The following is an 88,149-nucleotide window of genomic DNA, read 5'->3' on the forward strand; positions in this document are numbered from 1 at the left end:
GCCGGCGGCGGGGCCGCTGCGGCCGGCTTTGCCGGTTCGGGCGTCATGATACTGACCGGCGGCGTCGAGGACGCGCTCGGAAACTCCGCATTGGTCGGCTTGCCCGTGGGCATCGACGGTGGCAGCGCCGCGATCAGGCCGTTGGCAGCCGACGCCTGCGCGCCGGCCGGTGCGTTCCATGACGCCGCGTAGCGCGTGACCAGGTTCTCGTAGGTCCGCTCGTTCATGTTGTTGATGATCTGATGGTTGTCGCCGAGCGAGCGGAACGCGGGACACGCGGTCGGCGTGCAGTGGTCGCGGGCCATCAGCGCGTAGGCCACGAGGCCGTAGCGGTCGTGCTCGATGGCGCGGCGCAGCGCTTGCAGTTCGGTGGTCGAATTGCGCTCCGCGGTTGCGATGTCGCCCAGCGCGGTCAGGCGCGAGATCTGCGCCGCCGCATAGCTGACCGCCGCCGCGGCGGTATCAGACGAACCGAACAGCACCTTCTCGCAGGCATTGAGAACGGCGTCTCCGGCGAGGTCATCGATGCAGGCCAGCGCCGGCGCGGTCTGGCTGCTGAATTGCGCCGTCCGTGTATCGGTCGGCGTCGCCTGCCCGCCCGGCCCGAAGCCGCGGATCGTCGCGGCGACCGCAACCGCGATCGACAACAGCGTGATGACGGTCAGCGCGCCGTTGGCGACGGACTTTTCCGCGCGCAGCAGCGTGACCAGAACGACAATCCCAAAAAAGCCCGCAGCGGCCAGCGTCAGCCACATCGGGAAGGTCGGTGAGCGCCAGATCTGATCCAGCGAGGAAGCCCAATTCATGCGCGATGTCCCTCAACGCAGCGTAAGCACAACCGGCGACGGCGGACGCCGCCATCCCGACGTCCAACCTTCAGCACAATGGGTCTGCGAACAGGGCCTTTTGACGGCGACGGCGCGAAACCCGCTCCAGCCACCGGCTTGCGCACAACGCGTTCAGGACAGCGCCAGCTGACTCTCCTTGGCCACCCGTTCGAAAGCTTCAGTCGAGCTCTTGATACGATACTGGCAATCGTCACCATCGGTCGGCAGCAGGCGGATCACCTCATAGGTGCCGCTCGCAGCGGGGCGCGCCACGTTGCTGGCCGTGAAATAGACGATCTCGCCAATCGAGTACTTATGCTTCAACGCCCTCTCCATTTTCTTAGAGATTGCTGGCTGAGCTGACAGTCCCGATAGCTCAAGCCGGCATTTTGAGAACCCTGCGGCAAGCTAGCACATCGCACCGCCCCAAATCCAGCAAGATTGGGGCATGGCGAAGGTGCGATTTTGCAGGTTTTTCAGGGCGATAGGCAGCAATTTACGTGCCAGTCAGAAATTGCCCGCTGCCACCGGCTGGAACCCGGAACCCGGTTCCACCGGCACGCGGCACGGCCTCAGGCGGTATGCGGCAGCTTGCCGTTGGGGCTCGCGCCGTCGACCGCAGCCGGAAGTTGCTGGGCCAGCACCTTGGACAGCTGGTCGACCGGAATGTTGAACTTGGCGGCGAGCTGCTTGACGGTGTCGCTGCCCAGCACCTGCTGGAGCTGCTCGGCGGTGATCGGCAGATTCTGGCCGGTGCCGATCCAGGATTTGACCTGGTCGCCGAGGCCAGCCTGCTCGAGCTTGGCGACGATCGCCGACAAGCCGCCCTGCCCGCCATTGCCCATCACCTGGCCCAGCACGACGGGGATCACGGCCGCCCCGAGCTGGCCAAGCAAGCCTTTCAGCTCCGGTGAATTCTCCAGGGAATCGAGAATGCCCATGGTCTAAGTCCTTTCACGACTTGCAAAACTGGTCTTTCGGATTCGACGCCTTCGGCCCCGCGGCGTCAAGCCGCGATCTTTGCCGCCGCTGTCACAATTCGGCAGCGCAGGGACCGGTCAGGCGTCCTCGAATCGCTCGATCCGCAGCGTCTCGGCCAGGCCGTCGCGGGTCCATTGCTGGAACGCCGGCAGCTGCATCATGGCATCGACATAATGCTGCGCCGCGGGCTTCACCGGGATCGCGTAGGTGCGAAAACGATGCACCACGGGCGCGTACATCGCGTCCGCCCCGGAGAATGCGCCGAACAGGAACGGACCCTGCTTGCCGTAGCGCGCGTGGCAATCGGCCCAGATCTCCTCGATCCGCGCCACATTGGCCCGCGCATCGTCCGACAGCGCGACCGCGCGGATCGGCCGGTGCAGGTTCATGCCGCATTCGCTGCGCAGCGGCACGAAGCCGGAGTGCATCTCCGCCGAGATCGCGCGGGCATGCGCGCGCGCGGCGCGATCCGACGGCCACAGCTTCGCTTCGGGAAACTTCTCGGCGAGATACTCGATGATCGCCAGCGAATCCCACACCGTGACGTCGCCGTCGATCAGCGTCGGTACCTTGCCGGCCTTGCTGAAAGAGAGGATGCGGTCCTTGTCGGCCTGGTCGGTGTAGAGCGGAACGAAGATTTCCTCGAACGGGATGTCGTTGGCGCGCAGCGCCAGCCAGGGCCGCATCGACCATGACGAATAGTTCTTGTTGCCGATGACGAGCTTGAGCATGCCTGTGAATCCTGTTGCCACGCCAGTTTGCCATAGTGCATTGCACGCGTTCAACCTGTACATGACGCGGGATGCAGCGCGGCGCGGACCGGCCGCACGTTGACGAAGGAAGGCACCAATGACCGGCTATTGGGTCGACATCCTGGCCGTCGGCTTCTTTGCGCTGGAATGGCTGGTCTACGCCATCACGCTGGAGCACACCGCCTACGGACGCGACAGCCTGTCGGCGCGGATGCATGTCTATCGCGAGATCTGGGTGCGCAATCTGCTCAACCGCGACGCGCGGATGGTCGACATGCAGATCATGGCGAGCCTGCAGAACGGCACCGCGTTCTTCGCCTCGACCAGCCTGATCGCGATCGGCGGGGCGCTGGCGCTGCTGCGCGCGACCAGCGACGCTCTCGCGGTGCTCGGTGCGCTGCCGGTCAACCTGACGCCCTCGCCCGCGCTGTGGGAGATCAAGTGCATCGGGCTGATCCTGATCTTCATCTACACGTTTTTCAAATTCGCCTGGGCCTATCGCCTGTTCAACTATGTCGCGATCCTGTTCGGTGCGATGCCGCCGGCCAGCCAGCGCGATACGCCGGAGGCCGAGGCGCATGTGATCCGCACCACGCGGCTGTTCGAGACCGCGGGCCGCCACTTCAACCGCGGCCAGCGCGCATTCTTCTTCGCGCTCGCCTATCTCGGCTGGTTCGTCAGCCCCTGGGTGCTGATCGCCACGACAGCCGCGGTCGTCATCGTGATCTGGCGCCGGCAGTTCGCCTCGAATGCCTGGCAGGCGATGGGAAGCTGAGACTTGCCTCGCCCTACGATGCGAAATCGCGCGGCGTGAAGTCGAGGTCGAGCACCTTCCATTCGCCGTAGCGATCCCGCGGCAGCATCGCATAAGGCTGGCAGGCTTGCAGCGCCTCGGTCGCGCTCTTGAGCAGCAGCGGCCCCTTTTCCGATGCGGTGGCTTCGATCAGCAACGGCGATGCGCCGAGCTTGCCGTCGGGCTTCATGAACACCCTGAGCTTGATCCTGACGTCATCGCCGGTGCTCAGCGTCGCCGGGAGCTTCATGCAGCTCTTCAGATGACGGCGGAATTCGGCCACCACGCTGGAGCCGACGTCGGCCTGCTCGGTGGCGGCGGCGTCGAAATTGTCCTTGCCGGGACCGGGGCCGTGCGGCGCATCGGCCGGCAGCTTCACGGGGATGTCGGGCGGCAAACCGAGCATGACATTGTATTTGACGGAGAGGTCAGGCTCGGGCTGCGCATAGGCAGGTTGCGACGGCGGCGCCGCTTGCTGCGCCGTCGGCTGGGGCATCGGCGGCGTCTGGGATGCCGGCGTCTGCGGTGCCGGCGGCTCGACCGCGGCGTGCTGCGGCGCCGGGCTGGGTTTGGGCTCCGGCGGTGTCGCCTGCTTCTGCTGCTGTGCCTGCTGCGGCTGCGGTGCTGGCGCTTGCGCCGATGGTTCGGACTTGGCTGTGTCCACCGGTTTGTCGAGCGACGGCAACTGGAACTCGGGCGTCGGCGACGGGCTCGGCACCGGATCGGGCTTGATTTCGCTCTTGGCGACCTCCTGCGGCGTCACGATCTCGACCGGCACCGTGTCAGCGGCGACGGGATCGAACTGATGCACCTCCGAATACAGGAAAATCAGCGCGAGCAGCATCAGGTGCACGAACACCGACGCCATCAGATCCGCGTTTGGCCGAAACTTCATCCCGCTCGATCACATCAGTGTCGTCTCCCCGCCGGTCACAATACCGGGTGGAACCCGCCTGCCTCAATCCCCATTCGATGCAAAACCGCAATCGGCCAGCGCGCAATAGCATGATCCGGACCGCTGCCCAGCCCTTTTCCGCGCGGCGATTCACAGGCAAGGACCCAATGCGCCATGGGGCCATCAGATGGGACCGTCAGATCGGCCGTCAGCGCGCGGCCGCGCTCCCGATTGCCGAAATCTCGCCCATGTCCTCATCCGACAACTCGAAGTCGAAGATGTCCATATTTTCCTGGAGCCGCTCGAGCTTCGAGGTGCGCGGGATCGCGGAAACATTCTGCTGCACCAGCCAGCGCAGGCAGACCTGGGCGGCCGTCTTGCGATAACGGTCGCCGATCCGCGCCAACGCGCGGTCGCCCTTGACGCGTCCCTTCGCGATCGGGCTGTAGGCGACGAATGCCATGCCATGGCGTGCGCAGGCCTCGATCACATCGGTCTGGCCCAGATAAGGATGGTACTCGACCTGATCGCAGGCGAGCGGCTCGGGGCACGCCGCCACCGCCTCCTCGATCAGCGCCACGTTGAAGTTCGAGACCCCGATATGCCGCGCCAGTCCCGCCTGCTTGACCCGCGCCAGCGCGCCGAGCGTCTCGGCAAGCGGCACGTGCGAATGCGGCCAATGCAGCAGCAACAGATCCACCTCGGTCAGGCGCAGCCGCGCCAGACTCTCTTTGGCGGAACGTTCGAGATCCTTCGCCATGAAATGCGTGGTCCAGATCTTGGTGGTCAGGAACACATCGTCGCGCTTGATGCCGGAGGCGCGCAGCCCCTCGCCGACCTCGCGCTCGTTGTCATAGATCTGGGCGGTGTCGATGTGCCGGTAACCGAGCCGCAGCGCCTGCTCGACGATGCGGGCGCAGGTCCGCCCGCGCAGCTCCCAGGTGCCGAGCCCGATCGCGGGAATTCTGGCACCGTTGCCTTCGACGACATTCATGCGCCCATTATGCGCGCCTGACGAAGGCCTGCCAACTCACGTATGGGTTCCGCGGCGAGCCGTCGCGACCGCTCACCGCTCCGGCTGATAACCGTCGGTCAGCGTCTTCAGGAAGGCGATGATGTCGGCTTCATCCTGCGCGGTCATCGCAGGGGTGTCGCCGAGATGACGCTCGAACGGCGGATCGCTGACGTCGACATTGCCGTGATGCTTCTCCGGCAGGTCGTCGTATTTGCGCACGGTACCGTCGGCTGCACGCGGGTAGACCTTCTCCGGATTGGTATCGCGGAAGTTATAGAAATCGAGCACCTGCTCGAGGCTCGTGAAGACGCCGTTGTGGAAGAACACGCGCCGGGTCGCGGTGTTGCGCAAGGTCGGCGTCAGAAACATCCCGCAATATTGCGTCTGCTCGACAATGTCGGTGCGATACGGGCCGCAGACCCCAAGATCGAAACGATTGGGATCACGGTTGCTGGCGAGCGCGGCGTTGCGCGGCGCGCCAAGCGCCTCGTACTGGTGGTCGGTGAACAGCGGCGGCAGGCCGTCGCGGGTCGGCGCCGAGGTATGGCAGCCGCCGCAATTGGCCTTGTCCGGATCGTTGAACAATTGCAGGCCGCGCAGCTCGCTCTCGCTCAACCGCGTCTTGCCTTCCAGCCAGTAGTCGAACTTGCTGGTGTAGGGATGGAAGCTCGGCTCCTCGACCTGAAAGCGCGCGACCGCGAACATCGCCTCCGCGACAAGCAACCGCGTATTGTCGAACACCTGAGCGCCGAACAGTTCGGCAAAGCGCGGAGCGTAGCTCGCCTGGCGCAGCTTCTGCGCCACCACGTCGATACTGCCGCCGTCCATCTCATTGGGATCAAGCAGCGGGAAGATCGCCTGGTCCTGCAACGTATCGGCGCGGCCGTCCCAGAACAGTCCGCCCTGCGGCACGATGTTGACCGCCGACGCCGCGGTCCCGGTCGCGACCTTTTTCGCACGCGCAGCCTGCTGGCCCGCCGCGGCCAGTTGCGCGAAGTCGACGAGATTGTCGTCCTCGTCCTTCTCGGGTCCGATGCTGAAATTCGGCTGGCGTTCCAGATAGGTCAGGCCGGGAACGGCGCGCGTTCCCTGCCGCGATTGCGCAGGCCCGCCGAACATGACCGCCGCATCGTTGGGCGGACCGTAAGCGTGGTCCGGACTGTGGCAGGACGCGCATGACAATGCGCCCGACGAGGACAGCGACGCGTCAAAGAAGATCTTCTGGCCGAGCTGCGCCATGCCGGACAGCGGGGCGACCGGCGGACGCCTGAGCTGCACCGGATGCGGATTCGTCCCCGGAAGTCCTTGGGTCTCGACTGCCGCAACGGCGCCGGCCATGCAGAGCAGGCCGGCGCCGAGAAGCCACAACATGCGGCCGTTCATATGACGTCCAGTGATCCCAGATCGTTAGTGGTGATGATCATCAGACGGGCTGACGATGACCGTGCCGGCCGTCGGATCGAGGAACAGCTTGTTCTGCCGATCGTCATCGTCGCGATCGTGGCCATGATCGAAGTCGAACATGTCCGTGATCGATTCGACGCTGTCGTCGAACGAGCCGCCGCCGAGACGCTGGCCGTGCAGCCAGTTGTCCTCGATGAAGCGCACCACGGACGCCTGCGAGATGCGCGTATGGCTGACGAAGTTCTTCTTGGCGAAGGGCGAGATCACCAGGAACGGGGTCCGCGTACCGGGACCGCAGCGGCCGTTCACCGGCTGGCCGTTGAGGCCGTTCGGCTGCGTCTGCTTGCCGATGCCGCGGCCGCACTGGCCGGGACCGTTGACCTGATCGGCGGTCGGATCATACGAAGCGCTGGTCGGCGCAATGTACTGGTGGTCGTACCAGCCGTCGGAGTCGTCATAGGTGATGATGACTGCGGTCTCGCGCCACTCCTTCTGCTTCTGCAGGAAGTTGATCAGCTCGACATTGCCGGCCTGCTCGTCGAGTGGATCGGAGTTGCCGGGATGACCGTCCTGATAGGCAGGCATCTTGATGTAGGAGACGGCCGGGAAGTTGCCGGCTTTCACGGAGGCGTAGAAGTCCTCGAGATCGTAGGCATGATTGGCCGGATCGAGCGTCTTGCTGCCGGGAACGTAGGTGTGGCCCACAGCGTTCACCGAGCTCGGCCGCGCATGGGTCGGGTTGGCGGTCGACTTGTAGTACTGGAACCAGGCGTGGTGCGGGATGTAGTCCACGATGGTGCCGTTGACGTTGCTCGAGAACGTGCTGCGGCCGCAGTTGGTGGTGCCGTTGCTGTTCTTGAGCGTCAGGTCGAAGCCGCCCATGAAGCTGCCCCAGCTGATGTGCTCGGCGTTGAGCAGGTCGCCGATGTTCTTGCTGGTCATCAAGACCTGGCTCGTCGTGCTCGAGCAGGAGTCGTAAGCAGGGTCGGTATCACCGATCAGCGTCAGGCCGCCCTGGCCGTCCGCAATCGACGATGACGTGCCGACAATGTTCTGCGCACCGTTGGTCTGGCCGGACACCACCTCGAGCGCGCCGGGCGTCGACGGACCGAAGGTGTCGGTCCAGTTGTTGTCGCTCATCGCGAAGTTCTGTGCGTAATTCCAGAACGCGGTGACGGTGTTGCCGTCGAAATAACCCATCACCTGGCCGTTGGTGCCGAAGGCGCCGACGCCGCCGGCGGTGCCGCGACCGGTGAATTCCGGAAACAGGTCTTCCTTGCCGTTGTCGACCGCCTGCTGCTCAGGCGTATAGGCGTGGTTCTGCGAGCGCGTGTTGGCCTGCGTGCGATCGAGGCGGAACGGATTCGTCGCGCCGGCGCCGTTGGCCGGATTGGTGTTCGGGTTGTTGGTCAGCAGATTGGCGGTGGCGAGGTTGTTGACCTTCGGCGTATGCGGCTTCGCAGTGAACGGAATCGAGCCGGTCGGGTTGGCCGCATTCGGGTAGGTCGCGAAATAATGATCGAACGAGCGGTTCTCGTTGAAGATGACGACGAGATGCTTGATCGGAGTTGCGGTGTGAATGTCGCGCGGATGACGATGATCGTGGTCTCTATCATCGTCGTGAGCGGCGGCGCTGCACACAACTGCAGCAGCAGCGACCAGACAGACTCCGACCGTCGAAAGAAATTTGGCTTTCACCGTAGTGCCCCTTGATTTTACAGATTTGTGACGTCGACCTGCGACAAGTTAGCCATCACGGGTGACAGGTCTGTGTCAGTCTTGTGCAATCACCAATCAATGCGATGCGAACAGCGTGCGCGCATTTCGCATCGGTTGCAGCAAGCATCGGCGCAGCAATCTGCGCGCGTACCATGCTTCTCCCTGTCGACCCTAATGCGGCGCGGCCATGTGCCGACGCTGCATCGGACGAAAGGTGCGCGGGCACGGCGCGCGAGCATTGCAATGGACGCGCAAGACACCGGCGGCTGAGCGGCGACGGGGCGGCTCGGTCGACTCGGTAGAGTCGTAGGATGAGCCCGCTCATGCGCGGTGACTCTCACCTGAGCTATTCGGTCGATGGACGACGTTCGGCGCCAACTTGGATTCGCCATTGCTTGACGAGATCGCGGCGACGACCCGGATAGCGCTCCGGCTTCACCCGGACCTTTTCGATTCGATCCGCTCGAAACGAACGGAAGTCGTTTCTCATTTCACACCAGCCCGCGATGATTCGCCGGGAATCGAAAAACGCCACGGCGATCGGCCAAATGACTCGGGTGGTTTTCTCACCTTTGGGGTCGCGGTACACGATCGAAAGCTTGTGTTGATCCTGCATCGCTCTGCGCACAGTCCCAAGGTCGACGGCTTCCGCTCGCTTCGGCCTGCGGGCCACGTGAAATGCGTTGTCGTGCAGCTTGTGTTGCAGTTCCGCGGGAAGGACAGCCCCGATCTTCACGAGCGCTTCACGCGCCGCGAACGCGAACTCCTCGTCGGTCTGACGAGATACCCACTGCGCCCCGAGCGCCAGGGCCTGGATTTCCTGCTCGGAGAACATCAACGGCGGCAGCAGAAAGCCCGGCTGCAGCACATAGCCGAGCCCCCGCTCCCCGTCGATTCGAGCCCCCAGCGCCTGCAACTCGGCGATGTCGCGATAGAGCGTTCGCAGCGACACACCCGCTTCTTCCGCAAGCTTGCTGCCGGCCACCGGATAGCGGTGTCGCCGCAGGATTTGCATGAGATCGAATAGCCGCTGGCTCTTGGACATGTTGCCAATCTAGCACAGGTCCTGCCAGAATGTGGCAGTAGCGCTGCGCAATCGGGCGTACCAGCACCCACGGCCAGAACCTGCTACATCGCCACGAGCGCTTTACCGCCCAGCTTGCGCCCGCCTTCGATGGCCGCAATAAGCCGGACTGCATCTCCAAGGCCCACCGTCTCTGCGATCGTGAGGCGCAGCTGTCCTTGCGCCGCCGCGCCGGCTAGGCCATCGAGAATATCCGCCCGTGCCGTGCAAATGACGGGCTTCAGTTTGCGGTTGATCAAGGCGCGGATGAACTTGATCGGTGCCGGGGCGATATCGAGATAGACACCCCCCTTGCGAAGAAGACCGAGCCCCGTCGCAACCGTCATTGTCGCTGAAGTATCGTACACAATGTCGAAGCGCTCACCGACGGCGGACAAATCGGTCGTTTGATAGTCAAACAGCGGCTGAACGCCCAGATCGCGGGCTCGCTGCATCGACGCGTGGCCGCACGTACCGGCTACGGTCGCACCGAACATCCTTGCAAGCCGCACCGCAGCTTCACCAACGGCGCCGGTACACCCGTTGACGAACACATCCACATGCTTGCCAGGTTTCAGACCCGCCTTGTCGACGAGTCCATTCCAGGCGGTAACGCCCGGCGTAGGCAGGCAAGCGGCGTCCTCGTACGAGACCGTTTCCGGCTTCTTGGCGACGAAGGTCTCGCGCGCGACCACGGCTTCGGCGAGAGCGCCACCATCCTTGATGTGCGCCATGCCAAAGACAGCGTCTCCGAGCTTGAAGCGCGTGACGCCTTCGCCCACCGCCGTCACGATGCCGGAGAAGTCGCTACCCATCGCACGGGGGAATTGCTTCCCCGTCATCATCTTGAGATAGCCGCTGCGCACCTTCCAATCGATGGGATTGATCGCGGCGAACTTGACCTTCACGCCGACTTCACTGCGCCCCGGCGGCTTGAGCTCGAAGTCTTCGAGCTTCATCGTCTCCGGACCGCCATAGCTGTGGTATTGAATCCGCTTCATGACTAACCAACCGTGCTTTAATGAGGTCTGATGGTCGTCATGTAAGCGGCGAACGGAGCCGCGTCGTAAATCACGTCGGTCGATATGATTTTCCCGTTCTTTACCTTGATGAGTTCTGCGACCGGTGCGTTCGCGACTGGATGGGTCTCAGCGTTGTAGACGACGACGGCCTGCTCATCGTCTCCCAATATCGCCAGGACGGTGATCCCTTTGGTCATGCGGGCAAACCCATCGTGGAATTGGCGAAACTTGTCGATTCCGGCAATCCGACCGCGCGGCGAGGTGCAGATCACGTCGTCCGACGAGAGCGACACGATCGTGTCTACGTTCTTGTCACCGATGGCCTCGACGTAGATTTTGGCGATATGCGCTGCCTTGCCCTGAAACTGAATGCTCGTGTTCATCGTCTTTCCTTTCATTGATCGGAAGACGCTGTAGCGCGGCATAGTGACAGATTCTGGCAGTTGAGATTCAAGCCGGTCCCTGCTTCGGCGGCGCTCGCCAACCCGGCGCTCCAGTCAAAGGCTATGGATCAGGACCGGGAATGGGGCCGTCGGCTGCCATCGCAGCTTGAACGGCCGGACGGCAACCGATCCGCGCATGGTGCGCGAGCACATTCGGGTACGGCGAAAGATCAAAGTCGACGCGAGGTGCCCAGTTCGTGATCGCGAAAGCGTTCGCGTCCGCGACCGTGAAGTCCTCCCCCATCAGGTACTCATGATCCGCAAGATGCCGATCGAGATGGGCGTAGCGCGCGCGGAGACGATCACGAAACACCTCCTTGGATTGCTCCGATATTCCCTTGTGGAAGATCGGTCCAAAGCCGCCCTTGTGCATCTCGCTCGAAAGGAAGTTGAGCCACGCCTGCAACTTGGCGCGCTCGATCGTGCCGTTGGGTGGCGCCAGCTTTTTGTCAGGGACCTGATCGGCAATGTATTGAACGATGGCGGCGCCTTCGGTGAGCACCGTTCCGTCGTCGAGCAGCAGCGCCGGCACGTAGCCCAGCGGATTCACTGTTCGATAGTCGCCGCCGCCTTCGATGGCCTTGGTGTGCTCGTCGATCCTGACGACCGTGAACGCCAGCCCGGCCTCAAGAAACACGATGTGCGGCAGCAGAGACAATGTCCCGGGCGCGCAGAACAGCTTCATGGCGAGCCTCAATCAGGGGGGATTCTGGATGCAGCCGTGAGCGTAGCACGGTCGGCCAACGCCTCAAGGAGTATGCAGCTTAATCCTTCATCCCCGTGATCGAGGCGCTGACCGCCCGCGGATCGCGCTGCGGCCAGCGGCCGCTTTCGACTTGCGACAAGAACTCGCCGACGATCCGGTTGTACTCGTCGGGCTCCTCGATGTTGATGGCGTGGCCGCAGTTCGGCATGACGGCGAGCGCGGCGGACGGAATGCTCTGCTTCATCAGAATGCCCGGCAGCAGGCACGGCCAATCCTCGTCGCCGGTGATGATCAGCGTCGGCACATTGATGCGCTTCATCTCGTCGACCAGCGTGTAGAGCGAGGGACGCTCCTTCTGGACGCCCTGCTGGGTGTTGGCCGATCCCACCGCCGAGTGCTCGGCCAGCATGGCCTTGAACTCGGCGTGACCGCGCGGGTCCTTGTTCTCGTACTGCACGCGCGTCGGCCCGTAGGCATAGCGCTCGGCGAAGGCCGGCATGCCCTCCTTGCGGATCATGCCCGCGATCACGTCGGCCTCGGCGCGAAACGTCTCGCGCTTGTCGAGCTCGGCACCATAACCGCAGCCGCCGATGCACAGCGACAATGCGCGCGCCGGATGCCGGATGCCGAAATGCAGCGTTGCAAAACCGCCCATCGAGAGGCCGATGATATGCGCCTTCGGCGCGCCGACGTGATCGAGCACCGCCAGGATGTCGTCGGCAGCGCGCGCCTGCGAGTAGGACGCGACCTGCTCGGGCACGTCAGACGGCGGAAAGCCGCGCGAATTGTAGGCGATGGTCCGGAAACGCTTGCCGAAATGCCGCATCTGCGGCTCGTAGCTGCGCAGGTCGCCGGCGAATTCATGGACCAGGATCACCGGATGGCCGGATCCGGTTTCCTCGAAATAGAGCCGCACGCCGTCATCTGTTGTCGCGTAGGGCATGGTGGTCTCCTGCCTTCTTGCTTTGCAAGCAATTCCTTCGCGTTACGGGATGGTCGCCCCCGCCTGAGGTTTGGCACGCGGCAAGTATGTGCCGTGCTGCTTGCTGCCGACAAGCGTGCCGTCGTCGACGACCACCTTGCCGCGCACCATGGTCAGCACCGGCCAGCCCGTGACTTCGAGCCCTTCATAGGGCGTGTAGTCCGAGCCGTCATGGATCAGCTCATGGCGGATCGTCACCTTGCGCTTCGGGTCCCACAGCGCGATGTCGGCATCCGAGCCGACGGCGATCGTGCCCTTGCGCGGATAGAGGCCGTAGATCTTGGCGTGATTGGTGGCGCTGAAGGCAACGAAGCTGTTGAGATCGATGCGGCCCTTCACCACGCCCTCGGAGAACAGGATCGGTAGCCGCGTCGCCACACCGGGGATGCCGTTCGGCACCCAGCGGAAGCTGGTGCGCCCCTTGGGGGCGAGCTTGCCTTGCGGGTCGTCGTAGCGGAACGGACAATGGTCCGACGAGAACACCGAGAACACTTTTTGCTGCAAGCCCTCCCAGCATGCCTTCTGGCTGGCGACGTCGCGCGGCGGCGGCGAGCAGACGTACTTTGCACCTTCCATGTTGAGCTGATCGAGATCCTTCTCGGTCAGCATGAGATATTGCGGACAGGTTTCGCCCATCACCCGCAAGCCCCGCTGCTGGGCGCGGCGGATCTCGTCCATCGCTTCGCGATTCGAGACATGGACGATCATGATCGGCACGTCGACAAGCTCCGACAGCGAGATCGCGCGATGGGTGGCCTCGCGCTCGACCGGGATCGGCCGCGAGGTCGCGTGGAAGCGCGGCGCAGTGTTGCCGGCGCGTTCCAGCCGGTCGGTGAGAAAGCGGATCGCGTCGAAGTTTTCCGCATGCACCATCAGCATCGCGCCGGTCTCGCGCGCGACCGACATGGTCTCGAGCAGCTCGCGATCCGACAGCGCCAGCCCCTCATAGGTCATGAAGACCTTGAGCGAGGTGTAGCCGTCCTCGACCAGCGCCGGCAGCTCCTGGCCCAGCACATGCTCGGTCGGATCGGTGACGATCAGATGGAAGGCCACGTCGACATGGCATTCGCCTTCGGCCAGCGAATGATAGTGCTTCAGCGCCTCGCGCAACGTCTGGCCCTTCTCCTGCAGGCAGAACGGCAGCACGGTGGTGTTGCCACCGAACGCCGCCGAGCGCGTGCCACTGGCAAAGCCGTCGGCCATCACGATGCCGTCGCCCGACGGCTGGGCGAAATGGACGTGGCTGTCGATGCCGCCGGGCAGCACGAGGCGGTCGGTGGCGTCGATGATCGTAGTTGCTTCGCCGAGATCATGACCGAGCGCCGTGATCTTGCCGTCGCGGATTCCGACGTCGCAGGCGAAGGTGTCGGCAGCGGTGACGACGGTGCCGCCGCGGATGATGGTGTCGAAGGACATCAGTCCGTCCCCTCTTTCGGTGAGCGATGTTCGATGATTGCAGCAAGCGGCTCGGCCAGCCCGATCGTCGGCTTCGGATCCGGCCGGCGGAAGGTGCCGGCGACCGCTTTGCGCGGCTTGAGCACGGCAAGCGTCTCCGCCTGGCGCACGGCGGCCGCGACCGGATCGACCACGGGCACCGGAATGCGGTCGCGGACCTTCGCGGCAAGCCCTGCGAGCGGCGCGCCTGACAGGATGACGACGTCGGCATTGTCCTGCGCGACCGCCTGGTTGGCGAGCGCGACCAGCAGCTCTTCCTTCTCGGCCTGCACGTCGGAGATCGACTGGAAGCTACCGTCGAGCGCGCGTATGCCGGCGCAGCGCGTGCTCAGGCCGTGCATGGCGACGCACTCCTCGTACCACGGCGCCAGCGCGCCGGCGAAGGTCACGATCGAGAACCGCCGGCCGAGCATGCAGGCGGTGAGCATCGCGGCCTCGGCCAGTCCGACGACGGGAAAGGCAAATAGCTCCCGCGCGCCGAACAGGCCGGGATCGCCGAACGCGGCGATGATGGCGGCATCGATGCCGGGGCCGGCCTCGGCCAGCATCTCCAGCGCGATTGCACCGCCGATCTGCGCCTCGGCGCGGGTCGCAATATAAGGCACGCCGCGCGTTGCAGTGGCAGGCATAAGCTCCGTGCTGCCTGATGCGGCCTTGCTGCCGGCGGCGTGGAGCAAATCCGTTACTGCCGCCGTCGTGTTGGGATTGAGCAGCAGGATCTTCATGGCGCAATGGTCCTCGTCTTGCGGCCGCGCGGTTTTGCGGGAGCGTCCGGCGCCACGACATCATCTCCCTTGTCGTTCAGCGCCTCGCCATCCAGCGTCTCGGCGACGATCTCGCCGGTGCGGCGCACGTGCTGGGCCAGGATCTGCCCGGCCTGTGCCGCATCGCGGCGCCTCAGCGCGGCCAAGATATCCTGGTGCTCGCGCACCGATTCATCCCAGCGCCCGAGCACCGAAAGCGCGAAGAAACGCGCCCGCTCGGCCCGCGCCAGCAACGCCTCGTGCGTCGCCTTCAGCACCGCGTTGCGCGCGAAGCCGACGATCGCCGAATGGATCTGCTGGTTGGCCTGAAAATAGTCGCGCAGCTCGTCGCGGCCATGATGCCACTCGATCTTGTCCTGCAGCGCGTCGAGCCGTTCGAAGTCGGCATCCTCCATGCGCAGCGCGGCGAGCTCGGCCGCGCAGCGCTCGATGCCGCTGACGGCCTCGAACAATTCGGTCAATTCGGCGCGGCGGAACGGCGCCACCACGGCGCTGTGGTTGAGCCTGAGTTCAACCAGGCCTTCGTTCGCCAATTGCTTCAGCGCCTCGCGCAGCGGGGTCCGCGAAATGCCGAGGGCATCCGACAGGTCGGCCTCCCCCAGCGACTGTCCCGGCGCGAGCTCGCCGCGCACGATCATGGTGCGCAGCCGCGCCGCCGCCTGCTCGTGCAGTCCGACCCGCGGCACGCGCAGGCGCCGCCGTTGCTGCGCCGTGATCGCGCGCTTGGGTTCCTTGCTACGTCTGGTCGGCTTTGTTTTGGTCTTGGCTTCAGTCTTGGCTTCAGTCACCGCACGCCTTCATCATCATGATCGGGGATCGCGGTCGCCGCGCGCAGATCGGGGTTGGTGAACAGGCTGCCCCAGCCGTGTACGCGCGACGGGTCGCAGCCCACAGCTGTGAGACACGCCCACAGCGTCACTGCGATGGAATCCAGCACCGGCACGCCAAATCCGCGCTCCAGCCGTTCGGCAGCGCCCGCGCCGCGCATGTTGGTGCATAGCACGACGGCGACATCGCAGCCCTCGCGCACCACCTGCTCGATCATCCCCGCGACCATGGCCTCGCTGACCTCGGCAAAGGAGAAATTATCCTGCAGCGACAGATGCCGCTCGGCGAAGCAGCGCAGCCCGGCCGAATTCCAGTTGGCGATGATCCGCTCCTGCACATCCCTGCGATACGGCGTCACCAGACCGATGCGTTTGGCGCCGATCCGCCGCAGCAGGTCGCGATAGGCCAGCACCGTGGTGCAGGCCTTGATTCCGGTTGCCGCCGTGATCTGTTCGCACAGGCTCTCGTCGCGGTCGAAGCCGAGCCAGCTTGCCGAGGTGCCATTCCAGGCGATGACGTCGACCTTGGCATGCGCCAGCAATTCTGCCGCGCGAAGGATCTCGCTGGCGTCGAACTGGCGCAGCGCCTGTTCCGACAGCGCGATCTCCATCACCTTGAAGCGCGAGAAATGCGCCGAGACATCGACGCCTGCCAGCATCGCGCAGGTGATCGGCTCGAGTGCGGTATTCGACGACGGCGTCAGCATGCCGAGCCGGACGGGACGTGTCATTGACGGACCTCATCAAGCGGCCGAACCCTCGTAAGGATTCGGCCGTATCAGTTCTAGACCGGAAGCTTGCGGCTGTAGTCGATCAGGGTCGAGCAGATCAACAGCGCAATGCCCGCGGCAGCAAAATACATCAGGGCCAGGAAGTAGGAGCCGGTGGCCTGCACGATGAAGCCGACGATCAAGGGCGTCGTGATGCCGGCGATGTTGCCGCCGAGATTCATGCAGCCGCCGAGGAAGCCGGACTTGCCACGGCCCGCCAGCGCCGACGGGATCGCCCAGTACATGCCGCACCAGCGCAGGAAGAACAGCGTCGTCGACAGCAGCACCACGACCGCGACCGCATTGGTGACGTAAGCGACAAGGAAGATCGAGACCGTCGCCATGATCGCCGCGATGCCGAACAGGGTGCGGAACACGGTGTTGGGTGCCCCGCCCCGCGCGCGCCAGCCGTCGCCGATCCAGCCGCCGACCAGTTCGCCGACGAAGCCCGCGAAGAAGATGATGAAGGACGCGCCGCCGAGCGCCTTGATATCGAAGCCGTGCACCTTGAACAGGTAGGTCGGCATCCAGGTCAGGAGGCCATAGAATGTGGTGTTGAAGAACATCCAGCCCAGGCACATGCACCAAACCGAGCGGAAGCGGAAATAGGCCATCCCGCTTGCGCCGGACGACGGCGGCGTCGCCGCGTCCTCGATCGCATGGGACTCCTCGAGATAGCGCGCCTCGGCTTCATTAACCGACGGATGCTCGCGCGGCACGTTACGGATGTAGTACCAGGCCAACAGCCCGCACAGCATGGTGCCGACACCCGCGACGACGAAGGCGACGCGCCAGGAGCTGAACGCCGCCATCAGCCAGGCGATCACGATTGAGCCGAGCGCAGCGCCAAGCGGTGCGCCGCCGTCCAGCAGTGTGGCGCCGCGGCCGCGCTCGGTCTGCGTCATCCAGATCGCGTTGAGCTTGCCGCCGGCCGGATAGATCGGCGCTTCCGACGCACCGAGCCCGAGCCGGGTCAACAGCAGCAGCATCCAGCTGGTCGACAGCGCCGCCAGCGCCTGGAAGAAGCCCCAGAACAGCGTCGCGAGCGCGATCACGATGCGCGGCTTGAAGCGATCGGCGAGCATGCCGCCCGGCACCTGCATCAGCGCGTAGGTCCAGAAGAACGAGCTCAGGATCAGGCCCTGCATCGCCGGATCGATGTCGAACTCCTTGGCGATCACAGGCATCGCGACCGAGAGCGAGGCGCGATCGATATAGTTGATCGAGATCAGGAACAGCATCAGCAGGAAGATCTTCCAGCGCACGCCGGAAGGCTTCGCCGTATCTGCCATTGCGATGGTGGACACCTGATCGCTCATTGCTCGCTCCTCTGCCGGCAGATTGTTTTTGCCCCTGGCACGACCCTCGTCATCGAAGGTCACTGGCCCTCTCCTGCCCCGTGCGAAGTCTGCTTCAAGCCGCGCGAGGCGACAAGCACATTTTGCATTCTGCATGCAATTAATAATAAACTATTGATTTTCCTATATTTTAATCACATCAAGTATCATTGCTGATCAGCCCATGATGAGGGATTAGGCGTCTGGCCGCCCGCTCGAGCCAGGTGATTTCGGGGAATTGCCCCGGCGTTGCGGCTCCAGCGATCGCGCGCAGCGGCGTTCTGCCCCAACCTGTGCGCGGTTCGGCGGATGAAAGGTCGTGACGCTACCGCGAGGGGATCTTCGGCTCGGCCTTGAGTGCAAACAACGCCAGCAGCGCGGCCAGACTGAGCGCCGATGTGACCGCGAACGTATAGCCGCCGAGCGGTGATATCAGGAACCCGAACACCACCGGCGCGATGGCTTGCGACAGTCGCGACGGCGCGCCGAGCAGCCCCAGCCGGTAGCCGTAATCCTTTGGACCGAATATCGCGAGCGGCAGCGTGCCGCGTGCAATCGTCAGGATGCCGTTGCCGGCACCGTGCAGCAGCGCGAAGATCCCGGCGAAGCCTCCGCCAAACAGGCCGATCACGCAGGCTCCCAAGGGGTGCGTGATGCAGGCCAAACGCGCCGACCACAATGGATGGAAGCGCTTGAGCAGGCTCGCTTCGACAATCCGTGCAGCCACCTGCGCCGGGCCGATCAGCGCGCCTGCCGCGATCGCCTGGGTTTGCGTCGCGCCCAACGTCTCCAGAATTCGCGGCAAATGCACCGCCATCGCCGACGTGACGCTCCAGGCCGCCGCGAAGGCAAAGGCAAGCAGCACCATCGCGCGGTCGATCGGAATGTGCGGCTTTGGCGTGTCGGCTGCGATCCGATGCTCGCGCTTCAGCTCGGGGACCACGAAGGCGTTGAGCGGCAGGCAGATCAGAATGTGCGCCGCCGCCCAGCCGAAGCAGGTCCAGCGCCAGCCGATGGTTGCAAGGCCCCACGCGGTGAGCGGCCAGCCGATGGTGCTGGCAAACCCGGCGATCAAGGTAATGCCGGTGATGGAACGGCGCGCGGTGTTGCCGTAAATGCGCCCGAGCGCGGCGAAGGCCGCATCATACAGGCCAAGGCCCATGCCGACGCCGAGCAACAGCCAGCTTGCGGCCATCAGAACGGCCCCCTGCGAAAGCCCGAGCAGGATCAGACCGGACGCCAGAATCAGGTTGGAGGCGCAGAGCACTTCGCGCCCGCCCATGCGGTCGATCTGGCGGCCGACGCGCGGGCCGAGCAGTCCTGATATCACGAGCGCCATCGAGAACGCGGCGAACAGCCAGTTCATCGATATGCCGAGGTCGCGCGCAATCGGGTCCGCGAGTATCGCCGGCAGATAATAGCTCGACGCCCAGGCCAGGGTTTGCGTGGTGCCGAGCGCGACGATCAGAAAATTATCTGCACGGCGGCTCATCCAGCGCGCGCACCCGGCGTCCTCGGCGGAACCACTTCTCCATCTTCCTTGACGAACCGGCCGATGTCAGCAACGGCGAGGAGATCAAGGACGGCCTCGGACGGCCGGCACAGCTTCACGCCTTTCGGCGAGACGACGATGGGCCGGTTGATCAGGATCGGATGCGCCATCATGAAATCGATCAATTCGTCGTCGCTCCATTTCGGATTGGCGAGATCTAGCGCGGCATAGGGCGTGCCCTTCTCGCGGAGCAGCGCGCGCGGCGTCATGCCCAAGGCAGCGATCAGCGCGATCAGCTTGTCGCGCGAGGGAGGAGTCTTGAGATATTCGACGATCTCGGGCTCCTCCCCGCTTTGGCGGATCATTGCCAGGGTGTTGCGCGACGTCCCGCAAGCGGGGTTGTGGTAGATCGTGATCGTCATTGGGTCACCTCCTTCGTGGTTTCGGCGCCCCGCAGCAGCCAGCTCATGAATGCCAGCGCGACCATGGCCCCCAGGATCTCGGCGACGATGAATCCCGGCAGATCCTGCGCGCGGATTCCGGAAAACGTGTCGGTGAACGATCGCGCGATGGCGACGGCCGGATTGGCGAATGACGTGGATGCGGTGAACCAGTATGCGGCCGTGATGTAAAGCCCAACCAGCCATGGAATTGCAGCCTCACGAAACCGGAGGCCGCCTATGATCGTTGCAAGCAGTCCGAAAGCTGCAATGAATTCGGCTAACCACTGCGGAAATCCCGTCCTTGCCTTTGCCGAGAACTCCAGCAGCGGCAGGCCGAACATGGCGTGCGCGACCATGGCGCCGAGGATTCCCCCGAGCACCTGCACCGCGACGTACTGCACGGCATGCGGTGGACGGAGTTCACCCTTGAGCATGAACACCAGCGTGACCGCCGGATTGAAATGCGCGCCGGATATTGGTCCGAGGATCGTGATCAGCACCACCAGGATGGCGCCGGTCGGAAGGGTGTTGCCGAGCAGCGCCAACGCCACGTCTTTGGTCAAAGTCTCGGCCATGATGCCGGAGCCAACGACGGTTGTGACCAGAAGCAGCGTACCGAGGCCCTCGGCCACCAGGCGCCGCGGCAGGTCGAAGCTATGCATCAGGCCCGCACCTTCTTCTTGGCCGTGGAGGGCCTGCACTGGGCATCGGCGAGCGCCGGCGCGCAGATTTCCGGATGGCCCGCGCAGCAATCCTTCATCAGGAAGGCGATGAGATCGCGGAGGCCGGTGAAATCCGCCGAGTAGATGATCGAACGCGCCTCGCGACGCGGCACGATCATGCCGGCATGCTCGAGGTCCTTCAGATGGAAGGACACGTTGGATGGCGATACTGCGACCGCCTCGGCAATCGCCCCTGCCGCCATGCCATCCGGACCGGCCTGCACCAGCAGCCGCACGATCCGCAGCCGCGTTTCCTGCGACAGCGCGGCGAAGGCGGTTCGGGCTTGACGCTCCTCCATCTTTCGATAATCCTACAATTCAATAACCATTGAAATGAGGATAGCAGCCATGACCACGCTTGCCAATACCCGATCGACCGTCGGCGCCCTGCTCGCGGTCGAAGAGCTCTCGTCCGCAGCGCTGCTTTCCAGCCTCGAGGCGCACAAGGAGAAGCCGCTGATCTTCAGTTACGACGGCCGGGATGTCCGCCCCAGCTACCACGTGACCGAGGTCAAGACCGGCTCATTCAGAGGGCTCGATTGCGGCGCGAACCCCGAGAGCTGGAGCGAAACCTTCATTCAGCTCTGGGACATCGAAGAGGAAAACCGGGGCCACATGCCGGCCGGAAAGTTCCTCGCAATCATCCGCAAGGTCGATGAGGCGGTCGGCTTCGATCCGCAAGCCAAGCTGACCTTTGAAGTCAGCGATGGCGTCCGGCCGATGCAAATCTATCGCGCGGAACGCATGGATACGGGCGACGCTGCCATACGGGTCCATCTTTCGCCGCGCCCGTCGAGCTGCAAGCCGCGCGACCGATGGCTGCAGGAACAGCAATCCTGCTGCACGCCGAAAGCCAAGCAGCCGTGCTGCGGTTGATCATCAGATGACCAGACGGCATGACGCCCCGATCGCGAGCTATCCGTGCTCATCGAAACGAGCCAATGCTCCTTCGATGAGCTCGATCTCCTCGACGAGAGTCTCATTCACGACCGATGGCCTGAAACCGGGAACGCTGTGCGTTCGAACATCGTCCAGCAATTGCTGGCGATGGTCTCGGAGCTGTTCCAGCGCTTGACGATTCTTCAGCGACACGTAGCCGGCAATGATCTGCTCGATGGCCTTCATTGGAAATCCACGCTTCAAATAAGAACGTACTGCAATCCTTGGATTAAAGCGGCCAAACCGCCTTGCTGGCAAGCCCCATGAGCGTTGCGGCCGGCCCGCACCGAAAATCGCAAATCACTGAGTTGCCCGACGGCGCAAGCCCTCGCGGCAAAAATATTTCGCTTTATCCGAAGTGCAACTCAGTGTATGGTTCGCCCGTCTCGCCCGATCGAGGGGCGCTTCGCGATCGTCACGAACGTGGGTCGAGATGCGGTGGACGCCGGTTGCGCAACTGACGAGTGCGCAATGTGGCGGACGGCGAAATCGTGCAGGCCTGACGCCCTAGTGGCAGGTGTCCTCTCGCAGAGCGCGCAAGCGCCCTGCGAAGGCGGTGACAAAAAAGCCCAGTCTCGCCGGGGAGAGCACGTATAAGCCGTAACCCATCGCGCAGGGAAAGCCGGATTGCTCCGGTTACACCTGTGGTCCTACCCCCGAGCTTTCTACCTTTTGCTCGGGGCCCATGGGTGCGATCGGCACCCGGCTTTCCCTGCGCCCTCTGCGAGAGAGAGGGCGGAACGAACAGCAGAGCTCGGGCAAATCATGTCGCGAGAACTCAGAAGTTTGACTCGCAGATCGTGCAACACACTCGCTGTCGTCCCTGCCTAGTGCGCAATTGCGCACGGGAGCAGGGACGACCCATAACCACGAATGGCCATTGTTGCGCGATGGTGGAACGACGAATCCTGTTCACGACACCGGCCGCGGCGTATGGGTCCCTGCTTTCGCAGGGACGACACCGGTGTTGTGGACTGCATGCGCGATCCATTGGACGACAATGAACGTCGCACGCTGCGTATCAGCTCAAGCCGCCGTCGGCTCGCTCGACAGCGCGGCGAACACCGTTTCTGGCGAATGCGCGATCACGGCGAGCAGCGCGCGGGCCGGTCCCCGCGGGGCGCGCTTGCCCTGCTCCCAGTTGCGGATGGTCTCCACCGGCACGCCGAGCTTGGCGGCGAATTCGAGCTGGGTGAGCTGGGCCCGGCGGCGCAGATCGCGCACGGCCGGTTGCGAGGCCGAAGGCTGCATCGCCGCCTCGGCAGGATGGGCCGGCACGAGCGGGATTTCCTGCCCGTCGCGCAATTCGACGATCCGTCCGTCCGCCTTGAGCCGCAATCGCTGCATGATGGCCCCCGTGATGGCCCCCTTGGAGATAGGACCATCATCCGCCAACCCCGTTAAGGCGCGATTAACGATAAGCCGGCCGGCGCGCGCCGGGCTATTTCAAGCCGAACCACAGCGTGGCGATGCCGAGAAACGAGAAGAAGCCGACCACGTCGGTGACGGTCGTGACGAAGGTGCCGGAGGCGACCGCGGGATCGGCGCGCACCCGTTCCAGCACCATCGGAATCAGGATGCCGCCGAGCGCGCCGGCGACCAGGTTGCAGATGATCGCAAGCCCGATCACGATGCCGAGGCCGGGGATCTTGAACCAGGCCACCGCGGCGATGCCGGTGATGACGGCAAAGGCGAGACCGTTGACGAGCCCGACCATGGTCTCGCGCAGCACCACGCGCGTCGCGTTGAACGCGCCGAGCTCGCGGGTGGCGAGCGCGCGCACCGCGACCGTCATGGTCTGGGTCGCGGCATTGCCGCCCTGGCTCGCCACGATCGGCGCCAGCACGGCGAGCGCCACCATCTTCTCGAGCTGGCCCTCGAACAGGCCGAGCACCGAGGAGGCCAGGAACGCGGTGGCGAGATTGACCAGCAGCCAGTTGAAGCGGCCGCGGGCGATGGTCCAGACCGTGTCGGACAGCTCTTCGGGATGGGTGACGCCGCCTAGCGCCTTGAGGTCCTCGTCGGCCTCCTCCTCGATCACGTCGACGACGTCGTCGATGGTGATCACGCCGACCAGCCGCTCGGTGGTGTCGACCACGGGAGCCGCGACCAGATTGTACTTGCCGAACATCCGCGCGACCTCTTCCTGGTCCTCCAGCGCGGAGACCCGGCGACGGTCCTCGTCGATCAGGTCCTTGACCGGGACCGGGCGGCGCGTGCGCAGCAGCACGTCGAGCGGCACCGCGCCGAGCAGATGCTTGTCGGCGTCGACCACATAGATCTCGTAGAAGCGGTCCGGCAGATCGGGCGTGTCGCGCATGTAGTCGATCGCCTGCCCGACTTTCCAGTCCGGCGGCACCGCGATGAACTCGGTCTGCATCCGCCGGCCGGCGGAATTCTCCGGATACAGCAGGCTGCGCTCGATGTCCTCGCGCTCGGCCGCCGGGAGCTTCTCCAGGATCTCTTCCTGGTCCTCCTCGTCGAGGCTTTCCAGCAGCTCGACGGCGTCGTCGGATTCGAGCTCGCGGACGCCCTCGGCAACGGTCTCCGGCTCGAGTTCCTCGAGGATCTCCTCGCGGACCGTCTCGTCGACCTCGTTGAGCGCCGAGAAGTCGAAGTCCGTGCCGGTGATCTCGACCAGGGTGACGCGGTCGTCGGGCTCCAGCGCCTCGATCAGGTCGCCGAGATCGGCCTCGTGCAGTTCCGCCACCACCTCGCACAGCAGGGGCCGGTCGGCGGCGTGGATGGCCCGGGTGATCTCCGTGACGAATTCGGGGCGGAGCTGGCCCTCCTCGTCCCGCATCGGCATCCCGGCGAGCGGGGCGGCCTCGGCGGGTTCGGCAATGTCGATATTCTCGGCCATGCCGTGTTTCGCCGGTTTGACAGGAAGAGAAAAACTGCTCTGATGAGTGCGGAACGGATTACCTAATCGGTGGGGCCCAGTGCAATGAGAAAGATGTCGAGCGCACCGCGACCGATCCTGAACACTGTCGCGGCGCTGATCGCGCTTGCGCCATTTGCGCTGATCGGCTCGGCGAAGGCCGCCGAATGCCCGCGCAAGGACGCGCTCGGCACCGCGCGTGTGCTCGAGGTCGACCCTGCGACCTATCCGCGCGTCGGGTTGAAGAGCTTTCCGCAGACCCTGCCGCTGCGCGATGGCGAGGTTGTGCTGACTTTCGACGACGGGCCGACACCTGGTGTCACCGACAAGGTGCTGACGGCGCTGGCAACCGAATGCGTGCAGGCCACCTTCTTCATGGTCGGCCGCAATGCGGCCGATCATCCCGATATGGTCCGCAAGATCGCGCGGCTCGGCCACAGCATCGGCTATCACAGCTGGGACCATCCGCATCTCAACAAAATGCCGACGGATCAGGCCGAGGCGAACATCAACCGGGGGATCGAAGCGATCCAGACGGCCCTGCGCGGCACCGCGAGCACGGTCCCGAGCACGCCGTTCTTCCGGTTCCCCTATTTCGAGTCGACGCCCGCCCTGCTCGGGCGCATGGAAAAGCGCGGTATCGCGGTGTTCGGCGCCGATTTCTGGGCCAGCGACTGGAACAAGATGACCCCCGAGGAGGAACTCAAGCTGCTCACCGGGCGGCTCGAGGGCCATCGCAAGGGAATTATCCTGCTGCATGACCCGCAAATGCGAACAGCGCAGATGCTGCCCGCCTTCCTAAGGTACCTGCAGGAGCATAATTATCACGTCGTCCACATCGTCCCGGCGGCGTTGAAAACCGTGTCCGACCGGACACATTGAACCCGGGACCCAAGGTGGATTACAGACCGTTAAGGCGGCATTCATGGGGCCGCACCTAAGGATTCGTCAGTGCGTTTGGAATGCGGCCGAGATTGATGATTGCAGACGTCCTGGTGATGATCCGGAAGCGGTCGCGGACCGTGATCGGCGCGGCGCTGCTGGGCTGCTGCTTCATGACGCCGCAGGCCGGCCTCGCCGCGGATTGCCCGGGTAACCCCAACGCACTCGGCACCTCGCGGACCATCGTCGTCGATCCCACGGAGCATCCGCGGATCGGCACCATGCAGTATCCGGAGACGCTGCCGCTCGCCGATCACGAGGTGGTGCTGACCTTCGACGACGGACCGCTGCCGAAATACAGCAACCAGGTGCTGGCCATTCTCGCCAGCCAGTGCGTCAAGGCAACCTTCTTCACCATCGGCTCCCAGGCCCGGTTCAATCCGGAGGGCGTGCGCAGGCTGATCGCTGCGGGGCATACCGTCGGCACGCACAGCCAGAATCATCCGTTGACGATGAACAAGATGCCGCTCGAGCGGGTGCGGCAGGAGGTCGACGACGGCATCGCCTCGACGCTCGCCGCCCTCAACGGCGACAAGAGCAAGCTGGCGCCGTTCTTCCGGATCCCCGGCCTGATGCGCGCCGAGATCCCCGAAGCCTATCTGGCGTCGCAGGGCATCCAGGTCTGGAGCGCCGACTTCCCGGCTGACGACTGGCGTCACATCTCGCCGCAGCGGGTTTACGACCTCGCGATCCAGCGGATCGAGGCCAAGCACAAGGGCATCCTGCTGCTGCACGACATCCAGCCGCGCACGGTTGCGGCGCTGCCGCGCATCCTCAACACGCTGAAGGAGCGCGGCTACCGCATCGTCCATGTCGTGCCCGCGACACCGGACCGCCCGGCGACGCCGACCGAGCCGCAGCAATGGTTCATGCGTCCGCCGACCGAGACGGTCGCGATCACGCGCTGGCCCAAAATACCGAACTTCGTCTTCACCGCAACGCGGACGCTGCCGGCGCCGGTGTTTGCCGACATGGATTGGCGCGATGGCGACGTCCTAGATCACGCGCAGCGCGCGCGCGTCGGCGCATCCGTCCGCACGCTGTGGCCGCAGGCGCAGCTCGCCCAGCCGGCGTCGCCCTCGACATTGCCGATCCCGGCGGCTGACGTGTTTCGCATTCCCGAAGCGCTGGACGTGACCCTGCTTGCGGCCCGCTCGGCGGCCGAACGTCGTCTGGCACAGCGCGCGGCAGCTGTCCCCGGAGCTGGCGCACCGCGCGCGCAGGCGATCTCCGCGCGTCAGGCCAGGCATCCGAAACAGGCCGCGCATCAGATTCCCGCTGCGGCCCACGGCCGGCTTCACGGCGCGCCGCTGCATATCGCCCCGCCTGCCGCGAGCAATGCGTCGGTCCATGTCGCCAGGCGCACCCCGCGCGCCGAGGCCTCGGCGGCAAGCAAGCGCGAGCCTGAATAGGGCGCGATCTAGCTGACCACGATCTTAGCGACGCAAAGCAGGATCACCGCCGCCAGGAGAAGATGTCGATATAGGATTTGATCTCGCCGGCATGCCTGAGCTCGGTGACATCGGCGACGATCTGCTTGCGCGAGGCGACAGCGTTGGGCCCCTCGCCGGCTGCAGCCGCCAGCCGCCGCGTTTCGCCTTCGAGGCGCTCGATCCGTTGGAAGAAATAGAACGAGCGCAGGCCCGAGAGGGCATGCATCGTTGCATAGACCAGGACCAGGATCGCGACCGTCGCGCGCTGCTCGTATTTCTCCAGCAGGTTCAGCGTGAAATAGACCAGCCCCAGGAACACGAAGTTGGAGAGGATACGGTAGGCGTAGCTGGCAAAGATCATCAGGCGCTCCGGGTGGGGCAGGCTTGGCCGCGCGATCGCAAGAGGCAGCCTTTGGTCGGCAGCGACATACCAACAGGGCCATGCACCCACTACTCTACCCGACCGGTGTTACAGGACCGCATCGACCACAGCTTCTCGTCACCAGCCGGCTCGAGCCGGCATGGCTGGCGCGCGGGTAGTCGCCCCATTGACGCGGCGCGGCCGGCTTGCGATGTAAGCCGCCCCGGACATCCCAGGGTGGTCAATGCAAATCGTTCGTTCCGTTCGCCTCTGGATGAAGGAAGGCAGATCCGACAAGCTCTATGAAGTCGATCTGGTCGATCTGGAACGCGCCGCCGACGCACGATATCTCGTCAACTTCAGATATGGCCGTCGCGGCACCTCGTTGAGGGATGGAACCAAGACTCCGTCGCCGGTCACTCGCTCGAACGCCGAGAAGCTGTTCGATAGTGTCGTAGTATCCAAGATCAACGATGGCTATCGCCGCATCGACGGCGACGCACCACCGCTGGCCGTTCGCGACGCCGGCGATGCCCACGGACGCGACACGGAATTGCTCAAGAAGCTCGCGCTCTGTGCACGAAGTGCGTGGCCCGAGAAGGAGCGCGACCGCCTGTTCTGGCGCCTTGGTGTGATCCGGCTGGCCGCCGCCTATCCCCAACTCGCCGCCTTCGCCGAGAAGGTCGGCGCGGCAAACGCGAGCTACAGCCTGGTATATGCGCTGGCGCGCTGTGGCGGTGCGGACGCCGCCCATCTGTTGCGCAGCTGCGCCGACCTCAATGTCAGCCTGGTGACGCGCGACTACGCCGCCTATGCCCTCGCAAGCGAACTGATGGGCGCTCGGCAATTGTCGCCACGGCTGTCGCTGCCGCGAACCACGGATGCTGCGGCGACACGCGACATCGAGATGGCGCTGACGAACGGCAATGGCGCGGGCCTGACGCAGGCCCTGCTCGCGGCGAACTCGGCGCAACCGGGCTTCGCCAATCAGTTCCTCATTGCTCTTGCCCACCACGCGCTCGCAGACGACGCCGCGCGCAAGACGCTGCTCGCGGCTGTGCATGCGATGAGCCCACGACCGCCCTACGTGCAGGTGCTGCGACGCCTGTTCAAATATGCCGATCTCATCGACGACGGCCCGCTGTTCGCCGCGACTGCACGACAGTTCGAGCTGGCTACGCCGATGTATTATCGCGGCCGGGTCTACAACGACCGAGTCTGGGTGCCCGGTTCGCGCCAGGCGCTGAAGCTCAGCGAGGAACAGCACAGCGCGGCTCCGCGCATCGCGCTGTCCGACCAGACCCTGTTCTACTTCAAGCGACGCGCCTGGCGCATGCTGCGCAAGCGTGCCGAACTCGGACAGGACGCCTTCACGGCGATGGCGGGTGAGCTCCTCCTCGCCTTCACCGACGCCGACGGCATCAAGCCGGCGACATGGACCGAGCATGTCCGTATCGACGGCAGCTTTCGTCCCGTTCCCCATTCCGCCGAGGCGCTGAGCCGCGTGTGGAGCGTCAGCCACCTGCTGCATGCCGGGGGCCAGACCAGCCGCTTCAATGACAAGGCTCTCACCCATCGCCATGTCGGCACGCGCACGCCCGCGCAGCGCGAGGAAGCCTTTCCCGCGCTATGGGATGCGCAGCCGCAGCGGCTGCTGCGCATCGCGACGCTGGCGCGCAATCATGCGGCGGCGCGCTTCGCGGCAGAGGCGCTGCGGCAGGGCCCGCCGCGGCCCGATGCGATGGACGTGGCTGCGATCGGCGGCCTGCTGGCCTCGCCCTATCCCGAGGTCACCGCGCTCGCGGCCACGATCGCGCGGCGCCTGATCGATGCCGACAAGGCCGATGCGGCATTGATCGCCGCGCTGCTCGAGGCGTCGGCGCCCGACATGCGCGACCTGGCCATCCGTGCCATTGACGACCGCACCGACTGGCCGTGGGCCGACGCCGCCCTTGCACGCGCCGCGCTGACGAGCCCGCACGATCACGTGCAAGGCCGCATGCGCGGCTGGCTACGCGACCGAGCGCCTTCACGGGACCAACGCGCCCACGCGACGGAGGCGTTCGCAGCCTGGCTCGCGCAGTTGCCGCCAGAACTTGACGATCTGCAGCGCGCCGGCCTCACTGCCGCTCTCGCGCTGCTGCCGCAACTATGGCCGGATCGCGACTGCCCGCTGCAGCCGGAGGTGATCGAAAGCCTGACCGGTCACGCCAGCCCCGACGTGCAGGCAGCCAGCATCCAGCTCATCGCCGTCACCCCGACGCGGCCTGACGACCTGCCGACAGCGTTTTGGCAGGCGATCCTGCAGGCCGACGCGCCGGAAATCCGTATTGCCTCGATGAGCCTGCTGGCACGGCTCGACGACGCCGCGCTCGCGCAACATCGCGATGGCATCGCTTTGGCGGCCACCGGCGCTCATGCAGGGCTGCGAGCGGCTGCGCGGCCACTCGTTGCACGCCTCGCGGCAGCCGACGAGGCTTTCGCCGTTCGGTTGCGCGACGCGCTGATGACTGGCCTCTTTCGCGCCGAGCCGGTCGAAGGCCATGCCGCCGACATGGTCGCACTCTTCGTCGAGGCCTTGCCGCAGGCAGCGGCTGCCATCGACGATGGCACCCTATGGCGCCTGCTGCAAGCGCGCGCGGCCGGCGCCCGCATGCTGGGCGCAAAGCTGCTGGAGAGCAGCGACCCGTCGCGCTTCTCGGTCCGTCAACTCGCCCGCCTCGGCAACCATTCGTTTGCCGCCGTGCGCCGCTTCGCGCTGCATGCGTTTGCGACCGACGAGCCGCGCTTCCGCGCCGACCCGCAGAATGCCGTGCTGCTGGTCGAGAGCGAATGGGACGATGTACGAACAGTCGCGGTGAACCGCCTCACGGCATGGCCCAGCGAAGCGCTGCCGGCGGCGGCGCTGGCAGTGATGGCGGACTCGACCGTGCCCGCGGTGCAGGACGGCGCCCGCCTGCTGCTGCGGCGCAGCCTCGCTGACGGCGATGTCGCCGAGGTGCTGGGCCGCGTATTGGAGCACCCCTCCGGCAGCTTCCATCTCTTCGTCACCGAGCTGATCACCGGCGATTCGCTGGCGGATGCGGCGATCTTCGCCAAATTCCTCACCCAGGCCCGCATCATCCTGATGCAGATCAACCGCGGGCGCATCGCCAAGGACCGGATCTTCACGTCACTACGCAACGAGGCGCTGGCGCACCGGGATCGCGCAGCGGCGATCGCACAGCTGCTGCACGACTTCACGCTCAGCGTGACCCTGCGTGACAAGGCGCCCGCACTGATCATCCTGCGCGACATCGCTCATGCCTGGCCGGATCTCAGCCTGCCCGTCACCGTGGCCCGCGCCGGCCGCACGCCGCCGGGCGGCGGCTCGCAAACCAGCGGAACCGCCGCATGAATTTCGCGTATCGATTTCTCGGCAGCAGCAGCGCGTCGTCCGACGCCGCCTCGTCGTCGTTCGCCTTCGCGCCGGACACGCTGCGCCAGCCGACTTTCTTCACCGGCAAGGTCGCGCGTCACCTCGCGTTTCGTGAGGCGATCTCCGCGCTGCATCACGTCGTCGTCTCGGACCTGCGCTTCAAGCCGCGCGATCGCACCGCCTATTTCGAGTGGCTGAAGCAGAACGAGGCCAACTTCCTCGCCGAGGCGACAGCGCAATCCGCGGCGCTCAAGCCGCGCATCGCGGAATTGCAGGACCGCATCCGCGGCTTCGACCGCGAGCGCGATCGGCTGATGAAGCCGTTCTGGGCGGCGCGGCAATCTTATTTCAACTACCTCTACAAGCAGAACCGCGACGCCTGGATCGTGCTCGATCCGGTAATCACAGTGCATCCGGACGAGATTTTCTTCGAGTGCTTCAGCCTCGACGAATCGAGCTACGGGCGGCTGTCGTGCGACCACGACGTGTTCGAGAGCCTCGGCGAGATGGCGTTCGGCACCACCAATATCGACTACAGCCACGCCCTCTACGACGAATTCCAGAAGATCCGCTCCTACCGCGACACCACGCTCACCATCGATCCGTCCGGATTCGAGGTGCAGACCGGCGACGACCTCGACTTCCGCGAGGAGAAGATCGACCTGCCGGATAGCTGGGTGCGCGGCTTCCTGCAGGTGTCGAGTGCCATGACCCTGCCGGCGCATGTGTTCGACCTGCACCCCGTGGACATGGCCAATATCCTCACCCGCCTCGCGCAGAGGAAGGAGCAAGCCGGCCCGCGCTCTCTGCGATTCGTGCTGAAGCCGGACGCGCCGGTGGAGGTCGTCATCGAGCCATGGCACGACCGGCTCACCTTCCGCCGCTCGATCTATCGCGGCCCGGCGCCCGCCGAGATCCGCATCTGGGGCCGGCGGCGGCTTGCCATTCTCGGGCGGGCGCTGCCGCTGGCGCGGTCGGTGCGGGTGCATTTGAGCGGGACCGGCCTGCCGTCGTTCTTCGTCGTCGATTTTGGCGGTCTGCGCTTCACGCTCGGCCTGTCCGGCTGGACCGCGAACGACTGGTCGTCCGCCGGGCAATTCGACCTGCTCGCGCCGCGCCACAAGGTCGACAACGACACGGCCCAACGCGTTTTCGCAGCGCTCAGCAAATCCCACGCGGCGAGCGCCGCCGAGCTGGCGCGACAGACCGGTGTCGACCAGGCGCTGGTGCATGCGGCGCTCACCGCCTACACTCAGGCCGGACGCGTCATGTTCGACCTCGACAAGTCGCTGTACCGCCTGCGCGAGCTGACGCGCGAGCCGCTGTCCCCCGCCCGGCTGCGCTTCGCCAGCGCGCAGGAGGAGAAAGCCAATCGCCTGATCAACGCCAACCTCGTGACGATCGGCAACATAGATCGCAACCAGGGCGTTCGCGCGATCAACGGCAGCGTGCTCGACAACGCCCGCACCGAGCAGGTGAATCTCGTCATCGACGATGACGACCGTCTCGTCGAGGCGCGGTGCAGCTGTCATTTCTACGGCCACAACAAGATGATGCGCGGCCCTTGCGAACACATGCTCGCATTGCGCCGGATCTTCCATTCACAAATCGAGGGCGTCGCCCAGGATGGACCCGCCATCGCATGAGTGACATGAGAGCTGCCATCTGCAGAGCCGGCTTGAACCGGCCACGACAATTCGCGTATCACTGCATTCGGAAGGGCGCAGGCCGGTCAGGACCTTGCAATCCGGGCGGCGTATCGCCGTCCTTGCACTATGACCACGCATGCGTCACTGGCCCGATCTTCACTGGGCCGGGGCAGTCCACCCGTACGCAATCGCAGAATGGGTTCCTTGAACCCAATTGCGTACGGGTGGACGCCCCGGCGTCGAGTGGATCGATCCAGTTCTTAGAAGAGACGAAGGCAACCCGGCCTGCGCCCTTTCCGATCCCCCTCCACAAGACTGCCGCGCCCCTCCTGAACGGAGGGCTGGCCGCGTGAACGAGACCATTGCTCCCGGCACGCTGACGCGTCAGGAACTCTACGACCGCATCCGCCAGTCGTCGAAGGACGAGGTCATCCTCGAAGAGATGATCCGGCTCGGTTTCTGGCCCGACGGCGAAGACGCACCGGCGCCGGCCGCGGACGTGATCCGCGCCCGCGCAGACGCGATGCGCGAACTCACCGAACTGCAGCGTCAGAACGCCACGCTCGGCGATCCCGAGCGGGCGCTGAAGGAAATGCACAAGCGCCGCAAGGCCGAAGCGATGGCGCGGCGGCAGGAGACCAAGCGTCGCAACGCGGAGGCATGCCAAAGCCGGGCCTTTGCCTGGTACGATCGGCGCAAGCGCGACGTGCTCTATCTCGGCGAGGACGTCTCGCGGGGCCTTCACACCCGTACGGCCACCACGCCCTTGCACGACGGCCTGCCCCCGCTCGCCGATGCCAAGGCGCTGGCTGACGCGATGGGCATAGCACTGGGCGAGCTGCGCTTCCTCGCCTTCAACAGAAAAGTGGCGTTGGTCAACCACTATCAGCGCTTCACGATCCCCAAGAAGAGCGGCGGCGAGCGATTGATCTCGGCGCCGATGCCGCGTCTCAAGCGCACGCAATATTGGGTGCTGGACAACGTTCTCGCACGGGTGCCACTCCATGATGCCGCGCACGGCTTTGCAGCGCAGCGCTCCATCCTGACCAATGCGCGCAACCATGTCGGCCGCGACGTGGTGATCAATCTCGATCTCAAGGATTTCTTCCCGACCTTGACCTACGCTCGCGTCAAGGGCCTGTTCGAGGCGCTGGGCTATGCCGAAGCGGTCGCGATTCCGCTCGCGCTGTTGTGCACCGAGCCGATGGTCGACGAAGTGGCGCTCGACGGCGAACGCCACTTCGTTGCCGACGGTCCGCGGCTGCTGCCGCAGGGCGCGCCGACCAGCCCGGCGATCACCAACCTGATCTGCCGCAAGCTCGACCGACGTCTTGTGGGGCTCGCGCGCACACTTGGTTTCGTCTACAGCCGCTACGCCGACGATCTGACCTTCTCCGGCTCGGGCGAAGCCTTGAAGAAGATCGGCACCTTGCTCAAGGCCGTGCACGGCATCGTCGAGGCCGAAGGATTCAGGGTCCATCCGGACAAGACGCGCGTGATGCGCCGCTCGACGCGCCAGGAGGTCACCGGCCTCACCGTCAACGAGGCGGTAGCCGTGCCGCGCGACCTGCTGCGCCGTTACCGCGCCGTGCTGCAACAGGTCGAGCGCCACGGGCCGGCTGGCAAGCATTTCGGCCCCGGCAAGGACGTGATCCGGTCGCTGCTCGGCTTCGGCCATTTCGCCGCGATGGTGGATCCGGAAAGCGGCACGCCGTTGTTGCAGCGAGCGCAGCGCCTCGCCGCACAGTATGGACCCGTCCCTTCCGCGCGGCGTCCGACTCGCGCCGCATTCCGCAAGGCCGCGGCCGCCGGCCAGACGCCGCCCGGCCGGCAATGGAATCCCGCCGAGCGGCCGCCGCCACCGCCGGATCCGGTGTTGGTCGCGCTGGCACGACAGGACGAAAAGAAGCGGACGGCGCAGGCGCGCGCCGCAGCGCCGGGCCCCTCGCGCATGCCCAACGTTCCGCCACCGCCGGTGAGCGTCACGCGCGTGGTCGGCCCGCAGGCTGCTCCCCCGTCGGCACCGAGCGGGACAAGGCAGCCGTGGTTCGTCACGGCACTGGTGATCGTCGCGGCACTCGCCGTGCTGCTGCTCCCTGGCGGCCCCGCAATCGCCGGCGCGATGCTGTTTCTTTACTTCAGCCGTTGGTGGAAATGGTGAACGACCGCCCCGTCGCGCCGGTCTTCGACCAGCCGACGAAAGACGGAAGATAGAGAGTCCAGGAGGGAGAATCGCCGGGGGTGATTCAGCCGGGCGGCGGCGTCATGGTGGCCTCCGCGCACGGCGGAAGCGGACCTGAACTCCACCGTTCAACGTTGCACCACGTCCCATACCGGGAGCATGGGAGCTAAAACCGCAACAATTTCAATCGGAAATTCCAAGTGTGGTGCGCTCGGAGGGCGGGCGCATTTATTGCGATATCAACGAGTTGCCCAGATTCGTCAAACAAAAAGGTGCATTTCGCGCGCAGAAGTGCTTTTCGGCCCTGCCTCACCCGACAGCCATCAAGCGCCGGCCCAGCCCCGTGCTTGATCGCCGAGAGCACCTAAACTCTCGCGCAGAGGAAAGATATGCCCCACTTCGGGGAAGAACTAAGCCCTAAAGGAAAACGGCCCTAGCACCCTTGGAGGTTAATGCTGAGGCAGTTTCACCATGCCGCTGAATCGAAAGGGGCCGCTGGCAATGCGGCCCCCAGCCGAGAAAATTTTCAAAAAGCGCGTTACCGATTGAAATACCCTGCCATCGGCAAGGATTAATTTACTCTTATCCACAGGATTTGAGGATTCCGGAAGAACACGGTGGTCCTGAGTCGGATCACACGAAAAGGCCTCAGCTCTCTGGGGGACAGATGGAGCTGAGGCCAAATACGGCCAGACCAAACGTGTACATCCGTCGTCGGCCTAGTGTGAGCCCATCATGGCACCGCGACGGGCCAGCGCCAACTTGGCAAGCGGCGCACCTCGAATTTCCCCCGCTAAAGTGCGAGCCTCTGGTGGTGCCGTTTCCTATTTTCGCAAACCGGGAAGGTGTGGGGTCATGTTGTTGCTCCTCTGATGTGACCCTGGGGGCGGACTTTACCTGCCATTTGATGTCCGGTCTGCTCCCGGGAGCGACGCGGTTGCTGCGTGGCAACGAAATGACGCGATGGGCCGACTCCGGACTCATGCACCGCAACATGATCGGCACAAAAGGAAGGACAGCCTCGAGCGCAGGGGCGCTATTTTTCGTTACGCGGGGGCGGTCTCGGCGACGGTCTCAAGTGGCAGCACCTCGACCGAGCCACCTGCGGCCGCGCGGGTCTGCTCGTTATAGCGCTTGAACCAGTCGCGGCTTTGCAGCGCCTTGACTGCGGCGTCGTCCGTTGGCGTCGCAAGGTGCATATATTCGTCGCTGTCGCGCACCTTCATGCACCGGTAGGAGATCCGTCCGCGCAATTCCGGATCGGCCTCGATCTGCGCGATGAAGCGCTTGATGTCCTCGTGCCAGGCTTCGGCGGTAGCGGTCGTGCGGCGATAACGGATCAGGAACTGCTTCATCTGATACCTTTCACAATCTCGGCGCCGGCTGCTCGCCGCGAAAGATCGCCCCATGCTTCGCTACGAATTGGTCGAACGACGTCGGCTTCATCTTAAACACTGCGGCGATCGTCGGCCAGACGTGTGACTCGCTGCCCTTGCCGCCGCGCGGCGAACAGTTCGCCCAGCGCGTCAACAAGGTAGGGCGGCACGCCGGTGGCTATGCCCGGCACCATCTGGTCCAGCACCGCCTTCATCTGACCCACATACGGACCGTGCAACCCGAAGTCCGTGAACTGCACAATCAAAGTTGCCAGCTAACCTCTGTACGTCCTGCTGCAATGGGGGCGAGCATCATACGCGCCAATGATATCAGTGGGTTAGTGAAAATTTCCGATTTCATTGTGTTGCGCTTGTTATGTCGGATTTCCACCTATTCTCAAGCATGCCCCTGCACCCTCGGCGGACGCAACCCTCCGTCGATGTGAATGGCAAGTGCGGCCCCCTTGGCGGCCTGAGGCCGGCATGCGCGGGCGAACCGCATCACCCGGAGGCTGCCCGCTGAAAAGTGACCTGTAGCCTGGCCGGCCGAACATGAGGAGAGGTCGGTGGTCAAGAAGACGAAGAAGGCAGCCAAGTCCGCGAAGAAGCGCAAGCCGGCCCCGAAGAAGGCAGCACCGAAGACGACCCAACGCGACCGGTCGATCTCGGGGCGATTGCATGCCCTCGGCAAGGTGCGGAAGGCGGCCGAGGAACTTCTCAAGATCCAACTCGAGATCGATCACGCATGCGGCAAAGGCGGCCAGCTCGCGTTCGGCGAGTTCGGAGGGCGGTTGGCGGCCGCCAAGAGTGCTTGGGAAGATGCGATCTTGAAATCGGACAACGTCACGGACTGGGTTGCAGCTGCGCGCAAAGCCGCGCATCTGCCATAGGATTAGCGCGGGCGATCGGGATCGAACCGCCGAGGCGGCCGCATGGGCGTGGCAATCCGAAGCCGTCTCCTTCAACCGCCGTGCAAGTCTGATAATCGACCCTGACGGCGGAGATGGCGTTCTCCAGGAGATGCCGAAGGAATTCACGTCCTGGGAAGCCATCCATGCAGCGCTGTGCGCCGCTGTCCCGGATGAATTTTATCGGTCCGGCTCCGAGGTGGTGACGGTGTCCCAGACCCGGTTGCCCCCTCGCACCGGCGCCCGACGCTGATTCCCCGCGGCACCGTTTAGGGACTTCTATTAGAGCGCCCCACGCGTTGAGGCCCCATCGAGGGGCTGAACCCGGAGGTGGGTTATGTGCGACGTTCCTCGGGACTTGCAAAGGAAGTTCGAACAGCGGTGGGCCGCCAGATTTGCGCCGCGAGCTCCGACGGGAGCGCCTGAAAAGCATCAGCCCGAAAGGCAGGCCGCACCACCGGCGCCAGCGCTTGACCAAGCCAAAGAAAAAACCCGCCAGATTGAAGCGGCGTGTTTGAAGCAGCCTGCATCGGCGGCGTGAGCGCTGGACCGCAACCCGCCCCGCTTCCTTCTATCGTCCAAGCCGCCGGCGCAGGCGCGCTGTGTCAGCTCCGCATGCCTGCCGAGTGGCTAACGGGTTCTGCAACGATCTCAGGAGCTATAAGCGGACTTTCAGCCCATTTCACCGCGGGGTCGTCACAGCTTATGCATTGAAGGTCGGTGCGGCCGGACAAGGTGACAACCGGCACCCGTTGTTTTCCGCATTTGGGGCAGTGCGTTATCGGATCCATGAGACCCTCCCGATTTTTTCACCCCCCTAACTCGGAACTGTGATTTTTGCTCCATGCTGCGTTTAGGGCGCATGACCGAAGTGTCCGCGCTCGGCATTCGTCCTTATCGCACATCCTCCTTCAGCACCCAGCGCCGGTTCCGTGCGTCATAGCTGTAGATTGCCGGGTCTGGCTTGCGCGTGCTCCCGCTTGCCTGCCATTCCTCCAGCGTGATGACGCGCTTCCGTCCGGGATGCAACGGATCGATGCGGCGATAAGGCGAGATATGCGCGATCGGCTCGATAGTCGGGGGAATCTTCATCTGCGACCCCCATCGTTTGCGTGGTCGGACTTTAGCATATTCCCTGTATGAAAATCAGTGCGGCAGTGATTGCGCTGCCAAAAAATCGCGCCCCTCGCCCAGGCATTTGGCGGCGCCGGGGCGACATAAGACGCCAGCGCCGCCGAGGTTGTGGAAAAGCTACCGTCTCAGTCGCCTGGCGTGCGCCGCCAGCTCTGCCGGTTGCGCCTACCGGGCCTGCATGCACACTGAGAAGAGGCAGGCCTACTGCTCGGACGAAGCCAAATAACCTTTGCCCACTGCGGGACCGCTTCGCGCTTTTTCAGGCGCTGAAGGCTTAGGCAGGTCGCGGTAGGGACGAGGATTGCTCCTCGCCCCCCGCAGAGATTCCGGCGAGCGCTGCTAACGCACCGGGCTCCTCCCTTGGGTCAGACGTCGTGCGATGAGCAATTTAGTCAGGCTCATCGCCCCGCCGCACAGCCATCATTCGGATCGACGTGGCATTTCGGCTCAGTGTCCGAACCGCGGCCGCCTAACGGCTGTTGCCCTTGGGTGAGGCCCTTCCCTCCACGACTTCCGCCGAGAGCTGCCTCCCGTTGTTCATCGCTTCTCAGGTAGTATGGCCTCATCCGACTTCTCATCCACGTACATGCTCGGCGTGCGGCTGTCGCCTTCCCGAGCCGGCCCGGCACACGAGTCCGGGCATGGATGAGACCTCCCAGGTTCCGCGCAAAAAACGTCTCCACGTGCACAAGGTCTCCGACTGTGCGAGGTTCGGCCCATGCAAGCCATTTCGTCATGGGAGATGTCGCCTTCTCTTCAGCAGAACGAGATCGGCACCTCGGAAGCAGCCCCGTTTCGCAGCTCAATACTCGGCCCGTGGTCTCCCCTGTGAACGCTTCACGTCGGCCCTCGCGGGACGCCGCGCATCACTCGGGGTCGGGGTGGTTGCTAGACCTTCCCCGGGGGGACCTGCACCTCCTATTCTTTGCCAGCTTGCCTGGCGCACTCCGCTTTGGGTCCATTTTCGACCGACTTAGCCGGTTATCTCACCGGTTGATGTCCGTGTTGCCCCGGAAGCAGACCTGAAGCAGACGGGACGAATGCGACGCCGGCAGCCGCCGCTGGGCCCTCGTGATGCCGCTAGTCAAATCGCACATGTGCAGCAAAGGCGGCTGCACGCGGCGGTCTCAGATACGAAACGGGGCTCGGCTTTACTCGTCCTTCCATTTGATCGAGCAGCCAATCGACGCCTTTTGGTCAGCCGGCGCCAGGCCGGTCGTCGCAATCGCGCGCATGGCCTCGACAAGCTCTCGGGGCGCCCCCGCGCGACGCGGAGTTGTGCGGCCTTCGTCGAGCCGGCCGCGATACTTGAGCTTGCGGTCGGCATTGTAACCGAAGAAGTCCGGCGTACAGACTGCCCCATATGCCCGAGCGACTGTCTGGGTCTCGTCGTGGAGATATGGAAACGGGAAATCATGAGCCTTCGCGAAACGCTTCATATTCTCAAATGAGTCTTCGGGGTAGCTCGCCGCATCGTTCGAGCAAATCGCCGCAAAGCCTATGCTCTCCGACATCAGCACGCAGGCGTCCGAAACCATGCGGTCGATCACCGCTTTAACAAAGGGACAATGGTTGCAGATGAAGACGACGACCGTGCCTTTTTCGCCCGCAAGGTCGTCCAGTGCGTAAGTCTTGCCGTCGGTGGCAGGAAGCCGGAACTCCGCCGCCGGCGTATCAAGAACGACTTGGGTAGCTGTTGTCGCCATATCGCACCTCCTTGTGCCCAAATATATGCTGACGACGGCCTGCCGGGGCACGGTTTCCAAAGCCTGCTCGCCAGTCGCGTCGTTTTGGCCATACGTCAGCCATCTCCGGTCGACTCTTAACAGCCGGCATTTGAACGAGCGCGAGATTTCGTCGGTGTGGGCCACGAACGGACGATAGCACCTCCAATGCCCCGGCGCGTGGGCGCTGGCTGCGACCATAATAAACTTCTGTCTAAAGTTTGTTTGTCCGGCGGCTCTGAATGATTGTCTCGACACTCACCGCCGCCCGCGCTCCTGCCATTTTTCTTCGCCGATTAGACAAGACACCCGGGGTTCCTTCTCGGCGGCTGGGACGATCGCCCTCTCCGACGTGAGGCCCGCAACTTCGAGAGCAAGCTTGGTCCGGATCGCTTCCTGGAATTGTCCGCGATCGTTGATTGTCATGATGAAGGCGCCCGGACCTCCGATCACGCAGTCCTCGTAATAAAGATCGAGATTCTCGATATCGGTCGTCGAATAGGACGGCTCCTTCACCATGATCGGCAGACCGTTGATGATGATTCCATTCTCAAGGGCAGCGTCGCGCGCGACGGTTACCGGGACTCCGTCGTTGTTCGGCCCATCGCCGGAAATATCGATGACGCGCCGCAACCCGTGATAGGGATTCTCTTCGAACAGTTGAAGTGCGAAATTAATCGCGCCGGAAATCGAGGTACTCGAACCTCGGCGAACCGGCGTTTTCATGATCTCGGCGGCCACGGCATCCGCCGATTCCGGGCCGTCGATCACGCGCCAGGGAATGATGATCTTCTCGTCTCCCGACATCGACCACTCGAAATAGGTCACGGCCATCTTGCTGCCCGGAACGGCCCTCAGCGCCTGAAGGAAGTCTTTCGAGACGATGGCCTGTGCATAGCCCTCGCGCTGAATGGCAAGCTCGTCCATATCCATCGAATAGGAGACGTCGACGGCGATAACGAGCTCGACATTGACGGACGGTACATTGCGTTTGGTGTCGGCGAATCGAGATTTCGGGCTCGGCGCGGCAATGCCAGCAATGTCACCTCCGACTATCGCCCCCGCAACAAGCACCGCCCCGACCGAGACACACCAGCGCATGGCCGCCCTCCCATCCTTTCACAAGCATGGTGACACCCAAAATGCGCATCGAAAAGCGGAAACATGCAATTGTCGTCCACGTTCGCAGCAATCGAGGCGGCAGAGTGGAGCGGGCGCAAACGCCGCAAGCCGTTTGAAGCGCCTCGCCTTTACGTTTTCGGTACACAGGCTTGACCTTGACGCCCGCGCGTCGCAGGTTTCGGGCGCCGCGGGGCTCGCGCGCCCAACGGGTAGGATCGATCTTTCATGGCATTCGTGCAGTTCACGCAACCGGACGATCAGCCTATCATCATCAACACGGATAGGATCGTGACCGCCACACCACTGCCCGACGGACAAGGCACACGCATCACCTTCAACAACGGTGGCCATCAGGACGTGAAGCAACTCATCGCTGACGTGCTGCGGCAGTTGAACATAAGCGCGTAGGCTCAGGACATCGCCGCCTGGGCGAACCATTCCGCCGATCAAGTGGGATCGTGCCCTTTCTTGAGTGCTGCCCAATGTCGCAGATGGGTCACGGGCGTCGCCCTCTGCACCACTCGGCTTTCGTCAACTTCCGCTATGCGCCGTTCGCGACCGAGGTCTTGTGGCGGTGCATTATGTCGCGAAGGGCCACAAACGGACTCGTGCACTGCAGGGATTGCCCGCGTCGCGCGCCGCGTTCAGTCGCGCTTTTATTCGTCCCCACAGCCGCGTTTCTGCGGAGTGACTGCTTTTACCAGCCCCGCCGCCTGGTCTCGTGGTGTTTGGCGTGCATGTGATGCCCAATGCCCACCGACGTGCTTTCGGGCGATCGGTTCAGATCATTTTCCAGACGATTGAGCGCTCTCTTGATGCGGAGGACGTTCTCACTTTGGTGGGGAAGCAACGACGAACTCCGGGGTCAGCGTTACCTTGGCCTTAACGGAATTTGCGATGAAGCATTGGGCTTTGACGCCTTCCATGGTTTTGCGAGCAGGCTCGAGTTTGGCTTCGCTTTCGTATCCGACCGAGTCAGGCCTCGGGCGTGAGCGAGCGCGAGGAATGTCAGCATCATGTACGTATTGAGCGAGCCGACGGGCATCTCTTTCGGCGCCCAGATTCCGGCCCGCCTCTGAACTCCGGCGGGCCGCCAACGATGATGTTCGGTCTTCCCATTGCCGAGAGCATTCCGCACCGCGCGTCAGCGCAAGCATCTGCTTGGGGTCGGAATCGTTGATCCGTGGAGCATGTGCCTGGGAGCCGCGGCGGGATCGCCGTGCCAAGCTCTCAGGGGATCATCGCATGCGACAATAAGTTTGGCAGGCGACAGAACGATCAGCGGATGTTTGTGTTGATTATGCAAAACCCTCATGACGCTGCTCTCCAAAGCTATGGCGCGATGGCGCAGGGCCGTTGGCAACGCTGGTTTTGGAGCAATCGAGGCAACCATGGGGGTGGGTGAGGAACATAGGGAGATGGCTATGACCAGAAAGCAATGGCTTCTATCGAGCGCTGTCGCGTTCACAACCCTTGTTTCAACCGCCGCCGGCGCAGGATCGATCGAGAAATACAGCCCGGTGACCGCAGCCCGGCTGGAAAATCCGGAGCCGGGCAACTGGCTGATGATACGCGGCAACTACAAGGGATGGAGCTACAGCTCGCTCGATCAGATCAACACCAGCAACGTGAAGTCGCTGGTGCCGGTGTGGAGTTTCTCCACCGGTGTGGATTCGGGCCACGAAGCGCCGCCGATCGTGAACAACGGAGTGATGTTCGTCACGACGCCGTACAGCCAGGTGATCGCGCTGGACGCGGCCACGGGCGAACTGCTCTGGCGCTATAAGCCCAAGCTTCCCGAAGGGTTCAGCGCCCTGCACAACACCAACCGTGGCGTGGCGCTTTACGGCGACAAGGTCTATGCGGCCGGGCTCGATGCCGTGCTGGTCGCGCTCGACGCCAAGTCTGGCAAGGTCGCCTGGAACGCAAAGGTCGAGGATTGGAAGACCGGCTACTACATGACCATGGCGCCCCTGGTCGTGAAGGGCAATATCCTGGTCGGCGTGGCGGGCGGCGAGTTCGGCGTGCGCGGCTTCGTCCAGGCATTCGACGCCGAGACCGGCAAGCCGGTGTGGAAGACTTACACGATTCCGGCACCCGGCGAGCCGGGAAGCGATACCTGGCAGAAGCCCGACACCTGGAAGACCGGCGGTGCCTCCACCTGGATGACCGGCAACTATGACGCCGAGTCCAACACGGTCTATTGGGGGACCGGCAACGCTTCGCCATGGTTCGGCGATCAGCGGCCGGGCGACAACCTGTACACCGCCTCCACGGTCGCGCTCGATGGCGATACCGGCAAGATCAAGGGCTATTTCCAGTACCATCAGAACGAGTCATGGGACTGGGACGAGATGAGCGCCCCGATGCTGGTGGACTTCCAGAAGGACGGCGCCAGCACCAAGGGCCTGCTGAAACCGGCGCGCAACGGCTACCTGTACTGGCTCAAGCGCAATCCGGACGGCGGGATCTCCTACATCAACGCCCAGGCCTACGTGCCGCAGAACGTCTTCAAGAGCATCGATCCGAAGACCGGGCGGCCTGAGGTCGACGTGGCCCACAAGCCGGCCACCGGCAAGGCGGCCCAGTTCTGCCCTGGCCTGTGGGGCGGCAAGGACTGGCCGTACGAGGCCTATAACCCGAAGACCGGAATGGTCTACATTCCGTCCAACGAGAACCACTGCAACAACCTGGAAGGCAAGGTCGAGGAGCGCATTCCCGGACAGTGGTGGACGGGCGTTGCCATCCCGGATTTTCACTTCTCGGTCGACACCAAGGCGGGCTTCTACGGCGAGCTCCAGGCGTACGACGTCGACAGCGGCAAGCGGGTTTGGCGCAACCTGTATTCGAGCTCGATGATGTGGGGCTCGATACTCACCACCGGCGGCGGCCTGGTCTTCACGGGCGGCACCAACGACCGTGAGTTCCGCGCCTACGATGCCAGGACCGGCGAGCAGCTTTGGCACTTCAAGACCAACTCCGGTATCATGGCCCCGCCTTCGACCTACGAGGTCAACGGCGTGCAGTATGTGGCGGTGGCGTCCGGCTACGGAGTCGACCCGGCCTTCCAGCAGGAGCTGATGAGCCAGCTGGTAGGTTGGCAGAAGGATGTGCCGCAGGGCGGCGTCGTCTGGGTCTTCGCGGTCTCCAAGTGAGTCCATCTTTGTTCGCGACCGGCCGCCAGCAATGGCGGCCGGTTTCTCGGCCGGGGGGTTCGTTGTCTTGTCAAGCAACCTGGTCGGGTCTCACCCGTTAGGGATTCTGACGATGATCCGCTTCACTGCCTTTGCACTGTTCGGCGCGCTGGCGACCTCTCCAGCCTCGCTGGGGTTCGAACAGGCGCGAGCCGATGAATCGCCCGCCTACGTGGTCGAGGTGACCGACGTGTCCGCCAAGGTCGGCGAGCCGGCCGTGCTGCACGCCACGTTGCGCATTCGCGACGGCCACCGCGTTCTCGAGGGCTACAACAATCGCGTGATCGAGCTGTCGTCGTTTGACGATGGGGTAGTGTTCGAGCGTCGCGTGGTCCGGGGCACCATTCAGGAGGGCGGGCTCGACTTCGCAATCGGCGTACGGGCCACAAAGCCGGGCAGACACCCGATCAACGGCTACTTCAGGGTCGGTTACATCCACGGCCCCGACGAGCTGGCAATGGTGTCGCTGCGCCTGATCGCGAACGTCAATGGCACCGAATAATGAAGGGAGTGGGCCACATGCCGTGCGATGATTGGCTGCACTGTCGCTGCTACACGCGTCGAACGATCCTCGGGCTGGCGCTTGTACCGCTGTTAGCCGGTCCCGCGCGCGCGGCGGAGGAGGACGAGGCTGCCAAGCCGCCAGCGCCGGACGATCGCTTCGTGTTTCTGACCGGTCCGAAGAAGGGACAGGTGGTTCGGGCCGAGGACCTTGCGCTCGGCGGCCCGCAGGTGCAGGCCTATCCGATGGCTCCGGACGGCACGGTGCGCAGCGACAACCGCCTCAATCTGGTGATCCTGGCGAGGTTCGACCCCGCCGCATTAACCGACGAGACGCGGGCGCGCGCCGCAGACGGCGTCGTTGCCTATTCGGCGATCTGCACGCACCAGGGCTGCCCGGTGAACATGTGGTCGAAGGAGCGCGACGGGTTCGTCTGCTCCTGCCACGCCTCCATCTTCGACCCCAGAAACGCCGCCGAGGTGATTGGTGGGCCGGCTCCGCGTCCGCTTGCGGCGCTCGGGCTGAAGCTCAAGGACGGCGTGGTGACGGTTGCTTCGGCCTTTTCGGGTCGCGTCGGTGCCACGCAGGGCTGATCTGCGCCTCACATTGCGACCGTCCGAGCGCCGATAGCCCGCCAACGACAACTGCTGCAGAGGTTTCAGCGGCGCGAAGGTACCGCTGAATCCCGGTAAGCTCTAGGCCTCAAGGTGGGCTCGGGGCGCCGATCATTATGGTGAAGTGCAAGCGTGGGATCCCACCCGGGAACGAAGACCTGGTCGTACAATTTCCCAAAATCGCAGTTGTTTGGTTCGGTCACGGCGACTGCAGGCGAGCTCTTCTTCGCCGGCGGGACCAACGACCGCAACTTCCGGGCCTTCGACGCCAAGACGGGCGAACTGCTCTAGGAGCAGAAGACCAACTCCGACCAACAACATCGGTCTCGAAACAACGTGCTCCAAGGCGGCGTGGTCTGGGTGTTCGCCGTCAAGAAGTAGCCCAGCACCAACCGCCGAGCGCGGTATTCGAGAACAAGAAAATGCGGCCGAACATATCCGCCGCATTCCTTTTGTTTGAGCGACCGTTTCGCCGTCGGATCGATGAAACGGTCTCTGCGAGCAATGCCTCTACGTCTCCAGTTGCTTGCCGATTGGCAGCACCCGAATACGCTTGCCGGTCGCGGCAAAGATGGCGTTGGCCAATGCCGGGGCGAAGGGCGGCACGCCCGGCTCGCCGACGCCGCTCGGCGGCGTGTCGGGGCCAGGAGGCACGATGTAGACGTTGGTCACGCGGGGAGCCTCGTCAATCCGGATCACCTGGAAGTCGTCATAGTTGCGCTGCTGTACCTTGCCGTCCTTGAACGTGATCTCGCCATATTTGGCAAGGCTCATTCCCATGATCGCGGCGCCCTCGATCTGGGACTGGATTCGCTCCGGGTTCACATATGTGCCGCAGTCGATCGCGGTGTCGACCCGAGGCACCGTGAACTTGCCCTTGTCGTCCACGGCCACCTCGACAATGGTCGCGATATAGCTGACAAAACTACGGTGGACAGCAATCCCGAGCCCATGGCCTTTGGGCACCGACCGCCCCCATTCGCCCTTCTCAGCGACCAGCTCGACGACACGCCGCAGCCGCGCCGCGTCGATGGGATAGCTGGAGTACGGCTCGCCATAGTTCCAGAGATCCTTCACGGAAGACAGGTCAACGATTCGCGGAGAGCCGATGAGGTCCAACAACATTTCCTTCTGATCGCGGTTGGTGGCCTGCGCGAGCTCGCCAACCATGGACTGCACGGCGAAGGCGCGCGGGATATTCGACACCGAGCGGAACCAGCCAATGCGGGTGTGTGCGGCCACTTCCGGGTTCTCGCACTGGATATTGGCGATCTCGAAGGGCATGTCGACAAGTCCCATGCCGAGTTCGAAAGGTGCCTGATGCACCGTACCCGCCGCAAATGTCGATGCGATGCTCGGTGCGACACTGCGGTGCCGCCAGGCGATCACCTTGCCCTTCTTATCAAGGCCGGCCTCAATGCGTTCCACCGAAACGGTGTGAAGGAAGCCGTGACGAATATCGTCGTCCCGCGTCCATTGCACCTTGACCGGCGCACCGAGTTCCTTCGAAAGCAGGGCCGCTTCCAGCGCGAAATCGCACTTCGACTTTCGTCCGAATCCACCGCCAAGCAGCGTGACGTTGACGGTCACGTTCTCCTCGGGAATGCCGAGCGTCTTCGCGACGTCTTCGCGGGTTCCACCCGCACTTTGCACCGGCGCCCAGATATCGGCCTTGTCGCCTTTGACGTCGGCGACCGCGACGGGCGTCTCCATGGCGACATGGGCAAGGTGCGGCAGGTAATATTCACCCACGATCACCTTGTCGGCCCCCTTCAAGGCGGCATCGACGTCGCCCTCCTTGCGCACGATCAGCCCTGGCTTGCGCGCGGCCTCCTCAAGTTCGGCCCGATAGGCGACCGAGTCGTATTTGCCATTAGGTCCGTCGTCCCAGACAACCTTTAGCGCATCGCGGCCCTTGATCGCAGCACCGGTGTTGCGAGCAATCACGGCGACCCCGCCGAGCGGCTGGAACTTGGAGGGCCACGGCCATCCTTTCACTTCCATGACCTTTTCGACGCCGGAAACCTTCATGGCCTCTGCTGCGTCGAACGACGCGAGCTTGCCGCCGGTGACCGGAGGCCGCGCGATGACGGCGTACTTCATGCCGGGCAGGCGCGTGTCGGAGCCGTAATGCGCCGCGCCGGTGGTGATGTCGCGCAGGTCGACGATGCCGATCTCGCCTTTGCCGAGATAGCGAAAATCCTTCGGGTCCTTCAGCTTCAGGCCTTCGATACTCGGCACCGGCTCCTTCGCTGCATCGCCAGCCAGATCGCCGAATCCGATGCGGCGTCCACTCGCATTGTGGACCACTTCGTGATTGGCGGCCTTCACTTCGGTGGCCGGTACGCCCCAGCGTTTCGCCGCAGCGGCTTCAAGCATCGTGCGAGCCGAGGCGCCGATCTGGCGCATCGGGATCAGATAGTGGCGTGTGCTGCGCGATCCGTCAGTATCCTGGTTGCCGTATCTGACTTCGTCGCCATGGGCCTGCTGGACGCGGACGCGCGACCAGTCGGCTCCCATCTCTTCGGCTACGATCAACGGCAGGCTGGTTCTGACGCCCGTTCCCATCTCGGCACGGTGTGCGAGGATCGTAACCAAGCCATCCGGTGCGATCGACACGAAGACACGAGGGTCGACCACGGTGCCGTGCGGCATCTTGCTCGCGCCGGTCTCGTACGCGGCGAAAGCGGGGCGTGACATCACGGGAGCGGCGAGCACGAAGCCTCCGGCGATGCCGAGGCCCTTCAGGATGCTGCGACGCGAAACGTTCTCAACCTTGGCCTTGATGAACTGTTCAAAGCCGCGGAGTTTTTTGGGGTTCGTATTGATGGTCATGGTCACACCCCCGTCGATGCGAGATGCACTGCGTTTTCGATGCGCTGGTAACAGCCGCAGCGGCAGATGTTGCCGGACATCGCTTCAACTATCTGATCGTGGGACGGTTTTGGATTTTGTATCAGCAACGCGGCCGCCTGCATGATTTGGCCGACCTGGCAATAACCGCATTGCGGGACGTTGAGTTGTCGCCAAGCCTTCTGAACCCGATGGTCGCCGGTCGGGTGAAGGCCTTCGATGGTGGTGACCTCGCGGCCGACCACGTCGGAAACGGAGGTGATGCAGGCGCGTACCGCTTCCTTGTCAACGATGACGGTACACGCACCGCACAGCGCCACGCCGCAGCCATACTTGGTCCCGGTCAGGCCCACCTCATCACGGAGAAACCAAAGCAGCGAAAGATCTGGGTCGCCATCCCAGTTTTGTTCTTGGCCATTAATCTTCAACTTGATCATGATCGTTTCTCGCTCTTCTTGAGCTACTGACGTCTGGTTCGGTGCAAGCGGAACAGGCATCCATTCGCCTGCATCAACCGCTTCGACTTCCCGCACGAGCTCATCGTGTCAGGAAGGCTGACAGACTTCATTGCACGATCTGTTCGACAGTTCTGTTTTGCTCACGGCTCCTGCTTCTCTTGATTGTTGGTTGTTGTGCAGGCGCGCCTTTATCGCCAACGATGTTATCAGAAATTGACATGGAGCTGACTTCACAGACAGTTGTTTTGGCATTTTTCGTTTGTCAAAAGCGGGGCGCCAATTGCCGGAGCTTTTCAATTTTCCAACAAGCATGGTTTGAGAGACCGCAGCAGCGACGAGAAAAAATGCCTCGCTCGGCGACTGCGGAGCGAGGCAAGAGTTAAGTCATGGGGGGAACATGACGCACCTGATCAGACCTGCAACGCGACGCGATCTAAGCAAATCGTATGCTCGAAAGTGGCCAAGTTCACCTTGATCACGGGAAGCCGCTCTGGCCGGAGCCAATGTCCGAGTCGGGTCAACAGGAGACTCGCGCAACGCAGCAATTACCACCTGAATGAAATTTCGCCTTGAGCGCACAATCATCCGTCCGGCGATCCTTCGCCCTCACAGGCGGATATCCAGATGACCAGGGCGATCATCGACATCGCCGGCCCGCTCGGAATGTCGGTGTATGACCACATCATCGTTGGCAAGAACGGGCATGCGAGCTTTCGAACGCTGAAGCTGATCCAGTGAGCGAGTGGCGAGCAGTGAGGGAGACTGCACCCCTCTTGTCACCCGCAATTCGCCATTCGCTTCAGTTGAGCGCCATCACCAAGCGTGACCATATCATCGTCCGCCCGGGACGCGACCATTTGGCTGTTCTAAGTTGGTAAGAACTGCGGTAAGATTGCAACATTCGCGGATCGCCAGGGAGACGATCTGCCTTTGGTCTTCCTTCAGAGGGAGGAACCATCATGGAGAAGACAACACCTTCAGTAAATCGTCGCGCCTTCCTCAATACGTTGGGCGTGACTATAGGCGGGACAGGCCTCATCAGCGCTGGCGTAGTCGGCGGCTCACAGATGCTCAAGGCCGCGCAAGATCCTGCCAAGGGGCGGATCCCCGACACGCCCTTCAGAACCGGCCACATGACGTTCCTGACCGGCGCCGGCGCGGTGCTGGGCGAGCCGTCGATCAAGGGCCACACCATGGCGGCGGAAGAAATCAACGCGCAGGGCGGGCTGCTGGGCAAGCGCAAGATCGAGACCATTACCGCCGATGAAGCCGCCGGCACAGACGCCTGTGTGAAAGAGGTGCGGCGGATGAAGCTCGACGCCAAGATCGACATGTTCACCGGCGTCATATCCAGCGGGACCAGCCCGGCGGTCGGTCCGGTTGCCGAGGAACTCGGGCTGCTGACGATCCTGACGGACGGGTGCACCGACTTTCTGTTCGACAGGGCTATACCCAATCCCAAATACGTCTTCCGGATCACCAACATCCAGTCGTCGGACGGGATCACGGCTGCCATCGGGGTGGCGCAGGCTTGGCCGAATGTCCGCAGGATCGCCCATATCCATCCGGACTACGCCTACGGCCGCAACGCATCCGAGCATTTTACCCTCGCGCTCGAACGGCTGCTGCCCGGAACCGAGATCGTCTCGGAAAGCTGGCCGAAGCTCTTCACCACCGACTTCACTGCCCACATCACCAAGATCATGTCGGCGCAGCCCGACCTTTTGGTGGCTTCGGTGTGGGGCGGCGACTATGTGGCCTTCTACAAGCAGGCGCTGCGCTACGGCCTGTTTGACAAGATGAAGGTCGCGAGCACGATCGCCTTTGGCGTTGCCCCGCATGCGATCGGCAAGGATCACCCCGAGGGTGTGCTCGCCGGGGTCCACTCCAACTATTACTTCACCTATCCGGGCGGCGACCGCTGGCCGCTGAACAAGAGCTTCGTCCAGCGCTACTTCAAGCGCTGGAACGAGTACCCCAACTTCCAGTCGGAGGGCGCGTATATGGCGCTCTACCTACTGAAATCCGCCATCGAGCGGGCCAACAAGCTGACCGGCGGCTGGCCCGAGGACGAAGCGATCATTAGCCAGCTCGAGGGCCTCGGCATAGATGCGCCATCGGGCTATCTCTACATGCGGCCCGACCACCAGGCCTACAAGGACGCGGTCACCGGATTCAGCAAGAACCTTACCGATTTTGAGTTCGCGAGCTGGGATCCGGCCCGGATCATCACCATTCCGATCCGGAACATCACCGCACCGCTCGGCTGGCCGAAGCCCGGCACGACCCACAACGAGTCGACCGCAGCGGCGAACTGGATCAAGACCACCTGGCCGAAGGTGGTCGGGTGAGCTCGGCGAAGTGACTTCAGTGAGATCCCCTCGCGCCCTTGCAAACGGGCGCGGGGGGCTCTTGTCGGCGATAATTGCACGAAGCTGTGTCACGTGACCCGTGAACCAGCGGTTTGCGGAAGCTTGGGCGTCCCGGACCTTCGCGGCGACCTCGCGTCAGGATCCAGGGTTGCGTCATAAGCGCCAAGGCGGAGGAGCACCGGGTGGCCTTCCTGACGATTCAAATCCTGAACTCGTTGCTCTATGCCTCGGTGCTCTTCCTCATTGCCGCTGGTCTCAGCCTGATCTTCGGGGTCATGCGGATCATCAATCTGGCGCATGGCAGCCTCTATGCTGTTGGCGCCTACGTCACCGCGTGGCTGGTCGGCCGGGGGATTGCGCTGGGCCTGCCGCCGGGCTGGCTGTTCCTCCTGCTGCCCTTGGGGGCGCTGTCGGTGGCGCTCATCGGCATCGTCATAGAACCTTTGTTGCTTCGACCCTTCTATCGCCGAGCCGAGGAATACCAGTTGCTCGTCACCTTCGGCCTCATTCAGATCCTCGAAGATTCGATCCGTTTCATCTGGGGCGGGACGCCCCTTTCCGCGGACGCGCTGATGGACGCGCTGCCGATCATCCATATCGGCGGCCTGCTCTATCCTGCCTACAATCTGGTGGTGATCGGGATCGGCGTGGTGGCGGCCTTGGCCCTCTGGGTGGCAATCTATCACACCAAGTTCGGCGTCATGTTGCGAGCGACGTCCCAAGATCGGCGCATGGCTTCGGCGCTCGGCCTCAATGTGGGCCTCGTCTATGTGATGGCGTTCGGGATCGGCTGCTTCATGGCGGGTCTCGGCGGAGCCATCGTGGTGCCGACCCAGGCGGCCGTGCTTGGCATGGGGATCGATGCGCTGGTCATCGCCTTCGTGGTGGTGGTGATCGGCGGGCTAGGCAGCCTCAAGGGGGCTCTGGTCGGGGCCCTGGTCGTGAGCTTCGTGCGGACCGCAGGAATTCAGTTCTTCCCGGAGCTCGAGTTGGCGGTGCTGTACCTCATCGCCGCCCTGGTGCTGCTGGTGCGGCCGACCGGGCTGTTTGGAACCGCGTGATGAAACCCGATCCAAGCGCGCCGCGCGATCATTCGTTGGCACGACTCGCAGCCGCGATGGCGCCGGTCCTGCTCCTGTTGATCTTGCTGCCGACCTTCGTCGACACGTATCAGATCCAGCTCGTGACCTACGGGCTGATCGCGGCGATCGCCGCGCTCGGGTTCAATCTGCTGCTCGGCTACACAGGCCTGTTGTCGTTCGGTCATTCCGCCTATTTCGGCCTCGGCGCCTACACCGTCGCCTTCGTGGTGCAGCGTCTCGGACCGCATTCCATGGAGTTCTATATCCTGATCGGGATTCCGGCCGTCGCGATTGCGTCGGCGCTGTTCGGTTATGTCTGCGTCCGGCATACCCGAATCTTCTTCGGCATTCTTACGCTGGCGATTTCGCAGGTGGTCTACAGCCTGGCGCTAAAGTTGTATTGGGTGACCGGCGGCAGCGACGGTCTGCGGGTACCCCGTCCGGCCTTGTTGCTGGGCTTGCTCAATTTCTCCGGCCCCCGCGGCTTCCAGCAATTCATCACGTCCTATTACTACTACGTGCTGGCCATCTTCGTCGTATGCGTCGTCCTGATGTGGGTGGTCGTGCACTCGCCGTTCGGCAAAGCGCTTCAGGCCATACGAGATAACGAGGTCCGCGCGCGCTTTCTCGGCTTGAGGATCCGCCGGTTCCGCTGGATATCCTTTCTCGTTTCCGGAACTTTCACCGGGCTCGCGGGCATTCTCTGGGTGCCGCTCAACGGCTTAACGACACCCGACGTCCTCTACTGGACCTTCTCGGGCGAGATCGTATTCTCTGCGCTGCTCGGCGGCTTCCGCAACTTTACCGGCCCGATCGTCGGCGGCATCGTGTTCACTTATTTGAAGACCTACGCGGTGGCCACGACCGAATATTGGCAACTTCTGCTTGGCGTGGTTCTGGTCACTCTCGTGCTGGTGCTGCCAACAGGCATCGTCGGGGGGCTGTCGACGCTCGGGCTGAGACTGAGGAAGGGGAGATCCTGACATGCCCCTTCTCAAGACAGTTAACCTGAGGAAGCAGTTTGGCGAGACCCGCGCCTGCGACGGCGTCAATTTCGTGGTGAACAAGGGTGAATTCCTGTCCCTGGTGGGATCGAACGGCGCGGGCAAGACCACGCTCGTCAACCTGATCAGCGCACATCTGCAGCCGGACAGCGGTCAAATCCTGTTCGAGGATCGCGACATCACCTTTACTACGGTGACCGACCGCATCAAGGCGGGAATTGTCCGCAGCTTCCAGATCGTCAACCTGTTCGACGGACTTTCGGTTTTCGACAACGTCGCACTGTCGATCTTCTCGCGTGACGGCAAGGCCGTGCAGATGGCGGCCTTGGCCGACCACGACTATGATGTGCGCCGCGAGACGATCGAAGTGCTGGGCGAGTTCGGCTTGACGAACAAGATCGAGGTTCCGGCGGGGGGCCTCGCGCAGGGCGATCGCAAGCTGCTCGACGTGGCGGTCGCCTACGCGCTGCGTCCCCGGCTGCTGTTTCTCGACGAGCCGACCAGCGGCGTGAGCACCCACGAGAAGGCGCAGATCATGGATACCGTATCGTCGGTGGTGCGCAGAGGAATGGTGACCGCGGTCGTCATCGAGCACGACATGGACGTGGTGTTTCGCTACTCGGATCGCATCGTGATGATGCATGAGGGCTCCTTCCTCGCCGATGGCACGCCCGACGAGATCCGCGCGAACAAGGACGTCGCCAGCATTCTGCTTGGCGCGCCGCTGGCGAGTTGAGGCGAGAAAAGCTGGTGCTGCTCGAGGTCAAGGACATCAACACCTATCGAGGCCCCGCCCATATCCTGCGCGGCGTGTCGATCAGCGTCGATACGGACGAGGTCGTGGCCCTGGTCGGACGCAACGGAGCCGGACGCACGACCATCATCGAGAGCGTCACCGGCCTGCTCCCCGTCCGTTCAGGCCAGATCCGCTTTCGCGATGAGGAGATCACCTCGTTGCCACCGCATCGGCGCGCCAAACGCGGCATCGGCTACGCGCCGGAGAACTCCGGCATTTTTCCCGAGCTGACGGTCGCCGAGAATCTGATGATCAGCCGCTGGCTCGCGCAAAAAACGGAGCGCGGCGCCGCAGGCGATGGCAATACCGAAGCGCGGGCGTTCACCGTATTTCCTGAAGTGCGCCAACTTGTCGACCGACAGGGGCAGAATTTGAGTGGCGGCCAGAAGAAAATGGTGGCGATCGCCAGGGCCATGGCGCTCGCCCCCTATCTCTTGATCCTAGACGAGGCTTTCGAAGGGCTCGCACCCGCCGTCGTGAAACGTTTCCGCGAGGCGGTCATGACTATCAAGGCCATGGGCATCTCGCTGCTGATCGCCGAATCGAATCTCGTGAGTGCGGCGACGATGGCCGATCGGCTCTACGTGGTCGATCGCGGCGAGATCGTCTTCCATGGCAAGCCGCAGCAGGCGCTCGCCGATGACCAGGTGATGCGCACGCTGCGCGGGTGATTGCCATGTCCGGTTCTTCCAGGCCGCGTCCCATGGTGAAGCCGCTGAGCCTGCTTGCTGCGCTAGCGGCGACATTGGCGATCGCAACCGTGGGGAGGGGCGGCCACGAGCTGCCAATGTACCCGTCCTATTATCCGCACGAGATCGCCATCGAGACCATACCGCCTGAGCACGCCGCTCCGTTGCTGCTCGAAAACAAGATTCAGGCCTATCTCGGTCCGCAGCCGCGCTTTTCCGGCGACGTGCCGGTCTCGATCCGTGCGGTGGAGTCGCTCGGCAGTTTCGTCATCGTGCTGCGCAATCCCGCCGCGTCCGCGTGTGCCGCCGTCGAGACGGTCGTCGGCGACATCGCCGGAAAGCAAGGCTTTATATTTCATCCCTATCCGATCACGCCTTTTCACGGCGATTATCTCTATTACGCTGATCTCGCCGAGGCCGCGAAGGCGCGCTTTCTGCGTGCGCGCGCCCGGACATCGGCGGCGCCCGCAAATCTTAGAGTCAAGGCCGACGGCGCGTTGCAACACCTCATTCGTCCCGAATGGATTGCACAGGGTCCGGAATGGGATGTCGCGGTCGAGGAGGTCAGCGCGGCGGACCTCGTCGCCTCATCGATGACCTCGGTCAACGGTTGGCTCGGGCCTCCGTGGGTGAAGGCCGGGTGGTTTCATGCCGAGCGCATCCTGGCTGATGCGATCGAGGATGGCGATACTAGGGCTCGCGCTGACGCCATGGTGGGGCGGATCGAGGCGAGCGATTATCGCGATGCGGTCGAGCGGATAAACTTGCAACGCGACCTCGTGACTACGCTCACCAGCAGTTGTCGCAAGCTCGTCGTCGGATACACCGTGAAGCGGCAGTATTTCAGCGTCGAATTCAGTGACGGCATCGAGAATATCGGATTCGATTCCATTGAGGGCCTCAATTCACCGATGTTCATACGCACGGTGAAGCTCAAGAACTTTCCGTGGAACGGTTGGCTCATGCTAGGGATCGACAAAGCGCCGAACGCAGCCTGGAATCCGATCGCGGGATTTAACGACGGCTTCGGACGGCTGCTTTGGTCGGCGGTCGGCGATCCGGCCCTGGTGCCCGCACCCTATGATTCGGGCTGGATGCTCAATCGCCTCTCGGACGTTCAATCGAATTCCCGTCGGTGAAAAGCGAGGGGAGCCAATGTTTCACGTCCGCTTCGTGCTCGCCACGTTTGTATGGGCGTTCTTGCTGATCGCGGCGGGCAGCGCGTTCTTCGGCGCTCTTGCCGCGGAGCTTACCTTCGACCTCAAGGTCGCGCATGGTCGCGTTCCGGACTCCATGCAGCTCATCCGCGTCAGGCAGGGCGACGTCGTAAGGCTGCGATGGAGCACGGATCAACCGTTGACCCTGCATCTGCACGGCTATGATATCGAGAAACACGTCGAACCGGGCACCACCACCGATCTCACATTCGCGGCTTCTGCGACGGGGCGATTTCCGGTTCACGTCCACGCGCAAGGGGGGCGCGCCGACGGTCACACGCACGAGGAAGAACCGCTGGTGAATATCGAGGTTTATCCGCGCTAGACCGTGCGGCAAAGCTGCGTCCTGCCGGAGAGCATATGTTCGGATGTCTTTGGTGACCCAAGCTCTCATCGCCTCCCCGCTCCATGGCGGGCCTGAAAACAACGAAGCCGTACGGTTCGGCCACGCGAAACGGCCGGCTTTCACCTTCGCCGCCGTAGTGGCGGGTGTTTGCTCGCTCGCTTTCCCGGCACATGCCCATGGCTTCGGCCAGCGTTACGACCTACCCCTGCCGCTGTCGCTCTATCTGTTCGGCACGGCGGCGGCCGTCGTTCTGTCGTTCGTCATCGTCGGGTTATTCGCCCGCCATGCGCCAGGCGCGAGTGGCTACCCGCGCATCGACCTCCTGGCGCACCGGCTGCGCCGGCAGATCGCACGCGCGCTTGGGACCTTTCTTAAGCTCTTCTCGATCAGCCTGTTGGTCTTGACCGTGATCGCCGGGTTTTACGGAAGCCAGAACCCGTATCAGAACATCGCGCCGACGCTTGTGTGGGTGATCTGGTGGGTAGGGCTCGCGGTGTTCTCGGCTTTCTTCGGAGACCTGTGGGTATTGATCAATCCATGGCGTACCCTTTTCGACTGGGCCGATCGGCTCTACCGGACCGGCGGCGGCCGCGGTTTGGGCTTGCGCTGGCCCTATCCCGAGGCGCTCGCAGTGTGGCCGGCATTCGCATTGCTGCTTGCCGTTTCCTGGACGGAGCTCGTATTTCCGAGCCCGGCGGTGCCAGCCAACATCGCCTGGTTGGCTCTTTTCTATTCGCTACTCACCTGGGCCGGCATGGCCGCGTTCGGCAGCGAGGCCTGGGTCAAGCATGGCGAGGTCTTCAGCGTTTTCTTCGGCGTATTTGCTCGCTTTGCGCCGACCGAACCGAGCATCCGCGATCGTTCCGGCGAACATGGATTGGCGCTAAGGCCCTTCGGAGCGGGTCTGCTCGCCAACGAGCCGGCCTCCACCTCGATGGTCGCCTTCGTCCTGCTCGTGTTGTCGAGTGTTCTCTATGACGGGTTGCTGAGCACGCCGGAATGGGCGGAGGTCGAGCGCCAACTCCTCGGTGTGCTGCCCAGTCTTGGGGAAGCTGATTCCATCATCGTCAGGACTATCGGTCTCGTTGCGTTCTGGGCTTTGTTCTTCGGCGCATATGTGGCCGTAAGCGCCGTCATGAGCATGGTGGCAGCCTTCCACTCGCCCTGGGAAATAGCGCGGAACTTTGCCTTCACTCTGGTCCCGATCGCCATCGCCTATCACCTCGCGCATTACCTCGTGTACCTGCTGACCCAGGGACAATACATCGTGCCGCTCGCATCCGATCCATTCGGATATGGCTGGAATCTCTTTGACACCGCGGGATACCGCGTCGACATCGCCGTCGTCGGCGCGCGGTTTGCATGGTATGCCGCAGTGACGTCGATCGTGCTTGGCCACATCGCCGCCGTCTATCTCGCCGATGTGAGGGCACACCAGATCCTCGAAACGCGTGGCGCCGCGCTGCGCTCGCAGGTGCCGTTGACCGCACTGATGGTGGTCTACACGTTTGTAAGCTTGTCGATTCTCGCCGAGCCGATCGTTGAGCGCCGCGTGCCTGCGCAACCGACCGCAACGGTACCGGAGGCCCTGGCCGTTCCCGAAGACGCGCTTATTCCCGAGCCTGGGACCGGCCGGTTGCAGCCGGTTGGGGCGGGCCGATTCGCCACTTTGAAATTGACCTACCGCGTGCTCGGCTCGGCATTTCATGACGGGACGCGCGCGACCTTCGCGGACCTGCTCTATGCCTACATGTTCGCCTATCGCTGGGCCGTCCCCGGCGAAGCGGATTCACATTACGACCCCGTAGTCGCCGCGGCGACCGCCCCGCTGCGGCGGCGACTCGCGGGCGTGCGGGTCGCGGGTGTCGATACGGCGTCGAAGTCGTTCCGGGTGGGTGACGTCAATTTCGTCCGCGAGTTGGTCGTGGTCGACGTCTACGCCAATATTCCGCCGGAGGATGCCGAGCAGGACGCGGTCTTCGCACCGCCGTGGAGTACGCTACCTTGGCATTTGCTCGTGCTGATGGAAGAGGCAGTCAGCCGCGACTGGGCCGCGTTCTCGCAAGCCGAGGCTGCCCGCCGCGGCATCGATTGGCTCGATCTCGTGCGCTCCGATACATTGAAAGCGCGGCTCGCGGCGCTCACCGATCAATTCGAACAGGAGGGGTTTCGTCCCGAAATCCTGCGATCGCAGGTAAGCGCCGAGGAGGCGCGGAAGCGCTGGGCAGCGATGGCGGCGTTCTACCGAGACCACGGGCATTTTCTGGTGACCAACGGTCCCTATCAGCTCAAGAGCTGGGCGGGCGACAGCGCAACGCTCCAGGCGTTCCGGGATCTCAGCTACCCCTTGGGAGTGGGTTCCTACGACGCCTACGCCATTCCGCGCCGAGGCTACGTCACCAAAGTCGAGAGCGATGGCGGCGGACTGCGCCTCTCCGCCGATATTGAAATTCTCGAGAGGTTCATGCGCGACTACCGCGTCCTGCGCCGACCGATGCAGTCGGTTGACGCCGTCCTCCTCAAGCGTGCTGCCCCCGAATGCCGCTACGTGGTGCTGAACGCTGACGGTCGGGTCGTGCTGACGGGCGCCGCTCGTCTACGGGAGGACCTGACGTTCCAGATCGAGTTTGACGGCAAGCTGCCGCCCAGCCAGTACGACGTCATGGTCGAGATCGTTGTCAACGGCGACGCGATGCTTGCGCAGATCGAGCGAATCCCGGTCGTGATCGGCGCCAGCCCTGCTTCGCCCTCCCATTGACTGCTACGGTATCGTCCGGCCCAAGTCAGCTCAGGTAGAGTCGAGGATGGGCGCGGTAGCTTGGGCCATTCGGCAACGCTCCGTTTCCCATCCCGCTCATCGAACCGGACGTGCCCGATTAAGGCCATCCGGCTCTCCGACTGGTTTCACCGTTGAGGCACACGGAGAGCAAACTAACCGCACGCGGCTTCGGCACGGTGAGTAACTCTCCTTCGCCCCTCGACACAGCAATCTCCGGCGGCGCCTGTCATTGATGGTGTTTGCAGGCTCATCGCCAATCACCACGACTTCGCCATCTTCGAAAGCGCACCAGAAGTCAGGGCCCTTTCCTCAGCCAGCATTACCCGGCTTCAACGGTCATACGGCCCTGTCCGACTCCCGCCATGGCCGCCGCCTTCGCGACGTTGAGGCCGCTACCCTCGCCCGTGACGGGTCTCCCCCGATTACCCGAAACCACCATTCCGACGTGCCGTGCCCACTACCCCGGCGGATCGAGCGGGTGCGCTTGTCGATTGCTTCCCCGCTCATGCTGCCTACCCCTTTTGACCGGAGGGTCGGCATCCGCATTAGGACTTTCGAGGCCTGCTCAGGCTTCACTCACGTTACGGCCCGCCGCATTGCTCAACCGCCTAAAGCGGCCTTTGTCACGAGGCTCCAGCCCTGCCGGTTACCCGACCGAACCGCTCGTCAGCTACCAGATCAATCGACAACTCTCTGGGTGGAATCTTCCTCCACTAGTGATCCGCGCCTTCAGGGCGCACGGTCAAAAAGCGCCGTTTTGACGGTCCGCCGGTCGCGTCCGGTTTGCCACTGTCATCGGACGTCTTCGGTACCTTCTGGCACTTCGCATTCGGGCCAATAGCAGCTATTCAGGAAGACCCGCGAGGCGGATATGAGGCGGTGGGCGAGCTCAAGGATGTGGACGCCCTGCCCGCACGTCTTTTGATGGACATGCGGTTCGGGATACCGCGCGTAGCGCTCACGGATAAGAGTACGAACCCACCGATTTCTGCGCTGGGCTACGCCACTGCCCTCTCGTGAGCAAACAGCGGTTTTCCTTCGCGGATCGGTGGTTCAAAGAATGCTGCGACGACCACAAGAGCAAACGCTCGACCACGCGATCAAACATGGAGGATTAGCGGAAGAGCAATCTAGAATTCGCAGCGGGTAACAACGTGGGAGTAAAAGGATCGCGAAAACATTTTTCGCATCAATGACTTATTCTCTTGGTGCGCTCGGACGGCGGGCGCATCTATTGCGATATCAACGAGTTGCCCAGATTCGTCAAACAAAAAGGTGCGTTTCGCGCGCAGAAGTGCTTTTCGGCCCTGCCTCACCCGACAGCCATCAAGCGCCGGCCCAGCCCCGTGCTTGATCGCCGAGAGCACCTAAACTCTCGCGCGGAGGAAAGATACCGACGTTGCGCTCGACCGCTTTCCGCTGAATTTTTGGTATCCGTGGCCTAAAGTGCGAGCCCCTGGTGGTGCGTTGCCTATTTTCGCAAAACCAGACCGGAGAGCCCTCGCTATGAGGTGAGGCCCCGCATTTAAATAAAATTTGATTGGATAAGTCTAATAGACGACTTGATCTTTCAGACTTCTTGATAACGCGACTCTCCCGCCATTCAAATGGGTAAGAAGCGATGACCGATCAACAGCTGACTCTTCAGGCCGTCAGCGAAGCCCTGTGCATCTTGGACGAATACCTTCAGCCCCGCCCCCACGACAGTGAAAGCATTCTCGACAAGATGGTTGAGGTTCTCGAGCGGCCCGATTTGGTCGGTGCCGTAAGCCGATTGCGGCAACGAAGTAGTCTCTGAGTACTCCGATGACGAAACTCCATTTATCCCTTTGGCCGCTTGCATCGCTACGGCCGGTCACTTTCGGCCTCCCCGATAATCGGACGTCTTCGGTGCCAGCCGCTACCTCGAAAAGGGCCATGACCGGACACGGTAGTCCGAACCGCGAAGTGATCGACTTTGTTAAATATCTGCTCTTGACGCTCACCGGCCCCAGCGGTCCTGCCACAACTTTTCACCGATCAAACAGGGCACCCGCGGCTGTTTCTCAGCTGCCGTGACGATCCGGCGCTCCGGCGTACGGCCCGCGACCTCAAGCAGGAGTTTTGCGCGGATCGCCTCCTTGAATTTTTCCCGATCCTTGATCGGCACCACGAATGAGCCAGGGCCGCCGATCACGCAGTCCTCATAATACCAATCGAGATTGTCGATATCCATGGTCGAATAGGACGGCTCTTTCACCATGATTGGCAAACCGTTGATGACGATGCCCTTCGACAGCGCCTCGTCGCGCGCGCCGGTCACGGGCGCGCCGTTGTTGTTGGGGCCGTCGCCGGAAATGTCCATGACGCGGCGCAAGCCGCGATAGGGATCCTCATCGAACAGCGGCATCGCGAAATAGATCGCACCTGAGATCGAGGTGCGCGAGCCCCGGCGAACCGGCGCACTCATGATTTCGTTGGCTACTGCATCAGCCGATTCCGGACCATCAATCAACCGCCACGGAATGATGATCTTCTGGTCGCTCGAAGCCGACCACTCGAAATAGGTCACAGCCACGTTGCTGTGGGGACCGGCCTTCAACGCCTGAAGGAAATCTTTCGAGACGAAAGCTAGCGCGTAGCCCTCGCGCTGAACAGCAAGCTCGTCCAAGTCCATCGAATAGGAAACATCGACGGCGATCACAAGCTCGAGGTCAACGGACGGCACACCGCCGTTGGGGTCGGCCTGTTGAGAGTTGGGCCCCGGGGCTGCAGCGCCCGTTAGGTCGCTCCCCGCCATCGCTCCGGCCACAAGCGCTGCTCCGATCGAGACACTCCAGCGCATGGCAACCCTCCCGTCGTTGCAAAGGGATGGTGACACGCAAAACGCGCCGCGAAAAGCGGCAACATATTCTGCTTTTCACATTTCGGTTAGTCACGTGGGCGAGTTGGCTCGGCCCACTGCCGCTGTGGGTCAATCGCTCCACTTTGACAGTCGGTGAGCCGCTTCCGGTTTTCCACTAACTCCGGACATGACACCGCACTGCGCCAACTACCGCTGAGGGCCAACATCGGACATCCAGTCCCACCAAAGAATCCGCGCTCAATCAAGGAAGGTCAGCATAGTCTTGTCATCATCCCGTCGCGAAAGCGTCCGGAATCATGTCCCATTTAGAGTCGGTCGTGTTCCAGTCGATTTAGAAACTAAAATGCTTGTCATTTGAGCGGTTACGAATTCCCGCGTTTAATCGCGAGAGTGCTGTGCGGCCTTCATCGCCTCATGCGGTGTGGAGACTCAGCAAGTATGCCGGCATTCCGCACAAGTCATAAAGAATGGACGGAATGTGAGGCGGCTATGCCCTCGGGCTGCGCAGAGCAAGCGGCGTGCCGTGGCGGTCGAATAGAAACGATCGAGTGGGTGTTCCCGAGCAACACGTAAATCGCGTGAGCGTCTTCCCACTGCGGGATTGAGCGTCTTCCCACCGCGGGATTTTGTCACTGCGTGGCTTTGCTCATTCGGCACGTCATCTCACCAAGGGAGCAGAGCATGCGAGAGCATATGACGTACGACTTCCATACGTTCGACAATCCGGCCGACCCCACTTTCAATAATTTGCTGGGGATCAACAACAGGGGTTTGATCGCTGGATTTTACGGCAGCGGAGACGCAGGGCATCCCAACCAGGGATACCTGCTGACGACATCCGGCACGTTTAATGCCGTGGACTTTCCTGGTGTGCCTCAAACTCAGCTGACCGGGCTCAATGACAAGGGCATCGCGGTCGGATACTTCTACCCGACGAACAATGGGGTCCCCGTCGACAATCAGTTTGGCTTCTACGAGAAGCACGGCGTTTTTACAGCTGTCAACAACCCGAACACGCCAACCCACCCGAACGCCGGGGTCCTAATCGAAAACCAGCTGCTGGGGGTAAACGACCACAATATTGCGGTCGGATTCTATAACGACGCGTTCGGGAATAGCCACGGCTACACATACAACATCAACAGCGGCAAGTTTTCGGCTGATATCAATGATCCGCTTGCAGTCAGCACGGTTGCAGCAGCGATCAACAACAAGGGCACGATCGCCGGGTTCTATACGGATAGTGCGGGCGTCACTCACGGTTTCTTGGAGGACCATTTCGTCTTCAAGACCGTGGACGCGCCCGGCGCGACCACGACGGAGCTCCTTGGAGTGAACGATCACGGCATCGCGGTCGGCGAAGACATCGTCAATGGCGTCACGCATGGCATCATCTACGATGCCAATACGGGCACATTCACCACGCTTGACGATCCGAACGCGGCCGGCTCGACGGTGTTCAACGGGATCAATGACAAGGGAGAGATCGTCGGCTTCTACGCGGACGCCGCCGGCAATACCAATGGCCTTCTGGCCGTGCCAAACGACGATGACAAATCGGTTGACGACTTCCACCACCATGCCACGCACTTTTCTGGCTGGGCGCTGGACGTTTAACCGCCATATGTGACCTGGCAGCACCGAGCCCGGCGGGCCCAGCGAAGGCAGAGGGCCACGCCCGCGTTGCGCTGCTTGACGGCGTTTGGACTACCCGACCTCCAGCCCTTGCGCGCGCGGGCATCTCTCGCGCGCGACAACCTCGTCCCGGCGTCCGCTTGCAGCCGCGGATTTCGGACTCGGGATACCGCATGGCAAGCGGCGGCTCGATCCGCAAGCGGATGTCTCAGTTGGGTCATTCGCGTCGTCTTGATCGTCCGCCGAAGACTTCCGGTTTACCCCGGCGAACAGACATTCTGAGGCCTCGTCCCCGTGTCTCAAACGGGCCAACTCCGGACATTCCCAGGAGCCGCAGTCGCAGCCTCCGGGCGGTATGCCGATCGGGCCTTCGGGCGAAGCCACCCGTTTCTCAGGCGCGTCAGGTGGCGTAGAATGCAGTTGCCCTTGAAGCGGGACGTGCCGAAATCGCCGTTCGGGGCGAGCGAGCAGCACTGGTGCCATCGGCAGTGCTCTTAGAGACCGCCCCTTTTTTGGTTTTGCACCAGCATTCACCACGAAGCGCACACGCCGCTTCTGCGACGGCTCGTTGCTTAACCTCGGAGAAAAGCGATGAACAAGATCGATCGAAGGTCAGCACTGGGAATCGGGTTGGCAGCGGCTTCGGCGGCTATGATGAAGCCCGCCGCCGCTCAAACCACCAGCTACAAGGATACGACGCCGTGGCCAGGTGTCGTCGTGCGTGCTTATGATGGCGAGACACCATCCCTCATCCCCGGTTTTAGGACCGTCTCAATGCGCGATGTCATCATGCAGCCGGGATCGAAGACTATGGGTCCCCCGATGATGAATGCCATGATCTGCCATATCCCCGAGGGGGAGCTTCGGATCGAGCAGGAGCGAAAGACCTTTACGGCCAAGAAGAACTTTGTCTGGACCTGCAACAAGGACACAAAGGAGCAGGCGCACAACGATGGGAACGTGGTCGCAATCATGCGGATCACGGATCTGAAGGCTTAAGGCCCGTTTCTTCGCAAGAGACCGATTGCAGGCGCGGATGGCGTACTCGACGAGGATGCCGCCGCCGAGAGTTTCTTTGGGTCATTCGCGTCGTGTTGAACGCTGGCTGATTACTTCCGGTCCACTTCCAACTGCAGACATGGACCTGCAGGTCTCAATGGGTTCTTCCGCAAGGGAGACCTACGGCGCTAGATTTGGCCACTACATCGCTTCAAAGTGCCGGGCTTCGCTGGTGCGCGCTTGCCGAGCTGAAACGAGCCGCGTGTGTGTGTGTCCCTGATGATTTCCTGGGCCTGCAACAATGACAACGATTGTAATTGTGACGACCAGGGACGGGCGAGAGTGGTGAACGACTACTATTCCAGGTTCTAACCGCTGCCCGCGATCAATGTCTGGGGTCGCGGGGCGGTGCCGTAGCGCGAAAACTAACGGCTTCGCCACCGACCAAGCGACGGACTGCTTCTCGACGAGCACCGCGTGCGCCCAGGCGCCTGTCCCGCAAGCTTCGCCGTCCCCGCGAGCGCCTACGAAGCCGCGGCTCTTCCCCGCCGGACCAGGGCCCGCCGGCGCCGCTTTCGGTCCTGCTTTCGCCGGTCGGTCGCGATCGAAGGTGTTGCTTCCGGTGCCGCTGCGAGCGAGGGCTCATCGATCCCACGGACGGGAGGCGGGTCCCTTGCCGGGACGGCGGCCGGGCGCGTCTCCATGACCTCAAGCACGGCGCAGCCTTTCTCGGTGATACGCCAGCCGCCGTTGAGCCTTTCGACGAGTCCTTGCGAGAAGATGTCTAACTCGGGCACGCGCCCCGCCAGTCTCTTGGTACGTTCGGTCCAGTCGCATCCGCTGGTCGCCAGGATCGCCATGTCGCGCTTGAGGTCCGCCATCATCGCGAACCCGTCCGGATAGCTGACCAGCACCTTGAGAACCGTCACCTGGAAGTTCACCGCCCTACCCCGCCGCCCGGCCTCCTGCGAACTTGCTGCCGTTCATTTTAGGAGCGGCGACGAGCGGCTGTCGACCATGCTGTTCGGCCGCATATAGTGGGCGCGGTGAAATACTCTGTCCGACATCGCGAAGGCGAAGACTCGGGCCCCAAAAGTATCATCATCGACCTCGCGGATTTATGGATGATTGCCACGACCAACGAGCGGCCGATGTGTCCCGCGTGCAAGCACCGGATGGCGTTGGCGCGCATCTCGCCTGGCGAGCGCGGGTTCGAGGTCCGCACGTTCGAGTGCTCGACCTGCGGGCGGACCGAAAAGCTCTCCTTGTCTGTAGACCCGATGAAGACCGACGCGGTCGGCTGGCTGGCCAGCGAATTGAAGCCGCCTAACTGAGGTTGGCATGTCGCCGCGGCCGCGTTCTCGGGGAAAGGCAGCATCATCGTGCCAAATTCGCCATGAAGGCGGCCCGGAAGGTCGCTCGAGAGACCGGGCGCTCCGTCACTATGCGGGATGAGGATTTGCGCGCGATCGGTACGATACCGGCGGCCACGACCCATTGAAGCGTTTTGAGGTCGGATCAGCTGGCGGCACAGATCAGGGCAGGCCTAGAGCCGCTAGAATGGCCGCCGCGACTCTGGCGAGGCCGCTGGTGTGGGTTTGATTGGAGCTCCCGAGGCCGGGCAATCGCGGCACTGCACGGGCGCCCGACGCTGATTCCCCGTGGCGCCGTTTACGGACCTTTAGAGCGCTCCGCGCGTTAAGGCCCCGTCGAGGGGCCGAACCCGGAGGTGGGTTATGTGCGACGTTCCTCGGGACGTGCAAAGAAAGTTCGAACAGCGGTGGGCCGCCAGATTTGCGCGGCCGATCGGGGCGGCCAAGCCCGAAAAGCATCAAAGTGAAAAGCCGGATCAACCGCTCGCCGCTCCCCCCAGAGCCCTGAAGAAAACCCGCCGAACTGAACCGGCGCGCTTGAGGCCTTTAGCGACGCCATGAGCGCGGGACCGAAGTCCCCCGGGCCCTAGCCCATACTGCCGGGCATGAAGCACCTGATTTCAGTGGACGGATGATCGGTCCCGCGATCGGCCGTGTAGGGCCAAACCATAGTTCTGCCGGCACGGTTCGGCTCGGTGATCACGGCGTCATCGGGCACGTCGATCCATCGGCCCTCGAGACGGACGCGGTAGTGGCCATCCTTCGATTCCCAATCGACGTCGCTGACGGCAAAACCGTCCGCGAACGAACAGCAAAGCCCCTTGTGGGACGCAAGTCTGTTGAACCATTCGTTCAGTTCGGGACGGCTGGGGTCATGGGCGAGCGCGGGAGAGCAGAGCGATAGGAAGATCAAGACAGTTCGCACCACAACCGACTCCCCTCCTCTCAAAGGCTACGCCTTCTGCGCGGCCGCGGCGCCATTTTTCAGATCGATATTCGCAGGATTAAGGCGCGGACCTGAGCCCGCGCCCCCTTCTTGTTATCGCTTTCAACCATCCTGGCATGCGCCGCCAGCCTGCGATCGTCGACGGGCGCTTCATCGGTCACTGTCCAACCGTTTCGCGGCGGCAGCTCCAGAAACGACCCCGACGCGGGCGGCGGGCCGGGGTCGCTATTCCACTAAACTCGCAGCAGTCGGGGGCTGCCCGCGGGGGAGCAATAAATTGCTTCCTGGCCTTGCCTACTTGTTCCTGCCAGTCCTGCGACGAAACCATTTTCCAAGAGCCACGAAGCCGGCAAGAAGCAAACCCGGCATAGCCTTTCCTCGATTGTTCCAAAGGAGCGACGGCTATGATGGGCTCGGCGTGGACTCGTAAAGGACGCATGCTCGTAATGGTAAATTTTGCTGGCCGGCGCCGCTGTTCTGTTAGCGATGGCTGCTCCACAGCCCGTATCGAGTGTTGCGCTCGGCAGTGAATGGCAATGTAGCAAGGCCGCGTTTATTTTAACGACGTGCCGTCAGGCCCCTTAACGAGTGACACGGAAAACAAGGCACCAGTAGCGGACGGCGAAAAGCCGCCGGCAAAACGGGGGTTCGGATTAATCATTGTCGTCGCCCGGGTGGCATAATGTCTGCAGTTTGCTTGGTGCTGGGGATTTCAGCGTCCCAGCTTAGGAATGAGCGCCGCCGGGCGTTGCATTTCGATCCCGGCGGCGTCCCTTTCTGGGATTAGCGAGACAGTCGCCGGCGGCGCGAGCGCAGCCGCTTCCGGTGCGACCGTCGATGGCGCTTCATGCGCTGCTGAGCGACCAGTCGAGAGTGACGCCATGGCTTTGGCAGTTGTCGGCGAAGACGAATTTCAGAAGGTGTGCCGCGACCGAAAAGCATAGGATCGAAAACCAGCTCTGCGCGTTGACCGCTAAGCCCAAATGGGAGGTAAACTATGATCAATGACCGAGAACGGCGGGCAACCACGGCGGCGGAACGCGAAGCCCACAAGGTATTTAAGGCGGTCAGGGCAAAGGGAGCTATGACCGATTACGCCAAAGCGCAGAAAGCATTCCACGATAATCGCGAGCGCCTAAAGGCAGAACGGCTGGCGCGGCTGGCTGAAGCGGCCAACCGCACAAAGGCAAGTTAAGCGTCGGAAATGAAGCGCAGGCCACGGGGAATCTCAAACGCTTCCCCGCCTTGGCAGGGGTCCTACTCTACCGGCATTTGCAACGTCGGGAAGCACGGCTTTGCAATCCCGTCGAGCGTCGTTGCCTGGTGCGTTCCGCAAGGCTCGACAATCTCGTGGGCTTCCGAGTTACGCCTCGGCTCGCTGCTTCGCCTCGTCATCGCTCAGTCATTTCAACGCTGCGCGACACCCGCGGTATCACCCGCAAACGCAACGTAGAGCTTGCTTGAGCGCTTCGGCCATAGGGGTCTAATGGACCGACCACCGACGCGTTCCGTGTCCGTAGGCCCAGCACCCCCTGTCTATCTACAGGTTGTCCGGCGTGCGGAGGGGCGAGGCTTTGTCCTGATTCCGCAGCTCTTGTTCGGCCAAATCCCAAAATTCCTTGTCGCGGCCTTCAGGCCGTCCAGCCTTCTCCCAGAGTTGATGGGCATACGTTCGTATTTCTTCTTCTGTGGGTTCTGCCATGTCCACCTCCCGATAGGCGCGGTCCCGTCCAGGTATGGGGTGAACGCGAGAATCATGCAGGCCAGCAATGATGGTGGGACTGACCTGAAGACTAATCCAAGTCCGGGTTCTGGGTTCCACGTAACAGACGTTCGCCATCCCCGCCGAATTCCATCGAGCGGTCGTAGAGTTCGCTCCGGAGCACCGACGAGTTCGTGAGAAGGTGAACGAGGCACGCCTCGGGTGAGCGCCCAGGCGCTCGCCGGCTTATGTTAGCCGCTGATGGTCCCCGCTCTGCGACCAACCAACTTCCGGCGATGGTAGCCGCGGGAGCTGGACGTCCGCGCGGATTTTCTCGCTAACCGAACGGACGGCCCGCTTCTTCTTGCGCCAACTGCCGTTCAATTTCGACGGAACGGATATTCCGGATGGAACGACCAGAAGGTCTTTCTGTGCGCTTAGATAGACGTCATACATGTGCAGTCCCCCCTCAGCACGATAGGCGCCGCGCTGCGGCCATTGGTGGCGCCAGCGCAACATCACGGTCGAAATGCATCCGATCGACGCCTAAGCAATCTTCCGGCGCATGAGATCCTCAAGCGCATGGCGAGCGACGGATTCCAATGCACCGAGCGTCGTGTCGCCCCGCCGCGCCGCTCGCCTCAGCTTCCTCGCTATAAATTTCCGGCTCTCATGATCGCCCCCACTGTTTGGCAGGTCGCGGCGGAGTTTTCCAGAACGACATCCGTATTCGCAAGGCCCGACAGCGATGCCGGGCCTTTTGCTTTGGTCGCAACAGGGAACTACATTCGTAGTGCAGTGCACGCCCGACTGCCTCTCCTTTCGCAAGCCAGCTCGTAGCCCGTTGATGGGGCTCATCGCCCCACTTTCGATGTCGGGTTTGCGCATCCGATGGTCGAGCGCCTAAGCTGGAGCATGACCGCCATCACCTATTTCGGCGAGATGTTAGTTGCCTCCCTGCTCGCAATCGTGCTGCTTGCGATCTCACCGCTCGAAACGACGTACGCCGGTGCGCTTTTCGCAGGTGGAGCTGTCGCATGGACCCTCAGCGAATATGTCGTTCATCGCTTCGTGCTACACAGTCTAGCACCGACGCAACACGCGCTGTATCATGCCAATCCCGACGAGCCGGTGCTTACAGTTTTCTGGAAAATATGGGCTTGCTTCGCGCTAGTTTATTCAATTGCCGGCGGTGTATTCCTAGCGGGCTCGCTGATTGCCTATGGTTGGTATTTGTTTGTGCATCACTGTGCTCACCACCGTCCAAGCAATTTGCCACTACCCCAGGCGTCACGATCCACCACGAGGCAGCCGGGGCGAACGAAGAGCCGCCGTGGTCCTAATCGCAAAACGCGGGACAGAAGCCCCGCACCAACGTCTTAGTTGGGTCAAACTCGGAAATGGAGAGCCATTCGCGGAGAGTCCACTCTACCCCGATGAACGTACATCGTCAGACCGGGCCGACTAGTCCGGAACGTGCCCACATCGGAAGTAGCCGAGTGCCCATCGTTCATGGACGCGGATCCGGAATCGCTCCTGTATTGAGCGGACTGGACCGACGCCCCGATGCGGTGCGCGTCGGTCAGCGGTGTACTGCGCTCGATCCGGCGATCTGACGGCTGTCGTTGCGCAGCCTGCCGGCGAGTTCTGTAAGTGGGCTTTCCGCTGGTTGCGGGCGGGGCGCCGGGTCGAGATTATCGATGCCGGTCGCCACTACCGAGACGCGGACGATACCCTCCAGGCTTTCATCAAACGATGCGCCAATGATGATGTTGGCGTCCTGGTCGGCCTCGTCGCGAATGCGGGTAGCAGCTTCGTCGACCTCGAATAACATCAGGTCCTTGCCGCCAGTGATGGAGATTATGAGGCCGCTGGCACGTTTGATCGAGGGGTCCTCGATCAGTGGATTTGAAATCGCGGCCACGGCGGCGGTGAGCACGCGGTTTGCGCCAGAAGCTTCGCCCCTGCCCATCATGGCCTTGCCCTTCTCGCGCATTACGGCGAGAACGTCGGCAAAATCGAGGTTGATCAGACCTTCCTTGACTATGAGGTCGCTGATGCAGGCCACCCCCGAATAAAGCACCTGATCGGCCAACGCGAAAGCATTGGAGAACGTGGTCTTCTCGTTGGCCACCCGGAATAGGTTCTGGTTTGGGATGATCAGCAGAGTATCCACCACCTTCAGTAGTTCCGCGATGCCGGCCTCGGCAAGGCGCATGCGGCGCTGGCCCTCGAAGTGGAATGGCTTGGTGACTACACCGATGGTGAGAATGCCAAGCTCGCGCGCGGTCTTGGCGATAATGGGCGCTGCGCCGGTGCCGGTACCGCCGCCCATGCCGGCAGTAACGAACACCATGTGCGCGCCGGTCAAAGAATCGCGGATCGCGTCGATTGTCTCTTCGGCTGCGGCGCGCCCCACTTCAGGATGCGAGCCAGCGCCGAGACCTTCCGTCACCCGCGTGCCCATCTGGATGAGACGGTCGGCCTTCGACATGGTAAGCGCCTGTGCATCGGTATTGGCGACGATGAAGTCGACGCCTTGCAGCCCGGCCGCGATCATGTTGTTGACTGCATTGCCACCGGCACCGCCGACCCCAAACACGGTAATGCGCGCCTTCATCTCGCAAATATCGGTCATTTTTGCCTCACCATTGCTCCACCGAGCTGGGGAATGAGGGGACACGGATTTTGCTATACACTAGGATTTTGCTCCGAAAGTGAGCGCAGCAAGCGCGGTCGCTTAGCAAGCGACAAAGGCCACTGGCGAGATTTTCAGGTACGCACCCAGTGCGGCATATGTCAGCGTCTCGGCGGACACCGGCTGTTCTCCTAGAACGAACCGAGCGGCAATCGGCTGATGATGACTAAGCTATGAAGTTAGGCTAGGCCGCGATGGTTAACGAATTCCTAACGGGCAAGCAGCGGTCTGCCACTTGAGCGTGGCCGGCGGGGATTGTAGCCCATCATCTGACCTCATCTCGAAAGTGCGTGGCCTCGCCGGGCTTGCCGAGCCAATGGACATTGCGCGGACGATCCCACAACGACGCGCCGACGAACAATGGCGGAAACTCGGCGACGTCAGCGCTGCGATGTATTGGTCGGCTGCCGATCCAACAGAGCCGCGCCGCCGCAGAAGCCGTAGTTCTCCAGGAGCAAGACGCGGACACCCGCTCTTGCCGCGGTGCAGGCTGCGAGGCAGCCGCACCTCCCCCCGACGACAGGACGTCTGCTTAAAGATCTTGTCTCGGTCGCTCATCGCTTACGCGGGCCATTTCGTTTCTCGTTTCCGCGCGCTCGCTTGCCACGAAACGCTCGATCGGTGGACCTCGGCCAAAGCTATCAAACCATAGGGATTGGCCTCACGCCAGCGGGCGGAATAGTGCTTGTGATCAGCGCGCGAGGACAGGCGTGACGCCAGCCAAATTGGGAATCGCTATTTGATGCGCGACAGCGAGCCTGGTCGTTACTTAAACTCGGCAGCCCGATAGTGATGCGGCCGGCTGACGAACCGTTTGACGAGCGGTTAGCATCGCCGTCATGGAGAGGTCACCACGCGAGATAACGCGCGGGACCGGCCTCGATGAAGCCACGGTTTGCCAGGGAGAAATCGAATGACGACGACCGCTCTGGACAGGATCGACATCAAGATTCTGAATGAACTGCAGCAGAATGCCGGCTTGACCAACGTCGAGCTTGCATCGCGCGTGAATCTCTCACCGTCACCCTGCCTCGCCCGCTTTCGCACGCTCGAGAAACTTGGCGTGATCGACCGGCGAATTGCCGTGCTGGATCCGGCGGTCGTCGGGATCGGCGTTACCGCGTTCATCCAAGTCAAGCTCGAGAAGCAGGTCCAGCTCTCACTCGAGAATTTCACGCGCTCGATCGATCGCCTGAACCAGGTGATGGAGTGCTACCTGATGACGGGCGATAGCGATTATCTTCTGCGCGTGATGGTGTCCGATATCGAGGCGCTCGAAGACCTCATCGTCAACAAGCTCTCGCGCATACAAGGCGTGACCAGCATTCGTTCAAACCTGGCCTTGAAGCGGATTTCTCACAAGACGGTACTTCCTATCGACTCCAATCAACCTGTTCAAATCAAGTCGCCCAGTCCGGCCTCCAGGCGCATCGAGAGACCTGCCAAGTCACACTACGACGCCGCCCTTCAAACGCGGATCGACGGCGGCATGAGCATCGAGACTTCGCGCGCGCTCGACCACAGTGTGGCCAGCTTCTAGCGACCGGGCAGCTCTTGTCGTTTCAGGTTCATCAAGTAATTGTCCGCCAATCCCCGGTTCAAGGTGCTGAAGCCGTCTGGCAAGGGGTTTTTGCGGAGCAGGCCGCCGACAAGGACCGGCTGCATCTGGCGCAATTCCCGAAAGACCATCCCGGCCTGGCGAGGGAAGAAGCTCTCAAGATGACTAGGGAAGCGGTCGGCTAAAAGGTCACCTGTACTCGTCGCCGCGAAAGGCAGCAGCATGAGCCGAAAGCCGGCTCGAGGGAACAGCGCTGTCCGCCACGATCCATTTTGTGTAAGCTCCTGCAGCATTCGACCTCTTGGGAGGATTGCCATGAGAGCCTTTCTGCTCGCCTGCGTGGCCGCCGCCGTCACGGCAGGAGTCGGCGCCGCGGCTCTTGACCGCGTACAAGAGCCGGTCGCGGAGGCCTTTGCAACGATGGCCGTGCGGCTTTAGCGACCTCGGCCGCCCGGGGCTGCGTTGCTCCTACTCCGCCGCCGTGGCGGCCGGCTTCGAGCGCGCATCATTGGTCGCGGCGCGCGCATCTTCCTCGTCGAGCCAGAGGCTGTGGTGCTCTTTCGCCCAATTGGCGTCCACGGTGCCACTGCCCATCGCCTCGAACGCACCCTGCATGCCGATGGTGCCGATGTAGATGTGGGCCAACATCACCGCGACGAACAGCATCGCCACGGTCGAGTGGACCATCTGGGCCATTTGCATTCCTTCGATGCCGGACAGGTAGAACGGGAACATCAGCTCATATCCGGTGACCGCAACGGCAGCGCCGCCGATCACGACGATCCAGTAGACCGCCTTTTGGCCGGCGTTGAAACGATAGGCTGGCGGGTGATCGTGACCCACGATGCCGCCACCGCGCTTGATCCACTCGACATCGACCTTGTTCGGAATATTACCGCCGAGCCACATCAGGAAGATCAGCACCACCCCGATGGTGAATGGGAAGCTCAGATAGTTATGCGCGTACTTCGCCCATTGCGACCACTCGGAGAATGCCTCGTGGCCAATCAACGGCAATAGCAGCGGACGGCCGAAGGTGATGTTCAGTCCGGAGATCGCCAGAGTGATGAAGCAGGTCGCGGTCATCCAGTGTACGAAGCGCTCGAATGCGCTGAAGCGCACGATCGTGCGCCCCGCCCTCCCACCCTGCAGACGGACCATGCCGCAGGCGAGATAAAAGACGACGAGCACGGCAAGCGTGCCGAGAATGGCAATTCCGCCGATCCAGCGCAGGGTGACGTTGCGGAATTCCCGCCACTCGCGCCCTGCCGGCTGCTCCAGCACGCCCGACCGCTGATCCGGAATGCTGACGCGTCCTTGAATCCGGTTGAGCTCCTGCAGAAGCTGTTGCTCCTTCACCGCGCTGGCGGTCGGGTTGACTTGTTGGGCGATGGACGGCACCGACGCGCTGATCATCAACGAAAGCACCCATGCGCCCAGGGCGAGACGGACGCATTTTGCAAGAGACGCCATGAGGTCCTCCCGAGATTTGCGCGAGTCTTGCGTTCAGGACGCGATGGTCTCGCGATAAGCGGTCTTCCAGCCCCAGGCGCCTGACCCGTAACCGCGCTTCATCACACGTTCCTTGTAGATCTGGGCGATGATCTCGCCATCACCGGCGAGCAACGATTTGGTGGAGCACATCTCGGCGCAGAGCGGCAATTTCCCCTCGGCGAGGCGATTGGCCCCGTATTTCTCGTACTCCTCCTTGCTGCCGTCGGCCTCGGGTCCGCCGGCGCAGAACGTGCACTTGTCCATCTTGCCGCGGGAGCCGAAATTACCGATCTTCGGATATTGCGGCGCCCCGAACGGGCAGGCGTAGAAGCAATAACCGCAGCCGATGCACAGATCCTTGGAGTGAAGTACGACGCCGTCGTCGGTGGTGTAGATGCAATTCACCGGGCAGACAGCCGCACAGGGCGCGTCGGTGCAGTGCATGCAGGCCATCGAGACCGAACGCTCGCCGGGCTTGCCGTCATTGATGGTAACAACGCGGCGCCGGTTGATGCCCCAAGGCACCTCGTGCTCGTTCTTGCAGGCGGTGACGCAGGCATTGCACTCGATGCAACGGTCGGCGTCGCAGAGGAATTTCATACGTGCCATGGTCGTTGCTCCCTATGCTGCCGCGATTTGGCAGAGAGTGACTTTGGGCTCCTGCATGCCGGTCGCCGGATCGTATCCGTAGGTCGTGATCGTGTTCGCGCTTTCGCCGAGCACGATCGGATCGGTGCCCTTCGGATAGTTGCCGCGAAGATCCCTGCCCGCGAACCAGCCGCCGAAGTGGAATGGCATCCAGGCGACGCCCTTGCCGACACGCTCGGTAACGAGCGCCTTCATCCTGGCCCGCGAATTGTTTTCGGCGCCGGTGACCCAGACCCAGCCGCCGTCTTTGACGCCGCGGTCCGCGGCATCAGCCGGGCTGATCTCGATGAACATGTCCTGCTGCAGCTCGGCGAGCCACGGATTGGTGCGCGTCTCCTCGCCGCCGCCCTCATATTCGACCAGACGTCCCGAGGAGAGGATAAGCGGGAATTGCTTGGCGATCCCCTTCTCCACCGCGGCCTTCTGCACGGAGAACCCGATGTTGGGCATGCGAAACTGCTTGGCATCGGGCAGCGTCGGATATTTCGCTACGAGATCGACGCGCGGCGTGTAGATCGGTTCGCGATGAACCGGTATGGGATCCGGTAGGCCGAACGCATTCATGCGCGCCTTGCCGTTACCGTAAGGCACGCAGCCGTGCATCAGTGCGATGCGCTGAATGCCGCCCGAGAGATCCAGCGACCACGACACCGCGTCGGGAGTGGCCGGATTGATCCTGTTGATCGTGGCCATCTCCGCTTCCGTCAGATCCCTGTCCCAGCCGAGTTTCTTCAGGCTCGCCAGTGTGAATTCCGGATAGCCGTCCTTTATCTCCGAACCCCTGGAATAGGACCCGTCCGCCAGCAGGCTCACCTTCCGCGTCGTCCCGTCGGGCAGCTTCTCCTCGCGCTCGAGGCCGAAGCGCGGCCGGAACGTCCCGCCGCCATCCATCACACTCAGATTGGTGTTGTAGAGCAGCGGAGTGCCCGGATGCTTGAGTTCCGGGGAGCCCCAGCACGGCCAAGGCAGGCCGTAATAGTCGCCGCCGACCTCCGGATCGTCCTTGGGAGCTCGCATGGTCAGAAAATCGAACTTGGCCTGGTTCTTCATATGCGCCTTGAGGCGCTCGGGCGATTGCCCGCAATAGCCGGTCGACCAGCTGCCGCGATTCATCTCGCGCAGGATATCCTCGGCCTCGGGCAGATTGTTCTCGACCTTGATGTTCTTGAACATCTTGTCGGCGAAGCCGAACTTCTTCGCCATCAGATAGATCACCTCGAGGTCGTCCTTGGACTCGAAGATCGGCTTCACGATCTGCTCGCCCCACTGCAGCGAGCGGTTCGAGGCGACTCGCGATCCCTTGCACTCGAATTGCGTGGCAATCGGGAGAACGTAGAGACTGTCCTTGCGCCCGGCCTCCACGGCGAGCGAGGCCCAGGTGGTTGGATGCGGGTCGGCGATGACAAGCAGGTCGAGCGCCTTCAGGCCCTTCAGAGATTCCGGAATACGGGTGATGCTATTGCTGGCGTGTCCCTGCACGAACACCGCCCGCACATTGTCTTTCTGCGCGACCTGGTCTTTCGGCAACGTCACCGCCTCGAACCAGCGCGTGAGCGGGATGCCGGGGGTTTCCATGATCTGCTTGGAATCGAAGCGCGACTTCAGGAACTCATAGTCGACCTCCCAAACCCGCGACCAGTGCTTCCAGGCGCCTTCCGCGAGGCCGTAGTAGAACGGCAGCGTGACGATATCGAGCCCGACATCGGTCGCTCCCTGCACGTTATCGTGGCCGCGGAAGATGTTGGCGCCGGCGCCGGACATGCCGACGTTGCCGGTCAACAGCAATGCTATGCAACTCGCCCGCACATTGGCGGTACCGACCGTCTTCTGCGTTTGCCCCATGGCCCAGATCAGCGTCGCCGGCTTCTCCGTAGCAAGCATTTTGGCGACGCGCTTGAGCTGTTCGCCGGGAACGCCGCTCACGCGCTCGACCTCTTCCGGATTCCACTTCTCCACCTCCTTGCGGAGATCGTCGAACCCGTAGACGCGCCGCTGGATGAATTCCTTGTCCTCCCAACCGTTTTGGAGAATGTGCCACATCATACCGTAGAGCACTGGAATGTCGGTGCCCGGCCGCATACGAACATATTCGGTCGCGTGCGCGGCGGTTCGCGTCAGGCGCGGGTCGATGACGATGAAGTTGGCCTTTTGAAGCTCCTTGCCTTCGAGCAGATGCTGCAATGACACCGGATGCGCCTCGGCCGGATTGCCACCCATGATGATCTGGGTCTTGGCATTGCGGATATCGTTGAAGCTGTTGGTCATCGCGCCGTAGCCCCAGGTGTTGGCTACACCCGTGACGGTCGTCGAATGGCAGATACGCGCCTGATGGTCGGTGTTGTTGGTGCCCCAGAACGCGCCGAGCTTGCGGAACAGATAGGAACCCTCGTTGGTCATCTTGGCCGACCCGAGCCAATAGACGGAATCGGGTCCCGACTTTTCGCGCACGTCCAGGAGCTTGTCGCCGATCTCGTTGATCGCGGTCTCCCAGGAGACCCGGGTCCACTGCCCGCCGACGAGCTTCATCGGATAGCGCAACCGCCGCTCGCTGTGCACAAGTTCGCGCACGGAGGCGCCCTTGGCACAATGCGATCCGCGATTGATCGGGGAATCCCAGGTCGGCTCTTGGCCGATCCATACGCCGTTCAGCACTTCCGCAGTCACGGTGCATCCAACCGAGCAATGCGTGCAGATGCTCTTGCGAACAGTCGCTCCCGCGGTGAGCGGCCCCGCGGCGGCAGCTTCCGCCTTGCGAACGCTGCCGAGAGGCAGCGTGCTGAGCGCTGCAAACGCCCCACCGGCAAGGCCGGACCGGCGTAGGAACGTGCGGCGGTCGAGACCGCCGGTTTGCCCGGACAGGAGGGCCGCGACGGATCCACGTCGGTCGGATTCGGAACGCTGTGTTCTCCTGATCAACATGGCCGCCTCCCTCAACGCGGATAGCGATTGACGCGGTAGTACGCCTTCACGTGGTCGGTTTCCTTGTAGCGCGCCTTGCGCTTCTCAGCCTCGGTCTCGCTGTCGGCTTGCGCCGGCGCGATCAAGGGGGTTGCCAGCGTAGCGCCGGCGCCAATCGTGCCGATTCCGACCTTGCGAAGGAAGTCGCGGCGGCCTGCCGTCATTTTCTTCTCATCGCTCATTGCAGCTCTCCTGGACCGGGGCAGCCGGTCAATTGGCGAATTTGAAGGCCTCCGTCTCAATCTCCAAGAACACGCATCCCACCGTCCCGACCGCTCGGTAGAACCTGGCGCTTTCCGCCTTCGTCATGTCGGCGAACAGACGTCCAATCCAGCGGGACAAATGCTTGTCGAAGAAGGCGCGCTGTGTTTCTAGCGTCGCCGGGAAGCGACCAGCCACAAGGCCCGCCATGATCTCGCAGAGCGTCGCTGCATGGTCCTCGGGTTCTGGATTGCTCTCCATTCGCTCAATGCCGAGCGCGGTCAGATCGTTGCGAAGTCGCGACAGCGGGCGTTCGTTGAGAAAGCCGGTCAGATAGTAGGACGCGTAGGGCAACAGCTCGGCGCGCCCGACGCCGACGAACAGGTCGAAAAATTCGCGCTCGACCTCGGTTGCGACCGCAATCGAAGCGGCCTCCGCAAGAGAGGCGTGGGCGCGCCCAAGCGGAGTAGCATCGCCGCTCAGGAGCGCGATCCGTTCAAGGAAGGTACGTGATGGCGCGGACGAGAGCAGGGTCGCGAGCAGAGCGTATTCCTGCGCGCGTGCCGCTTCGATCGGATCAAGCATGTCCGACATCTCAAGCTCGCCATAAAGATCGGGTCGGAGGACTTTCCGCGATACGCCTGTCGCGGCTTCGACAGCGATCACGCGCTGCGCGGGCACCCGGTTCCAGTTCGACACTGAGGGCTGGGCAATGCCGATTTTCCGGGCTAGCTGGGCTACGCCGCCCGCGGCATCTATGGCTTGTTCAAGGCCGGCCTCGCGCACGCCGCCCTCCCATCCAGAGGGGTCAAGCGCTTGATAGCGTTTGCTCATCCAAGACTAGACGGGTGCCGGGAAGCGGTCAATCGAAGGCATAGCTTGAGGCTATAGCATTTGGTCGCAGCCTATCGCGGCAGCGCGCCACCGTGTGTGCGGTGCCGAACGGGAGTATCTTCGCTCGCGGCTGGCAGTTGCGGTGCAGCAGAGTCTGGCACCGGATCAGCGGTGGCGGCCTCATCAACCGGCGAGGATTCCGCAAACGGCTTCACCCGACCTGATGCTTGCGCCAGATCGTCTCCAGCAGGAGTCGGTCGCGTGGTGTCTTCGACGGTCTGTGCAAGCGCGTTGGTAGCATTCCCGGCGGCTTCCACGACCTCCCCGACAACGCGGCGGACGAGTGCGTCAATCTGCTCGGCCGAATAGTCGAGCGGACCGAAGCCGGGCATGGCGGCCGGGTCGTTGAAGTCCCATGCGCTCTCCGCGAGCCCGATGAAATCGCGGATGGCAGAATCGGCCGTCCAGGCCCGGCGAAGCGCCGCACGGCTCAACTCCTGAGGAATGCCCTTGCGCAGGAAGGCCGAGACGTCGGTCGCGGCGCCGATCGAGTCGAGGGGCGGCAGGCTCGACAAGTCCGCCTCCGTGGGGCAGGGCTCCGCCACGTCAGGGTCGGACGCCGCCGGCGCATGCGCCTCGACGGGTTGTTCGGGCTTTGGTTCAGCGTGGCCGCCCCTTGCTGCCTGCTTGCGCCGCGACCAGCGCGCCAAAAAGTCGTCTTCGCTCATTCGTGCCCACCTTCACGGCGCAGTTGCGCCAGCGCTTCCGGATCGGCGCGGCTCCGCTCGCGCTTGAAGAACTCCTTCTCGACGTGGTGCTCGGCAATGAAATCTTCAATCGCCCGGTGCAACACCTCTGGCATCGGCACCGCTTCGACGAGATTGGCGCCGGCCCCCGTGAACGACTCCCCCTCCGCGGGATCCGCCGTGACCGAGGAAACGAGGTAGGGCCAAGTCCCCTCGGCGGGGCTCAACACGACCCAGATGCTTGGCCCACCGGAGACGAGGTTGTCACGGTAGCGCTCGGTTTCCGAGCGGTAGAGATCCACTGTTGCGCTGCCGGCGTAGAACAGCGTCACCCCGTCCTGTTCGCGGATCACCGTCCACGGCTTCATCTCCGGCTCGTCCGGCAGCACCCCGATGGCGCGCCAGACGACGTCGATCCATGGAGACTCCGCCCTGCGGCGCTCGACCACGACGCCAACGGAGATACGCAACAGCGGCTGTGCGACAGGGCTCACGTCGCAGCCTCCAGATGCTTGATTGGTAATCCCGTCACCAAATTCTGCGGTTTCATCCGGACGACCTGATCGGACGTCGTTGCAAGGATCAGATAGGCCGGCGTGTGCCCGACGGCGTTAACGACCAGGCCGGGATCCGCAAAGCTCAGCCGAAACAACGCCAGCACGCGCCCCGCGGTGCGGTCGTCGAGGGATTCGTCCTGCCAAAGCCGGTCGCCGATCCGGGTCGCTTCGGAATCCAGGCCCACATACCAGGTGAGTTCTGCGTTGCGCAGTTCGGTCAGCGGCTCGATCGTCACATCGATCCCGAGCAGATGCGAGATCCAGCGCCGCATCGCGTCGGCCAGCGCGGCCTGCCCCCGCCCTCCGCCGGTCAGATCAAGCGCCATATCGAACTGGTCACTGCGTTGCCAATAGCCGTCGGCATTCTCCTCGCTGAGAACGTCGAGCTGGGTATCGCCCGTCGCGCCCAGCATGGACATCAGCGACAGCACCGGCGTCGGGCTGCGCGCACCAAGGATTTCCTCGTCGCCCAGCAGCAGCAAATGCTCGTGCGACAGAATCCGTTGCGGCCGAAAGAACAACTCGGCCGCGCGCAGCTGAAACGGATCCTCGCAGCGATCAAGCGCATTGCGCAGGATCACATGCACCAGCTGGTTCATGAACAGCGGCGGCAGATTGACCGAACCGGAACGAACCATCGCGAGATAGGCCGCCTCCAGCGTCGGATGGCGCAGCAGGAGGTTACGAAATGCCAGCACGAATTGCCAGTTTTCTCGCGCATCGGCATCGGCGATCGCGGCCGCCTCCTTGTCCCCGACCGGGAGGCGCGGATCGGCCAGCAATTGCCGGTGCAAGCGACGCTCGACTGGACAGGCGTCGTCCGGCGGCATCAGCTCGGGGCGCGCGAAGTAGGCCTTCAGGTATTCGTCCGTGACAACGAGCCCGCCGCTCGCGCTGCGATCGAGCAGATGGTGGCCGCAGGCGATCCAGAAATCCCTCATCGCCCTGGCTCCTTGCTCATGTCCGCAAGGTTGAGATTGCCGTCGGGATCGGAGTCATCCTCCAGTTCCATGAACGAGAACGCCTTGCCGTGCCCCTGCCCCTCCCGCAGTCGCAAGCTTCGGAATGACTCGCGGACCTCGCCATCGATCATCGAGCGGTGGACGGCTATCAGCACGCTGACGGGACGGGCACAGAGCGATTGCGCAAAGGCGACCTCCTCTTCCGCCGCCATGCTCGCGGTTGAAAGATCCGGCGCGCCGAACCGCTCGACCAGTCGCCTCGCAAGGAGCTCCACCAGCGCCCGGCGATCGTCCTCGGTCGCGGGGACGATCTGCGCAAGCGTCGACCAGCCCCAGGATTGCACGCCGAGAAAACCGCCGCGGAAAGCGGCACGGTCCTTGCCGTGCAGTTGCGCCAAATCTCGATCAAGAAAACGGAACGCGCCCGACACCGCCCATTCGCCGGGCTCCGCGGGCACGTCGAATACGAACGTGTCGGACGGGTCGAGCGCGATGGTGCGCAAGAGCTTCACAGGCGCGGTCCTCCGAGCTTCGGATCGAGCCACGAGGACGATCGCAGGTATTTCCTCAAATCGTGCCGCTCGGTCGCATCTACTCCAACCCGACGCACCAGAAGATCGCCGTTGTCAGCGATCGCGCGAGAGGTCTGCGGCTCGTCCGTCAGCAGACTCAGGAATTCGCGTGCAACGGCGTCAAAACCGTCGACGTGCCAGGTTTCGGTCGCGAGCATCAGATGCCGCGCAAAGCTTTCCGTGATTTGAACCGCGCCGGCTTCGCCAAAGCCCTCCTGATCGAGCGCCGAAGCGAGTGGATGAACGCCGGCTTCCGCCTCGGTCATCGCAACCGTCCGGATCATGGCACCGAACACCAACCAACGCGGCGGCTCATCCTCTTTCGCGGACGATGGCCAGCCAAGCTGGCCGCCACCGACGAGCCCGCCGTCGACACGGACCGCATCCGGCCAGTCGATGGCGACCTGCTTGTTCGGGGGTGCATAGGCGCGCAAGGCGTCGGTCAATGCCACCATGGCGGCATAGAAGGCGCGGCGCGCGGTGCACAAGGGCTCGGCGGGTTCGAGCACGACGGCGAACTCGGCGAGATCGAACCGCCCCACATAGGTCAGCGTGCCTGCCCCGCTCTTCTCCGCGATGTCGATGGCATGGGCGAAGGCGTCGCGCCTCTCGCGCAGCCTCACCAGCCTGAACGGCGGAGGCAGGTCAACGGGCTCCAGGATCGATGAGCGCGTGTGGACGGTCGGCGACAGACGGACCTCCAGCTTCCATTTCTTCCCATGTGATAATAGCTTATCCGAGCAAAGGGGACGGCGCGAGTCCGCCCCCTCGTTCCCGGACGCTTTGGGAGGTGAATAGCCGCGTATGCCGGATTCGCCGAAGACGATCCTGATCTGCTCGTGCGAAGACACGATGCGTCTCGACACCGCTGCGATCAAGCGAGGCTGTCGCAACAGCGAGATCGCCGAATTCCGACACCTGTGCCGAGCCGAGCTGGATCGGTTTCGCGATGCAGCGAAGGTCGCGGGCCCGATGATCGTCGGCTGCACCCAGGAGGCGCCGCTGTTTGCCGATGCGATGGAGGGCCGCTCGGAAAGAACGGAGTTCGTCAACATCCGGGAGACCGCAGGGTGGTCCCTGGAAGGGCGACAGGCGGGGCCGAAAACGGCAGGGCTGCTCGCGGCAGCGTCGGAGCCCGTGCCGGCCTACCCGTTTGTCGCCTTGTCAAGCGAGGGCGTAATCCTGATCTATGGCCGCGACGACGTCGCGGTTGAAGCGGGCCAACTGCTGGCAGATCACCTCGACGTGACGGTCATGATCACGAGGCCAGCGCAGATTGCGCCACCGGCGACGACATCGTTCCCGATCGTCAAGGGTACGATTCGAAATGCCAAGGGACATTTGGGCGCCTTCGAGCTTGAGATCGACGACTATGCCGCGCCTCGCCCCTCCTCGCGCGAGGCGCTGATGTTCGAGGCTCCGCGCAACGGCCTGACGTCGCGCTGCGACCTCATCCTTGATCTTTCCGGCGGGATGCCGCTTTTTCCCGCGCATGACCTGCGCGAAGGTTATCTCCGCGCCGACCCGGGAGACCCGCCCGTAATGCTGCGCGCGGTCCTCAAGGCACGCGATCTCGTCGGCAGTTTCGACAAGCCGAAATACGTCAACTTCGCCGCAGAGCTCTGCGTGCATTCGCGGTCGAAGCTAACGGGGTGCCATCGCTGCCTCGATCTTTGCCCGACCGGGGCGATCACACCGGATGGCGATCACGTCAGGATCAATGCGGAGGTTTGCGCCGGATGCGGCCAATGCGCCGCGGCCTGTCCGACCGGCGCGGCAACCTATGCCCTGCCACCGGCCGACGCGCTGTTACACAAATTGCGCGCGATGCTTTTGTCCTATCACGCGGCCGGCGGCACCCATGCCGTCGTCCTGTTCCACGATAGCCAGCACGGCAGCGCGTTGATCGATGCGCTCGCCCGCCATGGCGACGGGCTGCCGGCTAGCGTGCTGCCGCTCGCGGTGAACGAGGTGACGCAGGTTGGACTCGAGGCCGTCGTCGCGTCCTTCGCCTATGGTGCGGCGGGGATCCGCTTTCTGCTTCGCGCAAAGCCGCGGCATGACGTCGCCGGCCTCTTCAAGACGATCGCGATGGCTGATGCCATTATCTCCGGACTTGGATTTGCAGGACCTGGGTTCGCAGGACGCAGGGTCGAAGCCATCGAAACCGACGATCCGGACGCACTCGGCAAGACGCTCTGGTCAATCGAGCCGGCGCCGACCGTCGAGCACCCAGCGACCTTCCGGTCCGTCGGCAAACGGCGCGAATTGCTTCGCCTCGCGCTTCACGAGCTTCACAGCCGCGCTCCTTCGCCGGTCGACGTCATCGCGCTGCCTGAAGGCGCACCACTTGGCGCGATCAGCGTCAATGTGGAGGGATGCACCTTATGTCTGTCTTGCGTGTCGGTCTGCCCGACCGGTGCGCTGCGCGACGATCCCGAGCGTCCTGTGCTCAAATTCGTCGAAGATGCCTGCGTGCAATGCGGATTGTGCCAGAGCACGTGCCCGGAAAAGGTGATCACGCTCAAGCCGCAGATCGACTTCCGGGCCGCCAGGGCCCCGGCAACGATCATCAAGGAGGAAGAGCCTGCGCTTTGCATCCGCTGCAACAAACCATTTGGCGTGAAGAGCACGATTGAGAAGATCGCAGCGAAACTCGAGGGCCGGCACTGGATGTATCCCGCCGGCGACAAGCGGCTCGATACGGTAAGAATGTGCGCGGATTGCCGCGTGATCACCATGAGCGAGCAACAGTTCGACCCGTTTGCCGGCGTGCCACAACGCGCGGCGCCTCGCACGACCGATGATTATCTACGCGAACGGGAAACCAAGAATTAGAACCAATTCGATTGTGGGGAGCAGCACACTTTAGGAAGGCGCACCATGTCTCATCTCACCAAAGCTCATTTTGCATTCGTTGCCGTTGGCGTTGCCCTTGGCACAGCGATGATCGCGGCGCCCGTCGAAGCCGCGCGCCTGTCGAACGCCGACAAGGTCGCCCTGAAACAGGCGATCGTTGCCTGCAAGGCGCAAGCCAAGGGCAGGAAGATCAAATGGCTGGCCCGCCGGAAATATGTCAACAGCTGCGTCTCCGAGGCCCTGAAGGAACATCCAAACGTCGACGTCATCAAACTGATCAAGGAGCATCCAAACTTGACGGACCTCCCAGTAGAGAAATGGCCCGGCTTCTAGAGCTTCGGTTCTGATTGAATCAGAACCGAAGCTCTAGATTCTTGTTTTGACGCGTTTTCTTCACGCGAACCGGTGTCCACTTTGCTCGAAAGCGCTCTAGCTGCACACAGCTGCGTAACGGGCCGCTACCGTCGCCCCAACGTCGCACGCCCCAGAAAATCCGTCAGCGCCTTGCGGTCCTCGACCGAGCCGATCCGCTGCTCCGGCATTTTTGTGCCCGGCGTATAGGTATTCGGGCCGAGTTCGAAGAGTCTTGCCACCGTTTCGGGAGTCCAGACGATATCCATTTTCGTCAGCGCGTCGGAGAAGCGATATCCCGGCAACGACGCAATCCTGCGACCAAACAGGCCATCGAGCGTAGGGCCGGCGCGCTGCGGCTCCTTCGCGGACAGCGTGTGACACGCAACACACGCCCTATACACCTCGGCGCCACGATCTCCCGCATAGGGCGCCAGGGGATCGCTTTGTGCATCCCGCAGCGACGAGCCGATTGGATCGCCCGTCCGCGCGTTCCAGCGCCGGATCCTGCCGTCCGCGCCTCCCGTCAGCAACGTTGCGTTGTCGGGCAGGAATGCCACCGACCAAATGGGCGCTCCCTGAGTGGCCAGCGCTTGCACGATGCTCCGCGCCTTTCGGTCGATGACGGAAACCCCTCCACCAATTCCCGTCGCCGCGATCAACGTGCCGTCGGCGGACATCGCCAACGCGACGATCGGGGTCGACCCGGCCTGAACTTCGCCGGTCTCACGACTATCCGATGTCAGAAGCCGTATTTTCCCGTCGCCTCCGCCCGTGACGATCTCGCCGTCGGGCGCGACTGCCACGGCATTGAGAGGTGACGGAAGCAGGACGACATCCGGCGTTCCTGCCACCATCGGCCAGATCCTCAACTCGCGATCGTAACCGACGCTGACCAGCGATTGTCCATCTGCAGAGAAGGCAACTCCGTTCACGTTCTGCGTATGCCCTTTCAGCACCTGCGACGCGCCGCCGGCGAGTGACCAGACGCCGACCGTATGATCCCACGATGCCGTGGCGAGCCGTGTTCCGTCCGGCGAGACGGCGAGCGAAACGATTGGCGCGAGATGGCCCTCGAAGACCTGATCCGGCTGCTCCCGGCCGGGTGTCCAGATCGCGATCCGCGCGTCGGCTCCGGCTGTCGCCATTCGTCCGTCCTTCAGGAACGCGACTGCATTCACTGCATCGGAGTGAAAACGAAGGACTTGCTCCGCGGATTCGGTCTTGAGTGACCATCGAATGGCGGATGTGTCGAAGCTGCCTGACAGAGCGTTGTTGCCATCACTCGAGATCGCAATCGCCCGAACGGGTCCGCCATGACCCGCGAGCTGGCCTTGCGCCGGCGTTAAATCAAATGCCCACAAGGCGGCAACGACGTACAGATTTGAGAGCCAGTTCATCGGCGGCTCGCGGGTCGGCTCCGGCACGCTGCCGTTGCCTTGCAGGATAGCTTGCACGCGCTTGACCAGGGTCAACGACTGGAGCCGTTGTTCGGTTTCCATGCTGCGCCGCGGGATCGGAACGCCCCCGGTACTCAATGCCGCAATGGCGTCTTGTTGGCTTGAACCGAGGGGCACCGGCTCCTATGCTGAACGTGAAGCGTCAAGGATGACGGCATGCAAATACGACCCAAAGCGTATCTGCATTTCATTTCGCTGTGGCGGTCACTTCGCAATTCGACTTCGCCACACGATGCCGACGTGCCCCGTGAAACGTCACCATCGCTCATTTTCGTCGCGGTCGTGCTGACGCTTCTCTCGGCTATCCTGGAGGTCGACCTTCATCGAGGTGAATTGGAATCGCTTGGTCTCCTCCGAAGCCACGACTCACCTCCAGCCGCCTTCTTGGGCCCGTAGCGTTCGTCGCCCGACCAGGTTTCAATCTGAAGCGCGCCCTCAGCGTTGATCCTGGCTGCGGGTCGCTTCGCCTGACAGTTGGTTGTCTACCGCGTCGTCTCTCTCGGAAAGACCAGGGACCGGTCGTCGAAGTCCTCGGCCGGCAACTTGGCTGCGCCGCGGGCGCCTTGCAGTTCTTGCAATGTCGAACTGCTTGCCAAGTCGGCACGCCCGACGGCCGAGACCGAGTGTGATCGCGGGAAGCCGAGCACCGCGGTAAGAAGTGCAAAAGCGGTGATGACCGCTACCATCAGACCCTTCATGCGAAATCTCCGTTCGGTTGGAGCTGTCCCCGAAGAAGTTTTGCAGTGATCTGATTAGTGCTGACCGCAGCGTCGCGATGTGAACCGCCTCACATGCCCTGGAAATTTTCTACTGAAGCGCCTTTCCGGTTCCGCCCGATTAAAGTCGACGGCAATGGCTTCGTACGCGAGGATGTGGCCGACAAGAAAGCTGCTAAAATTGCCGGTGCAGTACCCGCGATTGAAGTTCAATCCGCGAGATGACCTTGCTTCTCCACCTTGTTGACATTTGGTCGAACCGTCGGCCTCGAAATCGATGCTCGCCAGCATTCTCGCAAGTTGCTTGCGCGCGCAAGTACGCGGCTCGTAGGTGGTAAACAAAATCGCAGAATCGATAGCGCGTGAGCAATTCATCCCGGCATCAACATTCCTCACCGTTACGTTTGAACGGCAGCCTCCTCCCCAATGGCGACACGAAGGCAGGTCGGTTCGCTAACGCCGACGGAACGACGCCAGCTTATCGGTCGTCGGTAGCTGCCCTGCTCTCATCAATCCGATCGCGTCGAGCCGACGTCCGCGTCACGCCTCGAACGACTGTTCAGATTTTGTTTTTCTTGATCTCCCGGTGCACACGTCATGCACACGCGGCTCACTAACCATTTGAAAAATTTCAGGTCTCGCTCCAATCCATCATGAGCAAGCTTGAGCTAGCTCCAGCAAATTACGTGCAACTTGGTCGTATCGACAATCGCGGCGTAACCGGGAGGTGGCACAAACCCGCCGAACTCAAAGGCCCGGCATCACTGCCGGGCCTTTATGGTTGAGCTCTGAATATTCGGAGTTAGAAGTCCATACCGCCCATGCCACCCATCCCGCCCGCACTCGGAGGCATGCCGCCGCCACCCGCGTTCTTCTTCGGCACTTCGGCCACCATGGCTTCGGTGGTGATCAGAAGAGCCGCCACCGAGGACGCGTTCTGGATCGCCACCCGAACCACCTTGGTGGGATCGATGATGCCCTTCGAGATCAGGTTGCCGTACTCGCCGGTCTGCGAGTCGAAGCCGTAGGAGTATTGGTCCTTTTCGAGGATCTTGCCGATGATAACGGAACCGTCCTCACCGGCGTTAATCGCGATCTGGCGTGCCGGGTAGGACAACGCCTTGCGCACAATCTCGACGCCGGTCCTCTGGTCGTCGTTTTTGGTGCGAATGCCCTTGAGGTGCTCGGAAGCGCGCAGCAGCGCGACGCCGCCGCCTGGTACGATACCTTCCTCGACCGCCGCACGGGTCGCGTGCATCGCGTCATCCACGCGATCTTTGCGCTCCCTCACCTCGACTTCGGTCGCGCCGCCGACGCGGATCACCGCGACGCCGCCTGCGAGCTTGGCGAGACGCTCCTGCAGCTTCTCACGGTCGTAGTCCGAGGTGGTCTCCTCGATCTGCGCCTTGATCTGGGCGACGCGGGCCTCGATGTCGGCCTTCTTACCGGCGCCGCTGACGATCGTGGTGTTCTCCTTGTCGATCATAACCTTTTTGGCGCGGCCGAGCATCTGGAGCGTGACGTTCTCGAGCTTGATGCCGAGGTCTTCCGAGATGGCCTGGCCGCCGGTCAGAACGGCGATGTCCTGGAGCATGGCCTTGCGGCGATCGCCGAAGCCCGGAGCCTTGACGGCCGCGACCTTCAGGCC

General features: G+C 63.0%; 82 protein-coding genes and 4 pseudogenes. 32 read left to right on the forward strand and 54 right to left on the reverse strand.

Annotated features, from left to right (window positions below; translation table 11 throughout):
• The 4 genes from Q0030_RS32630 to Q0030_RS32645 form a co-directional block, all read right to left on the reverse strand.
• A partial coding sequence (locus tag Q0030_RS32630) for a hypothetical protein (protein WP_298376723.1) occupies positions 1-806 on the reverse strand: 806 nt, incomplete at its 3' end.
• A gap of 153 nt (positions 807-959) precedes the next feature.
• Positions 960-1,163, reverse strand: coding sequence for a hypothetical protein (locus Q0030_RS32635; RefSeq protein WP_092114848.1), 204 nt, complete (start codon positions 1,161-1,163; stop codon positions 960-962).
• A 236-nt stretch (positions 1,164-1,399) separates the two neighbouring features.
• Entirely contained in the window at positions 1,400-1,768 is a 369-nt protein-coding gene (locus tag Q0030_RS32640) for a YidB family protein (protein WP_298376725.1), read from the reverse strand.
• Between the two features lie 117 nt (positions 1,769-1,885).
• Positions 1,886-2,539 (reverse strand): glutathione S-transferase family protein, encoded by a 654-nt coding sequence (locus Q0030_RS32645; RefSeq protein ID WP_298376728.1) that lies wholly within the window; start codon positions 2,537-2,539, stop codon positions 1,886-1,888.
• 118 nt (positions 2,540-2,657) lie between these two features.
• Between Q0030_RS32645 and Q0030_RS32650 the strand changes: the two genes are divergently transcribed.
• A complete protein-coding gene (locus Q0030_RS32650; protein WP_298376731.1) occupies positions 2,658-3,335 on the forward strand; it encodes a DUF599 domain-containing protein in 678 nt (225 codons plus the stop codon).
• A gap of 13 nt (positions 3,336-3,348) precedes the next feature.
• Here Q0030_RS32650 and Q0030_RS32655 read toward each other — a convergent pair whose 3' ends face one another.
• The 18 genes from Q0030_RS32655 to Q0030_RS32740 form a co-directional block, all read right to left on the reverse strand.
• Complete coding sequence (locus Q0030_RS32655; protein WP_298376734.1) at positions 3,349-4,248, reverse strand: hypothetical protein; 900 nt, start codon at positions 4,246-4,248, stop codon at positions 3,349-3,351.
• A 208-nt stretch (positions 4,249-4,456) separates the two neighbouring features.
• On the reverse strand, positions 4,457-5,242 hold the full coding sequence (locus Q0030_RS32660; RefSeq protein WP_298376737.1) for an aldo/keto reductase: 786 nt from the start codon (positions 5,240-5,242) through the stop codon (positions 4,457-4,459).
• Positions 5,243-5,314: 72 nt separating this feature from the next.
• Entirely contained in the window at positions 5,315-6,634 is a 1,320-nt protein-coding gene (locus tag Q0030_RS32665; RefSeq protein WP_298376743.1) for a cytochrome c peroxidase, read from the reverse strand.
• 36 nt (positions 6,635-6,670) lie between these two features.
• Entirely contained in the window at positions 6,671-8,365 is a 1,695-nt protein-coding gene (locus Q0030_RS32670) for an alkaline phosphatase family protein (protein ID WP_298376747.1), read from the reverse strand.
• Between the two features lie 367 nt (positions 8,366-8,732).
• A complete protein-coding gene (locus Q0030_RS32675) occupies positions 8,733-9,431 on the reverse strand; it encodes a YafY family protein (RefSeq protein WP_298376750.1) in 699 nt (232 codons plus the stop codon).
• 83 nt (positions 9,432-9,514) lie between these two features.
• Positions 9,515-10,450 (reverse strand): NAD(P)-dependent alcohol dehydrogenase, encoded by a 936-nt coding sequence (locus tag Q0030_RS32680; protein ID WP_298376753.1) that lies wholly within the window; start codon positions 10,448-10,450, stop codon positions 9,515-9,517.
• Positions 10,451-10,467: 17 nt separating this feature from the next.
• Positions 10,468-10,854, reverse strand: a complete 387-nt coding sequence (locus tag Q0030_RS32685) for a nuclear transport factor 2 family protein (RefSeq protein ID WP_298376756.1) — start codon at positions 10,852-10,854, stop codon at positions 10,468-10,470.
• Between the two features lie 121 nt (positions 10,855-10,975).
• Positions 10,976-11,599, reverse strand: coding sequence for a glutathione transferase GstA (gstA, locus tag Q0030_RS32690; RefSeq protein WP_298376759.1), 624 nt, complete (start codon positions 11,597-11,599; stop codon positions 10,976-10,978).
• A 79-nt stretch (positions 11,600-11,678) separates the two neighbouring features.
• A complete protein-coding gene (locus Q0030_RS32695; protein WP_298376762.1) occupies positions 11,679-12,563 on the reverse strand; it encodes an alpha/beta hydrolase in 885 nt (294 codons plus the stop codon).
• 42 nt (positions 12,564-12,605) lie between these two features.
• Positions 12,606-14,018, reverse strand: coding sequence for a dihydropyrimidinase (gene hydA / locus Q0030_RS32700; RefSeq protein ID WP_298376765.1), 1,413 nt, complete (start codon positions 14,016-14,018; stop codon positions 12,606-12,608).
• On the reverse strand, positions 14,018-14,782 hold the full coding sequence (locus Q0030_RS32705) for an aspartate/glutamate racemase family protein (protein WP_298376768.1): 765 nt from the start codon (positions 14,780-14,782) through the stop codon (positions 14,018-14,020). The genes hydA and Q0030_RS32705 overlap by 1 nt, the downstream gene beginning before the upstream one ends.
• Positions 14,779-15,609, reverse strand: coding sequence for a GntR family transcriptional regulator (locus tag Q0030_RS32710; protein ID WP_298376771.1), 831 nt, complete (start codon positions 15,607-15,609; stop codon positions 14,779-14,781). Before Q0030_RS32710 ends, Q0030_RS32705 begins: the two co-directional genes overlap by 4 nt.
• The gene (locus Q0030_RS32715) at positions 15,606-16,379 is read right to left on the reverse strand and encodes an aspartate/glutamate racemase family protein (RefSeq protein WP_298376773.1); all 774 of its coding nucleotides are present in this window, start codon (positions 16,377-16,379) and stop codon (positions 15,606-15,608) included. The genes Q0030_RS32710 and Q0030_RS32715 overlap by 4 nt, the downstream gene beginning before the upstream one ends.
• A gap of 53 nt (positions 16,380-16,432) precedes the next feature.
• The gene (locus Q0030_RS32720) at positions 16,433-17,737 is read right to left on the reverse strand and encodes an MFS transporter (protein WP_298376776.1); all 1,305 of its coding nucleotides are present in this window, start codon (positions 17,735-17,737) and stop codon (positions 16,433-16,435) included.
• A 343-nt stretch (positions 17,738-18,080) separates the two neighbouring features.
• A complete protein-coding gene (locus tag Q0030_RS32725) occupies positions 18,081-19,247 on the reverse strand; it encodes an MFS transporter (RefSeq protein ID WP_298376779.1) in 1,167 nt (388 codons plus the stop codon).
• Positions 19,244-19,669: an arsenate reductase (glutaredoxin) gene (gene arsC / locus Q0030_RS32730; protein ID WP_298376782.1), complete on the reverse strand. Its 426-nt coding sequence runs from the start codon at positions 19,667-19,669 to the stop codon at positions 19,244-19,246. The genes Q0030_RS32725 and arsC overlap by 4 nt, the downstream gene beginning before the upstream one ends.
• Positions 19,666-20,352, reverse strand: a complete 687-nt coding sequence (locus Q0030_RS32735; protein WP_298376928.1) for an MIP/aquaporin family protein — start codon at positions 20,350-20,352, stop codon at positions 19,666-19,668. Before Q0030_RS32735 ends, arsC begins: the two co-directional genes overlap by 4 nt.
• Positions 20,352-20,711, reverse strand: coding sequence for a metalloregulator ArsR/SmtB family transcription factor (locus tag Q0030_RS32740; protein WP_298376784.1), 360 nt, complete (start codon positions 20,709-20,711; stop codon positions 20,352-20,354). The genes Q0030_RS32735 and Q0030_RS32740 overlap by 1 nt, the downstream gene beginning before the upstream one ends.
• Positions 20,712-20,760: 49 nt before the next feature.
• On the opposite strand from Q0030_RS32740, the gene Q0030_RS32745 reads away from it, so the two are divergent.
• Entirely contained in the window at positions 20,761-21,288 is a 528-nt protein-coding gene (locus Q0030_RS32745; protein WP_298376786.1) for a DUF6428 family protein, read from the forward strand.
• Between the two features lie 39 nt (positions 21,289-21,327).
• On the opposite strand, the gene Q0030_RS32750 is transcribed toward Q0030_RS32745, so the two are convergent.
• From Q0030_RS32750 to mgtE, 3 genes are all read right to left on the reverse strand, one after another.
• Positions 21,328-21,537 carry a hypothetical protein gene (locus Q0030_RS32750; RefSeq protein WP_298376788.1) on the reverse strand — a complete coding sequence of 70 codons (210 nt, stop codon included), beginning with the start codon at positions 21,535-21,537 and terminating at the stop codon, positions 21,328-21,330.
• An 840-nt stretch (positions 21,538-22,377) separates the two neighbouring features.
• The gene (locus Q0030_RS32755) at positions 22,378-22,698 is read right to left on the reverse strand and encodes a helix-turn-helix domain-containing protein (protein ID WP_298376790.1); all 321 of its coding nucleotides are present in this window, start codon (positions 22,696-22,698) and stop codon (positions 22,378-22,380) included.
• Positions 22,699-22,792: 94 nt separating this feature from the next.
• Positions 22,793-24,214, reverse strand: coding sequence for a magnesium transporter (mgtE, locus tag Q0030_RS32760; RefSeq protein ID WP_298376793.1), 1,422 nt, complete (start codon positions 24,212-24,214; stop codon positions 22,793-22,795).
• Between the two features lie 84 nt (positions 24,215-24,298).
• On the opposite strand from mgtE, the gene Q0030_RS32765 reads away from it, so the two are divergent.
• Complete coding sequence (locus Q0030_RS32765) at positions 24,299-25,114, forward strand: polysaccharide deacetylase family protein (protein ID WP_298376796.1); 816 nt, start codon at positions 24,299-24,301, stop codon at positions 25,112-25,114.
• A 95-nt stretch (positions 25,115-25,209) separates the two neighbouring features.
• Positions 25,210-26,586: a polysaccharide deacetylase family protein gene (locus Q0030_RS32770; protein ID WP_298376798.1), complete on the forward strand. Its 1,377-nt coding sequence runs from the start codon at positions 25,210-25,212 to the stop codon at positions 26,584-26,586.
• Between the two features lie 8 nt (positions 26,587-26,594).
• On the opposite strand, the pseudogene Q0030_RS32775 reads toward Q0030_RS32770, so the two are convergent.
• A pseudogene (locus Q0030_RS32775) lies at positions 26,595-26,968 on the reverse strand (hypothetical protein).
• 244 nt (positions 26,969-27,212) lie between these two features.
• Here Q0030_RS32775 and Q0030_RS32780 point away from each other — a divergent pair.
• The 3 genes from Q0030_RS32780 to Q0030_RS32790 all read left to right on the forward strand — a co-directional run bounded on the left by Q0030_RS32780 (position 27,213) and on the right by Q0030_RS32790 (position 34,196).
• Positions 27,213-30,365: a hypothetical protein gene (locus Q0030_RS32780; RefSeq protein WP_298376801.1), complete on the forward strand. Its 3,153-nt coding sequence runs from the start codon at positions 27,213-27,215 to the stop codon at positions 30,363-30,365.
• Positions 30,362-32,032 (forward strand): SWIM zinc finger family protein, encoded by a 1,671-nt coding sequence (locus Q0030_RS32785; RefSeq protein WP_298376803.1) that lies wholly within the window; start codon positions 30,362-30,364, stop codon positions 32,030-32,032. Before Q0030_RS32780 ends, Q0030_RS32785 begins: the two co-directional genes overlap by 4 nt.
• 352 nt (positions 32,033-32,384) lie before the next feature.
• A complete protein-coding gene (locus Q0030_RS32790) occupies positions 32,385-34,196 on the forward strand; it encodes a reverse transcriptase family protein (RefSeq protein ID WP_298376806.1) in 1,812 nt (603 codons plus the stop codon).
• A gap of 1,067 nt (positions 34,197-35,263) precedes the next feature.
• On the opposite strand, the gene Q0030_RS32795 is transcribed toward Q0030_RS32790, so the two are convergent.
• Positions 35,264-35,572, reverse strand: coding sequence for a hypothetical protein (locus Q0030_RS32795; RefSeq protein ID WP_298376809.1), 309 nt, complete (start codon positions 35,570-35,572; stop codon positions 35,264-35,266).
• A 92-nt stretch (positions 35,573-35,664) separates the two neighbouring features.
• Entirely contained in the window at positions 35,665-35,808 is a 144-nt protein-coding gene (locus tag Q0030_RS32800) for a hypothetical protein (protein WP_363323524.1), read from the reverse strand.
• A gap of 351 nt (positions 35,809-36,159) precedes the next feature.
• Between Q0030_RS32800 and Q0030_RS32805 the strand changes: the two genes are divergently transcribed.
• Complete coding sequence (locus Q0030_RS32805) at positions 36,160-36,483, forward strand: hypothetical protein (protein WP_298376814.1); 324 nt, start codon at positions 36,160-36,162, stop codon at positions 36,481-36,483.
• Positions 36,484-37,395: 912 nt separating this feature from the next.
• On the opposite strand, the gene Q0030_RS32810 is transcribed toward Q0030_RS32805, so the two are convergent.
• The 3 genes from Q0030_RS32810 to Q0030_RS32820 form a co-directional block, all read right to left on the reverse strand.
• Positions 37,396-37,593, reverse strand: coding sequence for a hypothetical protein (locus Q0030_RS32810; protein WP_298376816.1), 198 nt, complete (start codon positions 37,591-37,593; stop codon positions 37,396-37,398).
• A 1,193-nt stretch (positions 37,594-38,786) separates the two neighbouring features.
• Positions 38,787-39,341, reverse strand: coding sequence for a thioredoxin family protein (locus Q0030_RS32815; protein WP_298376819.1), 555 nt, complete (start codon positions 39,339-39,341; stop codon positions 38,787-38,789).
• Between the two features lie 276 nt (positions 39,342-39,617).
• A complete protein-coding gene (locus Q0030_RS32820; protein WP_298376822.1) occupies positions 39,618-40,460 on the reverse strand; it encodes a DUF1194 domain-containing protein in 843 nt (280 codons plus the stop codon).
• A 246-nt stretch (positions 40,461-40,706) separates the two neighbouring features.
• Between Q0030_RS32820 and Q0030_RS32825 the strand changes: the two genes are divergently transcribed.
• The 5 genes and pseudogenes from Q0030_RS32825 to Q0030_RS32845 form a co-directional block, all read left to right on the forward strand.
• Positions 40,707-40,889, forward strand: coding sequence for a hypothetical protein (locus tag Q0030_RS32825; RefSeq protein ID WP_298376824.1), 183 nt, complete (start codon positions 40,707-40,709; stop codon positions 40,887-40,889).
• Positions 40,890-41,905: 1,016 nt separating this feature from the next.
• Positions 41,906-43,636 (forward strand): PQQ-dependent dehydrogenase, methanol/ethanol family, encoded by a 1,731-nt coding sequence (locus Q0030_RS32830; protein ID WP_298376827.1) that lies wholly within the window; start codon positions 41,906-41,908, stop codon positions 43,634-43,636.
• 112 nt (positions 43,637-43,748) lie between these two features.
• Positions 43,749-44,177 carry a hypothetical protein gene (locus Q0030_RS32835; RefSeq protein WP_298376830.1) on the forward strand — a complete coding sequence of 143 codons (429 nt, stop codon included), beginning with the start codon at positions 43,749-43,751 and terminating at the stop codon, positions 44,175-44,177.
• Positions 44,178-44,422: 245 nt separating this feature from the next.
• A complete protein-coding gene (locus Q0030_RS32840) occupies positions 44,423-44,770 on the forward strand; it encodes a Rieske (2Fe-2S) protein (protein WP_298376931.1) in 348 nt (115 codons plus the stop codon).
• Positions 44,710-45,172, forward strand: a pseudogene (locus tag Q0030_RS32845) (PQQ-binding-like beta-propeller repeat protein); the annotation flags it as partial. The gene Q0030_RS32840 and the pseudogene Q0030_RS32845, both read left to right, overlap by 61 nt.
• A gap of 129 nt (positions 45,173-45,301) precedes the next feature.
• Here Q0030_RS32845 and Q0030_RS32850 read toward each other — a convergent pair.
• Together Q0030_RS32850 and Q0030_RS32855 are read right to left on the reverse strand one after the other, a co-directional pair.
• Positions 45,302-47,626, reverse strand: a complete 2,325-nt coding sequence (locus Q0030_RS32850; RefSeq protein WP_298376933.1) for a molybdopterin cofactor-binding domain-containing protein — start codon at positions 47,624-47,626, stop codon at positions 45,302-45,304.
• Between the two features lie 2 nt (positions 47,627-47,628).
• A complete protein-coding gene (locus tag Q0030_RS32855; protein ID WP_298376935.1) occupies positions 47,629-48,081 on the reverse strand; it encodes a (2Fe-2S)-binding protein in 453 nt (150 codons plus the stop codon).
• A 597-nt stretch (positions 48,082-48,678) separates the two neighbouring features.
• Here Q0030_RS32855 and Q0030_RS32860 point away from each other — a divergent pair.
• The 9 genes and pseudogenes from Q0030_RS32860 to Q0030_RS32900 all read left to right on the forward strand — a co-directional run.
• A pseudogene (locus Q0030_RS32860) lies at positions 48,679-48,840 on the forward strand (JAB domain-containing protein); the annotation flags it as partial.
• Positions 48,841-49,061: 221 nt separating this feature from the next.
• Complete coding sequence (locus Q0030_RS32865) at positions 49,062-50,453, forward strand: ABC transporter substrate-binding protein (protein ID WP_298376833.1); 1,392 nt, start codon at positions 49,062-49,064, stop codon at positions 50,451-50,453.
• Positions 50,454-50,656: 203 nt separating this feature from the next.
• Positions 50,657-51,535, forward strand: a complete 879-nt coding sequence (locus Q0030_RS32870; protein WP_074277227.1) for a branched-chain amino acid ABC transporter permease — start codon at positions 50,657-50,659, stop codon at positions 51,533-51,535.
• Positions 51,535-52,539: a branched-chain amino acid ABC transporter permease gene (locus tag Q0030_RS32875; RefSeq protein ID WP_298376843.1), complete on the forward strand. Its 1,005-nt coding sequence runs from the start codon at positions 51,535-51,537 to the stop codon at positions 52,537-52,539. Before Q0030_RS32870 ends, Q0030_RS32875 begins: the two co-directional genes overlap by 1 nt.
• 1 nt (position 52,540) lies before the next feature.
• Positions 52,541-53,296 carry an ABC transporter ATP-binding protein gene (locus tag Q0030_RS32880; protein WP_298376846.1) on the forward strand — a complete coding sequence of 252 codons (756 nt, stop codon included), beginning with the start codon at positions 52,541-52,543 and terminating at the stop codon, positions 53,294-53,296.
• Between the two features lie 14 nt (positions 53,297-53,310).
• Entirely contained in the window at positions 53,311-54,027 is a 717-nt protein-coding gene (locus Q0030_RS32885) for an ABC transporter ATP-binding protein (protein WP_298376849.1), read from the forward strand.
• A gap of 74 nt (positions 54,028-54,101) precedes the next feature.
• Positions 54,102-55,184 (forward strand): hypothetical protein, encoded by a 1,083-nt coding sequence (locus tag Q0030_RS32890; RefSeq protein ID WP_298376852.1) that lies wholly within the window; start codon positions 54,102-54,104, stop codon positions 55,182-55,184.
• 16 nt (positions 55,185-55,200) lie between these two features.
• Entirely contained in the window at positions 55,201-55,587 is a 387-nt protein-coding gene (locus Q0030_RS32895; RefSeq protein WP_298376854.1) for a hypothetical protein, read from the forward strand.
• Positions 55,588-55,639: 52 nt separating this feature from the next.
• Entirely contained in the window at positions 55,640-58,366 is a 2,727-nt protein-coding gene (locus Q0030_RS32900) for a hypothetical protein (RefSeq protein ID WP_298376856.1), read from the forward strand.
• A gap of 1,624 nt (positions 58,367-59,990) precedes the next feature.
• On the opposite strand, the gene Q0030_RS32905 is transcribed toward Q0030_RS32900, so the two are convergent.
• Positions 59,991-60,170, reverse strand: a complete 180-nt coding sequence (locus tag Q0030_RS32905; RefSeq protein WP_298376859.1) for a hypothetical protein — start codon at positions 60,168-60,170, stop codon at positions 59,991-59,993.
• Positions 60,171-60,368: 198 nt separating this feature from the next.
• A complete protein-coding gene (locus Q0030_RS32910) occupies positions 60,369-61,211 on the reverse strand; it encodes a DUF1194 domain-containing protein (protein WP_298376861.1) in 843 nt (280 codons plus the stop codon).
• A 714-nt stretch (positions 61,212-61,925) separates the two neighbouring features.
• Here Q0030_RS32910 and Q0030_RS32915 point away from each other — a divergent pair.
• Both Q0030_RS32915 and Q0030_RS32920 read left to right on the forward strand, forming a co-directional pair.
• Positions 61,926-62,849, forward strand: a complete 924-nt coding sequence (locus Q0030_RS32915; protein ID WP_298376863.1) for a hypothetical protein — start codon at positions 61,926-61,928, stop codon at positions 62,847-62,849.
• 609 nt (positions 62,850-63,458) lie between these two features.
• Positions 63,459-63,866, forward strand: a complete 408-nt coding sequence (locus tag Q0030_RS32920) for a hypothetical protein (protein WP_298376866.1) — start codon at positions 63,459-63,461, stop codon at positions 63,864-63,866.
• 524 nt (positions 63,867-64,390) lie between these two features.
• Here the strand turns inward: Q0030_RS32920 and Q0030_RS32925 are convergent.
• Positions 64,391-64,807 carry a hypothetical protein gene (locus Q0030_RS32925; protein WP_298376869.1) on the reverse strand — a complete coding sequence of 139 codons (417 nt, stop codon included), beginning with the start codon at positions 64,805-64,807 and terminating at the stop codon, positions 64,391-64,393.
• Positions 64,808-64,990: 183 nt separating this feature from the next.
• Here Q0030_RS32925 and Q0030_RS32930 point away from each other — a divergent pair, with 183 nt between their 5' ends.
• Positions 64,991-65,200 carry a response regulator gene (locus tag Q0030_RS32930; RefSeq protein WP_298376871.1) on the forward strand — a complete coding sequence of 70 codons (210 nt, stop codon included), beginning with the start codon at positions 64,991-64,993 and terminating at the stop codon, positions 65,198-65,200.
• Positions 65,201-65,825: 625 nt separating this feature from the next.
• Here the strand turns inward: Q0030_RS32930 and Q0030_RS32935 are convergent.
• The gene (locus Q0030_RS32935) at positions 65,826-66,167 is read right to left on the reverse strand and encodes a hypothetical protein (protein ID WP_298376874.1); all 342 of its coding nucleotides are present in this window, start codon (positions 66,165-66,167) and stop codon (positions 65,826-65,828) included.
• Positions 66,168-67,182: 1,015 nt separating this feature from the next.
• On the opposite strand from Q0030_RS32935, the gene Q0030_RS32940 reads away from it, so the two are divergent.
• Positions 67,183-67,380 carry a hypothetical protein gene (locus Q0030_RS32940; RefSeq protein WP_298376875.1) on the forward strand — a complete coding sequence of 66 codons (198 nt, stop codon included), beginning with the start codon at positions 67,183-67,185 and terminating at the stop codon, positions 67,378-67,380.
• A gap of 345 nt (positions 67,381-67,725) precedes the next feature.
• Here Q0030_RS32940 and Q0030_RS32945 read toward each other — a convergent pair whose 3' ends face one another.
• Positions 67,726-67,887 (reverse strand): DUF2934 domain-containing protein, encoded by a 162-nt coding sequence (locus tag Q0030_RS32945; RefSeq protein ID WP_298376878.1) that lies wholly within the window; start codon positions 67,885-67,887, stop codon positions 67,726-67,728.
• A gap of 915 nt (positions 67,888-68,802) precedes the next feature.
• Here Q0030_RS32945 and Q0030_RS32950 point away from each other — a divergent pair.
• Positions 68,803-69,270: a hypothetical protein gene (locus tag Q0030_RS32950; RefSeq protein WP_298376881.1), complete on the forward strand. Its 468-nt coding sequence runs from the start codon at positions 68,803-68,805 to the stop codon at positions 69,268-69,270.
• Positions 69,271-69,469: 199 nt separating this feature from the next.
• Here the strand turns inward: Q0030_RS32950 and ftsZ are convergent, their stop codons facing one another.
• Positions 69,470-70,525 carry a cell division protein FtsZ gene (gene ftsZ, locus Q0030_RS32955; protein WP_298376884.1) on the reverse strand — a complete coding sequence of 352 codons (1,056 nt, stop codon included), beginning with the start codon at positions 70,523-70,525 and terminating at the stop codon, positions 69,470-69,472.
• 440 nt (positions 70,526-70,965) lie between these two features.
• Positions 70,966-71,055, reverse strand: a pseudogene (locus Q0030_RS32960) (hypothetical protein); the annotation flags it as partial.
• 443 nt (positions 71,056-71,498) lie between these two features.
• On the opposite strand from Q0030_RS32960, the gene Q0030_RS32965 reads away from it, so the two are divergent.
• Positions 71,499-72,125 carry an Lrp/AsnC family transcriptional regulator gene (locus tag Q0030_RS32965; protein WP_298376886.1) on the forward strand — a complete coding sequence of 209 codons (627 nt, stop codon included), beginning with the start codon at positions 71,499-71,501 and terminating at the stop codon, positions 72,123-72,125.
• Here the strand turns inward: Q0030_RS32965 and Q0030_RS32970 are convergent.
• On the reverse strand, positions 72,122-72,436 hold the full coding sequence (locus tag Q0030_RS32970) for a hypothetical protein (protein WP_298376889.1): 315 nt from the start codon (positions 72,434-72,436) through the stop codon (positions 72,122-72,124). The two genes, Q0030_RS32965 and Q0030_RS32970, sit on opposite strands and share 4 nt — an antisense overlap.
• Before the next feature lie 22 nt (positions 72,437-72,458).
• On the opposite strand from Q0030_RS32970, the gene Q0030_RS32975 reads away from it, so the two are divergent.
• Entirely contained in the window at positions 72,459-72,581 is a 123-nt protein-coding gene (locus Q0030_RS32975) for a hypothetical protein (protein WP_298376892.1), read from the forward strand.
• Positions 72,582-72,611: 30 nt separating this feature from the next.
• Here the strand turns inward: Q0030_RS32975 and Q0030_RS32980 are convergent, their stop codons facing one another.
• From Q0030_RS32980 to Q0030_RS33025, 10 genes are all read right to left on the reverse strand, one after another.
• A complete protein-coding gene (locus Q0030_RS32980) occupies positions 72,612-73,616 on the reverse strand; it encodes a formate dehydrogenase subunit gamma (protein WP_298376894.1) in 1,005 nt (334 codons plus the stop codon).
• Positions 73,617-73,649: 33 nt separating this feature from the next.
• Positions 73,650-74,246, reverse strand: a complete 597-nt coding sequence (fdh3B, locus tag Q0030_RS32985) for a formate dehydrogenase FDH3 subunit beta (protein ID WP_298376897.1) — start codon at positions 74,244-74,246, stop codon at positions 73,650-73,652.
• A 12-nt stretch (positions 74,247-74,258) separates the two neighbouring features.
• On the reverse strand, positions 74,259-77,204 hold the full coding sequence (locus tag Q0030_RS32990) for a formate dehydrogenase subunit alpha (RefSeq protein WP_298376900.1): 2,946 nt from the start codon (positions 77,202-77,204) through the stop codon (positions 74,259-74,261).
• An 11-nt stretch (positions 77,205-77,215) separates the two neighbouring features.
• Complete coding sequence (locus tag Q0030_RS32995; protein ID WP_298376903.1) at positions 77,216-77,425, reverse strand: twin-arginine translocation signal domain-containing protein; 210 nt, start codon at positions 77,423-77,425, stop codon at positions 77,216-77,218.
• A gap of 28 nt (positions 77,426-77,453) precedes the next feature.
• Positions 77,454-78,230, reverse strand: a complete 777-nt coding sequence (locus tag Q0030_RS33000) for a Cro/CI family transcriptional regulator (RefSeq protein ID WP_298376905.1) — start codon at positions 78,228-78,230, stop codon at positions 77,454-77,456.
• A gap of 119 nt (positions 78,231-78,349) precedes the next feature.
• The gene (locus tag Q0030_RS33005; protein WP_298376907.1) at positions 78,350-79,006 is read right to left on the reverse strand and encodes a DUF3306 domain-containing protein; all 657 of its coding nucleotides are present in this window, start codon (positions 79,004-79,006) and stop codon (positions 78,350-78,352) included.
• Positions 79,003-79,518, reverse strand: coding sequence for a DUF3305 domain-containing protein (locus Q0030_RS33010; protein ID WP_298376909.1), 516 nt, complete (start codon positions 79,516-79,518; stop codon positions 79,003-79,005). The genes Q0030_RS33005 and Q0030_RS33010 overlap by 4 nt, the downstream gene beginning before the upstream one ends.
• Positions 79,515-80,522: a DUF6352 family protein gene (locus Q0030_RS33015; RefSeq protein ID WP_298376911.1), complete on the reverse strand. Its 1,008-nt coding sequence runs from the start codon at positions 80,520-80,522 to the stop codon at positions 79,515-79,517. Before Q0030_RS33015 ends, Q0030_RS33010 begins: the two co-directional genes overlap by 4 nt.
• Entirely contained in the window at positions 80,519-81,055 is a 537-nt protein-coding gene (locus Q0030_RS33020) for a DUF6505 family protein (protein ID WP_298376913.1), read from the reverse strand. Before Q0030_RS33020 ends, Q0030_RS33015 begins: the two co-directional genes overlap by 4 nt.
• Positions 81,052-81,993 carry a biotin/lipoate--protein ligase family protein gene (locus tag Q0030_RS33025; RefSeq protein WP_363323525.1) on the reverse strand — a complete coding sequence of 314 codons (942 nt, stop codon included), beginning with the start codon at positions 81,991-81,993 and terminating at the stop codon, positions 81,052-81,054. The genes Q0030_RS33020 and Q0030_RS33025 overlap by 4 nt, the downstream gene beginning before the upstream one ends.
• On the opposite strand from Q0030_RS33025, the gene Q0030_RS33030 reads away from it, so the two are divergent.
• The gene (locus tag Q0030_RS33030; RefSeq protein WP_298376915.1) at positions 81,968-83,953 is read left to right on the forward strand and encodes a 4Fe-4S binding protein; all 1,986 of its coding nucleotides are present in this window, start codon (positions 81,968-81,970) and stop codon (positions 83,951-83,953) included. The genes Q0030_RS33025 and Q0030_RS33030 overlap by 26 nt on opposite strands.
• Positions 83,954-84,061: 108 nt before the next feature.
• A complete protein-coding gene (locus Q0030_RS33035) occupies positions 84,062-84,307 on the forward strand; it encodes a hypothetical protein (protein WP_298376918.1) in 246 nt (81 codons plus the stop codon).
• A 125-nt stretch (positions 84,308-84,432) separates the two neighbouring features.
• Here Q0030_RS33035 and Q0030_RS33040 read toward each other — a convergent pair whose 3' ends face one another.
• Positions 84,433-85,725 (reverse strand): c-type cytochrome, encoded by a 1,293-nt coding sequence (locus Q0030_RS33040; protein WP_298376940.1) that lies wholly within the window; start codon positions 85,723-85,725, stop codon positions 84,433-84,435.
• 542 nt (positions 85,726-86,267) lie between these two features.
• On the reverse strand, positions 86,268-86,483 hold the full coding sequence (locus Q0030_RS33045; RefSeq protein ID WP_298376921.1) for a hypothetical protein: 216 nt from the start codon (positions 86,481-86,483) through the stop codon (positions 86,268-86,270).
• Between the two features lie 93 nt (positions 86,484-86,576).
• Between Q0030_RS33045 and Q0030_RS33050 the strand changes: the two genes are divergently transcribed.
• The gene (locus Q0030_RS33050; protein ID WP_298376923.1) at positions 86,577-86,726 is read left to right on the forward strand and encodes a hypothetical protein; all 150 of its coding nucleotides are present in this window, start codon (positions 86,577-86,579) and stop codon (positions 86,724-86,726) included.
• Between the two features lie 577 nt (positions 86,727-87,303).
• On the opposite strand, the gene groEL is transcribed toward Q0030_RS33050, so the two are convergent.
• A partial coding sequence (gene groEL, locus Q0030_RS33055; protein WP_298376926.1) for a chaperonin GroEL occupies positions 87,304-88,149 on the reverse strand: 846 nt, incomplete at its 5' end.

Origin of the sequence: uncultured Bradyrhizobium sp., assembly GCF_947648125.1 — a bacterium.
In the GTDB taxonomy this organism is placed as follows: domain Bacteria; phylum Pseudomonadota; class Alphaproteobacteria; order Rhizobiales; family Xanthobacteraceae; genus Bradyrhizobium.

Excerpts from the sequence above, each read along its gene's own strand:
- Q0030_RS32780 (WP_298376801.1), top strand. The coding sequence starts at position 27,213 with ATGCAAATCGTTCGTTCCGTTCGCCTCTGGATGAAGGAAGGCAGATCC.
- Q0030_RS32810 (WP_298376816.1), bottom strand. The coding sequence starts at position 37,593 with ATGAAGATTCCCCCGACTATCGAGCCGATCGCGCATATCTCGCCTTAT.
- Q0030_RS33040 (WP_298376940.1), bottom strand. The coding sequence starts at position 85,725 with ATGAACTGGCTCTCAAATCTGTACGTCGTTGCCGCCTTGTGGGCATTT.
- Q0030_RS32715 (WP_298376773.1), bottom strand. The coding sequence starts at position 16,379 with ATGACACGTCCCGTCCGGCTCGGCATGCTGACGCCGTCGTCGAATACC.
- Q0030_RS32725 (WP_298376779.1), bottom strand. The coding sequence starts at position 19,247 with ATGAGCCGCCGTGCAGATAATTTTCTGATCGTCGCGCTCGGCACCACG.
- Q0030_RS32685 (WP_298376756.1), bottom strand. The coding sequence starts at position 10,854 with ATGAACACGAGCATTCAGTTTCAGGGCAAGGCAGCGCATATCGCCAAA.
- Q0030_RS33035 (WP_298376918.1), top strand. The coding sequence starts at position 84,062 with ATGATCGCGGCGCCCGTCGAAGCCGCGCGCCTGTCGAACGCCGACAAG.
- Q0030_RS32875 (WP_298376843.1), top strand. The coding sequence starts at position 51,535 with ATGAAACCCGATCCAAGCGCGCCGCGCGATCATTCGTTGGCACGACTC.
- Q0030_RS32665 (WP_298376743.1), bottom strand. The coding sequence starts at position 6,634 with ATGTTGTGGCTTCTCGGCGCCGGCCTGCTCTGCATGGCCGGCGCCGTT.
- Q0030_RS32770 (WP_298376798.1), top strand. The coding sequence starts at position 25,210 with ATGATTGCAGACGTCCTGGTGATGATCCGGAAGCGGTCGCGGACCGTG.
- Q0030_RS32910 (WP_298376861.1), bottom strand. The coding sequence starts at position 61,211 with ATGCGCTGGAGTGTCTCGATCGGAGCAGCGCTTGTGGCCGGAGCGATG.
- Q0030_RS33030 (WP_298376915.1), top strand. The coding sequence starts at position 81,968 with ATGCGTCTCGACACCGCTGCGATCAAGCGAGGCTGTCGCAACAGCGAG.
- Q0030_RS32950 (WP_298376881.1), top strand. The coding sequence starts at position 68,803 with ATGACCGCCATCACCTATTTCGGCGAGATGTTAGTTGCCTCCCTGCTC.
- Q0030_RS32865 (WP_298376833.1), top strand. The coding sequence starts at position 49,062 with ATGGAGAAGACAACACCTTCAGTAAATCGTCGCGCCTTCCTCAATACG.
- Q0030_RS32695 (WP_298376762.1), bottom strand. The coding sequence starts at position 12,563 with ATGCCCTACGCGACAACAGATGACGGCGTGCGGCTCTATTTCGAGGAA.
- Q0030_RS32965 (WP_298376886.1), top strand. The coding sequence starts at position 71,499 with ATGACGACGACCGCTCTGGACAGGATCGACATCAAGATTCTGAATGAA.
- hydA (WP_298376765.1), bottom strand. The coding sequence starts at position 14,018 with ATGTCCTTCGACACCATCATCCGCGGCGGCACCGTCGTCACCGCTGCC.
- Q0030_RS33005 (WP_298376907.1), bottom strand. The coding sequence starts at position 79,006 with ATGAGCGAAGACGACTTTTTGGCGCGCTGGTCGCGGCGCAAGCAGGCA.
- Q0030_RS32850 (WP_298376933.1), bottom strand. The coding sequence starts at position 47,626 with ATGACCATCAATACGAACCCCAAAAAACTCCGCGGCTTTGAACAGTTC.
- Q0030_RS32945 (WP_298376878.1), bottom strand. The coding sequence starts at position 67,887 with ATGGCAGAACCCACAGAAGAAGAAATACGAACGTATGCCCATCAACTC.
- Q0030_RS32660 (WP_298376737.1), bottom strand. The coding sequence starts at position 5,242 with ATGAATGTCGTCGAAGGCAACGGTGCCAGAATTCCCGCGATCGGGCTC.
- Q0030_RS32975 (WP_298376892.1), top strand. The coding sequence starts at position 72,459 with ATGAGAGCCTTTCTGCTCGCCTGCGTGGCCGCCGCCGTCACGGCAGGA.
- Q0030_RS32980 (WP_298376894.1), bottom strand. The coding sequence starts at position 73,616 with ATGGCGTCTCTTGCAAAATGCGTCCGTCTCGCCCTGGGCGCATGGGTG.
- Q0030_RS32915 (WP_298376863.1), top strand. The coding sequence starts at position 61,926 with ATGACGTACGACTTCCATACGTTCGACAATCCGGCCGACCCCACTTTC.
- Q0030_RS32750 (WP_298376788.1), bottom strand. The coding sequence starts at position 21,537 with ATGAAGGCCATCGAGCAGATCATTGCCGGCTACGTGTCGCTGAAGAAT.
- Q0030_RS32795 (WP_298376809.1), bottom strand. The coding sequence starts at position 35,572 with ATGAAGCAGTTCCTGATCCGTTATCGCCGCACGACCGCTACCGCCGAA.
- Q0030_RS32970 (WP_298376889.1), bottom strand. The coding sequence starts at position 72,436 with ATGCTGCAGGAGCTTACACAAAATGGATCGTGGCGGACAGCGCTGTTC.
- Q0030_RS32645 (WP_298376728.1), bottom strand. The coding sequence starts at position 2,539 with ATGCTCAAGCTCGTCATCGGCAACAAGAACTATTCGTCATGGTCGATG.
- ftsZ (WP_298376884.1), bottom strand. The coding sequence starts at position 70,525 with ATGACCGATATTTGCGAGATGAAGGCGCGCATTACCGTGTTTGGGGTC.
- Q0030_RS32720 (WP_298376776.1), bottom strand. The coding sequence starts at position 17,737 with ATGAGCGATCAGGTGTCCACCATCGCAATGGCAGATACGGCGAAGCCT.
- Q0030_RS33045 (WP_298376921.1), bottom strand. The coding sequence starts at position 86,483 with ATGAAGGGTCTGATGGTAGCGGTCATCACCGCTTTTGCACTTCTTACC.
- Q0030_RS32820 (WP_298376822.1), bottom strand. The coding sequence starts at position 40,460 with ATGCGCTGGTGTGTCTCGGTCGGGGCGGTGCTTGTTGCGGGGGCGATA.
- Q0030_RS32880 (WP_298376846.1), top strand. The coding sequence starts at position 52,541 with ATGCCCCTTCTCAAGACAGTTAACCTGAGGAAGCAGTTTGGCGAGACC.
- Q0030_RS32745 (WP_298376786.1), top strand. The coding sequence starts at position 20,761 with ATGACCACGCTTGCCAATACCCGATCGACCGTCGGCGCCCTGCTCGCG.
- Q0030_RS32635 (WP_092114848.1), bottom strand. The coding sequence starts at position 1,163 with ATGGAGAGGGCGTTGAAGCATAAGTACTCGATTGGCGAGATCGTCTAT.
- Q0030_RS32735 (WP_298376928.1), bottom strand. The coding sequence starts at position 20,352 with ATGCATAGCTTCGACCTGCCGCGGCGCCTGGTGGCCGAGGGCCTCGGT.
- Q0030_RS33050 (WP_298376923.1), top strand. The coding sequence starts at position 86,577 with ATGCCCTGGAAATTTTCTACTGAAGCGCCTTTCCGGTTCCGCCCGATT.
- Q0030_RS32650 (WP_298376731.1), top strand. The coding sequence starts at position 2,658 with ATGACCGGCTATTGGGTCGACATCCTGGCCGTCGGCTTCTTTGCGCTG.
- Q0030_RS32895 (WP_298376854.1), top strand. The coding sequence starts at position 55,201 with ATGTTTCACGTCCGCTTCGTGCTCGCCACGTTTGTATGGGCGTTCTTG.
- Q0030_RS32655 (WP_298376734.1), bottom strand. The coding sequence starts at position 4,248 with ATGAAGTTTCGGCCAAACGCGGATCTGATGGCGTCGGTGTTCGTGCAC.
- gstA (WP_298376759.1), bottom strand. The coding sequence starts at position 11,599 with ATGAAGCTGTTCTGCGCGCCCGGGACATTGTCTCTGCTGCCGCACATC.
- Q0030_RS32815 (WP_298376819.1), bottom strand. The coding sequence starts at position 39,341 with ATGGCGACAACAGCTACCCAAGTCGTTCTTGATACGCCGGCGGCGGAG.
- Q0030_RS32740 (WP_298376784.1), bottom strand. The coding sequence starts at position 20,711 with ATGGAGGAGCGTCAAGCCCGAACCGCCTTCGCCGCGCTGTCGCAGGAA.
- Q0030_RS32855 (WP_298376935.1), bottom strand. The coding sequence starts at position 48,081 with ATGATCAAGTTGAAGATTAATGGCCAAGAACAAAACTGGGATGGCGAC.
- Q0030_RS32640 (WP_298376725.1), bottom strand. The coding sequence starts at position 1,768 with ATGGGCATTCTCGATTCCCTGGAGAATTCACCGGAGCTGAAAGGCTTG.
- Q0030_RS32920 (WP_298376866.1), top strand. The coding sequence starts at position 63,459 with ATGAACAAGATCGATCGAAGGTCAGCACTGGGAATCGGGTTGGCAGCG.
- Q0030_RS32800 (WP_363323524.1), bottom strand. The coding sequence starts at position 35,808 with ATGAAGGCGGTGCTGGACCAGATGGTGCCGGGCATAGCCACCGGCGTG.
- Q0030_RS32835 (WP_298376830.1), top strand. The coding sequence starts at position 43,749 with ATGATCCGCTTCACTGCCTTTGCACTGTTCGGCGCGCTGGCGACCTCT.
- Q0030_RS32680 (WP_298376753.1), bottom strand. The coding sequence starts at position 10,450 with ATGAAGCGGATTCAATACCACAGCTATGGCGGTCCGGAGACGATGAAG.
- arsC (WP_298376782.1), bottom strand. The coding sequence starts at position 19,669 with ATGACGATCACGATCTACCACAACCCCGCTTGCGGGACGTCGCGCAAC.
- Q0030_RS32705 (WP_298376768.1), bottom strand. The coding sequence starts at position 14,782 with ATGAAGATCCTGCTGCTCAATCCCAACACGACGGCGGCAGTAACGGAT.
- Q0030_RS32765 (WP_298376796.1), top strand. The coding sequence starts at position 24,299 with ATGAGAAAGATGTCGAGCGCACCGCGACCGATCCTGAACACTGTCGCG.
- Q0030_RS33015 (WP_298376911.1), bottom strand. The coding sequence starts at position 80,522 with ATGAGGGATTTCTGGATCGCCTGCGGCCACCATCTGCTCGATCGCAGC.
- Q0030_RS32755 (WP_298376790.1), bottom strand. The coding sequence starts at position 22,698 with ATGCAGCGATTGCGGCTCAAGGCGGACGGACGGATCGTCGAATTGCGC.
- mgtE (WP_298376793.1), bottom strand. The coding sequence starts at position 24,214 with ATGGCCGAGAATATCGACATTGCCGAACCCGCCGAGGCCGCCCCGCTC.
- Q0030_RS32940 (WP_298376875.1), top strand. The coding sequence starts at position 67,183 with ATGATCAATGACCGAGAACGGCGGGCAACCACGGCGGCGGAACGCGAA.
- fdh3B (WP_298376897.1), bottom strand. The coding sequence starts at position 74,246 with ATGGCACGTATGAAATTCCTCTGCGACGCCGACCGTTGCATCGAGTGC.
- Q0030_RS32830 (WP_298376827.1), top strand. The coding sequence starts at position 41,906 with ATGACCAGAAAGCAATGGCTTCTATCGAGCGCTGTCGCGTTCACAACC.
- Q0030_RS32785 (WP_298376803.1), top strand. The coding sequence starts at position 30,362 with ATGAATTTCGCGTATCGATTTCTCGGCAGCAGCAGCGCGTCGTCCGAC.
- Q0030_RS32825 (WP_298376824.1), top strand. The coding sequence starts at position 40,707 with ATGGCATTCGTGCAGTTCACGCAACCGGACGATCAGCCTATCATCATC.
- Q0030_RS32840 (WP_298376931.1), top strand. The coding sequence starts at position 44,423 with ATGGCTCCGGACGGCACGGTGCGCAGCGACAACCGCCTCAATCTGGTG.
- Q0030_RS32675 (WP_298376750.1), bottom strand. The coding sequence starts at position 9,431 with ATGTCCAAGAGCCAGCGGCTATTCGATCTCATGCAAATCCTGCGGCGA.
- Q0030_RS32990 (WP_298376900.1), bottom strand. The coding sequence starts at position 77,204 with ATGTTGATCAGGAGAACACAGCGTTCCGAATCCGACCGACGTGGATCC.
- Q0030_RS32930 (WP_298376871.1), top strand. The coding sequence starts at position 64,991 with ATGATTGCCACGACCAACGAGCGGCCGATGTGTCCCGCGTGCAAGCAC.
- Q0030_RS32995 (WP_298376903.1), bottom strand. The coding sequence starts at position 77,425 with ATGAGCGATGAGAAGAAAATGACGGCAGGCCGCCGCGACTTCCTTCGC.